This is a genomic window from Vibrio sp. Vb1554 (assembly GCF_033344235.1).
In genome coordinates this window covers 57672-173014 of the sequence record NZ_JAWPOJ010000008.1, presented here as the reverse complement: position 1 = coordinate 173014, position 115343 = coordinate 57672, and the positions used below count along the sequence as shown (strand labels likewise).

Sequence of the window (115343 nt, the reverse complement as noted above, 5' to 3'; positions counted from 1 at the left end):
CTAAACGCTGAGCCAATAGCTCCAACATTTGCTTGTCGACTGCATCAATCTGATCGCGTAATGCGTTAAGTTCAACTGCCATTGATGTTCCTTAAATCCTGTATTAATTAGCCTTTAGACGATTTTCTAAGAAAGGCACTAGCTCTTCATGTGCATGACGTAATAGTGCCTCAGTTGAATCCCAATTGATACATGCGTCAGTGATAGATACACCGTATTTCATCTCTTCAAGAGCTAAGTCAGAAGATTGATTTCCTTCATTGATATGGCTTTCAATCATAAGACCGATAATAGATTTATTGCCTTCACGGATTTGATGAATCACATCCTCCGCGACTAATGGCTGGCGACGGTAATCTTTACGTGAGTTGGCGTGACTGCAATCCACCATTAATGAAGCATCAAGACCAGATTTCGCCATCTCTTGCTCACACTCAGTGACTGATACCGAATCGTAGTTAGTTTGCTTGCCGCCACGTAAGATCACATGTCCATTAGCATTGCCCTGGGTGGTTAACAGTGCGACTTGTCCCTCACGGTTAATTCCCATAAAACGGTGGCTAGAGGACGCAGCTTGCATCGCGTTAATTGCGGTTGCCAAACTGCCATCGGTGCCATTCTTAAAACCGATTGGCATAGACAGGCCGCTTGCCATTTCACGGTGAGTTTGTGACTCCGTCGTACGTGCGCCGATTGCAGCCCAGCTAAAAGTATCCGCCAGGTATTGTGGGCTAATTGGGTCTAGAGCCTCAGTCGCGAGCGGGATTTCCATTTCTGCCAACTCCACCAGAAGTTCGCGTCCAACATGCAGACCGTGTTCAATATCGAAACTGCCGTCTAGGTGTGGGTCATTGATCAGGCCTTTCCAGCCGACCGTGGTGCGCGGCTTCTCAAAGTAAACACGCATAACAATATACAGTTGGTCACTTAGTTGTTCAGAGAGTGCTTTAAGTCGCTTTGCGTAATCCTTCGCCGCTTCCACGTCGTGGATAGAACATGGACCGCATACAACAAGCAGGCGGTGATCCTTCTTGTGAATAATATTAGCGATAGTTTGACGAGACTCTTGAATAAAGCGACGTGCTTTTTCACTCAAAGGAAGCTTGGTTTTTAGTTCCTCCGGAGTAATAAGAACCTGTTCTTCGATAATATTAATATTGCTCAACTCACTTTTCTGCATAACTCTAACCTGTATATTTATTTTTACACCCAACCAAACCTTTGGTGAGACAACTAAGCTTTAACGACAAGATAACAGGCTAAAAAAGAAAAACAAGCGTACAGAATAAAAAACATTTAGTGTAAATTAAAATTTACAGTCAAATAAAAAGCCAAAGCATAATTAACTTTGGCTTCTCATCGCTGTTTTGAATCTTTTACAAGAGGTTTAGCTAGTCAAGCGTTTCATCGCTTCACTCGCCGCTTTCCACTCTTGAGATAGCTTAAGTTCGCTTGGAGAAAATGACTGTTTTTTCAGTAATCCATCCGCGAGTGGCACGGTTGAAACCTGTAAGTTGTCTAATACCTCAACGTGCGCTTCTCGTTTATTACACATTAACAACATATCGCAACCAGCTCTCAATGCTTGAGCACCTCGCTCGGCTGGGCTGCCCATAATCGCAGCGCCTTCCATGGTCAAATCATCCGAAAAAACCAAACCTTTAAAACCCAATTGCTGACGCAGGACCTGTTTTAACCAGTATTCAGAACCGCTGGCTGGTTGAGCATCATAATGTGGGAAAATCACGTGAGCAGGCATCATGGCATCTAAAATACCGGCATCAATTTGCGCTTTGAAGATCGCCATATCTTGTTCAAAAATGTCGCTGCGCTCGTCGTATGGTGTTTCTAGATGTGAGTCTGCAATCACGCCACCATGTCCAGGGAAGTGCTTTCCTGTCGTTGCCATGCCAACACTCTTCATTCCTTGCATATAAGCAGTGCTATAGCGAAGAATGGTATCGGCATCTTCACCGAATGCACGGTTACCGATCGCTTTACATTGATGGCCTTGGTCAAGTACCGGGGCAAAGCTTAAATCAATATCATGGGCAATCAGCTCTGCTGCCATTAACCAACCGCCCATACGAGCAAGCTCTTCACCATTTTGATATTTAGCGTACTCATCAGCAGCAGGAATTAATGAGAAACCTTCACGAAAGCGCTGCACTCGGCCGCCTTCTTGATCCACACCGATCAAAAACGGGCGCTTAGCCGCCTTTCGGATGGATTGAGTAAGTGCTTGAAGCTGTTCGCTATCATGATAGTTGCGAGCAAATAGAATTAATCCACCAACCGTAGGATGCTCCAAGATTTCTTTGTCTTCAGCGGTCAGTTCATACCCCGCAACGTCAACCCATAACGGTCCCATGTTTTCTCCTCAAAATCGGCTGAATATCTCGTATTCGATGAGGTTATTCGCTTCAGATTTGCTTTACAATAAGTGAATGAAGAATTGACGAGATCGGCTATGAAATTTAACGAACTGTACATTGGTGTGATGTCTGGAACGAGTATGGATGGCGTTGATACCGCTCTAGTTGAAATAAGCGATGAGCATGTTCGTCTGATTGCGCACGACGACTACCCAATGCCCGCAGCGCTAAAAGACATGCTGTTATCTGTTTGTACCGGTCAAGCAACAAATTTAAAAACCATAGGTGAACTTGACCACCAGCTCGGCCACCTATTTGCAGATGCTGTGTTACAGCTACTCAATAAGTCTGGCTACGTCGCAGAGCAAATTCGTGCGATTGGTAATCACGGTCAAACAGTGTTCCATCAGCCTACCGGAAACTTGCCGTTTACCACTCAATTGGGCGATGCAAACATTATCGCAGTCAAGACAGGCATTGATACGGTAGCGGATTTTCGTCGTAAAGACATGGCGCTAGGTGGACAAGGTGCCCCACTCGTCCCTGCTTTCCATAAAAGCATTTTTGCGATGCAGGATTCCACAATTGTGGTGCTTAACATTGGAGGCATTGCCAATATCTCGGTACTGCATCCAGAACAACCAGTCATTGGCTATGACACAGGCCCGGGCAATATGTTGATGGACGCATGGTGTGCGCTGCATACTGGGCAAAGCTTCGACGAAGATGCACAATTTGCACTTAAAGGAACGGTAAACGCTACTTTGTTGACTCAATTACTCAAAGAAGCTTACCTCGCCATGCCTGCCCCTAAAAGTACCGGGCGAGAACTGTTCAATATTGACTGGCTGCATCAACAACTGGCCCATCACAATTTACCAATCGAAGACGTACAACGTACACTTTGCGAGTATTCTGCAATTACCATTGCCAACGAAGTCGACAAGTTTTCTCATGGCATCACACCTCAACTATTAGTCTGTGGCGGTGGAGCAAGAAACCCGCTTTTGATGCAGCGACTAGCTAAGTTATTGCCACAATGGAGCGTTGCGACAACGGCAGAAAAAGGTGTTGATGGCGATTACATGGAAGCAATGGCGTTTGCTTGGCTTGCGCAGCGCCATATTCACGGCCTCCCTAGCAACTTACCGGAAGTTACGGGGGCAAGTCGTCTCGCTTCACTGGGTGTACTCTATTCAAAAAATTAAGGGCAATAGATCCTAAACAAAAAGGCTTAATTCATTATGACGAACGATGCACTTATCGCAGCTTTATCCCATCTGGTATCTGAAGGGCGAAACCCAGACACCATGGACATCGACTTGCTGCCTTCTCTCGATATTGTTCAACGCATCAACCAACAGGACAAACTCGTTCCTCTTGCCGTTGAAAAAGTGTTGCCTGAGATCGCTGAAGCCGTTGATAAGATCACGGAAGCATTTAAGGTCGGAGGTCGGTTGTTTTACATCGGTGCGGGTACCAGTGGTCGACTTGGCGTTTTGGATGCTTCAGAATGCCCACCAACTTTTGGCACAGATCCAGAGATGGTCGTTGGTATTATTGCCGGTGGAAAAGAGGCAATGTTCCGTGCAAAGGAAGGGGCGGAGGACGATCCAGCATTGGGTGAGCAAGATCTTAAAGAGAATACGCTAACACAACGCGATGTCGTCGTTGGTATTGCGGCAAGTGGACGAACACCTTACGTGATTGGTGGCTTAGAGTATGCGAACGAGCTTGGTGCCACCACTGTAGCACTATCTTGTAACCCTGACTCTCCGATTGCAGATATTGCTGATATTGCGATTAGCCCCGTTGTTGGACCTGAAGCGTTAACGGGATCCACTCGCTTAAAATCAGGGACGGCACAAAAACTCGTACTAAACATGCTCACTACCGCAAGCATGATTCGCCTGGGCAAAAGTTATCAGAACTTAATGGTAGATGTGAAAGCGACGAATGCAAAGCTAGTTGCAAGAGCGGCTCGTATTGTTATGCAAGCAACAGATTGTACTAACCAAGAGGCTAAAACGGCGCTCAAAGAAACGGACTACGACGCCAAGTTAGCGATTTTGATGATTTTAACCGGGCTGGATAGAGAAAGCGCGACTGAGCAACTGAACGCCAAGCAAGGATATTTAAGAAAAGTCGTGATCGCGCAAACTAATCAATCTTAATCAATAAAGCGCCTCACTTATTTAAAAGTCAGGCGCCTTTTATGGCTTAATTTAGTAGTTCAATCGTTCAATGTGAGTAATACCGACTTTACCTTCAAGGTCACTGAACATATGAACCATTGCTGGGTATGGTTGTGCTCCAGGGTAGACAACTTCTGCATTACAGAAAAACGCATAGTTTTGTCCGGCTACGACTTGAGTAGCCACAACCAAAGGGGAGTATTTGACACAGACAAACCCCTCGATACCTTTAGCAAATACTTCTTTATTCTCTGCTGTGAGTTCATGAAATGGACTCCAGCCACCAGCCATTTGCGTTGACATAATGTGATTCCTTTTTTTCTGTGCTCACTATCAAGAAATATGAGCACAGTTTAATAAGGAAGATTTTGCCACATTTATGTGATGCAGACAGTGTAACAACGGCTTTATTGACTATTAATTTGAGTATTCATTCCAACCACGTTGCCATTCCATGCGGAATTTTTGCGCTTGCTCAGTACCTTCACAAACCCCTTCGTAATACTGACCAGATAACCCCATTTGATACGCAAAAGCAGGATTACAGTACTCACGTAAACCTTCTAAATAACCTTGGTCGTAGTCACTTTGCTTAACACTACCCAACTCACGAAGCTCGCTCATCGTGCGCGATGTGTGTCCGGTTATGCCATCTTGATATCCGATCTGATGCCAATCTCCCGACTTGGCAAGATCTGCTGTCGTTGCTGTGCATCCTGCAAGTAAAGCCAGTGCCAGACCTACCGTTACCTTTTTCATGGTTCTTCCTTAAGTAATTGTTTTCAAAAATAAGCTTACCACTAATTATTGGCGCTTGCCGCTGAGCTTGCAGATTTAACCACTGATGACTCAAATCAGCCGCTCAAGACTGTCATCAACCTTTCGCCATTTTTAAAAACCGCTCAAGCAGCATATCGACCACTCAGTGCTCTATTCGACCACTCATCTACTAACCGAATGCATTTAACACAAGTGACGCATAACATGCATCCTGAGATTAAAAAATTACCCTACCCAACTAAGACCAAGGACAATTGCTATGATGTGGTTTCTAACCTGTGTCGCAGCCCTAATCGGCGGATACTTCATCTACGGCGCTTTCGTCGAGAAGATTTTCGGCATCAATGAAAAACGCCAAACGCCAGCTCACACCAAATCGGACGGTGTTGACTTCGTTCCAATGTCAACAAAGAAAGTTTACCTAGTTCAACTACTTAACATCGCAGGTGTTGGTCCAATTTTTGGCCCGATCATGGGGGCACTATACGGTCCTGCGGCGATGCTTTGGATTGTAGTCGGTTGTATTTTTGCTGGTGCAGTACACGATTACTTCTCAGGCATGCTTTCAGTGCGTAACGGCGGTGCATCTGTACCTACCATTACAGGTCGCTACCTAGGTAATGGCGCAAAACACTTTATGAATATTTTTGCCATTGTCCTATTGCTTCTAGTTGGCGTAGTGTTCGTTTCAGCCCCTGCTGGCATGATTACTAACCTCATCAATGATCAAACAAGCTTGAGTGTAAGCATGACAACGATGGTTATTGCTATCTTTGCTTACTACATCATTGCGACGATTGTTCCTGTCGATAAAATCATTGGTCGTTTCTACCCACTGTTTGGCGCCCTACTTATCTTTATGTCTGTTGGCCTAATGACAGCCGTTGCTTTCTCTAGCGAACACACAGTAATGGGTGACTTCCAAGTTTCGGACATGTTCTCTAACCTCAACCCAAATGACATGCCGTTATGGCCTGCATTGTTCATCACTATCGCATGTGGCGCTATCTCTGGCTTCCACGCAACTCAGTCTCCACTGATGGCGCGTTGTATGGAAAATGAGAAAAACGGTCGCTTCGTATTCTACGGTGCAATGATTGGTGAAGGTGTTATCGCGCTAATTTGGTGTGCTATCGCTCTGTCTTTCTTCGGCTCTCTAGACGCTCTATCAGAAGCTGTGAAAAACGGTGGCCCTGGTAACGTGGTATACAGCGCATCATTTGGTCTGCTAGGTGTGTTCGGTGGTATCCTTGCGTTCCTGGGTGTGGTTATCCTACCAATTACGTCTGGCGATACAGCGTTCCGTTCAAGCCGCTTGATCCTTGCTGAATACTTCAACATGGAACAAAAAACGCTACGTAACCGTCTACTGATGGCACTTCCACTGTTCGTTATCGGCGGTATCTTAACTCAAGTAGACTTCGGCATTATCTGGCGCTACTTCGGTTTTGCAAACCAAACAACAGCGGTAATGATGCTTTGGACTGCGTCCGCTTACCTACTGCGTCACAACAAGCTGCACTGGATTACCACTATCCCAGCTATCTTCATGACCACGGTATGTGTCACGTTCATCTTAAACAACAGCTCGCTAGGTTTTGGTCTGCCAATGCAACTATCAACTATCGTAGGTATTGTGTTTGCCCTAGCTGTGACAGGTTACGTTATCAAAACCTCTAAGGGTAAAGGTGAAACTGAACTGGCTGACGAAGAGAAACCACAAGCCGTATCAGAAACAGCGTAATACTCGTCACATCTGAGTGACTAAGATAGGAGCCTGCCAATTGCAGGCTCTTTTTGTTTTATACCCAAGTCACTTTAAGACTCAGAAAGCACAGCGCAGCATCATTTACTTAGCTGTTCTTATCTATCTGAGCCAAGCATCTTGAGGTTACTTAGGTATACAATAACAACATTGATTCTAGGTTAGGTTCACTATGGAACTGGTCATCTCCCTTTTACAACAGATGTGTGTGTACTTAGTTTTGGCTTACATGCTAAGTAAAACGCCAATCATCTTACCTTTGCTGAGTATTTCTTCGCGCTTAAGCCACCGCCTAATTTGTTACGTACTCTTCTCTGGCTTTTGTATTCTCGGCACCTATTTCGGTCTGCACATCAACGATGCTATTGCCAATACTCGTGCGATCGGCGCAGTTATGGGCGGGCTGTTTGGTGGACCTGTTGTAGGTTTCGCCGTCGGATTTACTGGTGGCATCCATCGATACTCTCTTGGTGGCTTTACTGACCTAGCCTGCGCAATTTCAACCACCGCCGAGGGCGTAATTGGTGGCTTGCTCCACGTTTACCTTATCAAGCGAAATAAAGGCGCATTGCTGTTTAATCCAAGCGTCGTATTCAGCGTCACGTTTGTTGCAGAAGTGGTGCAAATGATTTTGCTGCTCGCCGTCGCGAAACCTTTTGATCAAGCCTATGAACTGGTGTCCGCTATTGCAGCGCCTATGATCATCGCGAACTCATTTGGTGCGGCGTTGTTCATGAGTATCCTGCAAGACAGAAAAGCAATCTTTGAAAAGTTTTCTGCGACGTTTTCGCGTCGAGCGCTCACCATTGCTGATCGCTCAGTGGGAATTCTAAGCAACGGCTTCAACACCGAAAACGCAGAGAAAATCGCACGTATTATTTACGAAGAAACCAAAGTGGGCGCTGTCGCGATTACTGACCAAGAAAAGATCTTGGCGTTTGTGGGCATTGGCGATGATCACCATAAACCGAACACGCCGATTTCATCGCAAAGCACATTAGACTCCATGGAGAAAAACGACATCATTTATCTTGATGGTGCGGAGCGTCCATACCAATGCTCCATTGCAAAAGATTGCAAGCTCGGATCTGCGCTGATCATCCCACTGCGTGCAGGGAAAGAGGTCATTGGTACCATAAAGCTGTATGAACCGAAGCGTAAATTGTTCTCGACGGCCAACATGTCGATGGCGGAAGGAATAGCCCAGCTTCTATCTAGCCAAATCCTTTATGGCGATTACCAACAACAACAAGCCTTACTCGCCCAAGCAGAAATAAAATTGCTTCACGCTCAGGTGAATCCACACTTTTTGTTTAATGCACTCAATACTATTAGTGCGATTACTCGTCGTGACCCTGACAAAGCGCGCGAGCTAATCCAAAATCTATCGCACTTCTTCCGCAGCAATTTAAAGCAGAACATTAATACCGTGACGTTAAAGGAAGAGCTTGCACATGTGAACTCGTACTTGAGCATCGAAAAAGCGCGTTTTACGGACCGCTTAGAGGTTGAAATCGATATTCAACCTGAATTGCTGGACATCAAATTACCAAGCTTTACACTCCAGCCTTTGGTTGAGAATGCCATTAAGCATGGCATTTCAAACATGCTTGAAGGTGGTAAAGTTCATATATACAGCGAAGCACACCCACAAGGTCACTTGATTACCGTCGAAGACAACGCAGGCAGTTTTGAGCCGCCAAAAGAAAACCACTCAGGGCTAGGTTTAGAAATTGTCGACAAGCGTCTCACTAATCAATTTGGACGTGATGCAGCGCTAAAAATTACGTGCGAGCCACATCAATTTACTAAAATGAGCTTTATCATTCCCCCAAAATCATAAAAGCACGCTGAAGCAATAAAGGTAATGTTGGATGTTAACCGCACTCGTCATTGATGATGAACAGTTTGCTCGTGAAGAGCTAGCAGAGTTACTGGATGAAACAGGCCAAGTTGAGGTCGTGGGCGATGCCTCAAACGCAATCCTCGGCCTAAAAAAAATCAATGAACTCAAGCCTGATGTGGTGTTTCTCGATATCCAAATGCCTCAAGTCACGGGGATTGAATTACTAGGGATGCTTGATCCAGAAACCATGCCTTATGTGGTTTTTGTCACGGCTTATGATCAGTATGCGATTCAAGCATTTGAAGACAATGCCTTTGATTACTTGCTCAAACCTGTCGACCCATGCCGGCTAACTAAAACGGTAAAACGACTAAACAAAGTCATTAGCCAATCCGCCCTAACGCAACAACTGTCTGCTATTACACCTGACACGTTGGATCAAATACCGTGCATCGGACACAACCGCATCGTTATCATGGCCACCGACACGGTGGAATGTGCTTACAGTGATATCAGCGGCGTGCATGTACGCTCCACCAGCCAAACCGCGAGCACCCAACTGACATTAAAAACGTTGGAAGAGAAAACCCCTCTAGTCCGCTGCCATCGTCAATACTTAGTCAGTATTAAAGCGATTAGCGAAATCAAGTTACTGGAAAATGGGTTAGCGGAAATCATCACCAAAACAGGCTTTGAGATACCAGTAAGCCGCCGCTACTTAAAGGTGCTCAAAGAGATGCTCGGCATTAGCCACTAACACAAAAACTTCACACATCATCGCTGAGTTTCCGCTAGCGTATAAATAGGACGCTCTGAAAAGACGAGGCGATGATGTATAAAGTTTTATTCATATGTAAGCACAACGCTGGACGAAGCGTCCTCGCGGAGTCAATCGCAACCAATATCCTGCCAGCAGATTTTAGTGTCACCAGTGGAGGCTCACATCCCACAGGCAAGGTGCACCCAGTGGTGCAAAAATATTTAGATGACCACCAACTCCCCATTCCGCATATCCACACGCATTCATGGGAGGAGCGAACTCAGTTTCTTCCCGACATCGTTATTATTCTCTGTGATTCTTTACATCAAGAAACCGCTCCTCAGTGGCTTGCAGGTGGTGTTCGAGTAAACTGGCAAGTTGATGCTTTTCCGACCGATGGTTCTGATGAAGACATGTACGCACATTGCGAAAAGGTTGCTCAATCGCTTGAGCGAAGAATCACGAAGATGTCTGATATGATTATCGATGGTTTAGGAAAAGACCAAATTCGTGATTACCTAAATGAGTTAAGAGAGATGTAAAAAAGGCGACCCACAGGTCGCCTTTTGAATATTCGATAAATGGAGACTAATCCACTTGCTTGATTTGCAGTTCTTTAGGTACTTCAAAGAACATATTCTCTTCACGGCCAAGTACTTCATCAACCGCTTCGGCACCAACGAGTTCTTTGATTCGCTCTAGAATCTGATTAACGAGCTCTTCCGGAGCAGATGCTCCCGCAGTCACGCCGACCTTTGTTTTGCCTTCGAACCACTCAGGTTTGATATCTTCCGGACAGTCGGTTAAGTAGCCAGGTGTCCCTAGCTTTTCAGCTAGCTCTTTAAGACGTGTAGAGTTTGATGAGTTTTTAGAACCCACCACAACCATCACATCTACGTCACCAGCTAATTCACGTACGGCATCTTGGCGGTTTTGTGTCGCGTAACAGATATCGTCTTTACGTGGACCTTGGATATCTGGGAACACGCGGCGTAGCTCTTCGATAACATCGGCAGTTTCATCGACAGAAAGCGTCGTTTGGCTTACGTAATGAAGATCGGATGGATCTTTCACAATCGCCTTCAGTTTCTCAACATCGGCTGGAGTTTCAACCAAGTACATACCACCGGTTTCACTGGCGTATTGCCCCATCGTACCTTCGACTTCAGGGTGACCTGCGTGACCAATCAGAACCACTTCCATATTACGACGGCTCGCACGCGCCACTTCCATATGCACTTTGGTTACTAAAGGACACGTTGCGTCAAATACGGTCAAATCACGCAGCTTCGCTTCCTGACGAACCGCCTGCGATACACCATGAGCAGAAAAAATCACAATGTTGTTGTCTGGCACTTCGTGCAGTTCTTCAACGAAGATAGCACCACGCTGTTTTAGACCTTCAACCACAAAACGGTTATGCACCACTTCATGACGCACATAAATCGGTGGCTGATACATCTCTAGCGCACGCTCTACGATGCTAATCGCGCGGTCAACACCAGCACAGAAACCACGTGGGTTAGCTAACAGGATTTTCATTTCATTGCTCATGGAAGTTATCTTTTATTTGGTTCGCTATTCTACTGACAAAATTTCAACTTCGAAAGTCACGTCTTGTCCCGCTAGAGGATGGTTGAAGTCCACAGTGACTGAATCGCCTGCAATCTCTGTAATAATGCCCGGGATTTCCATGCCATCAGGGCCACTGAAGGCCATGATTGTACCAACTTCCACTTCTGCATCACCTACAAATTTAGTGCGATCCATATAGTGAATATGATCAGGGTTTGGCATACCAAACGCGTCTTCTGCCTTTAGCTCAATCGCTTTTTGTGCGCCTGTTTCGAGGCCTATCAAGCACTGCTCAAAGTTTTCACTCAAGCTGCCATCACCCATAACAAATTTCGCTGGTTTACCCATGTTATGAGTACTATCTGCAACCGATCCGTCTTTCATTTTAATCGTAAAGTGAAGGGTTACTACAGATTCATTGGTTATTGTTGTCACGTTAATGCTTCCTTGTTCTTGGGTTATTACGCTGTCAGCTTGGTCTTTTTATACATTGATATGCTGATTGGCGCTCCAACATAATAAAAAGCATCGCTCGAATCAACGGACGACGCTTAGGGTTATTCGATATACCGCAAAAGATTACTTGTCAGCGTCTTTTTTACGGAAGCCATCCAGAATAATCATTGCCGCACCAATACAGATCGCCATGTCAGCAAGGTTGAATGCTGGCCAGTGGTAGTTACCCCAGAAGAAGTCTAGGTAATCAACAACAAAGCCATGAACGACGCGGTCAAACACGTTGCCCACTGCACCACCAATAATCAGTGCATAAGCAATGTTGTTCCATTTTTCTTTTGCTGGAAGCTTACTCATCCAGTAGGTCAAAAGACCCGTAACAACAAACGCGATACCTGTAAATAACCAGCGCTGCCAACCAGCTTGATCGCTCAAGAAGCTGAAAGCGGCACCGTAGTTATGAACGTAAAGTAGGTTGAAGAATGGCAACACCTCAATTCGGTTTGCCCATCCGTAGCCCATGTTGTCCATCACCACCAATTTGATGCCAATATCTGCAATAAATACCAGAATTGCTAACCACAGCCAGCGAACTCCAGATTGCTTTAACGTCAGTGCTTTTTCACTCATTACTTTACCTACAAACAGCCCCAGTAAATACTGGGGCTGTTAATTTTAAAAAAAGTTCAGTCGTTCTAGGCAATTACGCGAATTTACGTACTTCACCTTCGCCGTCTACGTTAGACACACAACGACCACAGATCTTCTCGTGACCTTCAATTGTGCCTACGTCTGGCGTGTGGTGCCAACAACGGTCACACTTCTCGCCTTCAGCTGCTGCTACTTCTACAAACAAGCCTTCGATATCTGTGGCTTGTGCTGCATCCGTCTTCTCACCTAGAGGCTTAACTTTCGCCGCAGAGGTTAGTAGAACAAAGCGCAGTTCATCTTCAAGTTTGTTGATCTTCGCCGCTAGTGCGTCATCAGCAAATAGAGTCACTTCAGCTTGTAGTGCACCACCAATGGTTTTCTCTTTACGCGCATCTTCTAGAAGTTTGTTTACCGCACCACGAACCGCTTGGATCTCAGACCAGAATTCGTTGTTCAGCTCTTCACCTTCAGCAAGACCGAATAGACCGTCGAACCACTCACCAGTGAATACGAACTTGTCGCGTTGACCTGGCATTTCGTTCCAGATTTCATCTGCAGTGAACGACATGATTGGCGCCATCCAACGAACTAGCGCTTCTACGATGTAGTAAAGTGCAGTCTGACAGCTACGTTGAGCGTTGCCGCCACGTTTTGCTGTGTACTGACGGTCTTTAATTACGTCTAAGTAGAAAGAGCCCATTTCGATTGAACAGAATTGCATTAGACGCTGAGTTACACCGTGTGTGTTGTACTCTTCGTATGCTTTAACAATCTCTTCTTGTGCTGCTAGTGCACGACCAACCGCCCAGCGATCTAGCGCAACCATCTCTTCAACAGGAACGATGTCTGTTTCAGGGTTGAAGCCGCTTAGGTTAGCAAGGAAGAAACGCGCTGTGTTACGGATACGACGGTACGCATCTGCGCTGCGTTTTAGGATTTCATCAGAAACCGCAACTTCACCAGTGTAGTCTGTAGAAGCAACCCATAGACGAAGAATGTCAGCACCTAGCTTGTTGGTTACGTCTTTTGGCGCAACCACGTTACCGATAGATTTAGACATCTTACGACCCTGACCGTCAACCACGAAACCGTGTGTCAGTACTTGTTTGTAAGGTGCTTCGTCTTTCATCGCAATAGATGAAATTAAAGAAGATTGGAACCAACCGCGGTGTTGGTCAGAACCTTCTAGGTATAGGTCTGCACTGTTGCCGTTGTACTCTTCACGAGCATCAACAACAGAGAAGTGAGTGACACCTGAATCGAACCATACGTCTAGCGTATCTAGCACTTTTTCGTATTGGTCAACGTCAGCACCTAGTAGTTCAGCGGCATCTACATCCCACCATGCTTGGATGCCTTTCTCTTCAACCAGCTTAGCGACTTTCTCGATCAGCTCTAGCGTGTTTGGATGAAGTTCTGCTGTTTCTTTATGAACAAACAGAGCAATTGGCACACCCCAAGTACGTTGACGAGAGATACACCACTCAGGGCGACCTTCGATCATACCTTCGATGCGGCTTTGACCCCACTCAGGCATCCACTCTACATTCTTGATTGACTCTAATGCTTTAGCACGTAGGCCAGCTTGGTCCATAGAAACGAACCATTGAGGTGTAGCACGGAAGATGATTGGGGTCTTATGACGCCAACAGTGTGGGTAGCTGTGCTCGTAAGCGTGGTGGTGTAGTAGTGCACCTTTTTCTTTTAGTACTTCTACTACTGCATCGTTCGCTTTAAATACGTGCTGACCAGCAAATAGCTCTGTATCTGGTAGGTAAACACCGTTTGAGCCAACTGGGTTTGCTACTTCTAGGTTGTACTTGTTACCAACCGCGAAGTCTTCTTGACCGTGACCAGGAGCAGTGTGAACAACACCAGTACCTGAATCAGTCGTAACGTGATCACCAAGGATCGCCGGTACAGTGAAATCGTAGAATGGGTGTTGGAATTGAGAAAGCTCTAGGTCCGCACCTTTAGCAAAGCCAAGGTTGTGGAAGTGCTCGATACCCGCACGATCCATTACGTCTTTCGCTAGCTCAGCAGCAACGATGATACGCTCAGCGTTGTCGCCTTCTGTTTGGATAAGCACGTACTCTAGATCATCACGTAGACATACTGCGCGGTTTGCAGGCAGTGTCCAAGGTGTTGTTGTCCAGATAACGATAGATACGTCACCGTGACCTTCATGACCTTCTGTCAGTTCAAATTTAGATAGCAGTGCCGCTTCGTCAGCCGCTTTAAAACGAACGTCGATAGATGGCGATACTTTATCTTTGTATTCTACTTCCGCTTCAGCAAGAGCAGAACCACAGTCTGTACACCAGTGAACAGGTTTGAAACCTTTTAGAAGGTGACCATTGCTTGCAATCTTACCAAGAGCACGAATAATGTTCGCTTCAGTTGCGAAATCCATAGTGCGGTATGGCTTGTCCCACTCACCCATGATGCCAAGACGTTTGAAGCTCTCTTTCTGACCTTCAACCTGACCTGCTGCGTATTCACGACATTTCTCGCGGAATTCCGCTGCTGTCACTTTTTGGCCTGGCTTACCTACTTTCTTCTCTACCATTAATTCGATTGGTAGACCGTGGCAGTCCCAGCCTGGGATGTAAGGTGCGTCAAAACCTGAAAGTGTTTTGGATTTAATAATAATGTCTTTAAGAATCTTGTTTAGTGCGTGACCAATATGAATGTCACCATTTGCGTAAGGAGGGCCATCGTGCAATACGAATGACTTTTTGCCTTTCTTAGCTTTACGGATTTCACCGTAAAGATCTTCTTTGTACCAACGCTTAAGCATTTCTGGCTCACGATTGGCCAGGTTGCCGCGCATTGGAAACCCTGTTTCAGGTAAGTTCAGGGTATCTTTATACTCACTCATCGATTCTTAATTCCGTTATATTGGGCGAAAATTAGACATTATGTTGAACGGTGGAATAAACCGCTCAACGCTTAAGCTGACGCAGCCACACCCTTGCTGCTTCAGCATCCAATTCAATTTGTTGTTTAAGTGCTTCAAACGACTCAAACTTTTGCTCATCTCGAAGTTTATGCAAAAGTTCCACTTCTAGTTGCTTGCCATATAAATTGGCATGAAAGTCGAATAAGTGCACTTCTAACTGTTGGCGAACACCATTGACGGTTGGTCTTTGACCAATATTAGCAACACCACCAACTGGCTTATTTCCTAAGCCAAGCGCTTGAACAACATAGACTCCGGAAACCGGAGAAACACAGCGTTTCAAAGGAATATTTGCAGTAGGGAACCCAATGGTTCGACCTAGCTTTCTTCCATGAGAAACACGACCGCTGATGCTGTAGTTTCTTCCCAGCATCTGTTGCGCGGAATGCAAATCGTCACGCGCCAGCGCTTGACGGATAGCCGTACTGCTGACACGTAATTGTTGTAAACAAAAGCTCTGGGTACTTACGACATCAAAGCCGTATTTTTCCCCTGCTTCCTGCAGCATTGCAAAGTTACCTGTACGGCCTTTGCCAAAGCAGAAATCATCACCAACGACAAGAAACTTAACACCCAAACGCTCGACCAACAAGTCACGGATAAACTCTTCCGCGGTTAAATTTGCAAAATGGCGATTGAAATTGACACACAGTAAGCGGTCAATATCGAGCTTACTCAATTGCACGAACTTATCGCGTAATCGAGTCAACCTTGCAGGTGCCTTGTCTTTGGCAAACAACTCCATCGGCTGAGGTTCAAAGGTCATCACAACAGAAGGCAAGGATAGCCTGTCCGCTTGCTCAGACACTTGCTGCAATACTTGTTGATGGCCTTTATGGACACCATCGAAATTGCCAATAGTCAGCACACAACCATGATGTCGCGGGTTGATATTGTGAATGCCTCTAATCAGTTCCATTGGATACTGCTTTCTGCCTCTGTTTTACTTTACACTGTGTGAAACTGACGGATTATATACTAATCACCCTCAGTCTGTCCCAGCTTTTAGGTCTTTTAAACGCGCACCAGTTAAAAATAGAACCACTAGGTAAACTACGGCTCCTAAACCGATCAACATCCCTAGCACCGCGCTTCGGTGAGCAAAGCTCCAGCCGAGCCATACTGACATATCTTCCAGTTGCCATAAGATTGCCGCCACCATCGCCGCGCCAGCAATAGCTAAACGTATAATAAAGAAGACGGTTCGCTTAGTGATTTGGTATACCTCTGCGATGTGCAGGCCACGATACAGCAGTGCCATATTCACAAATGCCGATAGTGCCGTCGCGATAGCCAAGCCAACGTAGCCATAGAAGTACGCAAAAATTGCATTAAATACCATGTTGGTCACCATCGCAATGATGCCGTATTTCACTGGCGTTTTAGTGTCTTGACGCGAGTAATAACCCGGAGCGAGCACTTTAATCAGCATAAAGTTCAACAAACCTGAAGCGTAAGCAAAGAGTGACAATGATGCTTGATGTACGTCTTGTGGCGAAAACTCACCTCGCATGAATAACACCATCAACATAGGTTTTGCCAGTACCATCAAACCAAGCATTGCAGGAAGGCCAAGTAAGATCACCATGCGCACCCCCCAGTCCATGGTTTGTGCGAATCCTTCATTTTGTGCGTCAACATGTTTGCGTGATAATGCTGGTAAAATCACCGTTGCAATAGCAATACCAAACAGACCTAACGGGAATTCCAACAAGCGATCTGAATAGTACAACCAACTGATCGAACCGGTTTGCAGAAAGCTGGCAATAAAAGTATCAAACAACAAGTTGATTTGGCTTACCGACACACCGAACAAAGCAGGAATCATTAAGGTTCGGATCTTCACCACGCCCGGATCGCGCCAGCCCCATTTCGGCTTAACCATAACCCCCGCTTTAATAAGGAAAGGGATTTGAAATAAGAACTGAACCAAACCACCAAGGAAAACACCGATGGCAAGACCAATCTCTGGCTGTGGCATCTGCGGCGAGATAAACCATGCTGCCAAAATGATCATCACATTGAGGAAGACAGGAGTAAACGAAGAAACCGCAAACTTACCTAGTGTATTGAGAATGGCTCCCGATAGGGCAACAAAAGTGATGAACCATAAATAAGGAAAGGTAATCTTGAGCATCACGCTAGCAAGTTCGAACTTCTCAGCCGCGGGACCACCATGCATCCAGTCTAGGAACCAACCAAAACCAAACAGTGCAGTCACCACTCCGGAACCTAGAACACCTAAGATGGTAACAATTGAGACTATCACCCCTAATGTACCCGCCGCACGAGCAATGAGCTCCCGAGTTTTATCCATGTCGCCTTGAGCATGGCTTTCCGTTAAAACAGGTACAAACGCTTGGGAAAAAGCACCTTCAGCAAACAAACGTCGTAAAAAATTAGGAATTTTATTGGCGAAGAAAAAGACGTCTGCGCTTGCTCCTGCCCCCATTAAATTTGCCACTACAACATCACGAACTAGGCCAAGAACGCGGGAAATAAATGTCATAGCACTGACGATCATGCCAGACTTGAGTAGTCGTTTACTCACTGTAACCTCGGAATATCACCATAAGACAGCTAACCCTATACTGTTTCTCTGACAGGTGCTGTAAATAGACGTCAAAAATCTATCCGCGGGTTGTAAGGAATAAGTGTGCCTTTCGCGGATAATTATTAGCATTGGTATAAAAATGCTGTTAGAATCCCCGCCATCTTAACCGCGATAACCTCTCTTACCAAAATTTGTTTTGGCTTAGATCGGTTTTTGCACAAATCATTTGACATTTAAGCGCAAATGAGGGATATTCCTCGCCCTTAAATTGTCACAGAACTAAGTTTTTGGGAGTTAGACCCTTGGCAAATAGTAAATCTGCTAAGAAGCGCGCTATCCAAGCTGAGAAACGTCGTCAGCACAATGCTAGTCGTCGCTCAATGATGCGTACTTACATGAAGAAAACTGTTGCTGCTATCGAAGCAGGCGACAAAGAAGCTGCAACTGCTGCATTCGCTGTAGTTACACCTATCCTAGACCGCATGGCAACTAAAGGCCTTATTCACAAGAATAAAGCAGCTCGCCATAAGTCTCGTTTCGCTGCACAAATCAAAGCTCTTTAATAGAGTCCTGATTTTACAGTGAAGAAAAAACCGACCTTGTGTCGGTTTTTTTATATCTACAAAGTTTTCTTAATAAAAAAAGCTGGCAATGCCAGCTTTTCTTTTTCTGAATGTCCCATTTAAAGACATCAGCTTATTCATTACCCATATAACGCTCAAACTAGAAAGCACTAATAAAACACTTGAGAACAAAGCAAATTGGTCGATGAGTAGTACCCTATCATCAAAAGTTTAACGCCACTCTCAAATATTCCAACAAGTTAGATTCACACTCTAAGATGAGCAGTATATTAGGACTATTTAATTAATGTTGAGCACTCTCAGCACAATAAAGACTATGCAGTGTTTTTATTAACGCTTTCACTTCATCACTCTTTAATGTGTAGTACACCGTCTGTGCTTCTTTCCTTGTCGTGACTAACTCATCACGGCGAAGCCAAGCAAGATGCTGAGATAATGCCGACTGGCTTAGCGCTAACTTTGCACACAGCTCTCCCACGGACAGCTCTTGGTTATGCAGCATACAAAGGATTTGTAGGCGTCTCTCGTTTGCCATCGCTTTGAGCAACACGACGGCTTTTGCGGAGTTCTGCTCCATTTCTTGTAGATTCATGTGTTGGACCTCTAGCTACAACTTACTTATTCCAACCCTGGCCAGCTTGTTGTGTTGCACTGATTTATATATCTAAGAAAATCAAGATACACTTCCAGAGTCTTCATTATTAGAACCTCTAATTTAGTTGTTAGTGATACACCAATATTATCCACCAAGGATTTTAATTGGTGCGCCATCAATAATTAATAGTTTTGCTCACTAAAACAAGTATCTTGCTTACTTAGATATTATTTAGAATTATATTTTTATTGATAGTAATCTATTTATTTACGCAACGATACGGGTTTACTCAAACATTTGACTGAAATCAGCATCACAAACATTTTTTACCGCGGGGTGTTGGATCATTCGTTCCGCAAAAATCACGTAGTACTCTTCTTTTAGCCCATCGACATGGCCAATTAGCTGTAAATTTCGGTCGTCTTCAATCTCCGACATGTATACGGTCGGTGCCAAGAAAATCACATCATCGTGGTACCGAGCAAAAGCTTTCATCAACGCAACATCATCAAACTCCCCTAGCACATTGGGTTGAAGGCCTTGACGATCAAACCATTGAATAACTTTACGCCCCATAGCCGTTCGGCTCGCGGGAATCAGAAGTTTTTTTTGTTCCAAGATCTCAGGGAATCGCACATTTTCAATTTCAGAAGAAGCAAAAAAGCTCATGCTACTTTCACCCAACTTTTTGCTATAAAGGCCAGGACTTTGAGTAGAATCAACGGGACAATCCGAAAGGATCATATCTAGCTTGTGCTGAGAAAGGCGTTCAAGTAGCAGTTCGTGGGTCGATTCATAACAGCGTAAATGAATACTGTTATCTTCCGGGACGGTCGTCATCAGTACTTTACTGACCAAGCGTTTAGATAATGCATCGGCTACACCAACTTCAAATAGAATGTTCGAGTGCTGGCTGTAATTGACGATATCTAACATCTCATAGCTCAAACCGAACATCCGGTCGGCGTACTTAAACACAAGCTGACCTAACTCAGTGGGCTCAACTGTACGACCATTGCGCTTGGTTAACTTTCCTTTCATGCGCTCTTCAAGCGCTTTAATCTGTCCTGTCACGGTTTGCGGTGTCAGGAAGAGCGCGTCAGCCGCCTTAGTTACAGAGCCCTGTTTGCACACCATCCAGAAATAATAGAGATGGTTGTAGTTTAGATGTGACATGATCGAGTCCCGAAAAGAAAGTGATACTTTTTATACCAAATGTGACAGAGACAAACAATAAACTCGACAAAACCATACAATACCTTACAAAAGCATAAGTTTTACCGAAAGTATAAAGTCAATACTGTCATAAAAGTTGAACTGAGGCGCATTTTCTCTACAAAAAAAACGCAAAAACCAAACAAAACGAAACCAAAATTTAACCACTAAAATCAACAAGTTAAAAATTAATTTTCTTCTTCTTTTACGCCATTATCAAAAAGAACAATAAAAATCTCTCACAGCAAGAAATCTGTAATATTACTGAAATATTTGTTCTCTAACATCGCCCGCAGATTCAACTACAGACCGAAAAATGAACTGAAAGGTCAACGGAGAAAATTATGATGAACCAAGCTACTTCAACAGTGGCACCAATTTCGAGCACAGCTCGTTGGTTACGCTGGGCTAACTTGGCATTCATGTTATATCTGCTTCTTCTAGCAGTATCTATGGTTGGTAGTGGCTTTAAATGGGCAACTGGCGATCAAGCTAAGGTGCTATTTGAATTTGCCGCACACCCAGTTGCAGGTCTAATGATCGGCTTGGTGGCAACAGCCTTAATTCAGTCTTCAAGTACTGTAACGTCTATTATTGTAGGCTTGGTTGCAGGTGGCTTACCTGTAGAAACCGCTATCCCTATGGTGATGGGTGCTAACATTGGTACCACAGTGACCAATACGCTTGTATCTCTTGGCCACGTGCGCTGTAAAGAAGAGTTCAAACGTGCATTTGCAAGTGCAACCATTCACGACTTCTTCAACTTGCTTGCTGTCGCTATTTTCCTTCCGTTGGAAATGATGTTCGGCATTTTAGAGAAAGTTTCTCACTGGCTTGTTTCTCCACTGCTTGCTACTGGTGATATGAGCATTAAAGGCTTCAACTTTATTAAACCAATTACAAAGCCAGTCGTAGGCGCAATTAAAGAGCCACTTTCTACCTTCGGTGATACTGTTGGCGGCGTCATGCTTATTGCTTTGGGTATTGCGACTATCTTCGTTGCAATCACAGTGATGGGTAAATTAATGAAGAGCCTAATGGTTGGTCGCGCACGTGAAATTTTGAAAAACGCCATCGGTCGTGGTCCTATTCACGGCATCGTATCAGGCTCAATCGTGACCGTTCTAGTACAATCTTCCTCAACCACGACAAGTTTAATGGTTCCGTTGGTTGGTACTGGCGTGTTGAAAGTACGAGATATCTACCCTTTCACTCTGGGTGCTAACATTGGTACTTGTATTACGGCACTACTAGCAGCGACAGCGGTATCTGGAGAGTTCGCAGTATTCGCACTTCAAATCGCTCTAGTCCACTTAGTATTTAACATCATGGCGACGCTGTTTATCTTTGGAATTCCATTCCTACGTGAGATTCCGGTTAAAGGCGCTGAGATGATTTCTGAAATGGCTATTAAGAATAAAGCTGTTGTTGGTGGCTACCTAATGTCAGTATTCGTTATTCTACCAGGTGCGATTCTAGCCCTAACAACGTAACAACAACGACATACCATCGCTTATTGTTTAGGCTCCACATCGTGGAGCCTTTTTTATGATAATTAAACTGTTCAAATCGATTGTCCGGTGATAATTTGAGCCACATCAGCATGCTTATGCTGAGCTATCTCATTTGGAGTCGACAACATGACGCAGCTTAATGACGCTATTTCTGATCAGCTACTCGCAATAGACGAAAACCTAACCCAACTGGTTGCTGATATTGATATCCTCAGTAGCGTGAATCCTCTTAATTATGCTCAAGAAAGAGAACGTTTCATTAAAAACAAATATTCTCAAGAGCCTAATTTTCAATATTCAATTACTAACGTAGATACCCACAGCGCAAAGCGACGCCTATATGAGCTACCTCTAGAAAACATTCAAGACACCCAACTGCAGAGGCTATACGCGGATGTAATTCAGTCTTATGCAGATAAACTGGATCAAGTGAATACCATCGGCACGCAAGAGTTTCTTTATAACTCCTTACGCTATTATGGGGAACCGAGCGCCAAAGATATTGCCAACGCCCATTTCATATTGCACCTTCCTACAGAAGAAGAAAAAGAACCTCAGCACGATAGCCGTGCAATAGCACGTTTCATGCAAAATTTTGCTCAACGCAATGGGTATGAATGTGAAATACAGGTGTTGGACGGGATGTTAGCAAACGCACTAGTTTCAGGGTCTCGAGTCAAAATTAACCACGCGGCGTACATCACCACTGATGAGCTGGAGGCTCTTGCACATCATGAAATGGGAGTACATCTCCTGACTACGCTTAACGGTCGTCAACAACCGCTAAAAGTCCTGAGCTTAGGTTGTCCTGCCAATACCAACACTCAAGAAGGGCTGGCTATATTATGTGAGTATCTGTCAGGACATTTCAGTATCAAGCGCCTAAGAACCTTAGCCTTACGAGTTCTGGCAGTAGAGTCGATGATCAAGGATCGCGATTTCCGCCATACGTTCATGCTATTAAAAGAACAGTATAAAGCTTCTGATCTTCAAGCATTTACAACGACTGCCCGAGTCTATCGAGGTGGAGGTTTAACGAAGGATTACTTGTATCTTAGAGGATTCCGAGAGGTGCTCAATGCCTATGATAGATTGGGCGATGACTTTTCACTATTGTTGTGCGGGAAAACAGAGCTGAAGTACTTTGAGCTTATCCGTTCATTAGTGAGTAAAGAAATATTCACTCAACCTAAGTTTATTAGCCCGGCACTGTCCAAACCGATGCAGACCAACCCAATTCACCGTTATATTGTCAGTGCACTAAAATAATACCTTCTAAGTACAAAAAAGAAAAAAGCTCCATTCGGAGCTTTTTCTATATCTTGAAGAACGATACTCGTTACACTGAGAATGGGTAACGAATAGGATCGTGATGCTCGTACCCTTCAACCCAAAAGTCATCCAGTGTGACCCATGTTTCCAAATCTTCTAGAGATTTAATCTCTGGGTTGATATGGAACGTCGGCGCTTTTAATGGCTCACGCTTCAACTGAACATCGCGCATCAGTTCAAGCTGGTCTTCATAAATGTGAGCATTCACAATCTTATGAAATGCCTGACCAGGTTTCTTGCCCGTAATTTGCGCCATAATCGCCAAGAACACGTAAACTTGAACCATATTGAAGTTTAAGCCAAGCGGTACATCACACGAACGCTGAGTACTATTCAGGTAAAGCGTATCATCCAGCAATGAAAAATGGTGACTGTACATACAAGGACGCAAGCACCCCATGTGGAACTCACCCGGGTTGTAGAAGTTCAAGATTTCACCGCGGTCATCAACACCACGCGTTAAGTCATCCACTATCTTACGTAGCTGGTCAACATGACCACCATCAGGTTTCGCCCAGGCGCGCCCTTGAACCCCATAGACACGGCCCATGTCGTCTTCACCTTTACGGTATGGGTTATTCAACCAGGCATCATTTAGGTTGGCATTGGCATCCCAGGTTTTCGTGCCCAGCTTACGAAAATCTTCCGCATTATCGTAACCACGAATATACCCTAATAGCTCTGCAACGGCCGCTTTCCAAAAACTTTTACGTGTGGTGACCAACGGAAATTGATTGTTCGCAACATCGTAGGTTAAATCCGCGTTGATTACGGTCAGGCAGCGCTTGCCTGTACGCTCATTTTCAACCCAAACACCTTGGTCAACGATGCGTTGACACAAATCTAAATACTGTTTCACACCAATACCTTACTTCGTCTTTTGTGGTAATTCGTCTTTGTAATGACCACGTTTGTATGCCCAAACCATCATGAGGACACCGATAACCACCATTGGCAGGGATAAAATCTGTCCCATGGAAATAAAGCCACCGAATAAACCCAAATGAGCGTCTGGTTCGCGCACGTACTCAACTAAGAAGCGGAATGTACCATATCCAGCTAAAAATAGCCCTGAAACAGAACCTAGAGGACGAGGTTTCTTGATGAACCAATTCAAGATGAAGAAAAGTACGATACCTTCAAGCGCCATTTCATAAAGCTGTGATGGATGACGTGGCAGTGGACCGCCATTTGGGAAAACGATCGCCCAAGGCACATCCGTTACTCGGCCCCACAACTCGCTGTTCATGAAGTTACCTAAACGCCCCATACCCAAACCAAATGGCACAAGCGGCGCGATAAAGTCAGCAACACCGAAGAAAGTTCGCCCGTTTTTGTGTGCATACCAGAACATCGCAGTAATCACACCCAGTAAGCCCCCGTGGAAAGACATACCACCGGTCCACACTTTAAATAGATACAAAGGGTCAGCCAGGAAGAGCTCAAAATTGTAGAAAAGCACGTAGCCTACACGGCCACCAATCACCACGCCAAGGAAGCCTGCGAACAACAAATCAGAAACCTGCTCTCGTGTCCAACCACTTCCAGGCTTATCCGCACGTCGGTTCGCTAACCATAGAGCAAACATAAAGCCCACAAGGTACATCAAACCGTACCAACGAACCGAAACAGGACCAATAGAGATTAAAACCGGATCAATATTGGGAAATTCAATATATCCCTGAGACATAAATCATTCTCTTCTTATCACAACAAAATAAATATACCCAAGTAACCTCTAGATGCTTGGTTCAGCGAGAATGACTTGGGTACAAACTTAGAGCAGCATGGTCGCTGCAACAAACATTAAGAACACCGCGAATATCTTTTTTAATACCGCAGTTGGAAGGTTAGTTGCGAGCTTCGCACCCACTTTTGTTGTGAGCATCGAGGCCATAGCAATCGCTAATAAAGCGGGAAGATAAACATAGCCAATACTGTATGAAGGTAAGCCTTCCACTTTATAGCCATGTAAGATGAAGCCGATCATACCAGAAATAGCAATCACGCAACCACAAACGGAGGATGAGCCCACCGCTTTACGCATCTCTATCCCATGTTTATTTAAAAATGGTACCGACAGTGAGCCACCACCAATACCAGCAAGGCTTGATACGACACCAATTCCCGTGCCGTAAACTACAGTCACAGGGCTGCTCGGCATAGGTTTACTGCTCGTAACTTTAATGGAACGAAACATTTGTACTGACAGGCAAAGAACAATGACACCAAACACTTTCGGCAAATAGTGTGTAGGGATCCACTCAGCAATATTGGCACCAACAAAGCCACCAATGACCACACCAGGCATCAACCATTTTACGACAAACATATCGACATTGCCGAGCTTAAGGTGATTCATCGCCGATGAGCCAGACGTGACAATAATACTCGCTAACGAAGTGGCTAAGGCCATGTGCATACTCATTTCTGGAGAGATCCCAGCAAGAGGAAGCAAATACAACAAGGCAGGAACAACAATCAAACCACCACCGATACCGAGTAACCCCGCCATCACACCCACAAAAGCGCCTAGCGCCAACAATAACAAAAATAAAGAGACGGTCACGATTTCCTACTTTTTACCTGCACGGATAAAGCCCGCAAAGCCCTGTTGAATGAAGAAGTCATGCATCATTTGATGAATGTCCTCCCCATAGGACTTTGTCATTGCTTGCTCCGCTAATTTTTCTAATTCTTCTTGTTGGCTATGACGAATCAAATATTTCACCTTAGCCACATTGGAGGTGTTCATACTCAAACTGGTATACCCTAACCCAAGTAAGAGAAGAGCGCCAAATGGATCACCCGCTAGCTCACCACAAATACACACGGGCACCTGATATTTATCACACACCTCATGGATTTGCTTAAGCGCTAACAGTACCGCAGGATGCATAGATTCATAGACATCCGCTACGCGCGAATTGTTCCTATCTACCGCTAATAAATACTGAGTTAAATCGTTTGTCCCGACAGAAACAAAATCAACACGGTGAGCGATCGTTGGCAACAGATACACCATCGATGGTACTTCAATCATGACCCCAATTTGTGGGAATTGAATTCTATCATCAAGCAAAACGGCTTCGCTGTGAGCTTGATTAATCAAGCTAATGGCATCGTCTAGCTCTTTTACCCCTGACACCATTGGCAATAAGATACTTAAGTTTCCGCTTTCTGCACTCGCTCTTAACATTGCACGCAGCTGGATCAAGAAAATGTCTGGATGATCCAATGTAAAACGAATGCCACGCCAGCCTAGAAACGGATTATCTTCTTCGATGGGCAAATACGGCAAAGGTTTGTCACCACCAATATCCAAAGTACGCATCACTACTCGTTGATTCGGATAGCTGTTAAGTATTGCTTGGTATTGATGATACTGTTCATCTTCCGAAGGAAAGTGATGCTGAAGTAAAAATGCAATCTCAGTTCGGTACAACCCAACACCATCAACACCTGTGTTGATGGCAATATTACTGTCTGCACTGAGTCCCGCATTCAGCATAATTTCGATATGGTGATTATCTTGCGTAACCGCAGGGAGTGCGAGGTCCTTGTTTACCATGGCAAACAGTTCAGACTCTTCGCTTACTAAGCTGCGATACTCTCGCAACAACTGGCGGTTTGGCTCTAAGAAGATCTCACCCGTATAGCCGTCGACTATCCCGCGTTTGCCATTCACCACATCCGGATTAATGTTGGCGCCCATGACTGCAGGGACCCCAAGAGCTCGAGATAAAATGGCAGCGTGAGAGTTTGCGCCTCCCTCTAATGATACGACGGCTAACAAAAACTCTTTAGGTACAGAAGCGAGCAAGGTGGCAGTGAGTTCGTTCGCCACCAAAATAATGGGACGATCAATTGCAGAATTTTCTTGCTCACTGTTGTGCAGAAAATAGAGCAGCCTTTGCCCTAACTCTCGGATATCTTGCGCTCTTTCACGCATGTATACATCCGACATTCTTGCAAATCGATTCGAGTATGACTCTACAACTTGGCGTAACGCCCAGTCTGCCCTGTCTCCTTTTTCAATCTGCTTCTTCAAATCACCGCGAAGCATCGGATCATTCAGTAAGTGAGTAAACAGATCGAAGATCGCCAGCGCATCTTTGTTGATTTCACTGTCCAGTTTTTTCCGCATGCGGCGAAAGTCATTTAACGCTCGCTCTATGGCCACCAGTAGTGTCTCGTGCTCGCGTTCCTTATCTAACGTGGACGAAGGGAAAATATCCGATAAACTCGGCTGGGTATTGTCGAACCAAAACTCTCCAATCGCGACACCAGTAGACGCAGGCAAACCTTTTAATACCGTGGGTTTAGATGCTAACTGCCAATGCCCAAGATTCTGCGCATGTGCAATGAGCACCGCTAACTGAGCGGATAAGGTAACAAGAAACGATTCTTCCATTTCACTAAACAAGCGCGGCGTTTTTTGTTGGATCACCAACACACCTAAAACTTGTTTACGATGAATGATTGGAGTAGCTAAAAAAGAGTGGTAAATCTGTTCGCCGAGTTGAGGAAAGAATTTGAACTCGGGGTGTTTTGAGGCTTCGGCAAGGTTAAGGGGTTCAGCGCTTCGTTTTACCAACCCAACCAAGCCTTCATTGAAGTTGATATGAATACTATCACCTTCAAAAATAAGGCCTTGAGTTGCCATTAACTCAAGGCGCTGCATTTCTTCATTAGCAAGATAGATAGTACAGCACTCAGTACTAAGGGCAGCACAAGTCTCTTTCACCAATATATCGAGTGCCAGATGCACATCATCGACCCTGGAGACTTTCTCAACTATTTCCCTTAGCTGACTGAGCATGATTATCCTCTACGTTGCTTTTTTCTTTTCCCTTTCGCTTTTCTCTCTCGAAAAGGCATGGCTAAGGATGCAAATTCTTTCATCGCTCGTCGATAAACATCTCGCTTGAAAGAAACAACTTGCCTAACTGGATACCAGTAACTTACCCAGCGCCAACCATCAAATTCAGGGGATTTTCCGCGTTGCATATTAATGCGAGACTCATCGCATTCTAATCTCAGCAGAAACCATTTCTGTTTTTGGCCGATACAAACAGGCTTGGAGTCCCAACGCACCAATCGCTTTGGTAGCTTATATCTTAACCAATGACGACTTGTTGCAATGATCTTAACGTCTTTTTTCGTTAAACCGACTTCTTCGTATAACTCCCTGAACATGGCTTGTTCAGGGGTTTCACCTTCGTCAATCCCACCTTGTGGAAATTGCCATGAGTGTTGCCCGTATCGTTTAGCCCAGAAGACCTGACCATGGTTATTACATATCACAATACCAACATTAAGTCGGTAACCATCGCCATCTATCACTGGCTAACCTCTATGAATAAATTTTTTATTACCGTGATTTTTCCACATATCCCCATTACTAGCAAACTTACTGATGTGATATGAGCAAGATTTATTACCTTTTCAGCATTTTTGGATATCTTTTAATCAAACCATACCTTATCAACACAAGAGTGAGACATTGCCCACATTTATTCACCTTTTCTGTGAATAACTTTGTGAAGAATTCAATTCAAATGAGTAATTCAGTTCAATCCCATCAAATGAAAAACAAATGAATAAACAAAAAAACAAACATAAAGCATTGATAAAAAAGTATTTATTTTTAAAAATAACGATAATTCGATCTTCAATTTCTTGATGATCTTTTCACCAAACTCAGATCGGTCAAAGATCCACCAACAGGCTATTTATCCACACTTACCTGCTATTCGTTTAGATGATTACAACAAAATCAACCCCAAAAATGCATTTTAACCCCTGTTTATTCATACAGACCTCGTCAGGATCTTATCAATACCTCCTCCACCTGTGGATAAGTTATGAATTGATCGTTCTTACACCGCCTCGGTGAAATCTTAAACAGTAGATTTGGTCGGAGTTTGATAAACTATATTTTTTGTAATACCACCTTGTAACTATGAAACCAGAACCACAAACAGAAGCAGAGCTATTGGAACGAGCGCATGATATGGCAGGACTCAGTTTTGCTGAGTTGGCCGCCGAGGCGAATATGATTGTTCCTGAAAACTTAAAACGTGATAAAGGTTGGGTGGGTCAATTACTCGAATGGCACTTGGGCGCTCCAGCTGGCAGTAAACCTCAACAAGATTTCGCAAAACTAGGGATCGAGTTGAAAAGTATTCCGATCAGTTACTCTGGCAAACCTTTAGAAACAACCTTTGTTTCTGTGGCCCCCCTCACTGGTGTTCATGGTCTTACATGGGAAACAAGTCATGTTCGAAACAAGCTATCTCGTGTGCTTTGGGTACCCGTAGAAGGAGAACGAGAAATCCCACTCGCTGAAAGACGTGTGGGCAGTCCACTCATTTGGTCACCAGATGAAGAAGAAGAACGGATTTTGCGAAATGACTGGGAAGAGTTAATGGAGATGATCGTCTTGGGAAGATTTGATCAAATTTCCGCCAGACACGGAGAAGCGCTGCATCTTCGCCCTAAAGCCGCAAATGCAAAAGCGCTCACCGAAGCATATAACTCAAATGGTAAGCCGATGAAAACTCTGCCCCGAGGCTTTTACCTTAGAACACAGTTTACTGAACAGATCTTACTCAAGCACTACATTAACACTCAACCAGAATAAAACTATATCAGCTATTTAGTGCGTCACGAGCGATAACTCAATATCGCAGTACGAGGCTGCCTCTTCAGTGCCACATTCGTCATACGCATTACGCAGCCTTAAATACGCTTTATCGACCCCTAGCCTCAATAATTCTTCTTTTACTAAGTCTAGAGAGCCAAAATGTATCGGGTCTTCACCGTCTTTAATCGGCTCAAGTTGATGCTTGTACTCCACAGCTAAAAGATAGTCAGAGACATCAGAACACCCAATCACAAATACTTTGGGAGTTTTATAAGTATCTTTATGTGGACCATGTAGCCACATGTCCAATTGATGCTTCTGCATAACATACCTCCTTCACACGATTATTTAAGTGTAGTTAGGCTAACTGTAGCTTTCGAGTTTGCTCTCCCTTTATACGTAAATCATTTGCGATTGCGGCTAAAAATCCCCTATATTGGAGTCACTTATTTAGTCGGTAACTCTTCAAGGACGTGATATGCAATACACAAAACTACCGCACTCATCACTTGAGATCAGTAAAATCTGCCTCGGCACTATGACGTTTGGCGAGCAAAACACAGAAAAGGACGCCTTTGAACAGCTCGACTTTGCCCTCGATCATGGGGTGAACTTCATCGATACCGCAGAGATGTACCCTGTACCGCCAAACTCGGAAACACAAGGGCTCACCGAGCAATACATCGGTAATTGGTTAGCAAAAAGCGGCAAAAGAGAGAAAGTAGTACTGGCAACAAAAGTGGCAGGCCCTCGCAATGTTCCTCACATTAGAGACAACATGAGCCTTAATCGTCGCCACATCCATACAGCAATTGATGACAGCCTTAATCGTCTACAAACCGATTATGTCGATTTGTACCAACTACATTGGCCGCAGCGTCAAACCAACTGCTTTGGTCAACTCAACTACCCATACCCTGACAAACAAGAAGAAGTCACGTTAATTGAAACGTTGGAAGCGCTTACTGAATTAGTGAATGCAGGTAAAGTGCGCTATATCGGCGTATCCAACGAGACGCCGTGGGGTGTGATGTCGCTATTGCGTTTGGCAGAAAAACACGATTTGCCAAGAATTGTCTCCATTCAAAACCCATATAACTTATTGAACCGCAGCTTCGAAGTTGGCTTGTCTGAAATCAGCCATTACGAAGGCGTTCAGTTACTTGCCTACTCTCCTTTGGCATTTGGCTGCCTGAGTGGTAAATACCTAAACGGGGCAAAACCTGAAGGCGCTCGATGTACTAAGTGGGAGCGTTTTGCGCGCTACTTCACTCCACAAGGTGTTAAAGCGACCGAAGCTTACGTCAATTTAGCTCAAGAGCATGGTCTAAACCCTGCACAAATGGCGCTCGCGTTTGTCAATCAGCGTCCATTTGTTGCTTCTAACATTATCGGAGCAACAAACCTAGACCAATTAAAAGCCAATATCGACAGTATTGATTTGCAACTTAGCGACGAACTACTTACTGAAATTCAAGCAATAGGTACCACTTACTCGAATCCTTGCCCTTAACAGTAAAGCTCCCTTCAAACGAAAACAGCTGATCTTCAAGACCAGCTGTTTATCCAATGAAGTCATACTTCATATAAAAAGTTAAGCGTGTTGAATGACTCGTTAACAACTCAGTCAGTCCAACACGCTAACGATTACGTCATTATTCGCGACGTTAAAACTCGACGAAGGTGACGAACTCGACGTTCAACTTTAACTGCATCCGGAACATTGGCACGTGTAGAACGACCATCGCGATCTAAACCAATATCTCTCAATAGATGAACATTCGTCCATGGAATATCATGAGCAGTTCGGCGTATGGTGCGCTGCCATTGCTTTTCTTCGCGTTTAAGGTCTGCTTTCAATAGCAAAGTGGCCAATTGTAGGTAAATAGAGTGACGCATAATATTTTCTCCGATTATCGATGTATTCGACTGGGAAAAATAGTGCGTAAAATGAACAGAAATATTCTGTTGATACTAAGCCGCTACTTTTCCGCAGCCTAGTAATAAATATGATAGGTTACGGATTAATTTTTATCTTGTGAGCCAGTGGTATTGGTATCATCCGATTTAAGGGTTATCGGAGCGATAGGCATACGATCAGCGCAAGCAGTGGTGTTAACAACGTAATGTTTCATCTTGCGCCTCCTAGCTAAAAATTAATCCGTTTATGAAAGGTATAACTCACTGAGTTACGGTTAAATTGTAAGCTTTGATGAATATATATCAAACATTTTTTGCCTTTTTGATTAAAAACAAATCAATACACCGCAATTTAGTTTCATATACTTTTATGTATAACATATTCACCTGAGGAATATATAAATTTGCGGATTTTATAAATCAAACCAAACAAAAAATAAAAAGAGCGGCTCTGTGGCCACTCTTTTATTGTATTTATTCGCCTATTTGACACAGGGAAAGGCCAACTACATGGCTTGTTCGGAAATCAAATTATGTTTATTAAGTAGTCGATACATGGTTGCACGCGAAACTCCTAGCTCTTTCGCCGCGTTTGAAACTTGACCAGAATGAGATTCCAAAACAACTAGCAACGCATCACGTTCACTCTTCTCACGGATTGATTTCAAGCTGCGCTTTGAGTCATTACGTTGAGGTAAATCTAAGTGATGCTCTTCAATCATTACGCTGTCGGACATTAATACCGCTCGCTTCACTTGGTTCATCAGCTCACGCACATTTCCAGGCCAGAAATAACGTGTCAGTGCCTTGAATGCATCCTCAGAAAAGCTTTTTGCTTGCGAGTTGTACTCTTTTGAGAACTCTTGTAAGTAGAAACGAGCCAGCAATGCGATGTCACTCGCACGTTCTTTCAAGCTAGGGACATTGATGCGCAAAACGTTGATGTAATGGTAAAGCTCTTCATTGAAGTCACCGTCAATCAAAGCTTTTTCAACATCTGACGAGTTAGCAGCAAGAATACGCACGTTAACCGCTTTTACGCCATCTTTGGTATCAATGGTGCCTTCTTGCAAGAATCTCAGCAGATTCATTTGCTGCTCTTTTGAAATGGTAAGAATGTCGTTAAACAACACGGTGCCGCCATCTGCTTGTTCAAGCAGGCATGCTTCCATATCTTCATCGGCGTTAATACCAAATACTTCAGCTTGGAAACGTTGTTCATTGAGTGCGCGACAGTTAATTGCCATAAACGGTTTATGAGAGCGTGAAGAGACTTTATGGATGGCCCTAGCAACCGCCTCTTTACCAGTCCCACTTTCCCCAGAAATCAGAATACTGACGTCCGTTGGACCAATGCGCTTCACTTGATCGCGTAAACGTTTCATCGGGATAGATTCACCGATCAAACCCATATCTAAACTGCTACCAAAACTAGGCCAAACTTTTTTCTCCAACTTAAGCATGCCAAGCTGGTGACCTATTGTGCTTAATAACTGTGCATCTGGGATCGGCGCTGTGAAAAAATCGATACAAAAGTTAACAATGAACTGGCATATGGTGTCAGTGCCAAGCTGAGATTCACGAATAAACGCTAACCAACGTACGTGTTTGTGAGAGCTGACTAAGTTCGCCAAACCATTCAAGCTGAACTCGTCATGGCTGAGATCAACAATACCGATACATGGACCAATATCTTCTAACAGCGTATTAGCTTTGCGTAAGTCACCTACTTGGTGACACTTCCAGCCCACTTGCTCCAGTACCGATAACCAAGGCTCATAAGTACCGCCAACTACCACAAGCGATCCCGGGATGGAATCCATCTTAAACTGCCCAGCCATTCTCTAACCCTTTTTCATTGTTAATAGAAATTTTGTGCCACAAACTTATCTTTGCGAGCGGGTAACATTATCGAGACTCCGCCCCCTCACGTCTGTCTCAGTATTAAGACTATGCAATAGATTGAGATTTGGCGAATGTTTATTTGCATATCCCATTAAAAAGCAAATGCAACAACTTGAATCAGCTTAACTAAAAGGCAAAAAAAAACCACCCGAAGGTGGTTTTTACTCATCCTATCGAATTACGCTTGCGGGCGCATTGCAGGGAATAAGATCACGTCACGGATAGTGTGCGTGTTAGTCAGTAGCATAACCAAACGGTCGATACCGATACCTTGGCCTGCTGTTGGCGGTAGGCCGTGCTCTAGAGCAGTGATGTAGTCTGCATCGTAGAACATTGCTTCGTCGTCACCAGACTCTTTCGCTTCAACCTGTGCTTTAAAGCGTGCATCTTGGTCTTCAGCATCGTTAAGCTCTGAGAAACCGTTCGCTACTTCACGGCCACCGATAAAGAACTCAAAGCGGTCTGTAAAGAACGGGTTATCGTCGCTACGACGAGCCAACGGAGAAATATCTGCTGGGTAACCAGTGATGAACGTAGGCTGCATTAGCTTAGGTTCTGCTGTTTCACCAAAGATCTCTTCAAGAAGCTGACCACATGTCCAGAAAGGTTCTACTTCAACGTGAACAGATTTCGCGATAGAAACCATTAGATCACGGTTTTGTAGGTCTTCTTCTGTTAGCGCTTGGATTTGCGCGTGGTCTGGGTTGTAGTGCTTGATTGCTTCGAACATGCTCATACGAGTGTAAGTACCACCAAACTCAACCGTTTCATCACCGTAAGGCATTGACGTTGAACCTAGAACTTCTTGCGCCACTGAGCTTAGTAGTTCTTCAGTTAGGTCCATCAGATCTTTGTAGTCTGCGTACGCCATGTAGAATTCCATCATTGTGAATTCTGGGTTGTGGCGTGGAGAAAGGCCTTCGTTACGGAAGTTACGGTTGATTTCGAATACGCGATCAAAACCACCAACAACTAGACGCTTCAGGTATAGCTCTGGCGCGATACGTAGGTACATTGGCATGTCTAGTGCGTTGTGGTGCGTGATGAATGGACGCGCACTCGCACCGCCAGGGATAACGTGCATCATTGGCGTTTCAACTTCCATGAACTGCTTAGAGATCATGAAGTTGCGGATTGCAGACATTACTTTAGAACGTACTACGAACGCTTGACGAGATTCTTCGTTAACGATCAGGTCAACGTAACGTTGGCGGTAACGCATCTCTTGGTCAGTTAGACCGTGGAACTTTTCTGGAAGTGGACGTAGTGCTTTGGTTAGCAACTCGTACTCTTCCATGTTCACGTATAGGTCACCCTTACCAGACTTATGAAGTGCACCTTTAACACCGATGATGTCACCGATATCTAGACCTTGGTATTTTTCTTTAAGTACTTTTTGAACCGCTTTGTCAGCGTAAGCTTGGATACGGCCAGAAGTTTCTTGAATTACCAAGAATGGACCACGTTTAGCCATGATACGGCCAGCGATTGCTACTACGTGGTTAAGCTCTTCTAGCTCTTCCTTCGTCTTTTCACCGAACTCTTTCTGAAGGTCGCCCGCTAGTGCGTCACGACGGAAGTCGTTTGGATGGCCGTTCGCTTTGCAGCTCTTTCGGATTGCATCCAGTTTAGCGCGGCGTTCAGCAATCAGCTTATTTTCTTCTAGTACAGTTTCGTTTTGAACAGCATCAGTCATTTTCGATGTATCCTGTTTTTGTCGGTGAAAAGCTTTAAAGACCTGATTTCAGGCTAGCTTCAATAAATTTGTCCAGATCGCCATCAAGAACCGCTTGAGTATTACGGTTTTCAATGCCCGTACGGAGGTCCTTAATACGTGAGTCATCCAATACGTAAGAACGGATCTGGCTACCCCAGCCAATGTCAGACTTAGCGTCTTCATTAGCTTGTTTTTCCGCATTTTGCTTTTGCAATTCAAGCTCAAATAGCTTCGCTCGAAGCTGTTTCATTGCCTGATCTTTGTTCTTATGTTGAGAACGGTCATTCTGACACTGAACCACTGTGTTCGTAGGTACGTGCGTAATACGTACCGCAGATTCTGTGGTGTTTACGTGCTGACCACCTGCGCCTGACGCACGGTAAACGTCAATACGTAGGTCGGAAGGATTAATGTCGATGTCGATGTTTTCATCAATCTCTGGATAGATGAACGCAGAAGCAAATGACGTATGGCGACGACCGCCTGAATCGAACGGAGATTTACGAACAAGACGATGAACGCCCGTTTCAGTACGTAACCAACCGTACGCATATTCACCAGAGATGCGAACTGTTGCCGACTTAAGACCCGCGACTTCACCTTCAGAGACTTCAATCACTTCAGCTTTGAAGCCCTTCGCTTCTGCCCAACGTAGGTACATACGCAGCAGCATGTTAGTCCAGTCTTGTGCTTCTGTACCACCAGAGCCTGCTTGCAAATCGATGTAACAATCAGAGCCATCGTGGTCGCCAGAGAACATACGACGGAATTCAAGCTTTTCTAGCTTCTCTTCCAACTCAGCAAGTTCTGGTTCAATTTCGTCAAATGTTTCTTGATCTTCTTCTTCTACAGCCAGCTCAAGAAGACCTTCTACATCTTCCACACCTTGCTCTAGTTGATCAATGGTTTCAACAACCGCTTCTAGTGATGCACGCTCTTTGCCCAGTGCTTGCGCACGCTCAGGTTCGTTCCATACATCTGGTTGTTCAAGTTCTGCGTTGACTTCTTCTAGACGCTCTTTCTTCGCGTCATAGTCAAAGATACCCCCTCAGGACATTTGTGCGCTGAGACACGTCCTGTAGACGGTTTTTAATTGGATTGATTTCAAACATGTTTACTCAACATTTTAGAATAGAATTTAACCGAGAAATTCTACTGAAAAATGTGACCGAGATACAGGAAAATTTCGGATGAGAAATCAGATTGCGGTGAGAGAGAGCACGGTCATAAAATTTTACGCCCACTTAGGGGCAACCGTACTCTATAAGAAAGGTTAATCTAGGTATTACTTAGCTTCGATATGGTCGATCATCAATTGCAATGATTGATTACCACGAAATTCATTCACATCCAGCTTATACGCGAGACGTACTGTTTTAACCGATGCATCTGGCCATCGGCGTAGATCAACATTGAATGCAATGCCGTCGATCATCACATTGGTAGGGTGACCTTTATAAAGCGGCTCTAACATCAATTTAAGATGCTTCTCACCCACCAGCTTTTGATGCAGTACTTTAAACTCACCATCAAAGATTGGCTCTGGGAAAGCTTGTCCAAAAGGGCCACCCGATCGCAGCTGTTCAGCAACATGCATAGAGAACTCTTCCGGCTTAAGTTCACCATCTGACATGATCACGCCTTTTAGCGCCGCTTCATCGAGTTCCTTTTTTACCACTTCATCAAACAAACGACTGAAACGCTCAAAATCCTGCTCTTTAATCGTTAAGCCTGCTGCCATGGCGTGTCCACCAAACTTGATGATCAAACCCGGGTTTTGCGTGTCGATGAAATCCAACGCATCACGCATGTGTAGCCCCGGAATAGAACGACACGAGCCTTTAATCGTCCCTTCTCCGCCATCAGCAAATGCAATGACTGGACGGTGAAACTTCTCTTTAATACGCGAAGCCAAAATACCAATCACACCTTGATGCCAATCACGTTGGAACAAGGCTAGGCCATAAGGAAGCTCATTGCCTTCACCAAACTGAAGGCGCTCACAGAAAGCCATCGCTTCTTGCTTCATGCCTTCTTCAATCTCTTTACGAGTTTGGTTCAAGCCATCCAATTCACTTGCCATGCGACGAGCAGCGTGGATGTTGTTACACATCAACAGTTCAACACCGAAAGACATGTCATCAAGACGGCCTGCTGCGTTAATACGTGGACCTAAAGCAAAGCCAAAGTCAGACGCAACTAAACGACGCGCATCGCGCTTCGCGACCTCAATTAACGCTTGGATACCGGGACGCGCTTTGCCCGCACGAATACGTTGCAAGCCTTGGTGTACAAGAATGCGGTTGTTTTCATCCAATGGAACGACGTCGGCGACGGTACCCAGTGCAACAAGGTCAATCAGTTCCATCAACTTGGGTTCTTGCATCCCCTGTTCTGCAAACCAATTGTGTTTTCGCATATGAACGCATAGTGCCATCATGAGATAAAACGCGACCCCCACCCCCGCAAGCGCTTTAGATGGAAAGCTACAGCTCTCAAGATTTGGGTTCACCATTGCATCCACATCAGGCAACACTTGTCCAGGCAAGTGGTGATCGGTAACGAGCACGGTAATGCCATTTTCTTTTGCGTAACGCACACCTTCGATTGATGAGACGCCGTTATCCACCGTCATGATCATCTCAGCGCCAAGCTCTAAGGCTTGGTCAACGACTTCTGGACTTAACCCATAACCGTCTTCAAAACGATTTGGCACTAAGTAATCCACATTGTGACTACCAAGCATACGCAGCGCGAGTACTGATAATGCTGAGCTTGTCGCACCATCAGCGTCAAAATCACCGACAACGATGATGCGTTTTTGTTCTTTTATCGCCTGAAACAAAAGATCGACAGCTTGCTCAATCCCCCCGAGTTTTTGATATGAATGCAACCCACGGGCCGACGTTTCTAATTGTGAAAGATCCGTTATCCCACGGTTGATGTAGATACGTTTAAGAATCGGAGGAATGGAATCAGGAAGAAGGGAAAGATCAGGTTCAGGACGTCGTTGAATTTCTATCATGCTTAAAAGAGCCGACAACTTTGCCGGCTCTGCTCCTAATGGATTATAGTTGCTTTAAACGTTTCAATAGCTCTGCAGGTGGTAGGTAGCCACCAACCATTTCGCCATTCGGTAAGAAGATTGCTGGCGTACCAGAAATACCCAATTGGCGACCTAGATTGTAATGCGCCTGGATGGTTTCTTTACACTGTTTTAAGTCTTTCGCAGGGTTATCAAATGTACGATTCACTTTCGCGTTGTGCATTGCCGACGCCGGATCTTCAGCACACCAAATCGTTGCCATTTGCTCTGCCACAGGGCCAGTTGCACCTTGGCGAGGGTAAGCCATGTAACGCACTGTGATACCTAGATCATTATAGCCTTGCATTTGGCTATGCAGACGCACACAGTAACCACAGGTGATATCAGTGAATACGGTCACAACGTACTTTTCATCGTCGGCTTTGTATTCGATCATGCTATCGGAGAACTGCGCAATTTTCTCGGCGTTAAGCGGCGCTTGACGCTCTGCTATGACATCTTTGTAACTGCCATCATCATTAATGGCATAAAGCGTACCGGCGATAAAGTGGCTACCATCATTTGAAGCAAACAGGATCCCGCCATTGGTTTGAATTTCCAATAAGCCAGCGACGTCTGATGGTTGAATATCAACGATAGATAAACCAAGCTTTGAGAACTTAGTTTTTAATGCTGCTTCATCAAAGCCGCTTTGTGCAGCTGGCGCTACTTGTTGCGCAGGAGTCTCCGTTTGAGCCTGACTTTCTTCTGCACCACAAGCGGTAACAAAAAATGGTAAAGTCAGCAGAGTTAGTCGGCGTAATACGCTCATGAAATTCACCTTAATGTAAAATCGTTTTTCCAAGAAGACATGGATGAATCTAACCATTGTTACGCTCTTGGGTGGTGTTGACTGTGGATCTGCTTCAATCGTTCAGTCGCCACGTGAGTATAAATTTGCGTGGTCGATAAGTCACTATGTCCTAAAAGCATCTGTACGACCCTGAGATCTGCGCCATAGTTCAATAAATGCGTGGCAAAGGCATGCCGCAGTACGTGCGGCGACAGCTGATCAGTATCAATCCCTGCTATCAAAGCATAGTACTTAATACGGTGCCAAAACGTCTGACGAGTCATCTGTCTTGCGCGTTTACTAGGAAAAACAATATCAGATGATGTATCACCAAGTAACGCAGGGCGCCCTTGTTGAATGAACGTCTCGATCCAATCGACCGCGTTTTCCCCCATAGGAACCAGGCGTTCTTTACCACCTTTACCAGTCACGCGCACCACCCCTTGGCGCAAGCTAACATTTTCCATGGTCAAACTGACGAGCTCTGTCACACGCAACCCTGTCGCGTAGAGTAGCTCTAGCATCGCTTTATCGCGCAATTCTATAGGGTCATTCGGGTCTGGCGCTTCGAGCAACGCGTCAACTTGCTCTTCACTAATATCTTTGGGTAAACGTTGTGGCAGTTTAGGGCTAACCAAGAGCGCACTCGGGTCATCAGCACGCACCTTCTCACGATGCAGATATTGGAATAAACGGCGAATCGCCGACAACATACGCGCACGAGACGTCTGTTTGTAATCTAAATCTACAAGGTGGCTTTGATATTCTTGCAAGCCAGACAAACTGATAAAATCAAGACGGTATCGATGTTTTTCCATCCACACGAGCAGCTTCATTAAATCGTTTCGGTAGGAAGCCAACGTGTTCTCTGATAGACCACGCTCCATCCACATCGCATCTAAGAATTGCTCAACAAGCGAAAAATCTTGTTGATTGACAGGCTGTTGTGCCGTCATGAATGCTTCCTTATCTGTTTATATTTACAGTATTTAGATTAAAGCACCTGTCAATCCAATACCATAAAAAATCATCCCACATAGGATATTCGCTGCAATCTTCCTCAATTTATGGTTAGAATCTTCCACAACAGCAACACAAATAACGACGAATATAATGAAAATCGGACTCTTTTACGGCTCAACGACCTGCTACACCGAAATGGCAGCAGAGAAAATTCGTACCCTTATTGGTGAAGACCTTGTCGACATTCACAATGTGAAAGAGACACCGTTATCACTAATGGCGGACTACGACTTATTACTCCTTGGCATCTCAACTTGGGATTTTGGTGAAATTCAAGAAGATTGGAACGCGATTTGGCAAGACATCGCGACCACGCCACTGAAAGGCAAAGTTGTAGCGCTGTTTGGTCTGGGTGACCAAGAAGGTTACGGAGAGTGGTATTTAGATGCGATGGGCTTACTTCACGATGAATTGCAAGCCACAGGCGCAACCTTTATCGGTTACTGGCCAAATGAAGGCTACGAATTTGAAGCATCGAAAGCATTGATCGAAGATGGCAGCAAGTTTGTTGGACTTGCGTTAGATGAAGACTCACAGTACGAACTGAGTGATGAACGCATCGAAAAATGGTGTGAACAAGTTCTTGTGGAATTCCACGACACGCTTTAATAGCGCAAACACGTCATCATTAAAAAGTAAAAAGCCCGATGAAGTAATTCATCGGGCTTTTTATTATCTTGATAACGCGAAGTGATTACGCGGTTTCTTGTGCTAGCTCTGGGCGAGGTTTCGCGATGAAGAACATGCACACGATAGCCGCAAATGTTGGAAGCACCCAACCCATGCCGACTTCGAATAATGGCAACATGTTAAACGCAGAAACATCAATACCCGATACTTTTGCCGCATCAACCAACGCAAACAGCAGAGATACAAGCAGTACTGCACGGTAAGCAAAGCGTGGATTCGGCAGTTTGCTGCGCACAAATGTTAGTGCAACCAACGCAATCGCCACAGGGTACAGCGCAAACAATACTGGCACTGACAGAGAAATCAGCTGCGCAAGACCAACGTTTGCAACCAATGCACAAACAGAACCATTAATCAGTACCCATTGCTTGTATGACAGTGGTGTTTTCGAGCTGAAGAAATCTGAACACGCAGAAATCAAGCCAATCGCGGTTGTCAGACACGCTAGCAATACGATGACAGACAGAACGATTTGACCGTATGGACCAAACAACGCTTGAACGTATTGGCTAAGCACTAGGCCACCATTATCAGCACCAGCAGCAACCGTTGCACTCGTCGCACCTAAGTAAAATAGTGAGATGTAAACAAACGCAAGACCAGCAGCAGCAATACAACCTGCATAGATCAGATATTTAGTAGTTGCAGAGCGCTCAGTAATGCCTTTACCGCGCAGTGCATCAACCATCAGCATGCCAAACATCAATGACGCGAACGTATCCATTGTGTTGTAGCCTTCTAAGAAGCCTTTGGTCAGAGGCTGCGTTAGGTATTCACCGTGCGCGCCAATCATATCGCCCTGAGGATCAAGGAAGACAGCGACAGCAAGAATGATCAAACCAACGAACAATGCTGGTGTCAGTACTTTACCGATGAGATCGATCAAACGGCCTTGGAACCATGAGAACATCATTGCTGCGATAAAGAAGATCACTGAGAACGCTGTCAGATGCGTTTGTGACGCCTCAAGGAAGAAAGGTTTCACCGCCATCTCGTAAGCCACTAGGCCAGTACGAGGCGCTGCAAACGCAGGACCAATGATGATGAAAATCAGTGCAGCCATAAGAACTGCCGCTTTTTTCGGAAGATCTTGCGTCAAGTGATCCCAAGAACCACCAGCAACAGCAATAGCAACGATAGTAATAAGAGGTAGACCTACCGCTGTTAGCAAGAAACCAAACATAGCTGGCATTAAGTTTTCACCCGCTAACTGACCCGCTAGAGGTGGAAAGATAATATTGCCCGCACCTAAAAAGAACGCAAATAGCATAAAGCCTACTGCGATAATATCTGTTAGTTTTAACGTCTGCTTCACAGATAACCCTTGTCTTTTAATTAATGAATGTTGTGTATGCTTAGACCACTTTTTGTATACCTAAAGTCAATAAGTACACGTGGTTCAATCTATAAAATTTTCGCCGCATAATGACGAAAGACTCATCATTTGGCAACCTTTAAGAAAAAAACACCATATTAATTTAGTTTTCAAACTTAAAAGCAGTGGATATAACCAGATCCAAATAACAGACCAGTTCTTTATCTCGATCAATTAACAATACAATTTAGTAACCAACAAAACAACAATCTATACAATTAATAAACAATAGAGCAATCCACTTAATTATTGAGCAAATATAAAACAATCATGAAGAACAAAAAACTGAAAACTAAAGGCTTCAATTTTAAGCAATTTTGTATTGAGGGCGGCGAGAGTGGTATGCCAGTCAGCACAGATGGGGTAATGCTTGGTGCTTGGATTCAAAGCCCTAACGACGCTAAAATTCTCGATATTGGCACTGGCACTGGCCTGCTTGCCCTGATGTGTGCTCAACGCTTTACAGAAGCTCAAATAACCGCGGTCGATATCGAATTAACAGCCGTTGCTGCCGCGCAAAAAAATATGGCCCAGTCTCCTTGGTCAGATCGTGTAAGTGTGCATCACACCGACATACTGCACTTTACGCCGACACATCCATTCCAACGCATCATTTGTAACCCGCCCTACTTCAACAGCGGCGAGCAATCGAAACACAGTCAACGTGCAACCGCGAGGCACACTGATACGCTAGGCCATAACGCATTGCTACAGCGTTGCTATCATTTGCTTGATGACGAAGGGAGAGCTAGTTTTGTGTTGCCAATCACCGAAGGCGAGCAGTTCATTGAGCTAGCATTAAACCAAAGTTGGTATCTATCGCGGATCTGTCGTGTGCAACCATCAGAAAAGAAACCAGTACACCGACTGTTATTTGAACTGTCAAAACGACCTTGCGATTTGCAGACGTCACATTTAATTATCCGTTCAAATGACGGCTATAGTGATGATTTCATCCAGTTAACCCGCGAGTTTTATCTTAAGATGTGAAATAACATGTGATCCTTATCACCAATCACTTTATAATGTGCGACCTTTTTGTATTCTATGCTGTTGTGGCGAACCATTAACCAAGCTTTGCTTGTGGAGAACTCATTGTGATCAGAACCTTTGCTGAACTTGATCTAGACCAAAACCTACTTGAAGCCATTGAAGAGATGGGTTACGAACGCCCAACAAAAATTCAGGCAGAAGCGATTCCACAAGCGTTGGACGGTCGTGACATTCTAGCGTCAGCGCCAACAGGAACTGGTAAAACGGCCGCCTTCGTCCTGCCAGCATTGCAATACTTGCAAGACTTCCCTCGTCGTAAGCCTGGACCTGCGCGTATTTTGATCCTAACGCCTACTCGCGAACTGGCGATGCAAATTGCCGATCAAGCACGTGCTTTGGCAAAAAATACCAAACTCAACATTTTCACCATCACTGGTGGTGTTCAGTACCAAGAGCACGCCGACATCCTTGCAACAACACAAGACATTGTGGTTGCGACACCTGGCCGTTTAAAAGAATACATTGATGCAGAACGTTTTGATTGTCGTGCAATCGAATGGTTAATCCTTGATGAAGCAGACCGTATGCTAGATATGGGTTTTGCTCCTACAGTCGATCGCCTATCTAACGAATGTCGCTGGCGTAAGCAAACCCTTCTGTTCTCAGCAACGTTAGAAGGGAAAGGCGTAGAAGGCTTTACCGCTGATCTGTTGAATGACCCAGCAGAGATCGACGCAAAATCGCCGCTGCGTGAGCGTAAGAAAATTGCTCAGTGGTACCACCGAGCTGATGATGCTGAACACAAACTGGAATTACTAAAACACATTATTACTCAGCAAGCTGAGCGCACTATCGTCTTTTTAAAGACTCGTGAGCGTTTGGCTGAGCTACGAGCGCAGCTTGAAAGTGCACAGATTCCATGTTCTTGGATTCAAGGTGAAATGCCGCAAGATCGTCGTAACAATGCGATTTCTCGCTTCCGCGATGGAACTGTGAACGTGCTGCTCGCGACGGACGTTGCTGCGCGTGGTATCGATCTTCCGGATGTATCACACGTTATCAACTACGACATGCCGCGCACGGCTGATGTTTACCTTCACCGTATCGGCCGTACGGCTCGCGCAGGTAAGAAAGGTAACGCTATCTCAATCGTAGAAGCACACGACCAACCAATGATGGATCGCGTTGCACGTTACGTGAAAGAAGACATCAAAGAGCGTTTCGTGAAAGAGATGCGTCCTAAACACAAAAAGCCTGTGTTTAAGAAGAAAAAGAAAAAAGACGACAAGAAAAAAGTAGCGAAAAAGAAAACCGCTAAGAAGAAGTAATCTTGTTGGGGCCAAGTAGCTCAAGCTAGAAAATAACAAAGGGTTGGCAATGCCAACCCTTTTTCGTTTGTGCTGATAGAGATTAACGTAGACTACGTCTCAATCAGCTTTATTTTTGCTCTTCGCGTTTAAATACTAACTCTGTTGGCGTCGATTCATCTTCCACAAAGTAGTAACCCGCCGTATCAAACTTAGTCAGGTCTGCAACGCTCTCAACACGGTTTTCAATGATGTAACGCGCCATCATACCGCGCGCTTTCTTCGCGTAAAAACTGATGACCTTGTATTGACCATTCTTACAATCTTTGAATACTGGCGTGATCACTTGCGCATCTAAATTCTTTGGCTTAACCGCTTTAAAGTATTCATTTGATGCAAGGTTGATAAGGACATTATCACCTTGAGCAGAAATCGCTTCGTTAAGCTTGTCCGTAATTACATTGCCCCAAAACTGGTACAAGTTCGTACCCTTGTCGTTTGCAAGCTTGGTACCCATTTCAAGACGGTATGGCTGCATCAAATCAAGTGGTTTTAGTAAACCATAAAGACCCGATAGCATACGCAGATGATCTTGAGCATATTCGAAGTCCGCTTCAGATAAACTTTCGGCGTCTAGCCCTGTGTAAACGTCACCTTTAAATGCAAGAATGGCTTGTCGTGAGTTTTCCGTGGTAAACGTTTCACTCCACTCTTGGAATCGGCCCACATTTAAATCGGCAATCTTGTCGCTCACTTTCATTAAAGAGGCAACATCAGCAGGAGTCAGTTTGCGGCAAACATCGATAAGCTCTTTTGAGTATTCGACCAACTCAGGTTGAGTAAATTTTTCTGTCGCTAACGGAGACTCGTAATCAAGAGTCTTCGCTGGAGAAACTACGATAAGCATGACTTTCCCTTCTCTAATTTTGTTTTTAATAGGGTACAAAAAAAGCCATGCATTGTCTGCATGGCTTTTTACATCGTACTAATAGCTTTCAACTATGAGTGATAGCTCACTTAGTCTTTTTTATCGTTGTACCAAATGCCTTCTTCAAGCTGAGATTTCAGCTCCGGGAAGTCATTCGCATCAAATGTTGGCACTTTGCCTTCACCAAGCTGGCGGTTGTAATCTTTTGCCAGTTTAATCACGATGCCAGATAGCAAGATGATCGCCACTAAGTTGACTATCGCCATCAGACCCATAGAGACGTCAGCAAGCGACCATACGACTGGTAACGAAGCTAGTGCACCAAACATCACCATACCAAGAACAATAACGCGGAAAATGCTTAAGCCCGCTTTATGATTGTGCTCTAGGAAGATTAAGTTCGTTTCAGCATACGAGTAGTTTGCAATGATTGAAGTAAACGCAAAGAAGAAGATTGCCACAGCAACAAAAATGCCGCCCCAATCGCCAACTTGTGAGCTCAATGCACGCTGAGTTAGCTCGATACCCGTCACTTCTGTTGCTTGACCGACATACTCACCAGACATCAGGATGATAGCCACTGTTGCAGAACAGATAACGATCGTATCCATGAACACGCCTAGCATCTGTACGTAACCTTGAGACGCTGGGTGTGGTGGGTAAGGTGTTGCTGAAGCTGCCGCGTTAGGTGCAGAACCCATACCTGCTTCATTCGAGAATAGACCGCGCTTGATACCGTTAATCATTGCCTGTGCAATTGCGTAGCCAAGACCACCTGCTGCTGCTTCTTGCAGACCAAATGCACTCTTAAAGATAAGCATCAATACATCAGGTAATTTCTCTAGGTTAGAGAACATGATGAACAGCGCTAGGGCTAGATAAAGTAGTGCCATGATCGGAACGATCATCTCAGCAACTCTTGCGATACGCTTGATGCCACCGAAAATAACAATTGCAGACAGTAGAACAACGGCAATACCGACATACAGGTTATTCCAACCAAATGCGTTGCTCATTGCATTGGCAATTGAGTTAGCTTGTACGGCGTTGAATACCAAACCAAAAGCGATGATTAGGAAAACTGAGAACAACACGCCCATCCAACGCATGCCCAAGCCTTTTTCCATGTAGTAGGCAGGGCCACCACGGTAGTTGCCATCATCATCTTTGGTTTTGTATAGCTGCGCCAGTGTGCTCTCAGCAAACGATGTTGCCATACCAAGCATTGCAATCAGCCACATCCAGAAGATCGCACCAGGACCACCCGCAGTCAATGCCACTGCAACGCCCGCCATGTTACCTGTACCAACACGTGCAGCAAGACTAGTACAAAGCGCTTGGAAAGAAGAAATACCAGCTTTGTCTGCTTTACGGCTGTTCTTAAGAACAGAGAACATGTGGCCGAAATGGCGGAACTGAATGAACCCTAATCGAACGGTGAAGTAAATACCAACACCAACAAGAAGATAAACCAGAATCGAGCCCCAGAGGAGATCGTTCATCAAATTGATTAAGTCTGTCATGTGTACCTCAAAGTGAGTTGCGCCAGTCTATGCGTCCTAGCCATCCACCAAATTGCCTGCTAAGTGTCAAAGTGTGCTTAGCTTTTTAAGTAATGTTTATGGGCAATCTAGAATCGTAAACGTCGCTTCATGCATCCATTTTACGTACCAGCGTATTTTTTGACGGGCGGATAATGCAACCTAGGAGCGCAAAAATCAATATGCAATAATAAGAATAACATTGTTATTTTTCACTATAAAGTCACCAAAAAATAACATAAATAGAAGACTTAACACTCAAACTGCGCAACATTTCAATTACCAAACACCAACATAAATAATTATTCTTCATTAAATGGAATGGCAAACCGTATAAACAAGAACAAGCTAGTATTCACAAGGTGTTACATAAATTTACGCTAGTGACTTACCATCTAATTGAACACTATTTCATCAAACTGATTTTATGCAACTTTAACCTTTGCGCAGTGCACCCATTCATCAAATCGAATTAACATAGAAAATCTCTCTATTTAATCGTTTTCTTGAGATCGTTTGTGCATTTTTTATCCACATCGTTGCAATAAAAAGTGTGATTTTGAGAATATTTTTGCACGAAAATGTCATGCTACCGACACAAATGCGAAATATATCATGTTTATTCTCACGGCTATTGTGGTACTTAAAAAACTCCACAAGGACTGGTTACAACAGTTTAGCTTAAGAAAGGTAAAGGTGGCTTATGGAAGGCTTTCAACTAGATGACATTTTTAATCTGGATACTACCTCAACAACCAAATCTCGTGCCAAACCAGTAAAGCGAAAGTGGCGTGAAATAGAAGAGATGAACGACAGACGCAATTTGCTTAAAGAGCTGCGCGAACTTGATGTCTGTACCGATTATAACTTGGAAGACATTAAACTCTAATTCAAACAAAAGGCACCTTACAGGTGCCTTTTGTTTTTTGTTTACAGTGACCGTAAACACCGTGAGTTTATGTACCAAGGTTTAAGTATGAATACCATTATTACTCAATGAGAATCTTCCGTACTTTTTGCCGAGAAATATGCACACTAAATTTTCGGTTGATTCCCAATAAATAAGAAATGTATCTCACAAACCCGAGAGACGGCTTTCGCTCGCTCAGGTTTCATCACTCAGGCTTAAACATACTCAGTATCACTTTGACGAACACGTTCGGCCAACTGCTTATAACGATCAGCAATCGTGTCACCAAACACAGGATCATCCTCACTGACGCTCCATAAGCTCTCGACATGCTGCCAATCTTCTGTGGTAAATAACTCTTCAATGAGAGGCAAAATTTTTCGCTCTTCTAGCTCCAAGTGGCGCCTTTGCGATTCAATGAAATCTTCTAGGTGAGCGACGAACATGTCTTGTGGCACAACAGCATCCTGAAGGATCATCTCTATCACGGATGAAAACTCTCTGGTTTTACTAGCTAACTCTAGATGTTCTTTCTCTAAATTTTCCATGGTTTGTTGCTTACCATAGTGTTCAAGAAAGTGGTGATAGAGGATATCTTCTTTCGGGTGGTGTACTTTCTCCGAATGATTAGAGAGGTAATCAACAATCTCGCTTACTAACGCATAGTTGATTACACGTTCTTTTTTTATCTCATTAAGCTTATGGCGCAGTATCGCCAACAGACGAACCATATAACCATGTTCGCGTCGAATTCTTTCGATCATCATAGCGTCTCTCCTTAACACCTACTTTTAGTAAGTGTACATGAGAAATTTACTATCAGCCTCGAGCATGCTCAAAAAAACAGCGATCATAGCATCCATGATCGCTGTCTCTTCATTTATACCGTTAATGGCAAATGCCAGTTAATTGGTGCTTTTTCTTGTGATGTAAGCAACTGGTTTGCTTGAGAGAAATGCTTACAACCGAAAAAGCCTCGATGTGCAGAAAGTGGCGATGGGTGTGGGGCAGCTAACACATGGTGCTTATTGCGATCGATAAAACGACCTTTCTTCTGTGCATGTGAACCCCACAGCAAGAACACTACACCTTCTTGATGCTGATTAATGGCTTCAATCACTCGATCAGTAAACGTTTCCCAACCTGTCTTTGAATGTGAATGCGCTTTACCTTGCTCCACCGTTAATACCGTATTGAGTAACAATACGCCTTGTTCAGCCCAGCTTTGCAAAAAACCATGCTGAGGGATTTGGAAACCTTCAATATCTTGCGCCAGCTCTTTATACATATTAACCAGTGACGGTGGCGTTTTAATGCCAGGAAGTACAGAGAAACACAGGCCATGCGCCTGATTTGGGCCGTGGTATGGGTCTTGTCCTAGAATCACGACCTTAACGTCTTTGAACTCGGTAAAACGAAACGCGTTAAAGACATCTTTTGCGGGAGGAAAAATAGCTTTGCCTGCGGCGCGTTCGGCTTCAACAAAATTCAAGGTGTCTACAAAGTAGCTCTGCTTTTTCTCTTCGCCGATCACATCGTGCCAAGTGGGTGACTGATTCATGGAAAGTTCCTGTCCTAAATTTTGCTTCTATTCTAACGAGCGAAACTCAAACAAACAAAAACTTACCACGAACTTGAGACAAGTAATAAAAGACTAATGCTTCTGTGGCGTTCGAAAATGCCCCCGTCCGGTAATGTGACGATTAGGCATCGGTAAGCGAAGCACGCGACGAGTGTAAGCATAAGGAGTAAAAGAGAGTGGTCGAGACATGTTGGCATCCTTCTTTGCTAATTCAGAGATTGATGTTCAATGACTAAGAAAGAAAGGTGCCAACTTTGTGGTTACGCCATTAACTGGCAATGGCCGCTAAATGGAATTGACGCAACGTGTCGATCTCTTGCTGCCAAATATCTGGATCAATTGTTTCTAAAATCAGAGGGATACCATCAAAACGAGGGTCTTTTGCGATGTACTCAAAGCAATCCCACCCGATCTCTCCTTTACCTAGAGAATGGTGGCGATCTACTTTGCTGGCAAACTCTACTTTTGAATCATTTAGATGCATTGCTCTTAAATAGTGCATACCTACGATACGGTCGAACTCTGCAAAGGTGCGCTCGCAATCTTCTTTTGTACGTAAGTCATAACCAGCCGTAAAGGTATGGCAGGTATCAATACAAACGCCGACACGATCTTTATCTTCCACTTGCTCGATGATTTCAGCAAGGTGCTCAAACTTCCAGCCTAAGTTAGTGCCTTGACCTGCCGTATTCTCGATAACAGCGATCACATTCGGCACCGCTTTATGCGCAAGATTGATCGACTCGGCGATCGTTGCGAGGCACTCCTGTTCAGAGACTTTCTTTAGGTGACTACCCGGGTGGAAGTTAAGCAAAGTCAGCCCTAACTGATTACAACGCTCCATTTCATCAATAAATGCCGCGCGGGATTTATTCAGCTTTTCTTCTTCCGGCGCACCCAAGTTAATCAGATAAGAATCATGGGGAAGAATATGTTCTGCTCCGAAACCCAGCATTTTACAGTTCGCTTTAAACGCACTGATGGTTTTTGCTTCTAAAGGCTTCGCCACCCACTGGCGTTGGTTTTTTGTAAATAGTGCGAATGCATTCGCGCCAATTTCACGAGCTCTCAACGGAGCTTGATCGACCCCACCAGCAGCAGAGACATGTGCACCAATGAGTTTATTCCCAAGCTTGTTTTTCATGTTTGTCATTTAATCACTTTAGACTTTCAGTATTGCTACCTAAATACAGATAGTTGCGTTAACCAGTTTAAACTTTAATCTCAATTTGTAGTAAATTTACAACGAAACTAGTTATTAAATATTTTTTATATTATCAAATAAATTGTAATTAGTTTGTTTTCAAAGGTTTTATTGATTTAACTCAATAAAATTACCTTAATAAAAATAATGTTTTTGGTTGTTTTTTGACTTAAATCAATATTAAAATAGTGGATATTAGCTATATAATACTCAGCTCAACGAAAATTCGAAAATTAACACCAATAATCACCACGTAAGTGGTCTAGGAGATAGTGATGATCCAAGGTATCCAAATTACAAAAGCGGCAAACGACGACCTACTAAACTCTATCTGGCTATTAGATAGCGAAAAAAATGAAGCTCGTTGTGTTGCTGCAACTGCTGGCTACGAAGCAGACCAAGTTATCGCAATCAGCGACCTAGGTGAATACGAAAGCCGTGAAGTTGCAATCGAAACTGCTCCTCGTATCGAAGGCGGCCAACACCTAAACGTGAACGTGCTTAAACGCGAAACACTAGAAGATGCAGTTGCACACCCAGAGAAATACCCACAACTAACTATTCGTGTTTCTGGTTACGCAGTACGTTTTAACTCGCTAACTCCAGAGCAACAACGTGATGTAATCGCTCGTACTTTTACTGAGACTCTATAATCTCTCAGTAAACTAGCTCGCTAGAATTTAAAAAGCTTGGTCAGCAATGACCAAGCTTTTTTGTTTCAGAATCCTTCTAACCCCTTTCTATAATGGAAAGCAACTCGCCTCTGAGGTGCATTTCTTTGCGAAGGATCTTTCTGAAACGCTTGCGCTACAGAGGTTGGATCAAGCCTATCTCTTTGCAGTGACGCCCCTTCTGCCCACCAAATCAATTGATGCATAGTGCGATTCATATAGTTGTCCCACTGCGTCTGCTCCGACTCATCCGCAGCAACGCCCTGTTCATCAAAGACTTCTTGCGCTTTCGGAATGTGGATCATCGCAGAGACAGGTAGACATCCAAGTTCAGATAAGAAGGTACGCATAGAAACGGCAGCTCTAACACCACCCCATTGTCCGGCAGAATAGGTCACGATAGCACTCGGCTTGTAAGAAAACAGCGAACTGCCGAAATGGTTAAGCGTGTTCGCCAGAGCAGGACTCATCGAATGGTTATATTCCGGGCTAACCATCACATACCCATCCGCATGTTTGATTTTGTCTGCCAGCTCACTTAGGTTCTGCGGAACTTTAGAGCGGTGATAAGCAAACTCGGGCTTAAACACATCACCAAAGTCGTAATTCAAAGGGTCGATGATTTCGACCGTATGTTGCGAATGTTGACTCGCGATGAGTTTTTCACACGCTTTACTGACTCGCATTCCTAAACGGGCTGGTCGTGGTGGCGTGCTGTCTCTCACTGAGCCAAGAAAAATCAAAAAATGCATGCTTCTCTTTCCATCTCATTTAGTTAAGTTCGTTTCTCAATCATAAAGAGAGTCAAAACTTACCGACAATAAAAAAGGTGAATGATTACTCATTCACCTCTCGTTATTTCTGTTTTTGATACTTACTATACTTTGAAGCTTACTGCACGCGGCGCAGTACTTGTTTCAATGCGTCAAAGTCTGCGTCGAGCTCTTCCGATAGCAGCTCCATCGCAGCGTGCTTCGCTAGTGGCGCAGGAAGCTCGATATCGGATTCTAGAATATCATCCACGACTTCTTTGAACTTCGCAGGGTGAGCAGTACATAGGAACAGACCGGTTTCACCGTCTTGCAATTGTTCTTCAAGCACTCGGTAAGCAATCGCACCATGCGGTTCGCATAGGTAGCCTAGAGCATGTAAATCTTTCACTGACTGTGCGCTTTGCTCATCAGATACTGCGCCTTTACCTAACGTCTCCAAGCCCCACTCTTTCACGCGGCACAGCTCTTCAATACGAGGCCAGTTGTTTGGTTGGCTCACGTCCATCGCGTTCGATGTTGTTGCGACTGTTGGTTTTGGCTCCCACTTACCTGTTTCTAGGTAGCGAGGAACAGTGTCATTGGCATTAGTTGCCGCGATAAAGCGTTTGATAGGCAAGCCCAGCGCTTTTGCCAGTAGACCAGCAGTTAGGTTACCAAAGTTACCACTTGGTACTGATACCACTAGGTTTTCACGCTCTTGCTTGCTCATTTGCGCAGCTGCTTCAAAGTAGTAACAGATTTGCGCCATCAAACGGCTGATGTTGATTGAGTTTGCAGAGTTCAGACCGATCTCTTCACGCAGTGCAGAATCATCAAAAGCTTGCTTAACCAGTGCCTGACACGCATCGAAGTCTCCATCGATCGCGACAGTATGGATGTTCTTACCAAGCGTACAGAATAGCTTCTCTTGCAGTGGGCTGATCTTACCTTTCGGGTAAAGAATCACAACGTTGATGTCTTCCATACCGTAGAAAGCATGCGCAACGGCTGCGCCAGTATCGCCAGAAGTTGCTGTCAGAATGGTGATCTTGCCACCGTCCGAAACGGCTGCAAGAGATTGCGCCATAAAGCGACCACCAAAGTCTTTAAACGCAAGCGTTGGGCCATGGAACAGCTCCAGTGCGTAAACACCATCTCTTACTTGGTTGATAGGCGCAGGGAATTGGAATGCAGCATCAACAAGAGCATTCACTTTCTCCTCTGTAAGTTCATCTCCAATTAACGCCGATAGAATCTTAGTGCTACGAGAGACAAAGTCTTCTGCAAGCAGCGCATCGATATCTTCAAATTTTGGTAATTCCGATGGGAAAAATAGACCTTGGTTACGGCCTAACCCTTGGCGAACGGCTTGGCCAAAGGAAACTTGTTCATCATTTTCTTTTATATTGTAAAGCTTCATAGCTCACTTCCTGTTACTTTCGAACCCTGCTTATCTAGACGACAAACGTGGACGAATCCTTCTTCGTTTTGTACGTAGTTTTGTTCTAACCAGCGAGCAACTCGCTCAGCGACATCTTTCTCTTTGCAAATACTGAACAGTGTCGGACCACTGCCAGAAATACCGGTTGCCAATGCACCCGCAGACGCTGCGTATTGACGTGCATTCGCAAAACCTGGAAGCAGTTTCTCACGATACGGTTCTGCGATCACGTCTTTGATCATTTTTGCAGCAAGTTCTGGCTGACCAGAATGACACGCATGAATAAAGCCCGCAAGGTGGCGACCATGAGCAATGATATCTTGTCGGCGGTATTGAGATGGTAGGATCTCACGCGCTTCCGCCGTTGATACCTTGATACCCGGATACGCCATCACCCAGTACCAATCATCAAAGCAAGGCACTTCTTGACTGATGATACCCAACTCTTCAAGCATCAGTTGCACACCACCAAGGTAACATGGCGCAACGTTGTCGTAGTGAATACCACCAGAGATCTTACCTTCCATCTCTCCCATCAGCGCCAATAATTCTGTCTCGTTAAGTGGCTGTCCATGGAATCGGTTCAATGCATCTAATGCAGCAACGATAGAACATGCACTTGAGCCTAAACCAGAGCCAATTGGCATGTTCTTTTCTAGCGTCATCTCAAGTGGTTTTAGCTCAACGCCTTTTTTGTCTAACTCACGAGCAAACACAAGCCAACAGTCGTAAACGATGTTCTCTTTTGGTTCAGTTGGCAATTTCTCAACAAAATCACCCGCCGTTTTAAGGCTGAACGGATCAGCCCCAGATTTCACCAATACACGGTCACCCAATAGTGTGCCATCCACTGGAGACACGGCAGCCCCCAGCACATCAAAGCCAACGCTTACATTACCAATTGATGCTGGGGCATAAACCACTACATCCATATCACTTGAACTCATTATTGTTATACCCCTAGTTTCCAACCTAAAGTACGCATCACGTCAGAAAATACACCTGCAGCCGTTACTTCGGTGCCTGCACCATAGCCACGTAACACTAGTGGGATTGGCTGATAGTAACGGCTGTAAAATGCCAGTGCGTTTTCACCGTCCTTGATTTTATACATTGGATCGTTTTCATCCACCGCTGCGATGCTTACTGTGCACTTGCCCTCATTAATCTCACCAACGTAGCGCAGTACTTTGCCTTCTTCCGCTGCCTTTGCAGATAATTCTTTAAAGTAAGCGTCTGCTTCAGGTAAACGCGCCATAAATTCATCAACGCTACCAGAATCATCAAAACCTGGTGGCAGTGCTTGATCAACCACAACGTCTTCTAGTTCTAGAGACATGCCTGCTTCACGAGCTAGGATCAGAAGCTTACGCGCGACATCCATACCAGAAAGATCATCACGAGGATCCGGTTCAGTAAAACCATTTTCTTTTGCGATATTAGTAGCTTCACTTAGGCTCATACCTTCATCTAACTTACCGAAGATGTATGACAGAGAGCCAGAAAGAATACCGCTAAAGCGCTCTAGCTCATCACCCGCTGAGATTAGGTTTTGCAGGTTTTCGATTACCGGTAGACCCGCCCCCACAGTTGTTTCGTACATCAGCTTGCGACGAGAGCTGCGCGCAACATCGCGAAGCTGATGGTAGTAAGCCATGCTTGCTGTGTTTGCTTTTTTATTTGGTGTAACGACATGGAAACCAGCAGCTAAGAAATCAGCGTATTGGTTCGCGATATCTTCACTTGATGTACAGTCAACCAATACTGGGTTGATGATGTGGTTACGTTGAACCAAAGAAATCAAACGCGCTAGGCTGAACTCTTCTGTCGCTGCCGACATACGATCACGCCAATGCTCGAGTGGCAGACCTTCACTATCAAGTAAAAGACCTTTGCTGTTTGCCAAGCCACACACGCGAATAACGATGCCTTTTTCCGCAAGCTTCGCCTGTTGACGCTCGATCTGATCCACCAGCTCACCACCAACGCCACCAATACCAACCACGAATACGTCTAAGAAGTGCTTAGAGTTGAATAGGTTTTCGTGACACGCTTTGATCGCTTCAGAGATTTTATCTTCAGGAATCACGGCTGAGATAGCACGCTCAGATGAGCCCTGTGCGATGGCTACAATGTTTACGTTCACTTCAGCAAGAGATGAGAAGAAGCGAGATGCAACACCGCGCGATGTACGCATGCCGTCACCAACCAACGTTATGATTGAAACATTATCAATAAACTCGACCGGCTCTAATAAGCTATCTTTCAGTTCCAACTCAAACGCATCGGCCAGTACTTGTTGCGCTTTTGCTTTATCTTCTGCCTCAATACAGAAGCTAATGCTGTACTCAGAAGAAGACTGAGTAATAAGAACAATAGACACACCAGCGGAAGACATTGCGCCGAACACGCGGCTTGCCATGCCAACCATACCCTTCATACCTGGGCCGGAGACGTTAACCATAGTTAGGTCGTTTAGCGTCGTGATACCTTTGATCGCCAGATTGTCTTCACCAGTGTCTTGCCCAATCAGAGTTCCTGCACCTTGTGGGTTAAAGCTGTTTTTGATCAGACATGGGATGTGGAACTGCGCGATAGGAGCAATGGTCTTCGGATGCAAAACGGAAGCACCGAAGTAAGAAAGCTCCATTGCTTCTTGGTAGCTAAGAGATTTGAGTAAGCGAGCATCTTCCACTAAACGAGGGTCGCAGTTGTATACACCGTCTACATCAGTCCAGATCTCACAACAATCTGCGCGCAGACACGCCGCAAGAACCGCCGCCGAATAATCAGAGCCATTGCGACCAAGAGTTACCAATTCACCTTTCTCGTTACCTGCGGTAAAGCCTGGCATGATGTTCACATGGCCCTGAGGAAGAGGGTTTTGGCGGAAGTTTTGCGTTGAAACGTCTACATCAACCATGGCTTCAAGGTGATCACCTTTTGCGTATAGGTATTCAACTGGGTCGATAAGATGTGCAGGCTGGCCTTTGGCTTCTAACACCGCTTTCATCAATTGAATCGAAACGCGTTCGCCTTTGCTAATAATACGTGCATTAACATTGTTTGGGCACATGCCAAGAAGATTGATGCCATGAACGAATTGGCGTAATTGAGAGAGAGAAGTTTTCACTTGGTTATCGAAAGCTGAACCATCGATATTGGGTAGTACTGCTTGGACTTGAGTGAAGAGCGTTTTAAACGACTCCTCCAACTCTTTGATTTGTAGTTCTGCTTCACCATTGCGCAATGCGCCTTCAATGACCGCAACCAATTTGTTTGTTGTTTTACCAGGAGCGGAAAGAACAACCGCCACTTCTTCTTGTTGAGCGTTATTGGCAATAATGTCTGCCGCTCTCAAAAAGCGATCTGCATCAGCTAGTGATGATCCGCCAAACTTCAATACTCGCATCCCTTCCTCCGGTATATCTTCTTAAATTTGTCTAAATTCTGGATAAAAAAGCATAAAAAAAGGCCTGTATCTTGTTGGATACAGGCCTTTTTTGTGAATTTCTTTCGCTCAGCAGCCTGCCCCAACATGTGTCGTGTCGGTAATAATAATGGTCGTGGTCATTACTACTAGGCTGTTAGATGGCATAAATAAATATTCAACGTTAATTGTGTTTGCTTAACTCTACGTTTACCGAGTTTCTGATACATAGTCAACAAAAAATTGTTTGTTTTTCCATCTTTCAGAGAATTCTGCTAAGCAATGTCATTGATATTTATAGTTAATTACACATTATTGATCATTTAAAAATCTACAGTTAGTTTTTGTAAAGGACTTAACCATCATCACCAGTTCGGTTTTTTATCTAATAACTAGTCTGATCTTTGCCATAAAACGTACGATCAAATAATTCGAGAGGGTTGTGACACATAACAACAACTTAACTGTGACTTATGTTCATAGGATCGAATTATTTAGAAAATAGGTGAGCTAGCTTTCATATTCTATGCTTTAATAGTGAGAAGCTTTGGGCGCATACTAATAAAAAGTTGACACAAGGAGTGGTGAACATGAAAAGAGGGCTTTTTCTGTTGCTGTTTTTTGTGCCTGGTGTTTGTCTAGCAAACGAGCTTCCGCCGCTTCCAGGTAAAACATCCCCTTCTCCTCATAAACTATTCATTTCCAGCGACAGTTATCAGTCTGACAGTTTTGATGTTTGGAATATCGATACGGGTTACGCTTACGAACTTTTTGATTCGGTAGACGTTTATGTCGGTGCGCGAGTCAATAACTCTCCTACCAAAAATCAAAGTGGTTTTTTGAGTGGGATCAGCTATCACTTTAATGATCGTGTCACGCTGAAAAGTACAGTTCGCTCTTACAAGAACGAAACAGCGGAAGGTATTCGCCAAGACGACAGTAGCCTCGCGGCTGAAGTATCAAGTCGCGTAAAAATTACCGATAAACTGGATCTTCACGCGACTCTTGATTACCAAGATTGGCAACAAGGCTTTGAGGTTGGTTTAGGCTTTCGTTTTTAGAAGTCCAGCTTTTGCTTAGAAATCAACACACCGTTCCAGTCCGCGTAAACGTAGTGCTTAGGTTGAACGATTTGGTTTTGCATCGTTAAGGTTACGTTTACCTCTCCTATCCCGCGTTTCTCTGTTTTAAACGGGTTGGTGCCAAGAGCTTGAACGCCAATGTCCATTTGAGATATTTGTGCTACGTCGCGTATTGCACCATAGACAATGATACCTTCCCACCCATTTTCTATTCCGAGTATCGCTAATTGATCGCCGAGTAATGCTCTCTGACACGATCCATGTCCGTCAACAATCAATACTTTACCCGTTCCATCTTCGCCCAGTACTTCACGCACTTTCGAGTTATCGTGATAGCAGCGCACCGTAACGATTTCACCGTAAAAAGCGCTACGTTGACCAAAGTTCTGCAATGGTAAAGTAAGCAAGCTCACTTGGTCTTCAAATTGGTCACAAATATCGGGTGTAATGTCTCTCATATTTCCTCCGTGAATTTTCTCACCCAAGCGGTGCTTCAGTGAGCAGTATCCTTTTCTATACCTTCTATACGAGCCGAGGTTTAATGGAGCCTAACGTATGAAAAACTTTCGGCTGCGAGCACGCAATAAGATAAAGTTGGTCATTAATGACGTAATAAATCGCGTTTTGTTGAAAGTCACTCGCCAATTCAACGGCTACCTCTGGCGACAACTCGACGGCAAAGCTTTCCTCATACCATGTAAAAGCGCTATCACCTACCGTGACAGGCGCGTAATTAACGTGCTGTAGCTGTTTTTCTAACGCGTGATTGTTTATGCTGTTCTCTTCTTTGGACCTCAAGTTACTGTATGGGTTCCAAGCGGTTATCACAGCATAGTTTGAAACACGCCACTCGGCTTCGAATCTGAAAAAAGATTCTGAATAAGCATTCCATAACGATGCGTCTATGTTCTTATTACTTTTTTCTATCATAAGTCTTAAACGATTAATAACAGTTACATTTCATCAATTGATATAAATCAACAAACTGAATGGAATTAACATTTGAGCATTGTTAGCATGCTGTTAACAATATAAAATCCGCTCAATATCTTAGGGTGTTTACGTTTCAGGCCCCACTGAAAGCAGGAAATGAAAGGTAAACAAGCCCTTTAGAATAAACGTCGCCATTGGATACTGGTGAGTTGGCAAAATTCCATGGAGGGCGGATAACTGAAAGAAGTGTTTTTTTGATCAACTTGATTTATTATCAAAATCACATTACCTGTATGTTATATTTTTGCCTAGAATTTATTCTATTAGCACAATTTTGTCACAAATTTAGGTACCGCCAATGCAAACCCCGCAGATTCTTATCGTTGAAGATGAGCAAGTAACTCGTAACACTCTTAAGAGTATTTTTGAAGCAGAGGGATACGCTGTTTTTGAAGCCAGTGACGGTGAAGAGATGCACCAAGTGTTGTCTGATAACTCAGTCAACTTGGTTATTATGGACATTAATCTTCCAGGCAAGAATGGCCTTCTACTAGCGCGTGAATTACGCGAGCAAGCGAACATTGCTTTAATGTTCCTGACAGGCCGTGACAATGAAGTAGACAAGATCCTAGGTCTTGAGATTGGTGCAGATGACTACATCACTAAACCATTCAACCCACGTGAACTAACTATTCGTGCACGTAACCTACTTAGTCGCTCAATGAGCTCTAACGCGGTGCAAGAAGAGAAGCGCTCGGTAGAAAAGTATGAATTCAACGGTTGGGTACTAGACATCAACAGCCGCTCTCTAGTAAGCCCTGCTGGTGATAGCTACAAGCTACCTCGCTCTGAGTTCCGCGCATTACTGCACTTCTGTGAGAACCCGGGTAAGATTCAAACTCGTGCAGATCTTCTTAAGAAGATGACTGGTCGTGAACTTAAGCCACACGACCGTACTGTAGACGTAACGATTCGTCGTATCCGTAAGCACTTTGAGTCTGTTTCAGGTACGCCAGAAATCATCGCCACTATCCACGGCGAAGGTTACCGCTTCTGTGGCGATCTAGAAGACTAGATTTAACCGCTAATATGCAAAGGGCTTGCTCATTGAGCAAGCCCTTTTTGTTTTAGGTCTAACGACTAATGCAACATCATTGCGGTTAATAAACCTTGTTAATCTTCACGTACTTTTCGACTAACCAACGCTGTTTACCCGCATCGTCTAGAAGCACTGCGATATCAACCGATTTTTCTGTGTTCACATCAATGTGAGACGAGAACGCCACCTCCCATCGGCTTTCACTGTGCGTTCGAGTATCTAAAGACGCACTGTCCACCAACCACTCTTTTTGCCCCTGTTTAATAATAAGAGCTTCTGCCGTTAGATTTGCAGGAAGTAACTGATCTCCTTCGAGGTAAAGTGCACCTTGAATACTTTGCTCTTCCACGTCCCCAATATTCGGCATGAGGTTCACCCATAAATTACTTTTGAGCTCAACATTAACCTCATTAATCGTAATCTGACTGTTTTGTTGCCAATTCACATTTGGAACGGAACTACAGCCTGCCATCAATGCCATGACTAATGCCAATGGTGCGATTCTTTTCATGTTATTTCCTTTGTTCCAACCAACTTTTGAGGACTTGAATATCGTTTTGGTATTCATTTTTGATCTCTTCAACCCAGTCTGAAATGTTTTCCCACCATGCTGGCATATCGGGCGATTGCGCTTTTTGCGCCACACTTTGGATACGTTTCAGGCCAATTGAACCTGCAGCACCTTTGATTTTATGCGCTTCAGAAACAATCCCATCTTGATCTTTCGCTGTCATGTTCGAATCTAAGACATCGATATAGTCTGGCATCATATCTTCAAACATTTTTATGCTGTCGTAGACAGGTTTTGCACCAACAATGTCGACGTAAGACTCTAACATATCCATATCGAGCAAATGTGTCTCAATCACAGGAGAAGGCACTGGCTCTTCCACTGTTTCGGGACCGCTCACCACTTCCTTAGGTTGTTCTAACTGGTGAGCGAAGAATTTATCAATCACTGACTGAATAGCATTCACTGCCAGCGGCTTACTGATCGCATCATCCATGCCGTTATCTAAGTATTCACGACGATCTTTCATTACATTAGCAGTTAAGGCGACCAATGGAGGAAGATTGTTATAATGCTTGCGGTAATAATTGGCGACATCAAAGCCCGTCATATCAGGCAGTTGGATATCCAACAACGCTAAGTCGTATTTTTCTGGCACAAAGTTCACTAACGCTTCTTGGCCCGTCATTGCCACGGTGACAGAGTGCCCTAGGCTCTCTAGTAACGATTTAGCCACAGTTACGTTAAGCTCGATGTCTTCGACCATAAATATGTTGAGGCGCACATTGTCGCGTTTCGCATCAATGACTGGCTCAGCTAGTTCAACAATCGGAACGTGGATCGATACAGTAAAAGTGCTACCAAAGCCTTCCTCACTGGTAACCGTAATGTCACCATCCATCATATTGATCAGTTGCTTAGATACCGCCAAACCAATACCTGTACCGACCGCATGCAGGTTGTCCTTGCCTGATTTCACTTGGTAGTACATCGCAAAGATCTTATCTAGCTCTTCGTCTGGGATACCAATACCTGTGTCTTCCACTTCCATAATAATGGTCGCAAAATCGTCTTCGACATCCGCGCTCACTGTCATCACAACGCCACCTTCCTTGGTGAACTTCATTGCGTTGCTGACCAAGTTCCAAATCACCTGACGTAGACGGGTTGCATCCACTTCAATTGCTTTTGGCAAGTCGCTTAAACGTTCTAAGTCAAAGCGTAACCCTTTTTGTTCCGCCATCAGAGCTGAGATACTCTCAATCTCTGCGACGAAGTCTTCGAAGTTAAGTGGCGCAGGTAATAGTTCTAACTTACGGCGATCAAATTTATCCATATCGATAATATCGTTGAAGATGTTACCTAGCGTAATCGCACTCACATTGATGGTCTGCATGTGTTTACGCTGCTCTTCTGTCAACGGACTATCTAGAAGCATACGACTTAAGCCTACAATGCCATTCAGCGGCGTTCGCAGCTCATGACTGATGGTTGAGATGAAGGTAGTTTTGTCGCGGCTTGCTTTCTCTAACGACTCTTCATGGCGCTTACGTTCAGTGATATCACGACCGAACCCAACGAGACCAAGGTGGCGGCCATCTTTGCTGTAAAATGGCACTTTACGCAGCTCAAAGTAATGCTTGCGACCATCTGGGTATTCGAGCCATTGCTCGTAAGTAATTGCTTGATTATCGGCAAAAACCTTTTGGTCAGTATCAACGATATGCTCGGCGATTTCTTTGCTATACACATCCCAAGGGCTTAATCCGACTAACTGGTGCTCTTTCTTGCCCGTTAGCTCTTCCATCGCGCGGTTACAGCCAGAGAAAACACCATCCGCATTGCGGTAGTAAATTAAGTCTGGTGAGGCATCAATAAATGAACGCAGTAATGCGGTACGTTCTGCCAACTCTAATTGAGTACGTTCGCGTTGGAACACCTCATTTTCGAGGTCTTGCATCGCCTCTTCACGTGCTTCTTCCGCTTTAATACGCTCTTCAATTTCTTGGTTAAGCTTTTCAATGTTTTGTTGAAGTTGGTAATTCAGCTCTTGATCTCGCGAACGCATGTCCTTCAGTTTGGACACCAGCTTAGTTAAACGCTGGCGAGACTCTTCTAGTTGATCGACAACCACAGAGAGGAAGTAAACCGCCCAAGGGGTGATCAATAGACCAAAAAACACCGAACGGACAATGTCGATATCATCTACTCGCCCTTTGAGAGCTAAAGTAATCCCTACCTGCACCACAACAGCTAATGCCACCAGCGCAAGGGCTAGCAAAATAGAGAAGCGAACAATCCCCAGTTTGACTAGCAAGTCGACATAATACTGGGCGAGGTTTTTCATGGGTTTCATTAACTACTCCATGGTGGTGGCTAGATAGCGCCATTCGATGATGAAAAACAGGTAAATGCACTCGACCTAACGCAATTTAGGTCTGTTTGATTAGTGAAAAACACACGGTGCGATCTGCGCTTGTGACACGAGATAGAAAGATAAACCAACGAGCGCACACGCTTCTGTAAGTTTAACGTGTTTAATACGGTGATTTAAACAATCAGCTATCAACTTAGAGCAAGCGGTCACAAAGCGTTAGCAAGAACTGGGGTGAATACAGGTGCGATTACGTCCATCAGCTTTAGCTTGGTATAACGCACTGTCAGCCATAGCGATGCCCATTTCGGGTTCATCACCATGCTGAGGAATGTAAGAGACCAGACCGATACTGACGGTAAGGCGTTCAGATGCTTCTGAACTGTCGTGTTCCATATCAAGCTGTAGAATTTTCTCATGAATACGCTGTGCTACGTTGCGCGCACCTTCCGTGGTGGTATTCGGCAAGATAAAACCAAACTCCTCGCCACCATAACGCGCAACACAATCCGAAGAACGATTGATGACTTGTGTAAACACGGTAGCGACACTGACTAACGCTTCATCACCTTGTTGGTGACCGTAACAGTCGTTGTAATCTTTGAAAAAGTCGATGTCACATAACATGATGGTGAGCGGCAGCTTTTCTCGAGCGTGGTGGTACCACAATACCTGCAGTTGTTCGTCGAAACGGCGTCGGTTCGATACTTGAGTTAAGCTATCCATAAAGCTCAATTTTTCTAACTCTAGGTTGGCTTTTTCCAACTTTTGTTCTGCAAGATAACGCTCAGAAATATCACGCGCCATGATCAGCACACCATTCGTTCCTGATGCTTTATCTTTAAAAGGCGATTTCACCACATCAAACCACGTACTTTTACCATCACTACTCACGACTTTATCTATGTATCGAACTGGCTCTAACTGGCGTAATGCTTCTAAGTCACTATCTGCTAAGCGCGCGTACATCTCTTTAGGAATCACGTCTTGGAGGCGCTTACCTATCAAATCAGAAATTTTTGAAATGCCTAACGCCTTAACAAAAGGCTGATTACACGCTTGATAGACCATGTTCTCATTGAAAATACCAATGGAGTCCGGACTGGCATCCAGAATCGTTTGTAAGATAGTATCTCTTTGCGCTAGCGCCACCTCAGTATCTTTGCGACGCTCCATTTCATCTCGCAGATTCTGTTGCATCTTGTGCCATTCAGTCACGTCATGACTAATAGACAGCGTACCGATAAGCTCACCACTCGGCGAAACAAGAGAGTTTTGATTGACTTCCAATAAGCAACTTCGACCTTGTGGATCCGTTGTCCATTTACGTTCGCTTTTTCTGGTCATCTCACCCAAGGCCTTGGATGCGCAAGCTTCTTCCCTTCGCCCTTGCCAGAATTGATCAAATGCTCGATTGGTCGTTAATAGATTGCCTTGGTGGTCTTGGGTACAAATCAGCTCTGAAAGTGAGTCTAATGCCGAACGTGCGATGATTAATTGGGCAAGTTCTTGTTGCTGCTCTTGGTGAGTGGCTTGATATGGCTGAGCATAAAGAATCCAAACTCGATGATTGCGCAATAAACTCTTTCTGCCTGACAGCTCCACTTTAATAGATTCACTATCAGATAGTCGCCAGTCAAAAGCCTGCTGACGAAAATGACGACTAGAGAAGCGATCGAGAAACTGCTCAAGCTCATGAATATCGAATAAAGCAGGATACAAATACCCCGTTCCCAAAGAGCGAATGCCTAACAACTGCATCGCAGCCTGGTTAGATAGCAAGAGCTGAGCATGGCTAGTGTCCACCACTATGACTGGATAGGGAGAATCCGTTACTAGTTGCTTAAGTGATGTCTGAAAGTGCAAATAGATCAGTGCTAACGCGCACACGCCTGCGATTAACAACAAGACGACATAGCCATAACCGCCTTGACCACCCCAAAGCCAATTGAGTAACTGATCCATCGTTTAAACCTTCAAAGAACACTGGTTAAAATATATCAGTTATTTATTGAGCGATCTGCTATTAATTCCGGTTTAGTATAGATAAAGGCATTCCCCGTAAGGCTCCCTTGAGCACCATGAGCACTGAGATCTCGACCAATTTCCGTCATCGCTAGCCAACGGTTTTCACACCACAGAGGCGATAATAACGTGGGCCTCCTGGCTGCTGATGAAACGCGATGATAAATCACATCTGGTGGTGTCATACGAATCATTTCACTGGCGATCGCAACATATTCTTCTAATTCAGGGGCTTCTAGCTTTCCAGCACGCCAAGCTTTCGCCATGGTGCTACCTTCGACAATATGCAAGCCATGTAACTTGATGCCATCCGTTCCCACGGCCAACACTTTTTGCAGCGTTTCAATATTTTCGGCGCGGGTTTCTTTGGGTAAACCCACAATTAAGTGAGTACAAACCTTGATTCCGAGTGTTCGAGCACGCTTAGTGATTTCGGCATAACACTCAAAGTCATGACCACGATTGATACGTTTGAGGGTGTCGTTGTTGGCGGTTTGAAGACCTAGTTCTAGCCAAATTTCATAACCTTGCTGTACATAGCCCGACAGTAAATCCAATACCGCATCAGGGACGCAATCAGGACGCGTCCCCACACAAAGACCAACCATGTCTGCAGCCTTTAGTGCTTCCTCATACATGTTTTTGAGAACTTGTACTTCTGCATAGGTACTGGTGTAGGCCTGAAAATAAGCGAGATACTTCTTCGCTCTGTGAATTTCACCTGCGCGATCTTTTAACTGTTCGTGAATGCTTTTTATCTGGACTTCTTCATCTGCAAACGAAGCCACATTGCAAAATGTACATCCTCCCCGCCCAATCGTGCCATCGCGGTTAGGGCAACTAAATCCACCGTGCAATGTTAACTTATGAACCTTTTCACCGTATCGACGCTGAAGATCTTGGCCGATTGTATTGACCAACTCATGTAACTGCATAAATTCTCACCAACAATAAATCGTAATCAATCTCACTACGATCTATGTAAATAAATTACATCCCTGCAAGAAAAAACACACAATATTAATCAATTCAAACACCCATCATGCAGGTCAAAATCAATAAACTTGCATAATTAAAGACAAAAATCGTTCATGTTGCGTAAATGTTAAACTAAAAATGCATAATTAAACGAAAAAATTGGGTCACAACGCCGACTTTTTCATTGCATTCTGAAGTGACAAAATTGTAGGATACTTACACAACCCCGTTATTTTTGTGACTTTTATTACAAAGCACACTGCGGGATTTGTCGGTGTTATCCCACTCCTACCTATATAAATCACTAGATAGTGATAATAAATAAAGGGATACCACCAAGGATTGTTTTTCTCGCAAAACTTTTCCTGCGAGATACGGAAAGGAATCAAGACCGGTCAACCTAGATCGGTGGCGATAATAAATATAAAGGACAAGACGTAATCAATAGTCTAGGTAGTATTTGCTGCCCGTTACTTTTGCGTCGACATTGAACTGGAAGGATGTATCTATGGTAGATAGAGAGCAAAATCCACAGGGTCTGTACACTCCGGAACTGGAGCATGACGCTTGTGGTATCGGTTTTGTTGCTCACCTTAAAAACCGTAAATCTCATGAAGTAGTGACTCAAGCATTGGATATGCTGGCTCGCATGGAACACCGTGGTGGTCAAGGTTGTGACCCATGCAGCGGTGACGGTGCGGGTATCTTGCTACAAAAACCTCATGAATTCCTATTAGAAGAAGCCGTTAAGCTAGGCATTAAACTGCCTTCGTTTGAAAAGTATGGTGTTGGTGTCGTTCTTTTCCCGAAAGACGAATACAAACGCGAACAATGCCGTGACATTCTAGAACGCAACGCACAGCGTCTAGACCTTGAAGTTATCGGCTACCGCGTATTACCAACCGACAACTCCATGATTGGTGCCGACCCTCTAAGCACAGAGCCTCAATTTGAGCACGTGTTTATCTCCGGCGGCCCTGGCATCACGCCTGAAGAGCTAGAGCGCAAACTGTACGTACTTCGTAACTATACTGTACGTGTTTGCCTAGAAAGCGTTTCGAACATTGGTGACGACTTCTACATTAACTCCATGTCTTACAAGACATTGGTATACAAAGGTCAGTTAACGACCGAGCAAGTACCTCAGTACTTCCTTGATCTACAAAACCCGACCATGGTGACTGCACTGGCGCTGGTACACTCTCGTTTCTCTACCAATACCTTCCCGAAATGGCGTCTTGCACAGCCTTTCCGTTACATTGCCCACAACGGTGAAATCAATACAGTTCGCGGTAACTTGAACTGGATGAAAGCCCGTGAAGCAATCCTAGAATCAGACCTGTTTACTCAGGCTGAAATCGACATGCTTCTTCCAATCTGTCAGGAAGGCAGCTCGGATTCATCTAACTTCGATATGGCACTTGAGCTCCTAGTTCTTTCTGGTCGCAGCCTGCCACACGCATTGATGATGATGATCCCGGAAGCATGGCAAGAAAACAAAAACATGGATCCTAAACGTCGCGCGTTCTATCAGTACCACGCGAACATCATGGAACCATGGGATGGTCCTGCTTCAGTATGTTTTACTGATGGTGTTCAAGTTGGTGCGACACTAGACCGTAACGGTTTGCGCCCTTCTCGCTACACAGTGACCAAAGATAACTTCCTAGTGATGGCATCTGAATCTGGTGTTGTGGATATTGAACCAGAGAACGTAGAGTTCCGTGGTCGTCTACAACCGGGTCGTATCTTCGTTGCAGACCTAGAACAAGGTCGAATCATCTCTGATGAAGAAGTGAAAGACACCATCGCAACGGCACAGCCTTACGAGAAGTGGGTAGAAGAAAACCTACTGAGCTTGAAGAAGCTGCCAGATGCGAGCAACCAGTTCAGCCAACCTAAGCCAGAACACCTTCTACACCGCCAACAAGCGTTTGGCGTAAGCACTGAAGAAGTGAACGAAATCATCGTTCCAATGGCGAATGATGCGAAAGAGCCATTATCAGCAATGGGTGCCGACTGGCCTCTTGCGGTTCTATCTCATCAGTCTCAACATCTTTCAAACTACTTCAAGCAGCTGTTCGCACAGGTAACTAACCCACCGATCGACCCGATCCGTGAGCGTATGGTTATGTCGCTGAACACTTACTTGGGTAAAGACCAAAACCTTCTGACTGAAACACCACTTCACTGTCAGAAAGTAGAATTGGAATCGCCTGTTCTAGCCAACTCTGAGCTTGAAAAACTGCGTGCGATCGATAACGAGCACCTACAAGCGAAAACGTTGGATATCGTATTCCAAGCTAGTGAAGATCAAGGCAAACTTGAGCGTGCATTAAAACGTATCTGCCAATACGCAGAAGACGCGGTTATCGATGGTTATTCAATCATCCTACTCACTGACCGCGCAGTGAATTCAAACCACGCGGCGATCCCAGCAATGCTGGCTGTTGGCGCAGTGCACCACCACTTGATCCGTAAAGGTCTACGTGCGAAGTGTGACATCGTGGTTGAAACTGGTGACGCGCGTGAAACGCACCACTTTGCAACGCTACTTGGTTACGGTGCGAATGCGGTTAACCCTTACCTAGTGATTGAAACCATCATTGAACTTCAACGTACGAAGAAGTTGGATCCAGAAGCGAACCCGCGCGATCTGTTCAACAACTACCGTAAAGCGATTAATGGCGGTCTTCTGAAGATCTTCTCGAAGATGGGTATCTCGACGCTACAGTCGTACCATGGCGCACAAATCTTCGAAGCCTTGGGCATCCACAAATCCGTGGTAGACAAATACTTCACTGGTACGGTTTCTCGTATCCAAGGTCTCACCCTTGATGATATCGCCAAAGAAGTGCTGATCCGTCACCGCATCGGTTACCCACAACGCGAAATCCCAATTCAAATGCTGGATGTTGGTGGTGTTTACCAATGGAAACAGCGTGGTGAAAAGCACCTATTCAACCCAGAGACTATTTCTCTACTGCAAGAGTCTACGCGCAACAAGAACTACGATCAGTTCAAGCAATACGCGACAGCCGTAGATAAACAAGGTGACAACGCGGTAACTCTGCGTAGCCAGCTAGAATTCATTAAGAATCCAGCCGGTTCTATCTCTATCGACGAAGTCGAGCCAATTGACAGCATCGTGAAACGCTTCGCGACGGGTGCTATGTCATTCGGTTCTATTTCTTACGAAGCACACTCCACACTGGCTGTTGCGATGAACCGTCTTGGCGCGAAATCGAACTCTGGTGAAGGTGGTGAAGACCCAATGCGTTTCGAGCGCAAAGAGAACGGCGATTGGGAACGCTCTGCAATCAAGCAGGTGGCTTCAGGTCGTTTCGGCGTAACCTCTTACTACCTAACTAACGCTGAAGAGCTGCAAATCAAAATGGCTCAAGGTGCGAAGCCAGGTGAAGGTGGTCAGCTACCAGGCGATAAAGTAGATGACTGGATCGGTGCAACGCGTCACTCGACTCCGGGCGTTGGCCTTATCTCTCCACCACCACACCACGATATCTACTCAATCGAAGATTTGGCTCAGCTTATCTACGACTTGAAGAACGCGAACCGCGCAGGCCGTGTAAACGTGAAGCTGGTATCAGAAGCAGGCGTAGGTACGATCGCTTCTGGTGTAGCGAAAGCGAAAGCGGACGTTGTACTAATCGCAGGTTTCGACGGCGGCACAGGTGCATCACCAATGTCTTCAATCCGCCATACCGGTCTTCCTTGGGAACTTGGCTTGGCAGAAACGCACCAAACGCTACTGAAGAACGGTCTACGTAACCGTATCGTGGTTCAAGCAGATGGTCAGATGAAGACACCTCGCGACCTTGCAGTGGCAACACTACTTGGTGCAGAAGAATGGGGCGTAGCAACCGCAGCATTAGTGGTTGAAGGTTGTATCATGATGCGTAAGTGTCATAAGAACACTTGTCCTGTTGGTATCGCGACTCAGAACAAGACGCTTCGCGAGCGCTTTGATGGCCGCGTAGAAGACGTCGTTACCTTCTTCCAATACATGGCACAAGGTCTACGTGAAATCATGGCTGAGCTTGGCTTCCGCACTATCGATGAAATGGTCGGTCAAGGTCAGAAACTGAAGATCCGCCAAGACATTTCTCACTGGAAATACAAGAACCTAGATCTGTCTCCTGTTCTCCACGTTGAGCAACCACGTGAAGCTGATGGTGTATTCAACCAAGCTCAACAGAACCACAACCTAGAAGAAGTGCTAGACCGTAAGCTGATTCAAGCAGCGATTCCTGCACTAGAGAAAGGCGAAGCGGTGAATGCCGAGTTCCCTATCGTCAACACGGACCGCTCTGCAGGTACCATGTTGTCGAACGAAATCTCGAAAGTGTACAAAGATGCAGGTCTACCTCAGCCAATGAACGTGAAGTTCAAAGGTTCTGCAGGTCAGTCATTCGGCGCATTCCTAGCTAAGGGCGTGAAGTTCGAAGTGGAAGGCGACGCGAACGACTACTGGGGTAAAGGCTTATCCGGCGGTACTTTAGTACTTTATCCAGATGCGAAATCAAGCATTGTCGCGGAAGACAACATCGTGGTTGGTAACGTGTGCTTCTACGGTGCAACTTCGGGTGAGTCTTTCATTCGTGGTATGGCTGGTGAACGTTTCTGTGTTCGTAACTCAGGCGCGAAAGTAGTAGTAGAAGGCGTCGGTGACCACGGTTGTGAATACATGACTGGCGGTGCAGCCATCATCCTTGGGTCAACAGGTCGTAACTTTGCCGCAGGTATGAGTGGTGGCGTGGCTTACATATGGGATAAATCAGGTGACTTTGAGTCAAAACTGAACCCAGAGTTAGTAGACCTAGATCCAATCGAGCAAGAAGACAGAGATCTATTACTCGACATGCTAACTAAGCATGTTCAATTCACAGGAAGTGAAGTCGCTCAGTCTTTCCTAGACAACTTTGAAGCAAGCCTAGCCTCTATGGTTAAGGTAATGCCGCGTGACTACAAAGCGGTTCTTCAAAAGCGTAAAGCTGAAGCACAGTCTCAAGGAAACGAAACTCAAGTGGAGGCCGTATAATGGGTAAGCCTACTGGATTTTTAGAGCATGGTCGTGAACTACCACAGAAGATCGACCCAGCTGAACGCATCAAGAACAACAAAGAGTTCGTTCTGAACGAGGAGTTTGGTGACAAGATCAATACTCAGGCTTCTCGTTGTATGGATTGTGGTGTGCCGTTTTGTCATAACGGCTGCCCTATCGGTAACATCATCCCAGAGTTTAACGATGCGGTTTATCGTGATAGCTGGGAAGAAGCTTGGAACATTCTAAGCTCAACCAATAACTTCCCAGAGTTCACTGGTCGTGTTTGCCCTGCTCCGTGTGAAAGTGCTTGTGTACTTGGCATCAACCAAGATCCAATCACTATCTGTAATATCGAGAAAACCATCGTAGAAACGGCGTATCGTGAAGGGTACGCCAAACCAAAAACACCACGCTCTCGCACTGGCAAAACCGTTGCGATCATTGGTTCAGGTCCTGCTGGCCTTGCGGCAGCAGAGCAGCTAAACAGCGCTGGTCATACTGTGACGGTATTCGAGCGAGACGAGAAAGTGGGCGGTCTGCTACGTTTTGGTATCCCAGACTTTAAACTGAGCATGGAAGTCATTGATCGCAAGATCAATCTAATGGCAGAAGCTGGCATTGAGTTTAAAGTAAACCAACACGTCGGTGTTGATGTAAATGCTCAACAATTGCGTCAAGAGTTCGATGTGGTTCTACTAACCGGTGGCTCAACGGTTCCACGTGATTTGCCCGTTCCGGGTCGTGAACTAAAAGGCGTTCACTTCGCGATGGAATTCCTAGGTCAAAATAACCGCCGTGCCAACGACATGGATCTTAAGGGTGAAGAACTTCACGCCGCGGGTAAACACGTTGTCGTTATCGGTGGTGGTGATACGGGTTCTGACTGTGTAGGTACATCAAACCGCCACGGTGCAGCAAGCATCACTCAGGTTGAAATCATGCCGATTCCACCAGAGAAACGTCCTGCCAATATGCCATGGCCACAGTACCCGATGATCCTACGTACTTCGACGTCTCATGAAGAAGGCGTTGATCGTCACTGGAATATCCTAACCAAAGAGTTCATCGGCAATGACAAAGGTGAAGTTACCGGTCTTCGTTTAGCTGATATCGTTTGGCAAGATGCGAAACCAGGCGAGCGTCCAAGCTTCAAAGAAGTAGAAGGCAGCGAGCGTGTGATTCCATGTGATATGGCATTTCTAGCGATGGGATTCCTACACCCTGAACCAACAGGCGTACTTGCTCAACTGGATATCGCACTAGACGATCGCGGTAACGTAGCAACTCAAGATTTTGCTACTAACCAAGAAGGCGTATTTGCTGCTGGTGATATGCGAACAGGCCAATCTTTGGTGGTTCGTTGTATCAATGAAGGCCGCGAATGTGCCCGTGCTATCGATGATTACCTAATGGGTGGCACAAACCTAGAAGCAAAAGCAGATTCACTGATGCTTTCTGCTTAACGAAGCAGTCATGCTTCTCTCTTTCAATTGCCTAATAGCCATCAGCAATATCGATGGCTATCGGTGAAGAAAGAAAACAATTCCTTCCAATCTTTCTATTTTGACCAGCATTTTATGCTGGTCTTTTTTATCTCCCACAGAATCAAATGTTACTTTTTTGTAACAATCAATTTTCTATCTATTTGAAATTATTAAACTATTTTAGCTTATTAAATGGTAAATCGTATATTCACGTGATGATCCACTAATAACTTGACCTTTTTTACAATAAGCTATAGCTTGTGAAGTTGATGAAAATAAAACACTCAAAAAATGTTAAATATTTCACAACTTTTACTGAATAATTATACATAAAGCTATAAAGATGACGCATAGTTAGTCATCGATATCAACGTAAGCAGTGTTGATATATCTGTCGGGATGACGGATAAGCAAAGGGAGAATTGCAATGGCTCTTTATGATCCAAGTCTTGAGAAAGACAACTGTGGATTTGGCTTGATCGCGCATATGGAAGGCGAACAAAGCCACAAGCTGGTACGTACAGCAATTTCTGCACTTGACCGCATGACTCACCGTGGTGGTATCGCCGCCGATGGTAAAACTGGTGATGGTTGTGGTCTTCTATTACAAAAGCCCGATTCCTATTTACGTCTTATTGCCGAAGAAAATGGTTTCAACCTTGGCAAGCAATACGCCGTAGGGATGATTTTCTTCAACCAAGATCCAGTCAAAGCTCAACTCGCTAAAGACATCGTCAACAAAGAACTGGCGCAAGAGACGCTAACTGTGGCTGGTTGGCGTGAAGTACCAACTAATTCAGAAGTACTCGGTCCAATTGCGGCCAACTCGCTTCCAAATATTCAGCAAGTCTTTGTCTCTGCACCGGCAGGTTGGCGCGAACGCGACATTGAACGTCGTCTCTACATCGCACGCCGTCGCATCGAGAAACAAATCACCGAAGATCCGGATTTCTACATCTGTAGCTTATCGACTCAAGTTTTGGTGTACAAAGGCCTATGCATGCCTGCGGACTTACCGCGCTTTTATCTTGATCTTGCCGATCTACGTATGGAATCTGCTATCTGTCTGTTCCACCAGCGTTTTTCTACCAACACTCAACCGCGTTGGCCATTAGCTCAACCGTTCCGCTACCTTGCTCATAATGGTGAGATCAATACCATTGAAGGTAACCGACAATGGGCACGCGCTCGTGCTTACAAGTTCTCGTCACCACTGCTGCCTGACCTACAAACTGCAGCACCGTTTGTGAACGAGACAGGCTCAGACTCGTCTAGCCTAGATAATATGCTAGATCTCTTTTTAGCTGGCGGCATGGATATCTTCCGTGCCATGCGTATGCTTGTGCCGCCAGCATGGCAAAACCACCCTGACATGGATCCGGATTTGCGTGCGTTTTACGATTTCAACTCCAAACACATGGAACCATGGGATGGCCCAGCAGGTATCGTACTGTCCGATGGTCGTTATGCTGCTTGTAACCTAGACCGAAACGGTCTACGTCCTGCGCGTTATGTAATTACCAAAGACAAGTTGATCACTCTGGCGTCTGAGGTAGGGATTTGGAATTACGCCCCAGATGAAGTTGCCAAAAAAGGTCGTGTAGGTCCGGGGGAATTGCTCGTCATCGACACTCGTAAAGGTAAGCTTTGGCAATCTAGCGAGATCGATAATGACCTGAAATCTCGTCACCCTTATCGCGAATGGATGGAGAACAACGTTCGCAAACTAACACCGTTCTCTCAGCTGCCTGAAGATCAAGTAGGTGAGCGCAGCTTTGATGAAGACTTGCTTAAGACTTATCAAAAGCAGTTTGCTATGAGCAATGAAGAAGTCGATCAAGTATTGCGTGTCCTCGGTGATATGGGGCAAGAAGCCGTCGGTTCGATGGGTGATGACACCCCGATGGCGGTTCTTTCTTCGAAAGAGCGCTTGGTGACTGATTACTTCCGTCAGAAGTTCGCGCAGGTCACCAACCCACCAATCGATCCACTGCGTGAGAAACACGTCATGTCGCTGGCGACCAGCATCGGTCAGGAAATGAATGTCTTCTGTGAAACCGATGGCCACGCGCATCGTGTAACCTTTGATTCTCCAGTACTGCTCTATTCTGACATGCAGCAACTACTAGAGCTGAGTGACGATCATTACCGTAATACCATTCTCGATATCAACTACGACCCACAACAAAAAGATCTTAAACAAGCCATTAATGATCTGTGTGAGCAAGCAGAGCAAGTCGTTCGTGAAGGCACGGTTTTAGTGGTTCTTTCGGACAGAGCCTTGGTCAAAGGTAAGTTACCAATTCCGGCAGCAATGGCAGTCGGCGCCGTTCAAACTCGTCTGATTGACGCGAACTTACGTTGCGATGCCAACATTGTTGTCGAAACCGCAACAGCCCGTGATCCACACCAATTTGCCGTCTTACTTGGTTTTGGTGCCACTGCGGTTTACCCATACCTTGCTTATGAAGCGTTAGGTAAACTGATTGATGATAAAGCACTAGAGAAAGACTACCGCGATGTGATGCAAAACTACCAATACGGCATCAACAAAGGCCTGTACAAGATCATGTCGAAAATGGGGATCTCAACCATCGCCTCTTACCGCTGCTCACAACTGTTTGAAGCAGTTGGCTTGAGCCAAAATGTGGTCGATCTGTGTTTTAAAGGCGTCACAACTCGAATTGAAGGCGCGAATTTTGACGACTTCCAGCAAGATCTTACAAACTTATCTCGTAAAGCATGGGCGAAACGCAAATCGATTGATCATGGCGGCTTGTTAAAGTACGTCCATGGAGGTGAGTATCATGCTTACAACCCGGATGTCGTCGGCACGCTGCAACAGGCCGTTAAATCTGGCGAAAGTAACGACTATCAGAGCTTTGCTAAGCAGGTAAACCAACGCCCTGTTGCCATGCTGCGTGACTTAATGTCGCTGAAAAAATCAGACTCACCGCTGCCACTTGAGCAAATAGAACCACGCACTGAACTGTTCAAACGCTTTGACTCAGCGGCAATGTCCATTGGCGCACTTAGCCCAGAAGCGCATGAAGCACTTGCAACGGCGATGAACCGTCTTGGTGGTTACTCTAACTCGGGTGAAGGCGGTGAAGATCCTCGCCGTTTCGGTACTGAGCGTAACTCACGTATCAAACAGATTGCTTCTGGACGATTTGGTGTAACGCCGCATTACCTGACTAATGCGGATGTACTGCAAATCAAGGTGGCACAAGGTGCGAAACCGGGTGAAGGTGGACAGCTACCAGGACACAAAGTCACCGCAGAAATCGCAAAACTGCGTTATTCGGTACAAGGCGTGACTCTGATCTCCCCTCCTCCGCATCACGATATCTATTCGATTGAAGATTTGGCCCAGCTGATCTTCGACCTTAAACAAGTCAACCCGAATGCGCTGGTTTCGGTAAAACTCGTCTCCGAGCCAGGTGTCGGCACCATCGCAACGGGTGTAGCCAAGGCTTACGCTGATCTTATTACCATTTCGGGTTACGACGGTGGTACCGCAGCAAGCCCATTAACTTCGGTAAAATACGCTGGTAGCCCTTGGGAGTTGGGGTTGGCAGAGACACAACAAGCTCTGGTTGCTAATGGTCTGCGTCATAAGATCCGCCTACAGGTAGACGGTGGTCTAAAGACTGGTTTAGACGTAGTTAAAGCCGCAATTTTAGGTGCAGAAAGCTTCGGTTTTGGTACTGCGCCAATGGTCGCTATGGGTTGTAAGTTCCTACGAATTTGTCACCTCAACAACTGTGCAACTGGGGTTGCGACTCAAGACGAGACACTGCGTAAAGAATACTTCAAAGGTCTACCAGAAATGGTGATGAATTACTTCATCGGCCTGGCAGACGAAGTGCGCGGATTACTCGCCGAACTTGGCGTTGAAAAGCTGACGGACTTGATTGGTCGTACCGATTTACTTGAGGCAGTAGAGGGATTTACAGCGAAACAGACCAAGCTGGATCTATCCAATATTCTAGAAGCTCCAGTATCACCTGAGGGCCATCCGCTATTTTGGACAGAGCCAAACAAACCGTTTGATAAAGCTGAGCTCAACCAAAAGATCGTTGATGATGCCATGCATGCGGTCGAAAACAGTCAATCGGCAAGTTTCTTCTACAATGTCATCAACACTGATCGTTCTGTTAGTGCACGCTTATCTGGCGAAATAGCAAAACGCTATGGCAACCAAGGGTTGGCGGCTTCCCCTATCAAAATCTATCTTGACGGCACCGCAGGCCAGTCCTTTGGTGTTTGGAACGCAGGTGGTGTAGAGCTTTACCTCACGGGCGATGCGAACGACTACGTGGGCAAAGGCATGGCGGGCGGTAAAGTGGTTATCAAACCTCACCTTGGCACTGCATTTAAGTGTAATGAAGCAACCATCATTGGTAACACCTGTCTGTACGGCGCGACCGGCGGTAAACTATTTGCAGCCGGTAAAGCAGGTGAGCGTTTCGGCGTACGAAACTCAGGTACGATAGCCGTCATTGAAGGTGCTGGCGATAACGCTTGTGAGTACATGACTGGCGGTATTGTTGCCATTCTTGGTGCGACAGGTGTGAACTTTGGCGCGGGTATGACTGGAGGCTTTGCCTATGTTCTGGATGAGAACCAAAGCTTTGAAGGTCGAGTTAATACTGAGTCTGTCGAAGCCATCTCATTGTCCGATCTTTACATCCACCAAGAACATTTGCGTGGCCTAATTGCGGAACACCTTGAAGAAACAGGGTCGAGTCATGCTGAAAATATTTTGGCGAACTTTGATGAATGGATTCCAAAGTTCTATTTGGTGAAACCACAAGCGGCAGATCTTCGCACGCTACTTGGTCACCAGAGCCGCAGTGCCGCAGAGCTGCGTGTTCAAGCACAGTAATCATGGAGGATGTTTGAATCATGAGCCAGAACGTTTATCAATTTATCGATGTGCAGCGTGTAGATCCTGCGAAAAAGCCTATCAAAGTTCGTAAGATCGAGTTCGTTGAAATCTATGAACCGTTCACTAAACAACAGGCGACTGCACAAGCGGATCGCTGCTTAGATTGTGGCAACCCATATTGTGAATGGAAATGCCCAGTCCACAACTACATCCCTCAATGGTTAAAACTTGCCAATGAAGGTCGTATTCTTGAAGCGGTTGAACTATCGCATCAAACCAATAGCCTACCGGAAGTATGTGGGCGCGTTTGTCCTCAAGACCGCCTATGTGAAGGTTCATGCACGCTTAATGATGACTTTGGTGCCGTCACCATCGGTAACATAGAAAAGTACATTACCGACAAAGCGTTTGAAATGGGCTGGAAGCCAGATATGTCCAAGGTGGAGTGGACCGATAAAAAGGTTGCAATCATTGGAGCTGGCCCAGCTGGCTTGGCTGCCGCGGATATCCTAGTGCGCAATGGCGTTAAGCCAGTCGTGTTTGACCGCTACCCTGAAATTGGAGGCCTTCTGACCTTCGGTATTCCTTCCTTCAAGCTTGAAAAAGGCGTGATGGAAAACCGCCGCCGTGTGTTCACTGAAATGGGCGTCGAGTTCCGCATGAACATGGAAGTAGGCAAAGATGTCCAAATGCAAGAGCTGCTTGATGAATACGATGCTGTTTTCTTGGGCGTTGGCACCTATAAATACATGCGTGCAGGTCTAGATAATGAAGATGCGCCGGGTGTGTATGACGCGCTGCCATTTTTAGTTTCGAACACCTACAAAGTCATGGATCTTGAGAGTAACCAACCCTTTATCGATATGGCAGGAAAGAAAGTCGTCGTACTGGGTGGTGGTGATACAGCAATGGACTGCGTTCGTACCTCAATTCGCCAAGGTGCCTCCAACGTAGTTTGTGCTTATCGTCGTGATGAGGCCAACATGCCAGGCTCTCGTCGCGAGGTAAAAAACGCAAAGGAAGAAGGCGTGAAGTTCATGTTCAACCTTCAGCCTTTGGGAGTGGAAGTGGATGCGTCAGGCAAAGTCTCGGGGGTCAAAGTGGTGAAAACCGCACTTGGTGAACCTGATGAAGCAGGTCGCCGACGTCCAGAGCCCGTTGAAGGCAGCGAGCACGTTCTACCAGCAGACGTTGTTATCATGGCGTTTGGTTTCCAGCCGCACAAAATGGACTGGTTAGCACCGTTTGATGTCGATTTGGATCAATGGGGTCGTATCAAAGCCCCAGCGAAGCAAGAGTTCCAGTTCCAGACCAGCAATGAAAAGATCTTCGCCGGTGGTGATGCGGTACGAGGTTCTGATCTTGTCGTAACCGCAATTGATGAAGGACGAAAAGCGGCAGAAGGCATTCTCGATTACCTCGAAGTTTAATCTCAGTTAACCTCACAAAAAGGGTCCTATTATTGGATCCTTTTTCTTTTGTATCCATATAATTAGAAGCAAATTATAAGAGTAAATACAATGAAAAAAGCCGCTCTCCTTTCCATTACTTTGCTCGGCTTAACCGCTTGTAGCCAAGGAGTCACAACCATGACGGATCGTTCTCAATCACCTTGTGGTGACAAACCAAACTGCGTCTCCACCCAAGACTCGCGAGAAAAATACAACCTAACGCCATTCATCTTAGTTGATTCAGTGAACATCGACGCTATTGAGCAAGTTGCGCTTGAACTGCCAGGCGCGAAAACCGCGGTGAAAGAAAGCAACTACCTTCGTATCGAGTGCACATCTAAAATCATGCGCTTCGTGGATGACCTCGAACTAAAAATAGCAGGAGACCAACTGATTGTGCGCTCGGAATCTCGTGTGGGCTACTCTGACTTTGGCGTAAACAGAAAGCGCGCCGATCAATTACGAGAAAAGCTCACTCAAGCTAAGCTCATCAAATAGAAAACTGCCAACGGGGAGTGCTATACTCTCGGCCAACTAAAATATTTACCTAAAGAGAGTGTTATGAAAGTTGGTATCATCGGTGCGATGGAACAAGAAGTGACCATCCTGAAGCAAGCAATTACAAACTGCAAAACTGTAAATAAAGCAGGTTGTACGTTTTTCTCTGGTCAAATTAACGATGTTGAAGTCGTCGTACTACAATCGGGCATCGGTAAAGTTGCAGCGGCAGTGGGCACGACAATCCTTCTTGATGAATACCAACCAGACGTTGTGATTAACACAGGGTCTGCTGGCGGTTTCGATTCAAGCTTAAACCTTGGCGATGTAGTTATCTCTACAGAAGTTCGTCATCACGATGCAGACGTAACCGCTTTTGGTTATGAAATTGGCCAAATGGCCGGTCAACCAGCTGCATTCAAAGCGGATGACAAGCTAATGGACTTAGCAGAAAAAGCCCTAGCACAAATGGAAAACACTCATGCGGTTCGCGGCCTAATTTGTACTGGCGATGCGTTTGTTTGTACTGCTGAGCGTCAAGAGTTTATTCGTAAACACTTCCCGTCAGTTATCGCTGTAGAAATGGAAGCATCTGCTATCGCTCAAACTTGTCACCAATTCAACACACCGTTTGTTGTTGTGCGTGCAATCTCTGATGTCGCTGATAAAGAATCACCAATGAGCTTTGATGAGTTCCTGCCTCTAGCAGCAAAAAGCTCTTCCGAAATGGTATTCAAAATGCTGGAACTCATTAAGTAAACGACTCATTCATGGAAGAAGTTTTTCAGTCATTTTATGCCAACGGTGCGCTCCTCATTATGTGGGGTGCACTGATCTTGCACCTTTTAGTGCCACTACCCCATTCAGCGCACCCCATCACTTTATGGCGAAAGCTAGCAGAACAGCTAGCCAACAAAGTGAACAATAATCACAATTACTCACAGAGTGTAATCTCAGGCAGTCTTGCATTAGGCTTGATGCTGTTTCCTTGCTTGATATTACTGATTGCAATAAAGCCATTTGTTTGGCAAATCCCTTTATATGAACTGGTTCTATTGATCATTGCGCTAGACTGGCGTAACAGCGAAACGTTAACGAAACAGCTCGTAACTAGTATGTCTTCGGAAGACAAAGCTCAGTGTCGAGCATTACTAAGACCATATCTTAATCGCGATACTGGTAGCCTCTCGATCGTTGGCATAGGTAAAGCTGGCTCAGAAACCCTGATTATGGGATACAGCCGCAACGTGATCGGCGTGCTATTTTGGTACGCACTAACAGGTGGTATTGGTGCGTTAATGTATCGACTCACAACAGAATTAGCGCGAGTGTGGTCCCCTAGCCGACGCCAATATTTGCCCTTTGGTAAACCTGTGATTCAACTGGTTGCTACTCTGGATATTATTCCACTTCGTCTCTTTGCCATACTTTTAGCTGCCGGAAAGAATACAAGTAATGTGCTCTCTGGAATACAACAGCAAGCGAAGTCTTGGCCCTTACCAGGACCTAGCTGGGTGTTATGTACTATCGGACACAAACTACAACTGTCTTTATGCGGCCCTGCTATCTATCAAGGTGTGCGTGCAGAGCGCGCAAAAATCGGTGGGCGCATTGCGCCATCGGCTATTCACCTTTCACAAATACATACGCTGCTCGTTTGGCGCGTCCTGGCTTGGATCGCAATCCAAAGTTTGCTTTTAGGAATAATTTATCAAGGATTATGATGAATAAATTATGCTTCGCATTAACGCTGTTTGTTTCGACAGCGACCTTCGCTCAACCCGCTCAACGCATTATAAGTTTAGCTCCACATGCCACCGAAATTGCCTTTGCAGCAGGGCTAGGAGAGCAGCTTGTTGCTGTCAGCGAAATGAGCGATTATCCAGAACAGGCAAAGCAGCTAGAAAGAGTCTCAAATTATCAAGGAATTAAATTAGAGCGTATTATTGCTCTTCAGCCGGACTTAGTGATTGCTTGGCCAGCCGGAAACCCCGCTAAAGAGTTGGAGAAAATTAAACAGTTCGGTATTCCTATCTATTACTCCACTACAGGTTCATTAGAAGATATCGCCAACAATATTGAGCAACTCAGCCAATACAGCGAAACTCCACAAGTAGGAAAAAAGGCCGCTGAAGATTTTAGAACGCAGCTGAGTACACTAAAAGAACAGTACAACACGAACGAGAAAGTTAGTTACTTTTATCAGTTGAGTGAAAAGCCTATCATCACTGTCGCCGGAAAGAACTGGCCAAGTGAAGTCTTTACTTTTTGCGGTGGTGAGAACATTTTCGCCGCATCTAGCGCGCCTTATCCTCAAGTTAGCATCGAGCAAGTCATTACTCGCCAGCCAGAGGTTATTTTTACTTCTCGTCACGCAATGAGTAACGATAGTATGTGGGCTGAGTGGAGTAATGAGCTTCTTGCTCTTAAAAACAAACACATCTGGTCCCTAAACTCTGATTGGATTAACCGTCCCACACCACGCACATTGAACGCGATCAAGGAAGTGTGTGAGCACTTTAAAAGCGTTCGTCAAAAACGCTAACGATTTCGTGGCAAATACCGTACAATTTCCGCCCATTTTTTCTCACACTATTTAAAGGTACTAAGTAACATGGACTCCATGCTGCTTTATATGATCGATTTGTTCGGTACCGCTGTTTTCGCTATCTCTGGCGTATTACTGGCGGGCCGTTTAAAAATGGATCCATTCGGCGTTATCGTGCTCGGCAGTGTGACTGCTATAGGTGGCGGAACAATCCGAGACATGGCGCTTGGTGCCACTCCCGTATTTTGGATAACAGATACGACTTACTTATGGGTGATATTTGTTACGTGTCTACTAACCATGCTTGTTATTCGAAGACCCAAGCGACTCTCATGGTGGGTATTACCCGTTTGTGATGCCATCGGTCTCGCTGTATTTGTGGGAATAGGAGTAGAAAAGGCACTCGCCTACAATGCATCCGGGATGGTCGCGGTGATAATGGGGGTTATTACTGGCTGTGGCGGTGGCATTATACGAGACGTGCTGGCTCGCGAAGTTCCTATGGTATTAAGAAGTGAAGTCTATGCTACGGCATGTATTATTGGCGGCATCTTCCATACGATGGCGGTAAACATGGGTTATGACCACTCAACGGCTTTACTCGCTGGTGTAATCTCAACGCTCATTATACGCCTCGGTGCGATTCGTTGGCATCTATCCCTGCCAACTTTCGCCATTAACCGTTAAACACCAACAACATCACTCATTATGGAGTCGACCAAGTGTCGGCTCCTCTCATTTATGCTCATTTGATTCGCCAATTCTTGGGCAATTCGCTAAATTATCTCAACCATTCCTAACTTTCATTAATCATTATGTTGCTTGAAGGTATTGAAACGTTACTTGTCCTCAGTAAAGAAAAAACCATGAGCCGCACAGGCAGTCAACTCTATATTAGTCAATCTGCCGTGAGTAAACGTATTTCAAATCTAGAGAAGAAGTTAGGAAAAAAATTGATAGAGCCAAATGGTCGGCACATAAAGCTGACCTCCGATGGCCTTGCCCTCATAAACACAATAGAACCAACGTTCAATGAGTTAAGAGGTCAGATCTATGATCAACAACAAATAGAAGATACTTCTTTAATCAAAATGGACTGCTCTGAAACCTTAGTGGCGGGATACCTCAGCATGATCATGGCAGAACACTTTGCCCATGATCAGTACATACGAATATCGACCAATCATACGCCACGCATTATTGAGAATGTGAAATCAGGCAAAGCAACATTGGGATTTTGCGCTGGCTATCTACCACCTCATCATGGATTAATGAGCCTTCACCTCGCCGATGAACCTTTCTCAATTGTCAGTCGACATTCACTTTCACAACTACCTAAAGCTATTTTGACCAATGACCTAACTAACCCTGCCAACACATATCAACAAGCTATTTTATCCAAACACGGAATCGAACCTTTGATGGAAATGGATTCGTATACTGCGGCAGCACAACTGGCTTTGGGAGGTATGGCTCCCGCTTTAATCCCTAAATCTATCCTAACGACACTTAATATCACATCTAAGTTCTGCTATGACTTTGAAGAGCTAGATCAGTTAGTTCGACCAATACATATCTGCTTACGTCACAGCACATATCGTAGCGAACGAGTTAAAGCACTGACAGAATCCATTGCTGATGTTGTTGCCAAAGAAGTTTCGTTGCCATAAGCATCGACATCACTATAACTAGAGGACGAATCCATTTTTGCCCTTTACTTACCACGACCTTCGCCCCTAACTGAGCACCAAGAAAACCGCCAACAGCCATAGTTAAGCCAAGCTTCCACACTGGCAACCCAGCTAAGATAAAAAAGAGTAGTGCCGCAATGTTTGACGTGAAATTGAGGATTTTGGTTCTAGCTGTGGCTTCGACCAAAGAAAAGTGACCTAGTGCAACAAAACAAACAGTAAAAATAGATCCAGTCCCAGGGCCAAAAAAGCCATCATAGAAGCCAATCCCGCCACCAATGCATAGCGCAAACATCGCTTCAGATAACTTTGGTTCTCCATCGATTTTTCTCGTACTTGGCGCGAGTAAAAAATAGAGGGAAATGGCTATCAAAAGAACAGGGATCAAACTGGTGAGTACGCTAGCATCAATAAACTGCACAGCCTCGGCACCGATCGCTGCACCAATAAAAGTACAGAGTATCGCGAAACGCATTTCCTTTAGGCTGACAATACCGTTACGCACGAAATACCAGCTAGCAGAGAAACTGCCAAACGAACTTTGTAACTTATTGGTTGCTAGAGCTTGAGTCGGACTCAACCCCGCAGCCAAAAGCGCAGGGAGCGTAATGAGCCCTCCCCCACCAGCCATCGCATCAATAAAGCCTGCGGCAGTCGCAACCAAAAATAAGGCCAACAAAATCTCAACCGTGATTTCCACTACACTTCCTTTTTGAAGAGGTATCAAAGAGGAAGAAACGGTAGCACTTATTCACAAAACTACCAATGGAAAGTCAAGACACCAATCTATTCCTAATTTTCATAGAATTAATGCTTAAACTTGACTCCAAACTTTTATATAAAATTTAGTTGTCAGAAAGAATTGAATCACTGTCACAAATCTATTCCTGATAATGAGATCAAACGCTTACCTTTAAATATAAAACTAGACGAATATGAAAGATCTGTTCAGCATGTAGAGTTTACATTGTCAGCTCTCAAGGCCCGATATCTGAGGAAAATACATGACTAGCAACTACCCTTTATCACGACATCAATCCTCAAAAAATAGTGGTAGTATAAGCACCTACCCACTTTATAAATCAAATCATCAACATCGAAATCAAGAAACCATTATCTTATCTATCGAGAGCTTCGATATCGTTGTCAAGAACAATGTAAAAGATAAAGCGAAATTAGAACGTTGGGAAAAGATAAAGGGAATGTTTGAAAATACAGCAAACTATTATGCTACAGGACAGGACTTAGTTTTTATAACCAACTTATCAAACTATTTGTACGGAAATAATAGCTCTGTTATCGTTAAAAATTATTCTGGATCTCCACATATCATACTCACAGGCTCCCCTGCTATGCACTCAAAGCTTTCTGGATTAGGAAAATTTCTTCCCACTCCAACTGTGGCAAAGTTCGCTGTTGGACCAGAAGGGGCATTACAATCCATTAGAAGTGGGGGCATAATAACAATTATCTTAATATCCACATACAGAGTGATTGACTTTTTCCTCAATGACCGTCAAACCTTAGCCAAACTATTTGGTACTTTAGCTAGTGATATAATCACTATCGGGTTATCGTCAGCTGCAGCAGCTATATTTGTAAACTTTGCCGCAGCAGTGGGTGGCAGTGTTGTAACTTTAAGTGCTGGCCCATTATTAGGGGCTATTTTGATAAGCTCGGCTGTAGGTCTTTTATTGAATAGAGAAAATGATAAACGAGGTTTAACACAGAAGTTAATAGCCTCTATAGATATTTACTTAAAGCAAAGAGATATAGAAGCAAAGAGAAGAGCAAAAGAAGAATATAATGAGATTCAACGTAAAACTCAAAGTATGATTTTCTCGCAAGAAATACAGCGAGGTTTGTTACGATGAAAAAAGGGAGTTACGACCGAACGCAAGTGTTTTTTTATTTAATAATTTTATTAGCATCAGCAATATCACTGTTAATATATGGTTTTGATGGATTGTCAGACTTTTATCTTAACATCTATAATAATGAAAGTTATTCATCTTTTGATCAGGCTGATATTTTGATTATAGGCTCTAGTTTGATCTTATTTGAATGCTCTAGAATGTCCGTAAAAACATTAAAATCAAATAATTTCCTAACTAAAAGTGAGTTTAAAAGCTCTAGTAATATATTCCTAACTATATCGGTAACTAGTTTTTTTCTTCTTTATCCCTCGCTACTAGCAGCAGATGTTTTTGCAAAAAGTAACGGATACTCTCTTGATACTGAAGAATCAACTTATAACTTAGTCTTAGAAAAAAGAACCTATCGAAGCACTCCATAGTTAGTATGTTTTTAAGCTCGACAGTGCTTATTTTAACTTTTTCTAATTACCTATCTGCTTAAAGAGTTATGGTCGGCTTAATACCTCAGTCCTACAGCATTAATTTTGTTGTAGCAAATGGTAGTACTATTTCTTCATCTTTGGGTACATTGCTTGCCATCATTAGCTTAATGATCTTCAAAAGCGAAGCATACCAATCGTTCCTAGCACACTTTAATGCTCTTCATTTTAGAAAAACCTCGATATAAAAAAGCCCGCTCAAATGAGCGGGCAATGAGGTTGTCATGTAAGCCCTGATTAATGAGCTTACTGATTTTTATCTGTTACGCGTCTAGACTCGCTTTCACTTTAGCGTGTAACTCTTGAACCGAAGTTACTGACGCTTTTGCGTCTGCAGTATGAGACATACATGTAGCGAACGCTGCATTCAGTGTCGTTGTGTAGTTCACTTTTTCTGCCAGTGCACCACGGCGTAGAACTTTCGAATCTTCAATCGCTTGACGACCAGCAGCCGTGTTTACGATGTAGGTGTATTCGTTGTTCTTGATGCGGTCAAGAATGTGTGGACGACCTTCGTGTACTTTGTTTACCAATCGTGGGTTAATACCCGCTTCGCCCAGAATTACAGCTGTACCGTGTGTCGCATCCAACTGGTAACCCAGTTTCACTAACTTAGAAGCTAGGTCAACAACACGCTCTTTATCACCTTCACGTACAGACAGTAGCGCACGACCACCTTCAGGATAAACCGCACCACAACCTAGCTCTGCTTTCGCGTAAGCTTCTGCGAACGTTGCACCCACACCCATTACTTCACCTGTTGAGCGCATTTCAGGGCCCAATAGAGGGTCAACACCAGGGAATTTGTTGAACGGCAGAACCACTTCTTTCACTGAGTAGTAAGGAGGGATAATCTCTTTAGTAAAGCCTTGTGACTCTAGAGATTGACCCGCCATTACACGTGCAGCGATTTTCGCTAGAGGAGCGCCTGTCGCTTTCGATACGAATGGTACCGTACGAGCAGCACGAGGGTTCACTTCAATTAGATAAACGTCGTTATCTTTCACAGCAAACTGCGTGTTCATCAAACCGCGCACACCGAGTTCGAATGCTAACTTCTCAACTTGCTCACGCATCTTGTCTTGAATTTCCTGACTTAGCGTGTATGCAGGCAGTGAACATGCAGAGTCACCAGAGTGAACACCCGCTTGTTCGATGTGCTCCATGATACCGCCGATAACGACGCGTTCACCGTCACAGATAGCATCAATATCAACTTCGGTTGCATCATCCAAGAAACGGTCTAGCAGAACTGGAGACTCGTTCGATACGCTTACTGCTTCGTTGAAGTAGCGACGCAGGTCTTGCTCGTCGTATACGATTTCCATCGCACGACCACCGAGTACATAAGATGGACGAACAACTAATGGGAAGCCAATTTCTTTCGATTTCTCAACCGCTTGCTCCATCGTTGTTACTGTCGCGTTTTCTGGCTGAAGTAGACCTAAACGGTCAACAGCGGCTTGGAAGCGTTCACGATCTTCCGCACGGTCGATAGCATCTGGGCTAGTACCAATGATTGGCACACCAGCCGCTTCTAGAGCACGAGCCAGTTTAAGTGGCGTTTGACCACCGTACTGAACAATCACACCTTTTGGTTTTTCAACGCGAGCGATAGACAGTACATCTTCCAGAGTTACTGGCTCGAAGTACAGACGATCAGACGTATCGTAGTCAGTAGATACCGTTTCTGGGTTACAGTTAACCATAATGGTTTCGTAACCGTCTTCACGCAGCGCAAGTGATGCATGAACACAACAGTAATCGAATTCGATACCTTGGCCGATACGGTTTGGACCGCCACCAAGAACCATGATCTTATCTTTGTCTGTTGGGTTTGCTTCACATTCTTCATCGTAAGATGAGTACATGTAAGCCGTGTCAGAAGAAAACTCTGCGGCACATGTATCCACACGTTTGTAAACCGGATGAATATCAAACTGCTCACGAGCACGGCGAATTTCACTTTCAGCGACACCAAGCAATTTAGACAAGCGAGCATCAGAGAAGCCTTTGCGTTTCATCTGACGAAGCACTTCTTTGGTCAAACCTGCGTAGCCGCCCGCCTTGACTTGTTCTTCGAGTTTTACAATTTCTTCGATTTGAACCAGGAACCAGCGGTCGATTTGAGTCAAGTTGAACACACCGTCGACTGACATACCCGCTCGGAATGCATCGGCGATGTACCAGATACGCTCTGCACCTGCTTCTTTAAGTTCGTGACGAATCTTAGTCAGTGCATCTGGCGCTTCCAGATCGACCATCTCATCAAAACCAGTTGCGCCAACTTCTAGGCCACGCAGTGCTTTGTGAAGAGATTCTTGTTGGTTACGACCAATCGCCATTACCTCACCAACCGATTTCATCTGAGTTGTCAGACGATCGTTTGCACCAGCAAATTTCTCGAAGTTAAAGCGAGGGATCTTAGTTACGACGTAGTCGATAGTTGGTTCAAATGACGCAGGTGTTGCACCACCTGTGATGTCGTTTTGTAGTTCGTCTAGCGTAAAGCCAACAGCCAGTTTCGCGGCAATTTTCGCGATTGGGAAGCCTGTTGCTTTTGATGCTAGCGCAGAAGAGCGAGATACACGCGGGTTCATCTCGATGATGACCATACGACCATCTTTCGGGTTGATACCAAACTGTACGTTTGAACCACCTGTTTCAACACCAATCTCACGTAGAACGGCTAGCGATGCATTACGCATAAGCTGGTATTCTTTGTCAGTCAGTGTTTGTGCTGGAGCAACCGTGATTGAGTCACCCGTATGGATGCCCATTGGGTCAAAGTTCTCGATTGAACATACGATGATACAGTTGTCCGCTTTGTCACGAACGACTTCCATTTCGTACTCTTTCCAACCGATGAGTGACTCATCGATAAGAAGTTCGTTGGTCGGAGATAAGTCCAGACCGCGACGACAGATTTCTTCGAACTCTTCTTTGTTGTACGCGATACCACCACCAGTGCCACCCATGGTGAACGATGGACGAATGATACAAGGGAAGCCAACCATATCTAAAACTTTGTAAGCTTCTTCCATGCTCTTCGCTGTATCTGCGCGAGGACACTCAAGGCCGATAGACTTCATCGCTTTATCAAAACGAGAACGGTCTTCCGCTTTGTCGATTGCATCAGCCGTTGCACCAATCATCTCTACGCCAAACTCTGCGAGAACGCCGTGCTTCTCTAAATCTAACGCACAGTTAAGTGCTGTCTGACCACCCATGGTTGGCAGTACCGCGTCTGGGCGTTCTTTCTCGATGATCTTGCGAACAACTTCCCACTGGATTGGCTCGATGTATGTCGCATCTGCCATTTCAGGGTCAGTCATGATGGTCGCAGGGTTAGAGTTAACTAGGATAACTCGGTAGCCTTCTTCACGAAGAGCTTTACACGCTTGTGCGCCAGAGTAGTCAAACTCACATGCCTGACCGATAACAATCGGACCAGCACCAAGAATTAGAATACTTTGAATGTCAGTACGTTTTGGCATTATCTACTACTCCGAATTAAGCGCTGTGTTTTTTGATTAGTTCGATAAAGTGGTCAAATAGAGGTGCCGCGTCATGTGGACCAGGGCTCGCTTCTGGGTGACCTTGGAAGCTAAATGCTGGCTTGTCTGTGCGGTGGATACCTTGCAAAGAGCCATCAAATAGCGATACGTGAGTAGCACGTAAGTTTTCCGGTAATGTTGCTTCATCTGCCGCAAAGCCGTGGTTTTGCGAAGTGATCATCACAACGTTACGCTCTAAATCTTTTACTGGGTGGTTTGCACCGTGGTGACCAAACTTCATTTTCACCGTTTGCGCACCTGATGCTAGCGCCAGAATTTGGTGACCTAGACAAATACCAAAAATTGGCAGGCCTTTTTCTAGGAACACTTTGGTTGCTTCAATCGCGTAAGTACATGGTTCTGGGTCACCAGGGCCGTTCGATAAGAATACGCCATCTGGATTTAGTGCCAGAACTTCTTCCGCTGACGTTTCTGCAGGTACAACCGTTAAGCGGCAGCCGCGGTCAACCAACATTCGTAAGATGTTGCGTTTTGCGCCGAAGTCGTAAGCGACAACGTGGTATGGCAGCTCGCTGTCATCTTTCGCCTCTGGAAGTCCACCTTCAAGCGTCCACGAACCTTGCTTCCATTGATACGCTTCTTTTGTTGTAACTTCTTTCGCAAGGTCCATTCCTTTTAAGCCTGGGAATTCTTTTGCTTTCGCTAGTGCCAAAGCTTCGTCTAGGTTATTGCCCGCAACAATACAGCCGTTTTGAGCACCTTTTTCACGCAGGATACGAGTGAGCTTACGAGTATCGATATCAGCGATGCCAACGATATTTTGAGACTTAAGATAATCAGAGAGGGATTGTTCGTTACGGAAGTTAGAAGCGATTAGAGGAAGATCGCGAATCACAAGGCCTTGTGCATGAATGGAAGAGGATTCTTCATCTTCGGAAGTGGTTCCGGTATTGCCAATGTGAGGATAAGTGAGAGTGACGATTTGCTGAGAATAGGAAGGATCAGTGAGGATTTCTTGATACCCCGTCATCGAGGTATTAAAAACGACTTCACCAACGGAAAGACCATCTGCCCCTATGGACACTCCGCGGAACACTGTCCCATCTTCTAGGACCAACAGTGCTAATTTACCCAAGACAACCTCCAGAATAAAAATGCAAAAAAAATAAATCAAACTGCAAACATGCCTTCCTTTACCTATAAAATCTACATAAATAGGTATTTCAGACAAATTGGCGGTATTCTAAAGTTGGAGTCGAAACCTGTCAACCTACAATCAAAAATAAATGATTAATTTCTAGCGAGTAAGGTCATTTTGAATCAGTAAGGCCCAAAAAGATAACTTTTACATGCTATTACATAGAGAGGCATAGAGGTTTAATGAATTTTACAAATTTAAACTTTTTAGAGATCACAAAAAAGTATGAGTTTTTCACGCAAACGTTCACTCAACAAAAAAGACATTAGTTTTTAGACATCAAAACCCAAAACACCCACAAAACAACCAAAACAACAACAAAAGTAAGCACCAAAATACTTTCTGTTAGAATCATTTCATTTACAAACAATTCTATAGATATAAAAAAGCCGGCTACCGCCGGCGAATAATTATGTATTTAGAGATCATTCAATCCCAAAACATCTGTCATGGTATAAAAGCCCGCTGGTTTGGCACTCAACCAAACAGCGGCCTTGACGGCGCCATTAGCAAACGTCATACGATCGGTCGCTTTGTGCGTTATCTCCACTCGTTCCCCGATATCAGCAAACATGGCTGTGTGCTCACCGACAATATCGCCAGCGCGAATTGTAGCAAAGCCGATCTCATCTTTAGTACGTTCACCTGTGATACCTTCTCTCGCATAGACAGCTACATCATTCAGCTTGTTGCCCATCGCACCAGCAATGGCTTCGCCCATCCCGATAGCAGTACCAGAAGGAGCATCAACTTTATGACGATGATGTGCTTCGACAATCTCAACATCACAGTAGTCGCCCATCACTTTGGCTGCTTTCTCAAGAAGCTTAAATACTAGGTTCACACCAACAGAGTAGTTAGGAGCCATGACAACAGGCACTTGCTTAGCGGCTTCGTCAATCAGCTCACGCTCTGCATCACTGAAACCAGTCGTCCCAATCACAATACTCTTTCCATGCTTCTTACACAGTTCAAGATTCGCCAACGTACTTACTGGGGCAGTAAAATCGATGATTACATCAAAATTATCGACGTCTTTAGCAAGATCATCCGTTAAGAACACATCGAATTTGCCTTCACCACAAAGTTCACCGATATCGACACCGACAAGTGAGGACTCAGGTCGTTCTGATCCCGCGCTCACTGTCGCCTCTGGATTAAGGTGTGAAGCTTTAACCAAATTACGGCCCATTCGGCCTGCTGCTCCTGCGATTGCAATACGAACCATTGCGCTTTCTCTCCTTCTCTGGATAACGAGGTTTGCTCTCGTTCTCTCGTTTCGCTTAATCTGTTTAAACTAACAACATACCGTGGTTACCACAAGCAAGTTCATCAGGCTTAAGCAAACTCTTTTACGACACGCTCCAAGATAGGCACGTTCGCTTCAGGAAAGGCATAGTTACCCAATTCTCTTATCTCAACCCAGCGACCTTCTTGACCTTCTCGGCCGTAAGGCTCATTACTGAACTTAGATACCGTAATAAAATCAAACTTAAGTGATTTGTCTGGATAGTCATATTCCAAATGCTCGAAAAGGGCTTGCTCAGTAACTTCAATTCCTACTTCTTCTTCAAGTTCTCTTGCTAGAGCATGTTCAATACTTTCTCCTGACTCGACTTTCCCGCCGGGAAACTCCCAAAACCCGCCTTTATGCTTGTCGTCTGGACGCTTTGTAATAAAAATTTTTGATTTGTCTTGGTTAAAAATAATAGCCGCGACTATGTGAATTCTTTTCATAGGGGTTCCTAACTCTCAAGCCGTTACACTTCAACGGTCTTTGCATCTCTAAAACTATCCGATGCTATCAAAACTTATGAAATTCGACAGCCACAGAATTTGCTTAAAAAAAGAGCCGCCTAGGCGACTCTTTAAAAAATTATCTGACTAATACGTTAGTCGATTTTGCCGTGACACTGTTTATACTTCTTACCACTACCACAAGGGCAAGGCTCATTGCGACCTACTTTACGTTCATCACGTACCATTGGCTGACTTGAACCTTCTTCAGATTCTTCACCTTCAGAAAGAGGATTTTGTGCTGCTGCGTGTTGCGCTTGAGCACGACGAGCGGCCTCTTCAGCTTGCGCACGACGTTGCTCTTCCATACGTTCAACTTCTTCTTGTTGCTGAACTCGAACGCGAGATAGAACAGTAATCACATCGGTTTTCAGCGCTTCTAGTAGACCTTCAAACAGTTCAAACGATTCACGCTTGTATTCCTGTTTCGGGTTCTTCTGCGCATAGCCGCGTAAGTGAATACCCTGACGCAAGTGATCCATTGCTGCCAAGTGCTCTTTCCAAAGCGTATCCAACGTTTGAAGCATAACCGATTTCTCGAAGTTACGAAGTACTTGCGCACCCACCACTTCCTCTTTCTCTTTGTACACTTCAACGGCTAGATTGATGATCTTCTCGCGTAGCGCCTCTTCGTAAAGCTTATCGTCTTCTTCAAGCCATTGCTTCACTGGCGCATCAAGATCGAAGTCTGCTTTCAAGCGCTCTTGCAGACCTTCAACGTCCCACATATCTTCTAGTGATTGTGGCGGGATGTACTCATCAATAACCGCTGTTAGCACATCTTCACGGTTTTGCTCGATCATACCGCTGATGTCTTCAACGTTCATCAATTCGTCGCGCAGCTCGTAGACAACCTTACGCTGATCGTTCGCCACATCATCGTATTCTAGTAGCTGCTTACGGATATCAAAGTTACGACCTTCCACTTTACGCTGTGCTTTTTCAATTGAGCGAGAAAGCATTTTCGATTCAATTGCTTCACCTTCTTCCATACCACTTTGGATAAGGCTCGCCATACGATCAGAAGTGAAAATACGTAACAAAGAGTCTTCCATAGATAGGTAGAAGCGAGATGAACCCGCATCTCCTTGACGACCAGAACGACCACGTAGCTGGTTATCAATACGGCGAGATTCGTGGCGCTCAGTACCAATGATGTGTAGACCACCAGCATCTAGTACTTGATCATGTACCACTTTCCACTCTGCTTTAATCGCATCGATTTGTTCTTGAGTTGGGTTCTCCAAAGCTTCCACTTTTGATTGCCAACTACCGCCAAGCACAATGTCCGTACCACGACCGGCCATGTTGGTCGCGATAGTTACCGCACCAGGCATACCCGCTTCAGCAACAATTTCCGCTTCCTTTTCATGGAATTTCGCATTCAATACGTTGTGTTTGATCTTCGCTTTCTTCAATGCGTTAGAAAGAAGTTCTGATTTTTCAATCGATACTGTACCAACCAATGTTGGCTGACCTTTCGCAACGCGCTCTTTGATATCTTCAATGATTGCAGCAAACTTCTCAGCTTCGGTACGGTACACCACATCCGGCATATCGTTACGAATCATTGGTTTGTTGGTTGGGATAACCACCGTTTCCAAGCCATAAATAGATTGGAACTCAAACGCTTCAGTATCCGCAGTACCTGTCATACCAGACAGTTTTTCGTATAAGCGGAAGTAGTTCTGGAAGGTAATCGAAGCCAAAGTTTGGTTTTCGTTTTGAATCTTAACGCCTTCTTTCGCTTCTACTGCTTGGTGAAGACCTTCAGACCAACGACGACCTGGCATTGTACGACCAGTATGTTCATCAACAATTACTACTTCACCTTCGTCTGTAACGATGTAATCAACGTTGCGCTCAAACAACACATGAGCACGCAAAGCGGCATTCACGTGATGTAACATGCTGATGTTAGTCGGAGAGTAAAGTGTGTCACCCTCTTCCATAAGACCATTTTTCACCAATAGTTCTTCAACGTACTCTTGGCCCGTTTCTGTGAGGTATACTTGCTTTGATTTCTCATCAACAGTGTAGTGACCATCACCACGATATTCTTCAGAGTCTTCTTTGTCTTGCTTTTTAAGATGCGGGATCAAAAGGTTGATTCGGGTGTATAGCTCAGAGCTATCTTCAGCAGGACCAGAAATGATTAAAGGGGTACGAGCTTCATCAATTAGGATTGAGTCCACCTCATCGACAACTGCAAAGAAGCGTTCACGTTGTACGCGATCTTCGCTACGGAAAGCCATATTGTCACGAAGGTAGTCAAAACCAAATTCATTGTTCGTTCCGTACAAGATGTCAGCTTGGTACGCTTCTTTTTTCTCTTGAGGGGGCATGTTTGGCACGTTTACGCCAACAGTCATACCTAAAAATTCAAATAGAGGGCGGTTTGTCTCTGCATCACGTTTAGCTAGATAATCGTTCACTGTTACAATGTGAACGCCTTTACCAGCCAGGGCATTTAGGTAAGCAGGAAGCGTTGCCGTCAGCGTTTTACCTTCACCCGTACGCATTTCAGCGATTTGACCCGCATTTAGAACCATACCACCGATAAGCTGGACGTCGAAGTGGCGCATACCGTAGACACGCTTAGATGCTTCACGAACCGTAGCAAAAGCTTCTGGAAGTAGTTTATCAAGAGTTTCACCCTTCTCTAGGCGCTCACGGAATTCAACCGTCTTTGCTTTTAACTCTTCGTCACTTAGAGCTTCGAATGTTGGCTCAAAGTTATTAATTTCTTTTACAATTTTTCTAAGGCGGCGCAGTGTTCGGTCGTTGCGACTGCCAATCACTTTTGTCAGTAGCTTAGTTATCATTTTTCGTGAATCTCTCTTTATTCAGACCGTTCCCGATCTACTCATAATGCCTTCAGTCTCTGCCAGTTTGGAACTAAGAATACTGAGATAAATCATTTATCAAAGATATTGAGTTCAAACATCCATATTTCAAGGCTAAGTTTTGAAACAATGTGGCTTAGTGTAAGGATTTTTAATCGATACAACCATAAATAGACGTATTTGTTTGAAGCACTCTGAAGTTTTTACTTAAAGTGGTGACTGATTAGCCGATATTGCATACCGCAATATGTGTAATCCATCCAGAGCAAACTTTGCTTTTTACCTTGCTACATTGTAAAACTGAAGCTAAAGACGTTAATGTAAACTATACCTTGATAGAAAGCTGCTCTAGAATAGCTATATCTCAACAAAATTAGATTTTACCTATGCGTGATCACCGTCCAACCTCGACTGAAGATGTTATTGCTGAGTCACAGTTCAAGCAGATTCAAGAACATGCTGGAGAAATCTTACAGCTTAACCAAGCTTTGCAAGAGGTCTTACCCACGGGGACGGCCGATCATTGCCGAGTAGCGAATGTTCGTAACGGCCATCTATTGATCGATGTCTCTAGTGCCGCGATCAAAATGAAGATCGATTACGATCGCCTCATGATCCTAAATAAACTTCGTACTCAAGGCTTTGCCAAGCTGATGAGCGTTGAAGTGAGGATCAATCCTTCACTATATCGAAACCGCTTTCAACAAGACGACAGACCTAAGCGTCCACCACTAACCGAATCTGCAGCAAAGTCATTAATGACGATTGCCGACATGGCGCCACCGAAAATTCAAGAGCGTTTAAAACGATTAGCCGATATGGCAGAAAAGGAAGATCGTAAGTGAACGTTATTTCAATATGCTGAAAGCTTGAATGTTATTGATAAATCCAGGATTAAAGCCAAATAGCAAAAAACCAGGCATAAGCCTGGTTTTTTATTAATTCTAATGCCAAGTATTTACGCAAGCACCATATTTGGTTCTGCGAATGCTACTGGTGAGCCGACTTCTTCTTCGAATGTAGTCCACTCCCACGCTTCCTGATCTGCAAGAACAGCACGTAACAGTTGGTTATTTAAACCGTGGCCAGATTTAAAGGCACGGAATTCACCAATGATTGGGTGGCCACACATGTAAAGGTCACCAATCGCATCCAACACTTTGTGAGTCACAAACTCATTTTCAAAGCGTAGACCTTCTTCATTAAGAATACGGTAATCATCCAAAACGATAGCATTGTCAAAACTACCACCCAAAACTAGGTTTTGAGATTGTAGATATTCGATATCACGCATAAAGCCAAACGTACGTGCTCGAGAAATCTCACGAACAAAGCCTTTTGACGAGAAATCAAACAGCAAACGTTGCTCGTCTGATTCAATCGCTGGGTGATTAAACTCAATTTCGAAGTCCATACGGAAGCCGTTAAATGGTACAAATTCTGCCCATTTATCACCATCTTCAAAACGAACTGGCTTTTTGATGCGGATGAAGCGTTTTGGCGCATTTTGCGTTTCGATACCTGCTTGTTGTAGCAAGTATACAAATGGGCTTGCACTACCATCCATGATCGGAATTTCAGGTGCGTCTACTTCGACAACAATGTTATCGATGCCCATACCAGCAAGTGCCGCATTCAAGTGCTCAACAGTTGAAATACGCACACCTTCATCGTTTACCAATGCAGTACAAAGCATGGTGTCACGAACCGAAGCTGGATCAGCTGGAAAATCTACAGGTGGATTTACATCTGTACGACGGTAAATGATACCTGTATTTGCAGCAGCCGGGCGCAGAGTAAGTGTGACTTTACGACCAGAGTGGAGACCCACACCAGTTGTTTTCACTATTTCTTTCAGAGTACGTTGTCTGATCATCTGCTTGCCTCTCAAAAATTTGCTACAAAACACGGCCGTCTGTAACGTCGACCGTGAATGCTACCATAATTTTGAGCCATGTCAAATTTATGGGTTAAAGATTAATCAGCCTGACGACGCAAAAATGCCGGTATATCTAAATAACCACTTTCCTTTTCTTGCTTTGGAGCCGCAGAACTTTGGCTCGACGAAGCTGGAGAAGAAGGAGCAGTGTTTGTCGGCTGAGGAGTTACCTGTGGCTTCTCTTGCACTTGATTATTTTGCAAGGTCTGTGCCGGTTTTTCTTCAGCTTGCGTTGCCGCTGCTTGTTGCTGTGGTTGAGCTTGCGGCGTCGGTGCCACTTTAGCTTTACCACCCGCAACTAGCGTGATATCTGGCTTTTTCTCATTACCAATACCTGTCGCTACAACTGTTACGCGGATTTCGTCAGTCATATCAGGGTCTAGAGAAGTACCGATAACAACAGTCGCATTGTCAGAAGCGAATGCCTTCACTGTATTACCAACCGTCTCAAACTCGTCAAGACGCATATCCAGACCAGCAGTAATATTGACAAGAACACCACGAGCGCCCGCTAGATCGATGTCTTCCAGAAGTGGGCTAGAAATTGCCATTTCAGCCGCTTCTTCAGCACGGTCTTCACCTTTGGCGATGCCGCTACCCATCATTGCGTGACCCATTTCAGACATTACAGTTCTTACGTCCGCAAAGTCGACGTTGATCATGCCAGGGCGAGTAATTAGCTCAGCAATACCTTGAACGGCATTCTTAAGAACATCGTTAGCGCTTGCAAAAGCTTCTAGTAGTGTTACACCACGACCAAGTACTTTAAGTAGCTTTTCGTTTGGAATCGTGATCAAAGAGTCAACATGCTTAGACAGCTCATCGATACCTTGCTCAGCAAATGCCAAACGCTTTTTACCTTCAAAACTAAACGGTTTAGTTACTACCGCTACTGTTAGAATGCCAAGCTCTTTAGCCACTTCAGCAATAACAGGCGCTGCACCAGTACCGGTACCGCCACCCATACCAGCTGCGATAAACACCATATCGGCGCCAGTCAGGGAATCTTTAATTCGATCTCTGTCTTCGAGAGCTGCGTCACGGCCAACCTGTGGATTAGCACCTGCACCCAGACCTTTAGTGATATCACCACCGATCTGAATAACATTGCCAACGCTTGTCTTACGAAGTGCTTGCGCATCAGTGTTGACGCTGATGAATTCCACACCTTCGATGGATTCACGCACCATGTGTTCAACGGCGTTACCACCGCCGCCACCAACCCCAACGACCTTGATTACTGCATCGTCAGACATTTCCATCATCGGTTCAAACATGTGTTGTCTCCGTTTATCCTGCAACTCAGGTTAAAACTCTTTTTGTATCCAGTTACGCAATTTATCGAAAAAGCCAGTTACAGATGAGCGTTTAGGTTCATTATAATCGCTATCGTCGCTAGACTGCATGTCTCTTGCGTAATGAAGTAATCCAACTGCCGTAGAATGGTACGGCTCTTTTACATAGTCAGTTAATCCGCTGACTTCGAGCGGTTTGCCGACCCTTACTTGATTGCGGAATACGCGTTCCGCACATTCTACCACTCCGTCCATTTGCGCAGCACCGCCGGTGAGTACAACTCCCGCAGCCAGATGGTGCTTGATACCCTCTTCGCGCAATTTTGCTTGTACAGAGTCGATAGTTTGGTTAACCAGTCCCATAAGCTCAGAGTAGCGTGGCTCAATCACTTCTGACAACGTTTGACGTTGCAGGCTACGTGATGGTCGTCCACCTACGCTTGGTACATTAACCGTGTCATCCTTACTGACCAGTTCACTCAAAGCACAGCCATATTTGACTTTTATTTCTTCAGCATCGCTCACTGGCGTGCCAAAAGCAAAAGCAATATCACTGGTTACAGCATTTCCTGCGTACGAAAATACTTCTGTGTGACGTAACGCACCGCCAGTCCAGATGGCCACATCCATCGTGCCGGCGCCAATATCAACCACACAAACTCCAAGCTCTCTTTCATCCTCGGTGATTACTGCATTACTAGCAGCAAGCCCAGAAAATACGAGTTGTTCTACTTTAAGGCCGCAGCGTTCTACCGCCTTAATAATGTTGCGTGCCATGTCATTATGGCATGAGATAAGGTGGACACTCACTTCCATTCTTACCCCAGATAAACCAAGCGGATTTTTGATTCCTTCTTGGTAATCAATGGTGAACTCTTGCGGAATCACATGAAGAATTCGCTGTTCATCACCGATTTTAATCGATTTTGCGGTATGGATAGCGCGATCCATGTCTTCTTGAGACACCTCTTCATCAGAAATCGTGCCCATACCTTTTTCAATTCGGCTTGCGATATGCTTACCAGACAACGAAATGAAGACTCGGCTGATCTGGCACTCTGCCATTAATTCAGCTTGATCAATTGCACGTTGTACTGATTTTACAACCGACTCCAAATCATTCACGCCACCTTTATCCATGCCGCGTGAGGGGCTACTACCTGCGCCAATAATATTAATTTGACCGTCTGGTAAAACCTCACCCACTAGAGCCGATACGGTTGCAGTGCCTATATCAAGACCAACAATAATGTTGTCATCAGCGGCCTTAGTCATCTGTACTCTCTTCTAACTCTTGTTCAGGAAACCAACCAACTGCGGCTCCTGTATCGTACCTAAGATCGATATAACTGATTCTTTGCGTGTCACTGCCAAGCTTGTTATAGAGCTTAAAAAAGCGCTCTATACGCTCAAGAAGAGACTCTTTACCGAGCTCTAATCGAATACCGTTATCAAGGATGATTTGCCAAGCTCGTCGCTCGTTTAATACCAGAGACGATATCGCTAAACCCAATTGCTGAAACTTAGGACTCAAATCACGGTAAGTCTGTAAGACTTCCGGTCCGCTATCTTTGGGTCCGTACAGCTTCACTTTTTCTTCTTGCAACAGAGCAACATCTCCATCAAAAACGAACCCGTTTTTATCTAACAGTTCGTTGCCATTCCAAATGGCTTCTGGTTGATGCTCCGTCAAAAAAACTTTTACTGTATCCGGCCACTGCTTTCGGATTGCAGCATGCGCTACCCATGGCAGAGCTTCGACACTTTGCTGTAATACATCAATATCCTGGGACATAAATGTACCGATGTGATCAATTCGACTAAATGCAGCCTGCACATCGTCAGCTTGGACATACTCCAGTTTCCCCTGAAGTACTATTTTGGAGAGAGGTAACCTTTGGTCATCCCACATCCAACTGATCGCCGCGTACAAAACAGAACTAATTAAAGTCACAACCACAACGAAAAATAACGCACCCAAGATTTTTTCTTGGCGACCACGGTTGTTACCCGTGTTTGGTCGCTCGTCATTCAGTGCAATATTCAACAACGTCTTCGTTTCCTGACTTTTGTCGTGTACTTTTTACCCATATAATTACGCAGAGGTAAAAGTCTTGACTTTAACCTTGGGATTATACTGAGCTCTTGTAAACTATCAAACACTGATAGCAATAAATCACAATGATATTGACGCAAAATCGAGATCTGAGTCTTTATCTGTCCTTCGCGTCAACAATATGTGTCAGCCAAGCATCTTGTTTATATTCAATTTAAGACCTGCTAGCTGTTTCGCCACTTTACCAATATCACCCGCACCTTGCGTTAAGATTAGGTCGCCGTCTTGTATAACGTTAGCTAAAACTGAAGGTAATTGCTCGATTTCTGGAACAAAAATCGGATCTACCTTGCCTCGGCTGCGAATTGTGCGACATAAAGCGCGCCCATCAGCACCTGCAATCGGCTTTTCACCCGCTGCGTAAACATCCAGCATGATTAATACATCCACCTGTTCAAGCACATTCGCGAAATCATCGTATAAATCACGAGTACGGCTATAACGGTGCGGTTGGAAAATCATCACCAAACGCTTGTCTTGCCAACCACTGCGTGCTGCATTAATGGTTACATCCACTTCTGTTGGATGATGGCCGTAATCATCAACAAGCATTGCATGGCCGTAGCCAGTATCAAACTCGCCAAGGTGATCAAAACGTCTTCCCGTACCTTGCGTACCAGCCATTGCCTTTAGGATCGCATCGTCTTCAATATCATCTTCAGTAGCAACCGCAATCGCAGCAGACGCATTCAATGCATTGTGACGACCTGGAATATTCAGCGTGATATCTAAGTTAGCTCGCCCTTTACGTACTACCGTAAATTTGCCTTGCTGTCCCTCTTGACGATAATCTTCAATACGTACGTCGGCATCTTCAGAAAAACCGTAAGTTATCACTTGACGACTAATACGTGGGATTAACTCTCGAACCACAGGATCATCAATGCAAACAATTGCTTGGCCGTAAAACGGTAGATTATGAAGGAAATCGATGAAGGTTTGCTTTAAGGTTTCAAAGTCACCACCATAGGTATCCATATGATCGGCTTCGATATTGGTAACAATGCTCACCATTGGTTGCAAGTGCAGGAATGACGCGTCACTTTCATCTGCCTCTGCAATTAGAATACGACTCGAGCCTAGACGCGCATTTGTACCTGCGCTTTTCACCAAACCGCCATTCACAAACGTTGGATCAAGACCGGCTTCAGAATAGATTTGAGTAACAAGAGCGGTCGTCGTGGTTTTACCGTGTGTACCCGCAACGGCAATACCGTGACGGAATCGCATCAATTCAGCCAACATCTCTGCGCGGCGTACAATAGGGATGCGTAATTCACGTGCCGCCATCACTTCTGGGTTTTCTTCGTTGATCGCCGTTGACACAACAACCACACTCGCTTTCTCGACATTACTGGCTTGATGACCAATAAATACCGTCGCACCTTTTGATACCAAACGCTCTGTCACAGCGTTCTCTGATAGATCAGAACCTGTGATTTGGTAGCCTTCGTTCAACAGCACTTCTGCAATGCCGCTCATGCCCGCACCACCAATACCGATGAAGTGGATGGATTTCACGCGGCGCATCTCTGGCACCATTGCGCGAATCTGAGCTAAGTCTTGTGTATGTTGGATTGTCATCAATTCTATTCTCAATAATTCGGTTAACGCTTTTCGGTCAAAGCGACAATGGCTTGTGCGACAACTCGGTCAGCATTCAATTTTGCAGCGCCACGCGCTTGCTCAGCCATTGTAAGTAAAGCTTGGCGATCCAATTGTTGGATCTGCAGAGTCAGAGACTCAACGGTTAAATCTGGTTGTTCAATCATTTTCGCCGCGCCGCAATCCACCAAGTGGTCTGCATTAAGTGCTTGCTGGCGGTCTTTGTGCATGAATGGAACAAAAATAGCGCCTACACCTGCCGCCGAGACTTCAGAAACGGTTAACGCTCCAGAGCGACAAACTAAAAGGTCAGCCCATGCGTAAGCTTCTGCAACGTCATCAATGAATTCCATTACTTCTGTATTTACCACACCATTAGCTTGGTATGCTGCATTCACTTCTTCGGCGGCACCTTTGCCCGCTTGATGACGAATACAGTAATCTTCGCCCAATTTCGACATCACTTCTGGCAGAGTTTGGTTAAGAATACGTGCGCCTTGGCTGCCACCCATCACCAAAATGCGAATTGGACCTTGGCGCTCTTGCATGCGCTCAGTTGGCGCTGCTAATTGAGTCACGTCTTCACGAACTGGGTTCCCAACCACTTCGGCATTTGGAAAAGCGCCTGGGAAAGCCTGAAAAACCTTCTTAGCGATTTTCGATAACCATTGGTTCGTTAAACCTGCTACTGCATTTTGTTCATGCAGAACAACAGGAATGCCACTCATCCAAGCGGCAATACCGCCCGGGCCGCTAACATAACCGCCCATACCAAGCACTGCGTCTGGCTGCCAGCGTTTCATGTGAGCACGAGCCTGCATAATGGCATTGATAATTTGAAATGGTGCTGCAAGAAGACGTTTAACGCCTTGACCTCGTAACCCTTTCACTTTGATAAAGTCGATTTCAATGCCATGTTTTGGCACCAAATCCGCTTCCATTCGATCCGCCGTACCTAACCAACGGATCTCCCAACCTTGCTCTTGAAGCTGTTTTGCTACCGCCAAACCTGGGAATACGTGACCGCCAGTACCACCAGCCATCACCATCAAACGTTTATTTTGTTTCATTAGCTTGTTGTTCTGATTGTTGTTGCTCGCGTTTCAAGCGGCATTCGTAATCGATACGCAGTAATATGGACACTGCGACGGACATAATTATTAGACTAGAACCACCATAACTGATGAGTGGAAGTGTTAAACCTTTTGTTGGAACAATACCGGCGGCAGCTCCAACATTAACCAAGGTTTGAAACGCAAACCAAATACCAATTCCGAAAGCCAGATAACCTCCGAACATTTCGCCTTCTTCAAATGCACGCTTGCCGATGTAAACCGCTTTTAGCACCAAGCTAAAAATCAGCATTAAGACCAGCACTACGCCTACGAAACCAAGCTCTTCAGCAAGTACGGCAAACACAAAGTCGGTATGCGCTTCCGGTAGATATTCCAGTTTTTGAATTGAATTACCGAGACCTTGACCGAACCATTCACCACGACCAAACGCCATCAAAGACTGAGTCAACTGATAGCCACTGCCAAATGGGTCTTCCCACGGGTCAAGGAAGGAGGTTACTCGTCGCATACGGTATGGCTCGACGAGAATCAAACCTACCACAGCGCCGATACCTGCCACCATCAAGGCGAGAAACTGGGTTAGTTTTGCACCTGCGATAAAAAGCATGCCAAACAGCGTGACCAGCATCACGACGACCGTCCCCAAGTCTGGCTGACCAAGTAGTAATACTGCGAAGAAGGCAAACACCATGATAGGCTTCATAAAGCCACCAAAGAACGTTTGTCGTACTTCGTCTTGCTTTCGAACTAAGTAACCAGACATGAAGATAAACAGCGATAGCTTCGCGACTTCCGCTGGCTGAAGGTTAAACAGCCCAAGGGGAATCCAACGAGACGCACCATTAACCGACTTACCCGCCAAGAGCACGATGATCAACAGTGCGAAAGAAGTCCAAAGTAAGTAATGGCTCTTCTTAAACCACTCTTGCAAAGGCACTTGCAAAATAACAGCGGAGGTCCCTAACGCCAGCACGAGAAACGTCGCATGACGAAACATAAAGTGGAACGGCTGTTCCGTTAATCGAGAGCTGATTGGAAATGATGCAGAGGTTACCATGACCAAACCAGTCAACATCAAACCCAGTGCAATCCACACTAACTGACGATCAAACATCGCCTCTGGGGCTGGATGCTTGAGCCAATTGCCAATACTGCGTTTAACGTTACCTAAACCCACGAAGTGTGTAACCTTTAATTATGCATATTTCTGAGCAAGAGCAGCGAAAGCATCACCTCTTGCCATAAAGTTGTCGAATTGATCAAAGCTAGCACATGCAGGAGACAGCATCACCATATCACCTGGTTTTAACTGCGAAGATACTTGTTGAATCACATCTTCCATAGTGTCGAAACGTATTGCAGATTCATGCAGTGGCATAAATTCATCGCCATCAGCGCCAAAGCAACACAGTTGCAAGTTAAGCGTCGCGAAGATCGGTTTTAATGGCGAGAAGTCAGCACCTTTGCCAACACCACCAACGAGTAAGTAGAGCTTGCCTGTCGATTCCAAACCAGATAGCGCAGCCATAGTGCTGGCAATATTAGTTGCTTTAGAGTCATTCACCCATTTGACGCCTTGATTATCCGCAACCACCTGGCATCGGTGTGTCAGTCCCGTGTAATTTTTAAGTGCATTCAATGCTTTGTGATAGTTTACGTCCGCAGCTTTTAATAGCGCTAAAGCAACCAGAGCGTTAGATAAGTTGTGCTTACCAACCAACTTAAGCTCATCACTTGCGACAACTCGTTGACCGTGATCGAGCAGCCAAGTACGGTTGCCATCCACCTCGAGACCAAAGTCCTGATTGTCGCTGCCAAATGTCACCAATGGCATCTCTGCGTCTGGGAAGGTTTCTTGATCATCACGGTTCACGACTGCAAGAGCAGCATGGTTAAAAATACGCAACTTAGCTTGTCGATAGTCAGACATGCCTTGATAACGATCCATATGATCTTCAGAAAGATTCAGAAACGCAGCGGCTTTGAGCTTTAAGCTTGACGTCGTTTCTAACTGGAAGCTCGAGAGTTCGAGTACATATAGGTCTGCGTCTTGTTCTAACAAATCCAGTGCAGGCACACCGATGTTACCACCAACGCCAACATCCAAACCTGCAGCCTTAGCCATCACACCTGTGAGGTCGGTTACTGTGCTCTTACCGTTTGAGCCCGTAATCGCAATCACCGGTTTCTGCACCGCCCAAGCGAATAACTCGATATCACCTACTACTGCCGTACCTTTTGCTAATACGGCTTGGATCTCTGGTGTCGCTAGCGCAATACCAGGGTTGGTCACGATAAGATCCGCGTCAGAAAGCCAGTCTGTATTCCAACCACCACTATGCAGTTGAACACTTTCCGGCAAGCGCTCTGCACCTGGAGGGTTTACACGAGTATCAATGACTTTGACCACAAGTTGTGGCTGATTTTTTCTTAGGTGTTTAACGACAGAGAGCCCGGTAATACCGAGCCCTACGACGACAACACTATGTATGTTTTGCCAACGTTCCATATTTGATCACACTGTAAATCTTATTCTTGGAAAGTGCGATTAACGCACTTTCAATGTCGCAAGACCAATCAGAACAAGAACCATAGAAATAATCCAGAAGCGCACGATTACGCGAGGTTCTGGCCAACCTTTCAATTCGTAGTGGTGGTGAATTGGTGCCATACGGAAAATGCGCTGACCACGTAATTTGTAAGAACCTACCTGTAGGATGACTGATAGCGTTTCCATCACAAATACGCCACCCATGATCACCAACACCAACTCTTGACGAACTAGAACAGCAATGGTGCCCAATGCACCGCCAAGCGCTAGTGAGCCGACATCACCCATGAACACTTGTGCTGGGTAAGTGTTAAACCACAAGAAACCAAGGCCTGCACCTACGATTGCTGTACATACGACAACCAACTCAGAAGCATGTGGTAAGTATGGAATATGAAGGTATTCAGAGAAGTTAACGTTACCCGTCGCCCATGCAATAACCGCGAAGCCTGCAGCAACAAGAACCGTTGGCATGATTGCCAAACCGTCTAGACCATCGGTCAGGTTAACCGCGTTACTCGTACCGACAATCACAAAGTAAGTCAGGATAATGTACATCAAACCAAGTTGCGGCATGATGTCTTTAAAAAATGGCACCACGAGCTGAGTGGCTGCAGTGTCTTTACCGTAAGCGTACAATGCAAAAGCCACGACAAACGCGATCAACGATTGCCAGAAGTACTTCCAACGCGCGATCAAACCATCGGTATTTTTTCGTACCACTTTACGATAATCATCAACAAATCCGACCGCACCGTAGCCAAGTAAGACTGTCAGTACCGCCCATACGTAAGGGTTGGATAAGTCTGTCCATAGCAAAATCGTGATTGAGATGGCCGCTAAGATCATGATACCGCCCATTGTTGGGGTACCACGCTTACTAAAGTGAGATTCAGGACCTTCGTTACGCACTACCTGACCAATTTGCAGCATTTGCAAACGCTTGATCATGATTGGTCCCATCCATAATGACAGACCTAGAGCGGTTAATACGCTTAGGATTGCTCGAAAAGACAAGTATTCAAACAATCGGAAAAAAGACAGGTATGGCTGTAGCAGCTCGGCAAGCCAAATAATCATTAATAATACTCCTTCAAAGCAGCAGCGACTTCAAACATACGTGCACCGTTCGCTCCTTTCACCAACATCGTATGGTTTTCAGGAACGGCTTGGTCTAGATGCTGCTTGATGTATTCAATCATCTCTTGGTGCGTCTCAAAATGAATGCCTTGGCAAAGATCACTGATCACCTTGGCGTCTGCACCATATGTGAGAACATGTTCAAATTTTTGTGGGGCAGCATGTTCCCCGACTTGACGATGAAGTGCAAGACTTTCCTCGCCCAATTCCGCCATATTACCTAAAATCAGCCAGCGTTGACCTGGGAAAGCGGCCAATAAATCAACTGCCGCTTTCATGGCTGGTACGCTCGCGTTGTAGCTGTCGTCAATCAATTTTATCTTTTCGCTCAGCGCTTCAACCTCGACGCGACCTTTCACTTTGTTCAAATGTTTAAGGCCAGCACGAACCTCTTCTAATGTGGCGCCCATTCGTAACGCAATAATAGAAGCAGCGATCGCATTCGCAACGTTGTGTTGACCTATAATACCCAGAGACAGTTCAATTTCTTGTGAGCTTGCTGCGATATGTAAGTCAAAGCTTGCTTCACCTTCGGCGTTCAATACGATGTTAGAAGCGAAGAAGTCTGCATCAGTATTACTTTGTGAAAAAGTAATGACTTTCTTATCTGCTAACACTTCATCCCACTTGGCTTCACCATTGCTGTCTAGGTTAACAATCGCAATACCACCAGCTGAAAGGCCTTGGTAGATTTCACCTTTGGCTTGTTTCACGCCATCGATAGAACCAAAGCCTTCAAGGTGAGCGGCGGCTACATTGTTCACTAACGCGATATCTGGTTTTACTAACTGAGTCGTGTAAGCAATTTCACCTATATGGTTAGCACCAAGCTCAATCACGGCATAATCATCATCCTGCTGTGAGCGCAATAATGTCAACGGAACACCAATATCATTATTGAAGTTACCCGCCGTGAATAACACTTTGCCTTTCAATTGCAGGATACTCGCAACCATTTCTTTTACGGTAGTTTTACCGCAACTTCCGGTGATGGCAACGGTAGGTGTTTTGCATGCTTGATGCACCCAAGAAGCAAACTCACCCAAGGCAAGTTTGGTATCCGACACCACAATTTGCGGCACATTCACATCTAAGCGTTTTTCTACGAGTAAAGCACCGGCACCTGCATCTACCGCTTGTTGGCAAAAGTTGTGCGCGTCAAAGCGCTCCCCTACTAACGCGACAAATAGAGCCCCACGATCAATCGTTCGTGTATCAGTAGAAACCGCGTCGATAAGTAGATCGTCGCCGAATCGCTTGCCACGAGTGATGTCTGCAATTTGAGATAACGTTACTTTGATCATGAGGTCAATCCTAAAAGTTGCATTGCGGACTCACGGTCGGAGTAATGAATCGTTTCGCCATTACGAATCTGATAATCTTCATGGCCCTTCCCTGCTAACAAGATAATGTCGTTTGGCGAAGCATTTTCAATGGCATAAGACAGTGCTTTGAAGCGGTCATGCTGAACAATCGCTTCAGCAGGTTTTGACAGCCCAGCTAACATGTCTTTCACAATCTGAACCGGATCTTCGCTGCGTGGGTTATCGTCAGTCAACACCACTCTGTCACCTAGACGCTCTGCAATTTCCGCCATCATTGGGCGCTTACCTGCATCGCGATCGCCACCGCAGCCAAAAATAGCCCACAGCTGGCCTTCACAATGAACTCGTAAAGCTTGCAGCGCTTTTTCTAAAGCATCAGGAGTATGGGCATAATCGACCACGACTTTGGCACGATCCTCAGTTTGGAATAACTCCATTCGGCCGAGTACAGGTTGCAGTTGACCTGCGGTTTCGAGTAACGCTTGTTTCTCTTTACCTAAGCTTAATAAGGTCGCAAAAGCGAGCATTAAGTTGGTTGCATTAAACTCACCAATCAAAGGCGCGTGCAATTCACCTGAGCCAAATTTACCATCGAACTTAATAGTAATCCCTGATTCCGCGTAACTGACTTCCGTCGCCCAAATTGCGCTTTCAAATTCAGTGTTCGGCTTGAGCGAGACAGCGATCGCATTACTTAACTGCGACGCCCATTGATGACCGACTTCATCATCAACATTGATAATGGCACGTTCACATTGGTGTTGCGTGAACAACCCAAGCTTTGCATTGGCATACTCTTCCATCGTGCCATGATAATCTAAGTGGTCACGACTTAAGTTAGTAAACACGCCCGCCGCAAATGATAATGCTTTGACACGACCTTGCGTCAGGCCATGAGAAGATACTTCTAGCGCGGTGTATGTGGCTTGTTGATTTGCGAGAGAGGAGAGCGTTTTCTGAATTTCAACGGCATTCCCCGTTGTATTCGCAGCTTGTTGCAAGTTATTGAGGAAGCCATTTCCTGTTGTTCCCATTACCGCCGCTTTATGGTCAAGCAGTTCTAGCCATTGCGCTATTAACTGGGTAATGGTGGTTTTGCCGTTGGTGCCGGTGACACCAATCAAATCCATATCAGGGTAAGCATAGATCTTTCCAGCAATTGCGGATAAACGTTGGTCCAACCTATCAATGTAAATGACGGGAACATCATCAATGATTTCCACCGTACCATGTGTTTTGACATCGCAGGCTTGCGCCAGGGCTGCATTTGCACCTTGCTCAATTGCAGAGGCAATGAATTTACGCCCATCCACAACATGGCCAATCACTGCTACAAACGTGGTTCCAGGTTGAACTCTTCGGCTGTCGAGCTCCAATTCAGAAACAAGAACGGACGATAAGCTAGGGCAATCCACCCAAGGGGAAAGCAGCACGTCCATACTGATGGCTTTAGTCATATTTGTTCTCCGAGCTTTGGCTCAGGTTTTCTTAATTTTGTTTGCTCAGTAAACCACAGGGCTTACTGTTGGAATTTGTTTTCGTCAGGTGCAACATTGAGTATTTGTAGCGCGCCTTTCATGATTTCAGAGAAGACAGGAGACGCTACCGAACCACCATAGTAGTCATCACCTTGAGGCTCGTTTACGATCACCACCAAAGCAATTCGCGGATCGCTAACCGGAGCAAGCCCAGCCGTGTAGGTGATGTACTCGTCGCTGTACCCGCCAGCAGAAGCTTTACGTGATGTACCTGTTTTCGCTCCCACTCGATAACCAGGAACTGCCGCTCTGCGAGCCGAGCCCCCTTTTTGAGTTACGGTTTCCAACATGTCTAATACTTGACGCGCATACTTCGCACTCACCACTTGACGTGACATGTCATGATCATTGCTTTCAATAATATGAATAGGCTCGTATTTGCCAAGGTTTCCAAGCGTCGCATAAGCATGGGCTAGCTGGATTGGTGTAATTGATAGACCGTAACCAAACGCAATCGTGGCGCGCTCAATTGGCGACCAACGAGTTCGTGTAGGAAAAATACCCGTCACTTCCCCAACTAGGTTTAGGCCAGAAAGCTCACCAAAACCCACTGAACTGTACAGCCCAAGAAGCGCCTCTACCGGCATTTGCATTGCTAGCTTCGTCACACCGATATTACTCGACTTTTTAAGGATCGTGGTCAAGCTCGCTTTGCCTACGCGAGAGACATCTCTGACTCGACTACCACCTAAACGTAGGACACCATTACCGGTATCTACGATGGTATCTTTATCGGCTATCCCATTTTCTAAGGCGGCTAAAATAACGAAAGGCTTAATGGTCGAACCGGGCTCCATTGAGTCCGTGATCACTCGGTTACGCATTTGATAGCTTTGCCAATCGCTACGATTGTTAGGGTTGTAAGAAGGAGCATTAACCATGGCCAATACGGCGCCCGTTTTTACATCCAACATGACAACGGAACCTGAAGTGGCGCGGTGGTCCGCAACGGCTTGCTTAATCGCACGATACGCAATCGCCTGTAGGCGCTGATCGATGGTTAACTGAAGTGATTTACCTTCTTGCTTGTCTTGCCAAGCAATGTTTTCCACAACACGACCATAACGGTCTTTACGAATAGTTTTCTTACCCGCCGCGCCAGTGAGCCACTCATCGTAGCTACGCTCCACACCTTCTAGGCCATGCCCGTCAATGCCTGTTACACCGACTAAGTGAGCACTAACCTCACCTGCAGGATAATAACGACGAGATTCCGACTTAAGGCCAACACCTGGCAGCTTTAGCTCACGAATATAGTTCGCCATGGCCGGACTGACCTGGCGCTGCAAGTAGATAAAGCGGCGTTTTTCATTGCGCTTGATTTTGTCTATTAACCCTTGTCGGTCAATACCAAGAACATCCGCTAATGCATGCCAACTTTTGGTCTGGCTTAACGCGTTTTCTTTAAATATCGTGGCAGGATCTGCCCAAACCGCCTCAACCGGTACACTGACAGCAAGCGGCTCACCATTTCGATCCGAAATAATACCGCGAGCAGAAGGAATGGATTTAACACGAACCGAACGTAGGTCACCTTGTTTAATCAGGTTATCTGGCTCAATGATTTGGATGTAGGCTACGCGTGCCACCAAAAGGGCAAATGCACAAAAAACAAAAAACAGTAATAGATGGAAGCGCCAACGAATCAAGAAAGATTCTTCGACCGCCACTTTCACTGCTTTGTTATCGGTTTTCTTATCCCCCGTAGCCGCTTTCTCTTTTGCTACAGGTTTACGCTTATTGGCTTGTTTCGTGTTGGATTTTTTTCTAATCATTTGAGCGTGACAACCACTTCTTTATCGCCATCAGGTCGTTTCATTTCAAGTTCTTTTTTGGCAAGGTCTTGAACACGACTGTGTTCCGCGAGGGCAGTTTCTTCCAACATTAAGTTACGCCATTCGCTATCTAATCGTTCTCGTTCAACCAACGTATGGTCTTTCTCGGTAATCGCTTGACGCGCATGGTGGGTAGCAAATACCACTCCCATTGCCGATGCCACGATCAATAGCAACAACAGTAATGGCCAGCGACCAACGGTGAGGAGATCCGTCGCAATCAACTTAGCAAGATTAGGAGTGGGTTTCGTCATAATAATTAAAGCTTTTCCGCAATTCTTAACACAGAGCTGCGCGAGCGAGGGTTCATTTCAATTTCTTGTTTGCTTGGCTTAATCGCTTTGCTCACCGCTTTCATATTCGCACTACCAAGAGCACGAATTTGCTCTTCCGTCATTGGAATACCGTGTGGCACTTCAGGCCCTTTGCTCTCTTTACGGATAAAACGTTTGACCATACGGTCTTCCAGAGAGTGGAAGCTAATCACAGATAAACGGCCTTCAGGAGCCAGAATGCTCGCCGCGCCTTTAAGTGCCGTATCAATTTCTTCTAACTCACTGTTGATGTAAATACGAAAAGCCTGGAAAGCACGAGTCGCAGGGTGTTTTTTCTCTTTAAAACTTTTCGGTGCGGCATCTGAAATCAATTTTGCCAGCTGACCAGTGCGAACCATTGGCTCATTTTCTTCGTCTTCACGGTAGGCAACAATCGCTTTTGCAATACGGCGCGCATGTTTATCTTCCCCAAACTCACGAATGACCCAAGTGATATCATCGAGGTCTGCTTCCATCAACCATTGAGATACTGGAACACCTGATGTCGGGTCCATACGCATATCTAGCGGACCGTCTTTCATAAAGCTAAAGCCACGCTCTGCGTCGTCTAACTGAGGAGAAGAAACGCCTAAATCCAGCAGAACACCATCCACTTTTCCAACTAGCCCATACTCTTCAGCATACTCAGCAATACCAGAAAATGGACCATGAATAATGGTGAAGCGAGGGTCATTGATTTTGCCTGCCTCAGCGATCGCTTGAGGGTCACGGTCGATACTGTACAGTCGGCCATTTTCACCGAGTTTAGATAGAATTGTCCGGCTGTGACCGCCACGGCCAAATGTTCCATCAATATAGACGCCGTCTGGTTTGATAGCTAAGCCATCAATGGATTCATTTAATAACACGGAAATATGTTGGAAGGTTTCGGTCATAGCTTTCTCGTTGAATGATCTTGAAGCGATTCTTTAGTGTACTGATTTCCTACATCATCGCCACCACAAGTCTAAAGTTAGACGTGATTTACGCCAAGTTTATTGGTAATGACATAGTTTGCGTCAATTAAATGCAAAAAACCCATCACTACCGAAGTAGAGATGGGTCTCGAATAGGTGGAGCCGACACATAAGCCGGGTTCTGTTCCGCTTGCGCGGCGGTAGCCATTCGTCTAGGCCAGCAATCACTCACTGGCTCGAGCAACCTACCCGCCTCCTTACGCGAGCAACGCAATGTGGAGGCCTATTTGGTCTTGCTTCAGGTGGAGTTTACCCTGCTACGAACTATTGCTAGTCGTCCGGTGCGCTCTTACCGCACCCTTTCACCCTTACCTGTGCCCTAAGGCCATCGGCGGTCTTCTCTCTGCTGCACTTGTCGTAGGCTTGCGCCCCCCAGGCGTTACCTGGCACCTTGCTCTATGAAGCCCGGACTTTCCTCCCCTTTGTCAGTCTCCCGAAGGACGTCAACGTCAGTCTCCCAAAGGGACTTCGACGTCAGTCTCCCGAAGGACATCAACAAAGCAGCGACTACCCAGTCAGCTCCGAGGGCGGATTGTATAGAGTTCTCACTTCAGAGTCTAGTTAGATCACAGATATGATGAAATGAATGCACTAAGTGATGACTTTTTAGTCAAGGTGCCAAAAATAGATAATAAAAAGGCCGATGCCTAAACATCAGCCCTCATTGACCATTTATCTCGCTAGCGGCACTTAGTCTAAGTTTTCTAAGCCCCATTTATATAACGCATTCTTCTTCAAGTTATGTATTTCTGCCACCAAAGCAGCTGCTTTTTTCAAAGGCAGCTCTTTGGTCAAAATGCCTAACGTGCGTAAAGCATCTTCAGGTAGTGAGTCGTCTGTTGTTTCACGATGGCCATGTACCAACAATACCATTTCACCACGCTGTTGGTTATCGTCACTTTTCACCCATTCAATCAGCTCACCTAACGGCATGCCTTGAATGGTTTCAAAGGTTTTTGTTAGCTCTCTTGCCAACACAACTTCTCTATCTGGGCCAAGAACGTCTAACATGTCTTGTAGAGAGTCTAAAATACGGTGCGGTGACTCGTAAAAAATACACGTACGCTCTACCGAAGCAATCTCTAGGAATTTATCCTTACGACCTTTGCTTTTCGGTGGTAAAAAACCTTCGAAGCTAAAGCGATCCGATGGCAAGCCAGAGGCACTTAACGCCGTAATGACCGCACAAGCACCTGGAAGAGGCACAACTCTAACGCCCGCTTGACGACATTTTGTCACCAAATGGTATCCTGGGTCGCTGATAAGTGGCGTACCAGCGTCAGAAACTAATGCGATAGACTGACCGGAAAGCAGCTTTTCTACCAAAACTTGTGCTTTTTGCTGCTCATTGTGGTCATGTAGAGCAAAAGTTTTGGTTTGAATATTGAAGTGAGACAGTAATTTGCCCGTATGTCGAGTATCCTCAGCGGCAATGATGTCCACAGTCGACAGAATTTCGATAGCACGTTGGGTGATATCCGCTAAATTTCCGATTGGAGTCGGTACGATATAGAGAGTTGGCCCCTCATTCGGCAACTTATTTTTATCTGTCATTTGTTTACCATCACTTCAACGATTAATATAGAGACAATTTTGTACAAAATTATAGAGAACTCACGGCAATGATTAACCATAAGAGACTCAGTGTACCACGCATACTTACTCCTGTTGCACTAGCAATTACGCTCGCCGCCTGTTCTTCAGGTCCAAGACAGCCTGATGGCGTTGATGTAACACTTGAGCCTACTCAGTCTGTTCAGAACTATATGATCCAAGCTGATAGCACGGAAGGCAGTTTACAAAATGACTGGTTGATCATGGCAACCAAAGCCGCGATTCAAGCAAACCAGTTTGATCAAGCAGAAATGTTGATCAAGCGCCTGGCTCGTCAACAGTTAACCGAAGTTCAGCAAGCAGAGTGGCAACTAGCGCGTGCGACCATACAGCAAAAACAGGGTAATTACTCTCAGTTGCTGCAATTGTTGAATTTTAAACCTTGGTGGAAGTTACCAAATGAGCAATGGAAAGACTATTACTTGATGCGTGCCGACGCTTATCAAGGTCTTAACCAAGCGTTTGAGGCAAACCGCCAACTGGTTGCATTTAGCCAATATGCATCGTCCGCGGAGCAGAGAGAGATTTCTAGCCGTATTTGGATGAACTTTGGCAGCTATTCCGAGTACGAACTGACCTCATTAGAAACAGAGCC

96 protein-coding genes, 1 other RNA gene and 1 other annotated feature (2 of these 98 cut by a window edge) are annotated in these 115343 nt (G+C 45.0%); of the genes, 32 read left to right on the top strand and 65 right to left on the bottom strand.

Translation table 11 applies throughout. The features are described from left to right. The 3 genes from tyrA to nagZ form a co-directional block, all read right to left on the bottom strand. Positions 1-82: the beginning of a bifunctional chorismate mutase/prephenate dehydrogenase gene (gene tyrA / locus R8N28_RS09440; RefSeq protein ID WP_065274195.1), read on the bottom strand. Its footprint begins 1046 nt before the window's first position; the window shows 82 of its 1128 coding nt (coding positions 1-82); the start codon lies at positions 80-82; its stop codon lies off the left edge, out of view. A 21-nt stretch (positions 83-103) separates the two neighbouring features. Beyond that, positions 104-1180, bottom strand: a complete 1077-nt coding sequence (locus R8N28_RS09435) for a 3-deoxy-7-phosphoheptulonate synthase (RefSeq protein WP_005381904.1) — start codon at positions 1178-1180, stop codon at positions 104-106. 207 nt (positions 1181-1387) lie between these two features. Continuing rightward, positions 1388-2371, bottom strand: coding sequence for a beta-N-acetylhexosaminidase (nagZ, locus tag R8N28_RS09430; RefSeq protein WP_065274194.1), 984 nt, complete (start codon positions 2369-2371; stop codon positions 1388-1390). Between the two features lie 99 nt (positions 2372-2470). Here nagZ and R8N28_RS09425 point away from each other — a divergent pair, with 99 nt between their 5' ends. Next, the gene (locus R8N28_RS09425; protein ID WP_033906112.1) at positions 2471-3583 is read left to right on the top strand and encodes an anhydro-N-acetylmuramic acid kinase; all 1113 of its coding nucleotides are present in this window, start codon (positions 2471-2473) and stop codon (positions 3581-3583) included. Positions 3584-3619: 36 nt separating this feature from the next. After that, positions 3620-4549 (top strand): N-acetylmuramic acid 6-phosphate etherase, encoded by a 930-nt coding sequence (murQ, locus tag R8N28_RS09420; RefSeq protein WP_017636161.1) that lies wholly within the window; start codon positions 3620-3622, stop codon positions 4547-4549. Between the two features lie 51 nt (positions 4550-4600). Here murQ and R8N28_RS09415 read toward each other — a convergent pair whose 3' ends face one another. Then, complete coding sequence (locus R8N28_RS09415) at positions 4601-4873, bottom strand: hypothetical protein (RefSeq protein ID WP_053306896.1); 273 nt, start codon at positions 4871-4873, stop codon at positions 4601-4603. Positions 4874-4987: 114 nt separating this feature from the next. Beyond that, a complete protein-coding gene (locus tag R8N28_RS09410; protein WP_005381912.1) occupies positions 4988-5329 on the bottom strand; it encodes a DUF2799 domain-containing protein in 342 nt (113 codons plus the stop codon). 280 nt (positions 5330-5609) lie between these two features. On the opposite strand from R8N28_RS09410, the gene R8N28_RS09405 reads away from it, so the two are divergent. The 4 genes from R8N28_RS09405 to R8N28_RS09390 all read left to right on the top strand — a co-directional run bounded on the left by R8N28_RS09405 (position 5610) and on the right by R8N28_RS09390 (position 10263). Then, positions 5610-7094, top strand: a complete 1485-nt coding sequence (locus tag R8N28_RS09405; protein WP_005381914.1) for a carbon starvation protein A — start codon at positions 5610-5612, stop codon at positions 7092-7094. A gap of 193 nt (positions 7095-7287) precedes the next feature. Next, on the top strand, positions 7288-8958 hold the full coding sequence (locus tag R8N28_RS09400; RefSeq protein ID WP_005381915.1) for a sensor histidine kinase: 1671 nt from the start codon (positions 7288-7290) through the stop codon (positions 8956-8958). Positions 8959-8989: 31 nt separating this feature from the next. Then, on the top strand, positions 8990-9718 hold the full coding sequence (btsR, locus tag R8N28_RS09395; RefSeq protein ID WP_005381917.1) for a two-component system response regulator BtsR: 729 nt from the start codon (positions 8990-8992) through the stop codon (positions 9716-9718). A 71-nt stretch (positions 9719-9789) separates the two neighbouring features. Continuing rightward, a complete protein-coding gene (locus tag R8N28_RS09390) occupies positions 9790-10263 on the top strand; it encodes a low molecular weight phosphatase family protein (RefSeq protein WP_017636163.1) in 474 nt (157 codons plus the stop codon). Positions 10264-10309: 46 nt separating this feature from the next. On the opposite strand, the gene ispH is transcribed toward R8N28_RS09390, so the two are convergent. From ispH to murJ, 6 genes are all read right to left on the bottom strand, one after another. After that, positions 10310-11275 (bottom strand): 4-hydroxy-3-methylbut-2-enyl diphosphate reductase, encoded by a 966-nt coding sequence (gene ispH / locus R8N28_RS09385; RefSeq protein WP_017636164.1) that lies wholly within the window; start codon positions 11273-11275, stop codon positions 10310-10312. A gap of 24 nt (positions 11276-11299) precedes the next feature. Next, positions 11300-11731 carry an FKBP-type peptidyl-prolyl cis-trans isomerase gene (gene fkpB, locus R8N28_RS09380; RefSeq protein ID WP_005381922.1) on the bottom strand — a complete coding sequence of 144 codons (432 nt, stop codon included), beginning with the start codon at positions 11729-11731 and terminating at the stop codon, positions 11300-11302. Between the two features lie 144 nt (positions 11732-11875). After that, positions 11876-12382: a signal peptidase II gene (gene lspA / locus R8N28_RS09375; protein ID WP_005385948.1), complete on the bottom strand. Its 507-nt coding sequence runs from the start codon at positions 12380-12382 to the stop codon at positions 11876-11878. Between the two features lie 73 nt (positions 12383-12455). After that, entirely contained in the window at positions 12456-15284 is a 2829-nt protein-coding gene (gene ileS / locus R8N28_RS09370; protein ID WP_017636166.1) for an isoleucine--tRNA ligase, read from the bottom strand. A gap of 64 nt (positions 15285-15348) precedes the next feature. Beyond that, the gene (gene ribF / locus R8N28_RS09365) at positions 15349-16284 is read right to left on the bottom strand and encodes a bifunctional riboflavin kinase/FAD synthetase (RefSeq protein ID WP_017636167.1); all 936 of its coding nucleotides are present in this window, start codon (positions 16282-16284) and stop codon (positions 15349-15351) included. Between the two features lie 69 nt (positions 16285-16353). Then, positions 16354-17916, bottom strand: coding sequence for a murein biosynthesis integral membrane protein MurJ (gene murJ, locus R8N28_RS09360; protein WP_005385957.1), 1563 nt, complete (start codon positions 17914-17916; stop codon positions 16354-16356). A 305-nt stretch (positions 17917-18221) separates the two neighbouring features. Here murJ and rpsT point away from each other — a divergent pair, with 305 nt between their 5' ends. Next, a complete protein-coding gene (rpsT, locus tag R8N28_RS09355) occupies positions 18222-18482 on the top strand; it encodes a 30S ribosomal protein S20 (protein ID WP_005381938.1) in 261 nt (86 codons plus the stop codon). Positions 18483-18786: 304 nt separating this feature from the next. Here rpsT and R8N28_RS09350 read toward each other — a convergent pair whose 3' ends face one another. Next, complete coding sequence (locus R8N28_RS09350) at positions 18787-19095, bottom strand: ArsR/SmtB family transcription factor (protein ID WP_262635414.1); 309 nt, start codon at positions 19093-19095, stop codon at positions 18787-18789. Between the two features lie 288 nt (positions 19096-19383). Then, positions 19384-20274: a transcriptional activator NhaR gene (nhaR, locus tag R8N28_RS09345; RefSeq protein WP_005381942.1), complete on the bottom strand. Its 891-nt coding sequence runs from the start codon at positions 20272-20274 to the stop codon at positions 19384-19386. A 386-nt stretch (positions 20275-20660) separates the two neighbouring features. Between nhaR and R8N28_RS09340 the strand changes: the two genes are divergently transcribed. Both R8N28_RS09340 and R8N28_RS09335 read left to right on the top strand, forming a co-directional pair. After that, positions 20661-21806, top strand: a complete 1146-nt coding sequence (locus tag R8N28_RS09340; RefSeq protein WP_025768431.1) for a Na/Pi symporter — start codon at positions 20661-20663, stop codon at positions 21804-21806. A gap of 147 nt (positions 21807-21953) precedes the next feature. Next, positions 21954-23096: a flavohemoglobin expression-modulating QEGLA motif protein gene (locus tag R8N28_RS09335; RefSeq protein ID WP_047102047.1), complete on the top strand. Its 1143-nt coding sequence runs from the start codon at positions 21954-21956 to the stop codon at positions 23094-23096. A gap of 70 nt (positions 23097-23166) precedes the next feature. Here the strand turns inward: R8N28_RS09335 and R8N28_RS09330 are convergent, their stop codons facing one another. The 5 genes from R8N28_RS09330 to rppH all read right to left on the bottom strand — a co-directional run bounded on the left by R8N28_RS09330 (position 23167) and on the right by rppH (position 28505). Then, on the bottom strand, positions 23167-24018 hold the full coding sequence (locus R8N28_RS09330; protein WP_005381947.1) for a thymidylate synthase: 852 nt from the start codon (positions 24016-24018) through the stop codon (positions 23167-23169). Positions 24019-24027: 9 nt separating this feature from the next. Further along, complete coding sequence (gene lgt / locus R8N28_RS09325) at positions 24028-24849, bottom strand: prolipoprotein diacylglyceryl transferase (protein ID WP_005381948.1); 822 nt, start codon at positions 24847-24849, stop codon at positions 24028-24030. An 87-nt stretch (positions 24850-24936) separates the two neighbouring features. Continuing rightward, on the bottom strand, positions 24937-25728 hold the full coding sequence (locus tag R8N28_RS09320; RefSeq protein WP_005385965.1) for a sulfite exporter TauE/SafE family protein: 792 nt from the start codon (positions 25726-25728) through the stop codon (positions 24937-24939). Between the two features lie 6 nt (positions 25729-25734). Continuing rightward, positions 25735-27981 (bottom strand): phosphoenolpyruvate--protein phosphotransferase, encoded by a 2247-nt coding sequence (gene ptsP / locus R8N28_RS09315; protein ID WP_262635413.1) that lies wholly within the window; start codon positions 27979-27981, stop codon positions 25735-25737. Between the two features lie 2 nt (positions 27982-27983). Then, positions 27984-28505, bottom strand: coding sequence for an RNA pyrophosphohydrolase (rppH, locus tag R8N28_RS09310; RefSeq protein ID WP_005381953.1), 522 nt, complete (start codon positions 28503-28505; stop codon positions 27984-27986). 619 nt (positions 28506-29124) lie between these two features. Here rppH and mutH point away from each other — a divergent pair. Next, a complete protein-coding gene (gene mutH / locus R8N28_RS09305) occupies positions 29125-29805 on the top strand; it encodes a DNA mismatch repair endonuclease MutH (protein ID WP_017821501.1) in 681 nt (226 codons plus the stop codon). A gap of 15 nt (positions 29806-29820) precedes the next feature. On the opposite strand, the gene R8N28_RS09300 is transcribed toward mutH, so the two are convergent. Further along, positions 29821-30132 carry a DUF6482 family protein gene (locus R8N28_RS09300; RefSeq protein WP_005381772.1) on the bottom strand — a complete coding sequence of 104 codons (312 nt, stop codon included), beginning with the start codon at positions 30130-30132 and terminating at the stop codon, positions 29821-29823. Positions 30133-30286: 154 nt separating this feature from the next. On the opposite strand from R8N28_RS09300, the gene R8N28_RS09295 reads away from it, so the two are divergent. After that, complete coding sequence (locus R8N28_RS09295) at positions 30287-31321, top strand: NADP(H)-dependent aldo-keto reductase (protein WP_005381774.1); 1035 nt, start codon at positions 30287-30289, stop codon at positions 31319-31321. Positions 31322-31455: 134 nt separating this feature from the next. Here the strand turns inward: R8N28_RS09295 and R8N28_RS09290 are convergent, their stop codons facing one another. The 7 genes from R8N28_RS09290 to xerD all read right to left on the bottom strand — a co-directional run bounded on the left by R8N28_RS09290 (position 31456) and on the right by xerD (position 40184). Then, positions 31456-31707, bottom strand: coding sequence for a hypothetical protein (locus R8N28_RS09290; protein WP_005381776.1), 252 nt, complete (start codon positions 31705-31707; stop codon positions 31456-31458). 527 nt (positions 31708-32234) lie between these two features. Beyond that, on the bottom strand, positions 32235-33569 hold the full coding sequence (gene vpsR, locus R8N28_RS09285) for a cyclic-di-GMP-binding transcriptional regulator VpsR (protein ID WP_017635067.1): 1335 nt from the start codon (positions 33567-33569) through the stop codon (positions 32235-32237). 242 nt (positions 33570-33811) lie between these two features. Then, positions 33812-35329, bottom strand: coding sequence for a lysine--tRNA ligase (gene lysS / locus R8N28_RS09280; protein WP_193837556.1), 1518 nt, complete (start codon positions 35327-35329; stop codon positions 33812-33814). A gap of 34 nt (positions 35330-35363) precedes the next feature. Beyond that, a protein-coding gene (prfB, locus tag R8N28_RS09275) for a peptide chain release factor 2 (protein ID WP_193837555.1) occupies positions 35364-36462 on the bottom strand; the annotation gives its coding sequence in 2 pieces (ribosomal slippage) (positions 35364-36386 and positions 36388-36462; 1098 coding nt in all). Between the two features lie 173 nt (positions 36463-36635). Then, positions 36636-38375 carry a single-stranded-DNA-specific exonuclease RecJ gene (gene recJ / locus R8N28_RS09270; protein WP_017821504.1) on the bottom strand — a complete coding sequence of 580 codons (1740 nt, stop codon included), beginning with the start codon at positions 38373-38375 and terminating at the stop codon, positions 36636-36638. Between the two features lie 43 nt (positions 38376-38418). Continuing rightward, entirely contained in the window at positions 38419-39207 is a 789-nt protein-coding gene (gene dsbC, locus R8N28_RS09265; RefSeq protein ID WP_005381786.1) for a bifunctional protein-disulfide isomerase/oxidoreductase DsbC, read from the bottom strand. Positions 39208-39266: 59 nt separating this feature from the next. Beyond that, positions 39267-40184 carry a site-specific tyrosine recombinase XerD gene (xerD, locus tag R8N28_RS09260; RefSeq protein ID WP_005381788.1) on the bottom strand — a complete coding sequence of 306 codons (918 nt, stop codon included), beginning with the start codon at positions 40182-40184 and terminating at the stop codon, positions 39267-39269. 157 nt (positions 40185-40341) lie between these two features. Between xerD and fldB the strand changes: the two genes are divergently transcribed. Continuing rightward, positions 40342-40860 carry a flavodoxin FldB gene (gene fldB, locus R8N28_RS09255; RefSeq protein WP_005381790.1) on the top strand — a complete coding sequence of 173 codons (519 nt, stop codon included), beginning with the start codon at positions 40342-40344 and terminating at the stop codon, positions 40858-40860. A gap of 85 nt (positions 40861-40945) precedes the next feature. Here fldB and brnQ read toward each other — a convergent pair whose 3' ends face one another. Then, positions 40946-42256, bottom strand: a complete 1311-nt coding sequence (gene brnQ / locus R8N28_RS09250; protein WP_005381792.1) for a branched-chain amino acid transport system II carrier protein — start codon at positions 42254-42256, stop codon at positions 40946-40948. A gap of 330 nt (positions 42257-42586) precedes the next feature. Here brnQ and R8N28_RS09245 point away from each other — a divergent pair, with 330 nt between their 5' ends. Together R8N28_RS09245 and srmB are read left to right on the top strand one after the other, a co-directional pair. Continuing rightward, the gene (locus tag R8N28_RS09245) at positions 42587-43306 is read left to right on the top strand and encodes a tRNA1(Val) (adenine(37)-N6)-methyltransferase (protein WP_017635070.1); all 720 of its coding nucleotides are present in this window, start codon (positions 42587-42589) and stop codon (positions 43304-43306) included. Between the two features lie 107 nt (positions 43307-43413). Beyond that, entirely contained in the window at positions 43414-44637 is a 1224-nt protein-coding gene (srmB, locus tag R8N28_RS09240; protein ID WP_005381797.1) for an ATP-dependent RNA helicase SrmB, read from the top strand. A 109-nt stretch (positions 44638-44746) separates the two neighbouring features. On the opposite strand, the gene yaaA is transcribed toward srmB, so the two are convergent. Both yaaA and R8N28_RS09230 read right to left on the bottom strand, forming a co-directional pair. Continuing rightward, complete coding sequence (gene yaaA / locus R8N28_RS09235) at positions 44747-45523, bottom strand: peroxide stress protein YaaA (RefSeq protein WP_005382848.1); 777 nt, start codon at positions 45521-45523, stop codon at positions 44747-44749. 110 nt (positions 45524-45633) lie between these two features. After that, positions 45634-47067 (bottom strand): alanine/glycine:cation symporter family protein, encoded by a 1434-nt coding sequence (locus tag R8N28_RS09230; RefSeq protein WP_005381800.1) that lies wholly within the window; start codon positions 47065-47067, stop codon positions 45634-45636. 721 nt (positions 47068-47788) lie between these two features. Here R8N28_RS09230 and R8N28_RS09225 point away from each other — a divergent pair. Continuing rightward, positions 47789-47974 carry a DUF3545 family protein gene (locus tag R8N28_RS09225; protein WP_005381805.1) on the top strand — a complete coding sequence of 62 codons (186 nt, stop codon included), beginning with the start codon at positions 47789-47791 and terminating at the stop codon, positions 47972-47974. A gap of 236 nt (positions 47975-48210) precedes the next feature. Here R8N28_RS09225 and R8N28_RS09220 read toward each other — a convergent pair whose 3' ends face one another. From R8N28_RS09220 to nfo, 3 genes are all read right to left on the bottom strand, one after another. After that, entirely contained in the window at positions 48211-48762 is a 552-nt protein-coding gene (locus R8N28_RS09220; RefSeq protein ID WP_017821507.1) for a hemerythrin domain-containing protein, read from the bottom strand. 113 nt (positions 48763-48875) lie between these two features. After that, positions 48876-49556: a uracil-DNA glycosylase gene (ung, locus tag R8N28_RS09215; RefSeq protein WP_005382846.1), complete on the bottom strand. Its 681-nt coding sequence runs from the start codon at positions 49554-49556 to the stop codon at positions 48876-48878. Between the two features lie 289 nt (positions 49557-49845). Continuing rightward, positions 49846-50730, bottom strand: a complete 885-nt coding sequence (gene nfo, locus R8N28_RS09210; protein ID WP_053304353.1) for a deoxyribonuclease IV — start codon at positions 50728-50730, stop codon at positions 49846-49848. Between the two features lie 326 nt (positions 50731-51056). Between nfo and grcA the strand changes: the two genes are divergently transcribed. Continuing rightward, positions 51057-51434 carry an autonomous glycyl radical cofactor GrcA gene (gene grcA / locus R8N28_RS09205; protein ID WP_005381814.1) on the top strand — a complete coding sequence of 126 codons (378 nt, stop codon included), beginning with the start codon at positions 51057-51059 and terminating at the stop codon, positions 51432-51434. Between the two features lie 65 nt (positions 51435-51499). Here the strand turns inward: grcA and R8N28_RS09200 are convergent, their stop codons facing one another. The 5 genes from R8N28_RS09200 to thrL all read right to left on the bottom strand — a co-directional run bounded on the left by R8N28_RS09200 (position 51500) and on the right by thrL (position 57243). Beyond that, positions 51500-52204, bottom strand: a complete 705-nt coding sequence (locus R8N28_RS09200) for an NADPH-dependent FMN reductase (RefSeq protein ID WP_170893689.1) — start codon at positions 52202-52204, stop codon at positions 51500-51502. Between the two features lie 139 nt (positions 52205-52343). Beyond that, the gene (gene thrC / locus R8N28_RS09195; protein ID WP_025768425.1) at positions 52344-53624 is read right to left on the bottom strand and encodes a threonine synthase; all 1281 of its coding nucleotides are present in this window, start codon (positions 53622-53624) and stop codon (positions 52344-52346) included. Continuing rightward, positions 53621-54577 (bottom strand): homoserine kinase, encoded by a 957-nt coding sequence (thrB, locus tag R8N28_RS09190; RefSeq protein ID WP_017635074.1) that lies wholly within the window; start codon positions 54575-54577, stop codon positions 53621-53623. Before thrB ends, thrC begins: the two co-directional genes overlap by 4 nt. Before the next feature lie 20 nt (positions 54578-54597). Then, on the bottom strand, positions 54598-57057 hold the full coding sequence (gene thrA / locus R8N28_RS09185) for a bifunctional aspartate kinase/homoserine dehydrogenase I (protein ID WP_054578516.1): 2460 nt from the start codon (positions 57055-57057) through the stop codon (positions 54598-54600). Positions 57058-57110: 53 nt separating this feature from the next. After that, positions 57111-57230: a sequence feature (Thr leader region), on the bottom strand. After that, a complete protein-coding gene (thrL, locus tag R8N28_RS09180) occupies positions 57166-57243 on the bottom strand; it encodes a thr operon leader peptide (RefSeq protein WP_074192076.1) in 78 nt (25 codons plus the stop codon). (Overlaps the previous feature by 65 nt.) A 422-nt stretch (positions 57244-57665) precedes the next feature. Here thrL and R8N28_RS09175 point away from each other — a divergent pair, with 422 nt between their 5' ends. Beyond that, positions 57666-58136 (top strand): hypothetical protein, encoded by a 471-nt coding sequence (locus R8N28_RS09175; RefSeq protein WP_005381821.1) that lies wholly within the window; start codon positions 57666-57668, stop codon positions 58134-58136. On the opposite strand, the gene R8N28_RS09170 is transcribed toward R8N28_RS09175, so the two are convergent. Together R8N28_RS09170 and R8N28_RS09165 are read right to left on the bottom strand one after the other, a co-directional pair. Then, on the bottom strand, positions 58133-58615 hold the full coding sequence (locus R8N28_RS09170) for a putative 4-hydroxy-4-methyl-2-oxoglutarate aldolase (RefSeq protein WP_005381822.1): 483 nt from the start codon (positions 58613-58615) through the stop codon (positions 58133-58135). The two genes, R8N28_RS09175 and R8N28_RS09170, sit on opposite strands and share 4 nt — an antisense overlap. Before the next feature lie 64 nt (positions 58616-58679). Next, positions 58680-59087, bottom strand: a complete 408-nt coding sequence (locus tag R8N28_RS09165; RefSeq protein ID WP_005381823.1) for a DUF3293 domain-containing protein — start codon at positions 59085-59087, stop codon at positions 58680-58682. Positions 59088-59448: 361 nt separating this feature from the next. On the opposite strand from R8N28_RS09165, the gene arcA reads away from it, so the two are divergent. Then, on the top strand, positions 59449-60165 hold the full coding sequence (gene arcA, locus R8N28_RS09160; protein ID WP_005381824.1) for a two-component system response regulator ArcA: 717 nt from the start codon (positions 59449-59451) through the stop codon (positions 60163-60165). Positions 60166-60250: 85 nt separating this feature from the next. Here the strand turns inward: arcA and R8N28_RS09155 are convergent, their stop codons facing one another. The 4 genes from R8N28_RS09155 to R8N28_RS09140 all read right to left on the bottom strand — a co-directional run bounded on the left by R8N28_RS09155 (position 60251) and on the right by R8N28_RS09140 (position 66034). After that, entirely contained in the window at positions 60251-60700 is a 450-nt protein-coding gene (locus tag R8N28_RS09155) for a hypothetical protein (protein WP_054574283.1), read from the bottom strand. A 1-nt stretch (position 60701) separates the two neighbouring features. Continuing rightward, positions 60702-63056 carry an aerobic respiration two-component sensor histidine kinase ArcB gene (arcB, locus tag R8N28_RS09150; RefSeq protein ID WP_005381826.1) on the bottom strand — a complete coding sequence of 785 codons (2355 nt, stop codon included), beginning with the start codon at positions 63054-63056 and terminating at the stop codon, positions 60702-60704. Between the two features lie 237 nt (positions 63057-63293). Then, entirely contained in the window at positions 63294-65039 is a 1746-nt protein-coding gene (locus R8N28_RS09145; protein WP_213869787.1) for a GGDEF domain-containing protein, read from the bottom strand. A gap of 35 nt (positions 65040-65074) precedes the next feature. Next, a complete protein-coding gene (locus tag R8N28_RS09140; protein ID WP_005381829.1) occupies positions 65075-66034 on the bottom strand; it encodes a TIGR01212 family radical SAM protein in 960 nt (319 codons plus the stop codon). Between the two features lie 551 nt (positions 66035-66585). Here R8N28_RS09140 and gltB (R8N28_RS09135) point away from each other — a divergent pair. From gltB (R8N28_RS09135) to R8N28_RS09090, 10 genes are all read left to right on the top strand, one after another. After that, on the top strand, positions 66586-71136 hold the full coding sequence (gene gltB, locus R8N28_RS09135) for a glutamate synthase large subunit (protein WP_205390715.1): 4551 nt from the start codon (positions 66586-66588) through the stop codon (positions 71134-71136). After that, positions 71136-72605 (top strand): glutamate synthase subunit beta, encoded by a 1470-nt coding sequence (locus R8N28_RS09130; RefSeq protein WP_104975856.1) that lies wholly within the window; start codon positions 71136-71138, stop codon positions 72603-72605. The genes gltB (R8N28_RS09135) and R8N28_RS09130 overlap by 1 nt, the downstream gene beginning before the upstream one ends. Before the next feature lie 448 nt (positions 72606-73053). Continuing rightward, positions 73054-77517: a glutamate synthase large subunit gene (gltB, locus tag R8N28_RS09125; protein ID WP_318183349.1), complete on the top strand. Its 4464-nt coding sequence runs from the start codon at positions 73054-73056 to the stop codon at positions 77515-77517. Positions 77518-77537: 20 nt separating this feature from the next. Beyond that, positions 77538-78950, top strand: coding sequence for an FAD-dependent oxidoreductase (locus R8N28_RS09120; protein ID WP_005381833.1), 1413 nt, complete (start codon positions 77538-77540; stop codon positions 78948-78950). A gap of 90 nt (positions 78951-79040) precedes the next feature. Next, positions 79041-79469 (top strand): DUF1499 domain-containing protein, encoded by a 429-nt coding sequence (locus R8N28_RS09115; RefSeq protein ID WP_065274183.1) that lies wholly within the window; start codon positions 79041-79043, stop codon positions 79467-79469. A gap of 63 nt (positions 79470-79532) precedes the next feature. Continuing rightward, positions 79533-80228 carry a 5'-methylthioadenosine/S-adenosylhomocysteine nucleosidase gene (mtnN, locus tag R8N28_RS09110; protein ID WP_005381837.1) on the top strand — a complete coding sequence of 232 codons (696 nt, stop codon included), beginning with the start codon at positions 79533-79535 and terminating at the stop codon, positions 80226-80228. 11 nt (positions 80229-80239) lie between these two features. Continuing rightward, the gene (locus R8N28_RS09105) at positions 80240-81193 is read left to right on the top strand and encodes a cobalamin biosynthesis family protein (RefSeq protein WP_065274182.1); all 954 of its coding nucleotides are present in this window, start codon (positions 80240-80242) and stop codon (positions 81191-81193) included. Next, positions 81193-82014 carry a vitamin B12 ABC transporter substrate-binding protein BtuF gene (gene btuF, locus R8N28_RS09100; protein ID WP_065274181.1) on the top strand — a complete coding sequence of 274 codons (822 nt, stop codon included), beginning with the start codon at positions 81193-81195 and terminating at the stop codon, positions 82012-82014. Before R8N28_RS09105 ends, btuF begins: the two co-directional genes overlap by 1 nt. Before the next feature lie 69 nt (positions 82015-82083). After that, positions 82084-82704, top strand: coding sequence for a TRIC cation channel family protein (locus tag R8N28_RS09095; protein WP_005387377.1), 621 nt, complete (start codon positions 82084-82086; stop codon positions 82702-82704). Between the two features lie 128 nt (positions 82705-82832). Next, a complete protein-coding gene (locus R8N28_RS09090; protein ID WP_213869785.1) occupies positions 82833-83687 on the top strand; it encodes a LysR family transcriptional regulator in 855 nt (284 codons plus the stop codon). Here the strand turns inward: R8N28_RS09090 and R8N28_RS09085 are convergent. Beyond that, positions 83629-84408 carry a TSUP family transporter gene (locus tag R8N28_RS09085; RefSeq protein WP_017821480.1) on the bottom strand — a complete coding sequence of 260 codons (780 nt, stop codon included), beginning with the start codon at positions 84406-84408 and terminating at the stop codon, positions 83629-83631. The genes R8N28_RS09090 and R8N28_RS09085 overlap by 59 nt on opposite strands. A gap of 304 nt (positions 84409-84712) precedes the next feature. On the opposite strand from R8N28_RS09085, the gene R8N28_RS09080 reads away from it, so the two are divergent. Together R8N28_RS09080 and R8N28_RS09075 are read left to right on the top strand one after the other, a co-directional pair. Further along, the gene (locus R8N28_RS09080) at positions 84713-85582 is read left to right on the top strand and encodes a hypothetical protein (RefSeq protein WP_065274179.1); all 870 of its coding nucleotides are present in this window, start codon (positions 84713-84715) and stop codon (positions 85580-85582) included. Beyond that, positions 85579-86004 carry a hypothetical protein gene (locus tag R8N28_RS09075; protein WP_318183348.1) on the top strand — a complete coding sequence of 142 codons (426 nt, stop codon included), beginning with the start codon at positions 85579-85581 and terminating at the stop codon, positions 86002-86004. Before R8N28_RS09080 ends, R8N28_RS09075 begins: the two co-directional genes overlap by 4 nt. A gap of 323 nt (positions 86005-86327) precedes the next feature. On the opposite strand, the gene carB is transcribed toward R8N28_RS09075, so the two are convergent. The 5 genes from carB to secA all read right to left on the bottom strand — a co-directional run bounded on the left by carB (position 86328) and on the right by secA (position 95402). Beyond that, a complete protein-coding gene (carB, locus tag R8N28_RS09070; RefSeq protein ID WP_005381854.1) occupies positions 86328-89561 on the bottom strand; it encodes a carbamoyl-phosphate synthase large subunit in 3234 nt (1077 codons plus the stop codon). 16 nt (positions 89562-89577) lie between these two features. Beyond that, on the bottom strand, positions 89578-90717 hold the full coding sequence (gene carA, locus R8N28_RS09065) for a glutamine-hydrolyzing carbamoyl-phosphate synthase small subunit (RefSeq protein WP_017821483.1): 1140 nt from the start codon (positions 90715-90717) through the stop codon (positions 89578-89580). A 481-nt stretch (positions 90718-91198) separates the two neighbouring features. Next, positions 91199-92008 carry a 4-hydroxy-tetrahydrodipicolinate reductase gene (gene dapB / locus R8N28_RS09060; RefSeq protein ID WP_065274178.1) on the bottom strand — a complete coding sequence of 270 codons (810 nt, stop codon included), beginning with the start codon at positions 92006-92008 and terminating at the stop codon, positions 91199-91201. Positions 92009-92118: 110 nt separating this feature from the next. Then, on the bottom strand, positions 92119-92517 hold the full coding sequence (mutT, locus tag R8N28_RS09055; protein ID WP_005387387.1) for an 8-oxo-dGTP diphosphatase MutT: 399 nt from the start codon (positions 92515-92517) through the stop codon (positions 92119-92121). A 155-nt stretch (positions 92518-92672) separates the two neighbouring features. After that, complete coding sequence (gene secA / locus R8N28_RS09050; RefSeq protein ID WP_005381868.1) at positions 92673-95402, bottom strand: preprotein translocase subunit SecA; 2730 nt, start codon at positions 95400-95402, stop codon at positions 92673-92675. 407 nt (positions 95403-95809) lie between these two features. On the opposite strand from secA, the gene R8N28_RS09045 reads away from it, so the two are divergent. Further along, positions 95810-96268 carry a DUF721 domain-containing protein gene (locus R8N28_RS09045; protein WP_033906094.1) on the top strand — a complete coding sequence of 153 codons (459 nt, stop codon included), beginning with the start codon at positions 95810-95812 and terminating at the stop codon, positions 96266-96268. A gap of 113 nt (positions 96269-96381) precedes the next feature. Here the strand turns inward: R8N28_RS09045 and lpxC are convergent, their stop codons facing one another. The 16 genes from lpxC to rsmI all read right to left on the bottom strand — a co-directional run bounded on the left by lpxC (position 96382) and on the right by rsmI (position 114688). After that, entirely contained in the window at positions 96382-97299 is a 918-nt protein-coding gene (gene lpxC / locus R8N28_RS09040; protein ID WP_005381871.1) for a UDP-3-O-acyl-N-acetylglucosamine deacetylase, read from the bottom strand. Positions 97300-97400: 101 nt separating this feature from the next. Next, a complete protein-coding gene (gene ftsZ / locus R8N28_RS09035) occupies positions 97401-98639 on the bottom strand; it encodes a cell division protein FtsZ (RefSeq protein WP_017633617.1) in 1239 nt (412 codons plus the stop codon). A 30-nt stretch (positions 98640-98669) separates the two neighbouring features. Further along, positions 98670-99932 carry a cell division protein FtsA gene (ftsA, locus tag R8N28_RS09030; RefSeq protein WP_005372946.1) on the bottom strand — a complete coding sequence of 421 codons (1263 nt, stop codon included), beginning with the start codon at positions 99930-99932 and terminating at the stop codon, positions 98670-98672. Next, positions 99925-100707, bottom strand: a complete 783-nt coding sequence (locus R8N28_RS09025; protein WP_005387393.1) for a cell division protein FtsQ/DivIB — start codon at positions 100705-100707, stop codon at positions 99925-99927. Before R8N28_RS09025 ends, ftsA begins: the two co-directional genes overlap by 8 nt. Positions 100708-100899: 192 nt before the next feature. Next, positions 100900-102357, bottom strand: a complete 1458-nt coding sequence (murC, locus tag R8N28_RS09020) for a UDP-N-acetylmuramate--L-alanine ligase (protein ID WP_206959297.1) — start codon at positions 102355-102357, stop codon at positions 100900-100902. 23 nt (positions 102358-102380) lie between these two features. Continuing rightward, positions 102381-103448: an undecaprenyldiphospho-muramoylpentapeptide beta-N-acetylglucosaminyltransferase gene (gene murG / locus R8N28_RS09015; protein WP_206959299.1), complete on the bottom strand. Its 1068-nt coding sequence runs from the start codon at positions 103446-103448 to the stop codon at positions 102381-102383. Next, positions 103435-104631 (bottom strand): cell division protein FtsW, encoded by a 1197-nt coding sequence (ftsW, locus tag R8N28_RS09010; RefSeq protein ID WP_206959301.1) that lies wholly within the window; start codon positions 104629-104631, stop codon positions 103435-103437. Before ftsW ends, murG begins: the two co-directional genes overlap by 14 nt. 18 nt (positions 104632-104649) lie before the next feature. After that, entirely contained in the window at positions 104650-105963 is a 1314-nt protein-coding gene (murD, locus tag R8N28_RS09005) for a UDP-N-acetylmuramoyl-L-alanine--D-glutamate ligase (RefSeq protein ID WP_017821485.1), read from the bottom strand. A gap of 39 nt (positions 105964-106002) precedes the next feature. Beyond that, the gene (gene mraY / locus R8N28_RS09000) at positions 106003-107085 is read right to left on the bottom strand and encodes a phospho-N-acetylmuramoyl-pentapeptide-transferase (protein WP_005372931.1); all 1083 of its coding nucleotides are present in this window, start codon (positions 107083-107085) and stop codon (positions 106003-106005) included. Beyond that, complete coding sequence (locus tag R8N28_RS08995) at positions 107085-108449, bottom strand: UDP-N-acetylmuramoyl-tripeptide--D-alanyl-D-alanine ligase (RefSeq protein WP_262635412.1); 1365 nt, start codon at positions 108447-108449, stop codon at positions 107085-107087. The genes mraY and R8N28_RS08995 overlap by 1 nt, the downstream gene beginning before the upstream one ends. Next, positions 108446-109927 carry a UDP-N-acetylmuramoyl-L-alanyl-D-glutamate--2,6-diaminopimelate ligase gene (gene murE / locus R8N28_RS08990; RefSeq protein WP_225466622.1) on the bottom strand — a complete coding sequence of 494 codons (1482 nt, stop codon included), beginning with the start codon at positions 109925-109927 and terminating at the stop codon, positions 108446-108448. Before murE ends, R8N28_RS08995 begins: the two co-directional genes overlap by 4 nt. Positions 109928-109989: 62 nt before the next feature. Then, positions 109990-111783: a penicillin-binding transpeptidase domain-containing protein gene (locus R8N28_RS08985; protein ID WP_086046525.1), complete on the bottom strand. Its 1794-nt coding sequence runs from the start codon at positions 111781-111783 to the stop codon at positions 109990-109992. Continuing rightward, entirely contained in the window at positions 111780-112097 is a 318-nt protein-coding gene (gene ftsL / locus R8N28_RS08980) for a cell division protein FtsL (RefSeq protein ID WP_005387405.1), read from the bottom strand. The genes R8N28_RS08985 and ftsL overlap by 4 nt, the downstream gene beginning before the upstream one ends. 5 nt (positions 112098-112102) lie before the next feature. Then, positions 112103-113053: a 16S rRNA (cytosine(1402)-N(4))-methyltransferase RsmH gene (gene rsmH, locus R8N28_RS08975; RefSeq protein ID WP_005372918.1), complete on the bottom strand. Its 951-nt coding sequence runs from the start codon at positions 113051-113053 to the stop codon at positions 112103-112105. 175 nt (positions 113054-113228) lie between these two features. Then, positions 113229-113657, bottom strand: an RNA gene (gene rnpB / locus R8N28_RS08970) — RNase P RNA component class A. A gap of 167 nt (positions 113658-113824) precedes the next feature. Further along, complete coding sequence (rsmI, locus tag R8N28_RS08965; protein WP_005372907.1) at positions 113825-114688, bottom strand: 16S rRNA (cytidine(1402)-2'-O)-methyltransferase; 864 nt, start codon at positions 114686-114688, stop codon at positions 113825-113827. Positions 114689-114756: 68 nt separating this feature from the next. On the opposite strand from rsmI, the gene R8N28_RS08960 reads away from it, so the two are divergent. Beyond that, positions 114757-115343: the 5' portion of a penicillin-binding protein activator gene (locus R8N28_RS08960; RefSeq protein WP_064353620.1), read on the top strand. Its footprint extends 1225 nt past the window's final position; the window shows 587 of its 1812 coding nt (coding positions 1-587); its start codon is at positions 114757-114759; its stop codon lies off the right edge, out of view.

Coding starts and splice junctions, on each gene's coding strand:
- R8N28_RS09435 (WP_005381904.1), bottom strand. CDS start 1,180: ATGCAGAAAAGTGAGTTGAGCAATATTAATATTATCGAAGAACAGGTT.
- nagZ (WP_065274194.1), bottom strand. CDS start 2,371: ATGGGACCGTTATGGGTTGACGTTGCGGGGTATGAACTGACCGCTGAA.
- R8N28_RS09425 (WP_033906112.1), top strand. CDS start 2,471: ATGAAATTTAACGAACTGTACATTGGTGTGATGTCTGGAACGAGTATG.
- murQ (WP_017636161.1), top strand. CDS start 3,620: ATGACGAACGATGCACTTATCGCAGCTTTATCCCATCTGGTATCTGAA.
- R8N28_RS09415 (WP_053306896.1), bottom strand. CDS start 4,873: ATGTCAACGCAAATGGCTGGTGGCTGGAGTCCATTTCATGAACTCACA.
- R8N28_RS09410 (WP_005381912.1), bottom strand. CDS start 5,329: ATGAAAAAGGTAACGGTAGGTCTGGCACTGGCTTTACTTGCAGGATGC.
- R8N28_RS09405 (WP_005381914.1), top strand. CDS start 5,610: ATGATGTGGTTTCTAACCTGTGTCGCAGCCCTAATCGGCGGATACTTC.
- R8N28_RS09400 (WP_005381915.1), top strand. CDS start 7,288: ATGGAACTGGTCATCTCCCTTTTACAACAGATGTGTGTGTACTTAGTT.
- btsR (WP_005381917.1), top strand. CDS start 8,990: ATGTTAACCGCACTCGTCATTGATGATGAACAGTTTGCTCGTGAAGAG.
- R8N28_RS09390 (WP_017636163.1), top strand. CDS start 9,790: ATGATGTATAAAGTTTTATTCATATGTAAGCACAACGCTGGACGAAGC.
- ispH (WP_017636164.1), bottom strand. CDS start 11,275: ATGAGCAATGAAATGAAAATCCTGTTAGCTAACCCACGTGGTTTCTGT.
- lspA (WP_005385948.1), bottom strand. CDS start 12,382: ATGAGTGAAAAAGCACTGACGTTAAAGCAATCTGGAGTTCGCTGGCTG.
- ileS (WP_017636166.1), bottom strand. CDS start 15,284: ATGAGTGAGTATAAAGATACCCTGAACTTACCTGAAACAGGGTTTCCA.
- ribF (WP_017636167.1), bottom strand. CDS start 16,284: ATGGAACTGATTAGAGGCATTCACAATATCAACCCGCGACATCATGGT.
- R8N28_RS09350 (WP_262635414.1), bottom strand. CDS start 19,095: ATGAATCTACAAGAAATGGAGCAGAACTCCGCAAAAGCCGTCGTGTTG.
- nhaR (WP_005381942.1), bottom strand. CDS start 20,274: ATGTCACATCTAAACTACAACCATCTCTATTATTTCTGGATGGTGTGC.
- R8N28_RS09340 (WP_025768431.1), top strand. CDS start 20,661: ATGAACCAAGCTACTTCAACAGTGGCACCAATTTCGAGCACAGCTCGT.
- R8N28_RS09335 (WP_047102047.1), top strand. CDS start 21,954: ATGACGCAGCTTAATGACGCTATTTCTGATCAGCTACTCGCAATAGAC.
- lgt (WP_005381948.1), bottom strand. CDS start 24,849: ATGTCTCAGGGATATATTGAATTTCCCAATATTGATCCGGTTTTAATC.
- ptsP (WP_262635413.1), bottom strand. CDS start 27,981: ATGCTCAGTCAGCTAAGGGAAATAGTTGAGAAAGTCTCCAGGGTCGAT.
- mutH (WP_017821501.1), top strand. CDS start 29,125: ATGAAACCAGAACCACAAACAGAAGCAGAGCTATTGGAACGAGCGCAT.
- R8N28_RS09300 (WP_005381772.1), bottom strand. CDS start 30,132: ATGCAGAAGCATCAATTGGACATGTGGCTACATGGTCCACATAAAGAT.
- R8N28_RS09295 (WP_005381774.1), top strand. CDS start 30,287: ATGCAATACACAAAACTACCGCACTCATCACTTGAGATCAGTAAAATC.
- R8N28_RS09290 (WP_005381776.1), bottom strand. CDS start 31,707: ATGCGTCACTCTATTTACCTACAATTGGCCACTTTGCTATTGAAAGCA.
- vpsR (WP_017635067.1), bottom strand. CDS start 33,569: ATGGCTGGGCAGTTTAAGATGGATTCCATCCCGGGATCGCTTGTGGTA.
- lysS (WP_193837556.1), bottom strand. CDS start 35,329: ATGACTGATGCTGTTCAAAACGAAACTGTACTAGAAGAAAATAAGCTG.
- recJ (WP_017821504.1), bottom strand. CDS start 38,375: ATGATAGAAATTCAACGACGTCCTGAACCTGATCTTTCCCTTCTTCCT.
- dsbC (WP_005381786.1), bottom strand. CDS start 39,207: ATGAGCGTATTACGCCGACTAACTCTGCTGACTTTACCATTTTTTGTT.
- xerD (WP_005381788.1), bottom strand. CDS start 40,184: ATGACGGCACAACAGCCTGTCAATCAACAAGATTTTTCGCTTGTTGAG.
- fldB (WP_005381790.1), top strand. CDS start 40,342: ATGAAAATCGGACTCTTTTACGGCTCAACGACCTGCTACACCGAAATG.
- R8N28_RS09245 (WP_017635070.1), top strand. CDS start 42,587: ATGAAGAACAAAAAACTGAAAACTAAAGGCTTCAATTTTAAGCAATTT.
- yaaA (WP_005382848.1), bottom strand. CDS start 45,523: ATGCTTATCGTAGTTTCTCCAGCGAAGACTCTTGATTACGAGTCTCCG.
- R8N28_RS09230 (WP_005381800.1), bottom strand. CDS start 47,067: ATGACAGACTTAATCAATTTGATGAACGATCTCCTCTGGGGCTCGATT.
- R8N28_RS09225 (WP_005381805.1), top strand. CDS start 47,789: ATGGAAGGCTTTCAACTAGATGACATTTTTAATCTGGATACTACCTCA.
- R8N28_RS09220 (WP_017821507.1), bottom strand. CDS start 48,762: ATGATGATCGAAAGAATTCGACGCGAACATGGTTATATGGTTCGTCTG.
- ung (WP_005382846.1), bottom strand. CDS start 49,556: ATGAATCAGTCACCCACTTGGCACGATGTGATCGGCGAAGAGAAAAAG.
- nfo (WP_053304353.1), bottom strand. CDS start 50,730: ATGACAAACATGAAAAACAAGCTTGGGAATAAACTCATTGGTGCACAT.
- grcA (WP_005381814.1), top strand. CDS start 51,057: ATGATCCAAGGTATCCAAATTACAAAAGCGGCAAACGACGACCTACTA.
- R8N28_RS09200 (WP_170893689.1), bottom strand. CDS start 52,204: ATGCATTTTTTGATTTTTCTTGGCTCAGTGAGAGACAGCACGCCACCA.
- thrC (WP_025768425.1), bottom strand. CDS start 53,624: ATGAAGCTTTACAATATAAAAGAAAATGATGAACAAGTTTCCTTTGGC.
- thrB (WP_017635074.1), bottom strand. CDS start 54,577: ATGGATGTAGTGGTTTATGCCCCAGCATCAATTGGTAATGTAAGCGTT.
- thrA (WP_054578516.1), bottom strand. CDS start 57,057: ATGCGAGTATTGAAGTTTGGCGGATCATCACTAGCTGATGCAGATCGC.
- thrL (WP_074192076.1), bottom strand. CDS start 57,243: ATGCCATCTAACAGCCTAGTAGTAATGACCACGACCATTATTATTACC.
- R8N28_RS09175 (WP_005381821.1), top strand. CDS start 57,666: ATGAAAAGAGGGCTTTTTCTGTTGCTGTTTTTTGTGCCTGGTGTTTGT.
- R8N28_RS09170 (WP_005381822.1), bottom strand. CDS start 58,615: ATGAGAGACATTACACCCGATATTTGTGACCAATTTGAAGACCAAGTG.
- R8N28_RS09165 (WP_005381823.1), bottom strand. CDS start 59,087: ATGATAGAAAAAAGTAATAAGAACATAGACGCATCGTTATGGAATGCT.
- arcA (WP_005381824.1), top strand. CDS start 59,449: ATGCAAACCCCGCAGATTCTTATCGTTGAAGATGAGCAAGTAACTCGT.
- R8N28_RS09155 (WP_054574283.1), bottom strand. CDS start 60,700: ATGAAAAGAATCGCACCATTGGCATTAGTCATGGCATTGATGGCAGGC.
- arcB (WP_005381826.1), bottom strand. CDS start 63,056: ATGAAACCCATGAAAAACCTCGCCCAGTATTATGTCGACTTGCTAGTC.
- R8N28_RS09145 (WP_213869787.1), bottom strand. CDS start 65,039: ATGGATCAGTTACTCAATTGGCTTTGGGGTGGTCAAGGCGGTTATGGC.
- R8N28_RS09140 (WP_005381829.1), bottom strand. CDS start 66,034: ATGCAGTTACATGAGTTGGTCAATACAATCGGCCAAGATCTTCAGCGT.
- gltB (WP_205390715.1), top strand. CDS start 66,586: ATGGTAGATAGAGAGCAAAATCCACAGGGTCTGTACACTCCGGAACTG.
- R8N28_RS09130 (WP_104975856.1), top strand. CDS start 71,136: ATGGGTAAGCCTACTGGATTTTTAGAGCATGGTCGTGAACTACCACAG.
- gltB (WP_318183349.1), top strand. CDS start 73,054: ATGGCTCTTTATGATCCAAGTCTTGAGAAAGACAACTGTGGATTTGGC.
- R8N28_RS09120 (WP_005381833.1), top strand. CDS start 77,538: ATGAGCCAGAACGTTTATCAATTTATCGATGTGCAGCGTGTAGATCCT.
- R8N28_RS09115 (WP_065274183.1), top strand. CDS start 79,041: ATGAAAAAAGCCGCTCTCCTTTCCATTACTTTGCTCGGCTTAACCGCT.
- mtnN (WP_005381837.1), top strand. CDS start 79,533: ATGAAAGTTGGTATCATCGGTGCGATGGAACAAGAAGTGACCATCCTG.
- R8N28_RS09105 (WP_065274182.1), top strand. CDS start 80,240: ATGGAAGAAGTTTTTCAGTCATTTTATGCCAACGGTGCGCTCCTCATT.
- btuF (WP_065274181.1), top strand. CDS start 81,193: ATGAATAAATTATGCTTCGCATTAACGCTGTTTGTTTCGACAGCGACC.
- R8N28_RS09095 (WP_005387377.1), top strand. CDS start 82,084: ATGGACTCCATGCTGCTTTATATGATCGATTTGTTCGGTACCGCTGTT.
- R8N28_RS09090 (WP_213869785.1), top strand. CDS start 82,833: ATGTTGCTTGAAGGTATTGAAACGTTACTTGTCCTCAGTAAAGAAAAA.
- R8N28_RS09080 (WP_065274179.1), top strand. CDS start 84,713: ATGACTAGCAACTACCCTTTATCACGACATCAATCCTCAAAAAATAGT.
- R8N28_RS09075 (WP_318183348.1), top strand. CDS start 85,579: ATGAAAAAAGGGAGTTACGACCGAACGCAAGTGTTTTTTTATTTAATA.
- carB (WP_005381854.1), bottom strand. CDS start 89,561: ATGCCAAAACGTACTGACATTCAAAGTATTCTAATTCTTGGTGCTGGT.
- dapB (WP_065274178.1), bottom strand. CDS start 92,008: ATGGTTCGTATTGCAATCGCAGGAGCAGCAGGCCGAATGGGCCGTAAT.
- mutT (WP_005387387.1), bottom strand. CDS start 92,517: ATGAAAAGAATTCACATAGTCGCGGCTATTATTTTTAACCAAGACAAA.
- secA (WP_005381868.1), bottom strand. CDS start 95,402: ATGATAACTAAGCTACTGACAAAAGTGATTGGCAGTCGCAACGACCGA.
- R8N28_RS09045 (WP_033906094.1), top strand. CDS start 95,810: ATGCGTGATCACCGTCCAACCTCGACTGAAGATGTTATTGCTGAGTCA.
- lpxC (WP_005381871.1), bottom strand. CDS start 97,299: ATGATCAGACAACGTACTCTGAAAGAAATAGTGAAAACAACTGGTGTG.
- ftsZ (WP_017633617.1), bottom strand. CDS start 98,639: ATGTTTGAACCGATGATGGAAATGTCTGACGATGCAGTAATCAAGGTC.
- ftsA (WP_005372946.1), bottom strand. CDS start 99,932: ATGACTAAGGCCGCTGATGACAACATTATTGTTGGTCTTGATATAGGC.
- murC (WP_206959297.1), bottom strand. CDS start 102,357: ATGACAATCCAACATACACAAGACTTAGCTCAGATTCGCGCAATGGTG.
- murG (WP_206959299.1), bottom strand. CDS start 103,448: ATGAAACAAAATAAACGTTTGATGGTGATGGCTGGTGGTACTGGCGGT.
- murD (WP_017821485.1), bottom strand. CDS start 105,963: ATGGAACGTTGGCAAAACATACATAGTGTTGTCGTCGTAGGGCTCGGT.
- mraY (WP_005372931.1), bottom strand. CDS start 107,085: ATGATTATTTGGCTTGCCGAGCTGCTACAGCCATACCTGTCTTTTTTC.
- R8N28_RS08995 (WP_262635412.1), bottom strand. CDS start 108,449: ATGATCAAAGTAACGTTATCTCAAATTGCAGACATCACTCGTGGCAAG.
- murE (WP_225466622.1), bottom strand. CDS start 109,927: ATGACTAAAGCCATCAGTATGGACGTGCTGCTTTCCCCTTGGGTGGAT.
- R8N28_RS08985 (WP_086046525.1), bottom strand. CDS start 111,783: ATGATTAGAAAAAAATCCAACACGAAACAAGCCAATAAGCGTAAACCT.
- ftsL (WP_005387405.1), bottom strand. CDS start 112,097: ATGACGAAACCCACTCCTAATCTTGCTAAGTTGATTGCGACGGATCTC.
- rsmH (WP_005372918.1), bottom strand. CDS start 113,053: ATGACCGAAACCTTCCAACATATTTCCGTGTTATTAAATGAATCCATT.
- rsmI (WP_005372907.1), bottom strand. CDS start 114,688: ATGACAGATAAAAATAAGTTGCCGAATGAGGGGCCAACTCTCTATATC.